Below are 93,063 nucleotides of genomic sequence, written 5' to 3' on the forward strand. Positions count from 1 at the left end.
GCACGGTGCGCTAGGGTATCTCTCTCCCGCTCGCTTTGCACAGCAATTTACTAAAAAATCCGTTGCGTGACTGTCCACTTTCTTGACAGAGGTCCATATTGTACCTTAAATATTCCAAAATAGGGCCTTCCAGGGTATTCTTTCGAAAATAAGATACAATAATGCTCTTATTCCCCTAATTTAACTATGTTTTAAAAATATAAGGTACAAAAATGCTGTTAGTTGGGGAGGTGGGCCAGCACAGAGTCAAAAAAGGGAGTCCCAGTCAGCCATTTCATGGCTTTGGAGACCCCCTCTATTTTTAAAACGGTAATTCGATTATCTACTAGGCTATGATTATCTTACCGACAGATTTCTTCTGCTGAGGGTGTGATGCCCGTTCTGCAGGAATGTGCTGCGGGTATTTTTGAGAGAGGCTATCCGCTCCTCTGCAAGCCGGTCGGCTGCGGCGTATGTCGGAATTCCATGGTTCCGCGAAATCTCCAGTACTTTGGTGATGTTGTCGTAGATCTTTGCAACCTGTTGATAGGCGCGATCCCGGTTATAGCCGTTCAGTTCGTCGGCAATGTTAATGACACCGCCAGCATTGATCACATAATCCGGTGCATACACAATGCCCATCTCATGCAGCGCCTCACCATGCCGTGCTTCCTTCAACTGATTATTGGCCGCTCCTGCAATAACGCTGGCCTTAATCAGCGGCAGGGTATCGTCATTAAGAGTCGCCCCCAGTGCGCACGGTGCATAAATATCACACGCTACACCGATAATTTCACCAGGATCAACCGCCTTCGCCCCATAAGCTTCAACAGCACGGCTGACTGCCTCCTTGTTGATATCCGTTACGATCAACTGTGCGCCTTCCTCATGCAGATGCTTGCACAGATTGAAAGCGACATTACCAACACCTTGAACGGCAATTGTCTTGCCCTCCAAAGAATCCGTGCCGAATGCAGCCTTGGCTGCTGCCTTCATTCCCTGATAAACGCCAAATGCCGTAGCAGGCGAAGGGTTGCCCGAGGAACCGAAGGTTGGCGACGTACCGGTGACATAATCCGTCTCCTGGTAGATGATGTTCATATCCTCTTCTGTTGTGCCTACATCCTCAGCCGTGATATAACGGCCGTTCAATCCTTGTATGTATCGTCCGAAGGCGCGGAACATAGCTTCACTTTTATCCTTTTTCGGATCGCCGATGATTACAGTCTTACCCCCGCCCAGATTCAGGCCGGATACAGCATTCTTGTAGGTCATCCCTTTAGCAAGACGAAGGGCGTCCACAACGGCTTCCTCTTCGGAAGCATACGTCCACATCCGTGTACCGCCTAGTGCTGGACCCAGGGTGGTGTCATGAATCGCAATTATCGCTTTCAGGCCTGAGGCCTTATCCTGACAGAACAACAATTCCTCATAGTCATCCCGCTCCATTGCTGCAAACCATTCCATGTTCTTCAAATCTCCTGTCTCTTGATCTGGTTGTTCCAAGCTACCCTACAAAGCTAGTATAAGCGGAGAAAATTGTCAATGTGATACCACACGTCGGTCACACCCAATAGTGGTCTGGTCGGTATTCAATCTCTGACTGCACCGACAAACTCAGGGATTGGGATGCTTCATCGTACACTACAGGATTGTCACCTACATAATACCAGTGCTTGACTACAGGTCCGCCAGTCGGCTCCTCAAAGCGGAACACGTTCAGCTCAGCCTTCAGTTCTACTACCGCTTGTCCCTTGTCCGCAGGTACACCGTAGATGGTGATTACCGTTAATGCCCCTTTTTGATCAAACGTATAGGTCAGCCCCTCTGTACTGCTGAGCAACATGCGGCCTGTTACCGAATGCTTCACGAGCACTCTTTCCTGCTGCTGTGTCATATCTATCCCTCCTTTGAATTCCATCTTTAAGGATATCCGTTCACTTCCCCGTTCAGGGCAGATCCACGAGCATAACCAAGACGTTACTACCCGCCTTCAATTCAAGCAACGCCGTTTCAGTGATACGTGCCGAGTCCCCAGGATGCAGGACAACGTCCGCTCCGACCCCAAGCTCACCCTCTACCAGATATATAAAAATTCGTCTTCCCTCTTCTTGGGAAAATGTCAGTTCCTGTCCCTGATGCAGCCGACCAAGATAAATGGTCATATCTTGACCGATCGCCATGATCTCCTCTGATCCACCCGGTGCAACGATCGGCAGCAATTTTCCCTCCAGCTTCGCAAGGTCAAAGACACCGCTGGCATAGGAAGGCGCCGTACCACGGGTTCGCGGCATGAACCATAGCTGCAGCAGCCGTACCGGTTCATCCTCTGAGGGATTATGCTCGGTATGGATCACACCGGTGCCAGCCGACATTCGCTGAACGCCTCCGAAGCGGCTTTCAGCAACATTGCCGAGATTATCCTCATGCCGAAGCCTGCCGGACAGGACAATCGAGACAATCTCCATATCGCTATGCGGATGGGCCCCGAAGCCCTTGCCGGGAGCAATGGTATCATCATTACAGACCCGCATGGGGCCAAATGCTGTATTGTCAGGATCATAGAATTCTCCAAACGAAAAAACATGACTACCTTTCACCCAGCCGTGGTCAAAACGATGGGTTGAATCCGCGGTATAGACCTGAATCATATGATCGCCTCCTTAGTTCTGCTGCCCTTCTATTCTACGAATATTGTAGCAGAAGGTCCGGCAAATTTAAAAACTCAAAAAAGCCGGCCGGCTTTCACCGGTCGGCCTTATTTATACTTGCACAGGCAGAATTATTTCTCCCCTTGGAATTCATTCCAGAATGTCACTTGCTCGAGCGGCAATCTTGTCGTTGGCCGTCCTTCAGCAGCGGCTTTACCTAGCGCAATCAGCATTACGGGAACATAACGCTCCGGAATCTGGAACAGCTCACGGAAAGCGTTGGCATCATATCCACCCATAGGAACAGTGTCATAGCCCTTAGCCTTTGCTGCCAGCATGAGCTGCATGGAGATCAAACCGCCATCTACGAGGGCGATATTACTGCGTCGTTCCGGGCTGAAGCTGGAATAATTATTCCAGGTGTTGTTAACCATCGTTTCCTTGATCTCTGGTGTGATGAATCCCTCAGCCTGCGCCTTATCATAGATTGTATGCACATTGCGGTAAGCTTCGGTATCGCCCAGAACAGCGATTATAGCCGATGCATCCACAGTCTGCTGTTGATTAAAGGCAATCGGCAGCAATTTTTCTTGCACCGATTGATCATTAATCACGATGAAGCGCCATGGCTGAAGATTGGAGGATGAAGGGGCCAGTATAGCATCATTCAAAATCTCCTCGATCTCCTCCCTGGAAATTTTCCAGGATGGGTCGTATTTCCGCACGGAGCGCCGCTCGGATATCACCTTCTTAAATTCTTGCCCTACCTTTAATTCTGTTGTCATAGTAGCTCCTCCTCTTCTTATCCTATTTCTGTGTTATTAAATGCACAGTTTATCACAAAAAAATTTATCCCGGTATGCTTCCCCTGCTGCGCCTGAATCTATGTCATCAGATTTAACTGTAATTTTATATGCACAGTATAATTCAGGAAAAACGCCTTTGTCAACAATCGGTTTTGGCTGCCAAATCTGCAAGTGTATGTTGCTCCAACACCGCGACTACACTCTGGTCCATTTCATCCAGAATATCATCGCATGCCTCCTTCATTCGGTTGCCAAATTTAGAGTCACATATAGTTTCGCTCACAGCTTTGTTGCGTGATTCGCCTACTTCCAGTGCCCGGTAAATCTCTGCCAGCGTAATATCTTCCGGAGCCTTGTTCAGTATATAACCGCCGTCCCGTCCTTCCCTTGTCACAAGCAATTGGTCACGGACTAGACTCGCTAAAATACGTCTTAACGCGGTAGCCTCTGAATCTAATAGCTCTGCCATTTCACAACTGGAGCAGGTCGTAGCTTTGCGGGCGAGAATAACCATGGCCTGAAGCGCCAGTCCGAATGACTTGTACTGCAGAGATCCTGTATTTCTCGTCTTTGTCATGATTGCCCTCTTTCTGATGTGATCCCTATTTATGCTCTAAGTATAGGCTTCAATCACTATTTTGGCAAAATAAAAGCTCTGCCATTACCCAAAAAGGATATGGCAGAGCCTCTATATACACGCACATTGTTCTTGTACAGCTACCGCTTCCTACAGCTTGGCAATCGCCTCTGTCAGCACAGGTACGATTTGCGATTTGCGGGAAACAACGCCCTTCAGAACAGCTTTATTGTCATCCAGCTTTACATTATAAGCTTGCTCTACAGCACCGGCTACGCGGCCCAGGGCCAGCCCAATGGAATCGTTATTCAAGATATCTGTAACTACGAACAGGAACAGATCGAGTCCCTTTTCATCGATAATAGCGGTCAGTGCAGCTTCCAGCTCAGCTTGACGGGAAAGGACATCATTGGTGTCGACCGCGTTCACCTGTGCGATTTCGACTTTGTATTCACCCATCTTGAATTCCTTGGCATCCAGGGAGATCAGTTGGGCAATGCTCTTGTCGCTAAGATCTGCGCCAGCTTTCAGCATGTCCAGGCCATAGCTTTCTGCATCCACACCGGCGATTTCAGCCAGCTCGCGGGCTGCAGCTACATCTTCAGCCGTGCAAGTAGGAGATTTGAACAACAGGGAATCAGAAATAATGGCAGACAGCATCAGGCCAGCAATTTCCTTAGGAATGGCAACACCGTTTTCTTTGTAAAGCTTGTTGAGGATGGTCGCGGTACAACCCACTGGCTCTGCACGATAGTAGAGCGGATGTGCAGTCTCAAAGTTGGCGATCCGGTGGTGGTCGATAACTTCGACAACGCGCACTTGATCGATATCGTTGGCGCTTTGTTGGCGCTCGTTGTGGTCAACCAGAATAACCTGTTTGGCTTCGGTAGCAACATTCTCTACCAGACGAGGAGCCTGTACTCCGAAATGGTCCAGCGCATATTGGGTTTCGCCATTAACCTCTCCAAGACGAACCGGCTCGGCATCCCAGCCCAGTTCTTTCTTCAGTGCGGCATAGGCAATTGCCGAACAGATTGTATCCGTGTCCGGATTTTTGTGTCCAAAGATCAATGTTTTTTCCATTTCCAATCTCCTTACTTTGGTTTTTGTGAGATTAATATACCATACAATGATAGGGCCTAGCCAGTTGGTTTCCCTGATCGAAAACGGACGAGCGATGTTTTTTCGCGGGATCTAGCGGTACACCGGTTGTGTACGTTTGGTCTTGGGCAGCGGCACGGGCTTGTCCTCCCCGTTCAGCGGCTCGTTGTCCGAGAAGAGGTCAGGTTGGTCACGCAGCATGTGGCTGAGCAGTTCAGTGGTCTCTACAGTCCCGCACACCATTACCGCAGCATCGCCGAAGCTGCCCCTGCGCAGGGCCCCTCCGTCCTCGAGCACCCCCTCCACCTTCCAGAAATGCTCCGACCAAGATAGGCCGCAGTGTCTGCGGGAAGGTACGGCGATTTTCTCACCGCCGGGCGTTACAGTGACTAGGTCCTCGTGATCGTCAGTCATCCGGCCCGGGATATCCAGCCATTCCTCGATACCGTGAATGAATGTGTTGCGCCGCAGGTCTACGCCTAGCAGCATGATATCCGCCTCACGGTCCAGCAGCTTGCCCCAGGCAGAGCCGCGAGCGCAAGGTGTATCCCACCGCTCGTCTCCAGCGGTGAATTCAGCTGAGTCCGTCCCCAGCGCTGCAACGGAGTGGGTCGGATGCCAGGAGCGGACTACGCCGGGACGCTTCCGGAACAATTCCGGCAGCACACCGACGCAGGACGGCGAATCTGCAACAGAGAAATGCGGATTGTCAGCGTTGATGTAAGCCCAGGTATGGGTGGGCAATACTAGCAGCCCATCCGACATATATTCACTCAAGGCATCCAGGACGGTATCGGCACCGCCCTCAACCTGCCCGATGCTTTTTAAGGATGAATGCACCAGAACAGTTCCCCGCGGGTCGATTCCCAGCTCCTGCAGCTGCTTCATCAAACTTTCTTTCGTATGCATGTCGATTCTCCCCCTTGTCTTCCGTGTCTCAAGCCACACACCGTCCGCTAGAGGATGGCAGGTGACCCGCTATGCCCAACAATCGCCAGCAGCTCTGATAGATCCTTGATTTCGAACTTGGGCGTGATACCTAAAGTATTCGGCTTGCCCAGCGGGTTGAACCAGCAGGTATCGATACCGTAATTAATGCCGCCCTGGATATCGGAGGTCAGCGAATCTCCAACGATCAGTACGGACGCCTTATCAGTAATACCAAGCTTGGCAAAAGCGTAATCGAAAATACCTGTCTCCGGCTTCTGACATCCAGCCTCTTCGGAGATAATGATCTCCTCAAAAACGTCGTTTAGCGGCGACCCCTGAATTCTGGACGTCTGTACCTCTTTATAACCGTTCGTAATAATCGCCAGACGGCAACCTCTAAGTGCCTCGCACAGTTCCACCGCTCCCTGAATCAGAAAGGTACCCTCCCCTAGATAACGCAAGTACGCTTCACTGAACGCCTCCGGGTCAAGATCCAGGCTATGAGCAGTGAACAGCCGATTGAATCGCTCTACCCGCAGCGCTGCAGCGCTGATTTCTCCCCGCTCCAGATCCTTCCACAATGCATGATTGATCTCCTGGTAACTGGCCGCATAATCCTGCGCTCCGGTCGGCAGACCAAAGTGGGTGAAGGTATGACTCAGTGCATGGCTTTCTGCCATTCCGTAGTCGTATAGCGTATCATCCGCGTCGAATAAAATAACCTCGTAGTTCATATAGTCCTCCCGAAATGTCTTTTTCCAAAGGTACTATAGGGTTCCGGGCAAGTCAATGACGAGGGTCCTGGACAACATTCGAAGGTAACAAATGATGTCAAATGAAGCATATAATCGACAACTTGTCCCTTTTTACGGTATACTTCGAAAAGATGGGTGTTTTCAAAATAATCAACGGTGGTGAGCGTTATTTTATACGTTTTTTCGTTTCTGGTGTCGTTTCTCATCGTCTATTTTTTGATTCCTCCGCTGGGCAGGCTGGCTTTCAGGCTTGATTTTGTGGACAAGCCGAGGAAGGATGTTGAACGCAAAATACATAGGGAGCCCATTCCACTTACTGCCAGCTACGCTATTTTCCTTGGATTCTTTATTACGTACTTAGCATTTGCCCGTGAATTCAACATGGAGACCGTCGCCTTGTTCGCAGGAGGCGTTCTGCTACTGACCATAGGAACAATAGACGACTGGTACAAGACCAAAGGCAAGGATTTCCCTGCACTTCCCAAGATGTTGGTGCAGGTCACCGCAGCGATTCTGGTCTACCTCTCCGGTAATGCCTTTACCGGCTTTTACAATCCATTCTCCGGCGATTATATTGTGCTGCCGGTGATTCTGCAGTTCCTGCTGACGATCCTCTGGATCTTTGGCGTCACGACCGTAATTAACTTCTCAGACGGGATGGATGGACTGGCTGGCGCGCTGACGACCATCTCGGCCATTACCCTGTTCGTAGTGGCTCTAGCCAAAGGACAATCGTCTTCCGCCATCATGGCCATTGCACTGGTGGGCGTAACACTGGCTTATCTGCGCTATAACAAGCCGCCTGCCAAAATCTTTATGGGCGATGCCGGGGCCACCTTCCTCGGCTTCATTCTGGCCGTGATTGCACTGGACGGTGCCTTCAAGCAGGCCACTGTTCTATCAATCTTTATACCGATCCTGGCGATGGGCGTACCCATCTTCGACAACATTTTTGTTGTCATTCGCCGTTTCATCCAGGGCAAGGCCATTTATGAGGCAGACGCCACTCAGGTTCACTATCGCCTCCTCAGAGCAGGTCTGAACCAGAAGCAGGTTGTTGCAGTGCTGTGCCTGATCAGCATCTGCCTGTCGCTATCATCCATCATTCTACTGCTGATCCAGACTTAAGGCAGCAGTTGCACTCCCCGGTACCCGGGGAAGAAGACCCGATCCAAGACAAAGCAGCCCATCTCCAATTTCGGAGATGGGCTGCTTTTTTACATTACTGGGCTACTCTTTTAACGTTCAAGCTTCGTTCTCTTCTGTGAACTCGAACAACTTCCGGTAGATGCCAATGATCTCATGCATCGGCATCCGCACCAGACCGCTGGAGGACGGGGCCACGAATTCCCGCACCCCATCGACTACAGGCTCCACAGCATCCTGGAAGCCCCAATCCGCTTTGCTTCTCCGGGTGAACTCCGTGTAGACGCCTTTACCCACAAAGCAGGCAACCTTCGGCCTGTACTTCTCCAGCTTGGCCCGCAGTAGCTCGCGTCCTGTAACGTATTCCTCACGGGCAATATCCTCGGCTCCACGCGTGGGACGGGCAACAATATTCGTAAAACCATACCCCAGCTTCAACAGCTCCCCGTCCTCGGAGGCATCATACAATCGCGGTGTCAGTCCCGACTGATGCAGAATCCGCCAGAAATTGTTGCGTGGATTGGCATAGTGATGGCCCACCTCTCCCGACCGCAGACTCGGGTTAAAACCGATAAATACAATCTGCAGTCCATCATCCAGATGGTCAGCAACTTCATTCATCCAGCATTCCTCCTTAACCCGTACAAGTTATGATTCTAGCGAAGCAGCTTTCTTAATTCAGGCGACAAATCGTCCGCTTCCATCAGGACATATTCCGGCGAACCATCTTCATAATTCTTTTTCACCAGATAAGTGCCCTTGCGGATCATATACGTCTTCTGGCATTTCAGAACATCTGCAATCTCGTCCTTGTCCTGCGTTACCACCGAGCGGTTTTCCTTACGGGCAATCGCCAAGTACTGCTCAGGGTCGTAATAGTACGAACGGTCACCCGATACGATTTTCGGTTCAAAGGCGGCAATCTCTACAGAGTCAATATTCTTGGCCGTTATCATGATTTTATCGGAATATCCTTTGTTCGCCAGCCAATTCAGCAGCTTGTGATAGGAGGGCAGTATGCTATAGCTGTAAAAGGAAACTACGTTCCTGTCTTCCATCGTAATCGGAATATCGACACTCGCGAGCGGAACATCATCCCCGATCTGATCAGCATACGACATACCCAGAATTTCTTGGCGCAACAACGCCTTGAATTCGTTGATCTCCGCAGAATGGGTAAGGACGACTACGCCCTCCCTTGTGCTGATATTCATGGTCTTCACATCATGCTCAAGCTGGGACAGGACATACTCCGTCTTCTTGTAGCCTTCCGTCTCCATAATTGCTCTCAGCTCCGGCTCGAAGCCAACAATAGGCACCTGATATTCTCTGGTTAATGTGTGTCCGCTCTTCAGTCGGTATACAATGCTCATGCTGCGCACCCTGGAATCCTTATAGAAGGAGTCCCCGGTGGGCGCTGTAGGACGGATCACTGAGAGCGTACTGTGGAGCTTTTGAACGGCCCTGATATAGTCCTTGTCGCCCGAGAACGGATCGACTTTATTGAACGGATTGTATGCCTCATAGGGATTCGTAGAGTTCTGCTTCTGTGTGTATAGATTATACAGACTGCCAGCGTATACCTGGGATATTTGCTCTTCATCCGGTACTCTGGCCTCATATCCCGTCCATCCGGAGACAGGGATGTAGAGCAGCAGACTCAACAGCAGCGTATAGACCGCAAAGTCGAGCGGAATTTTACGACTCATGATATGCCACGATTTGCGGATAACCATCTCGGATGCGATATAGCCAACTACTGCTCCAATCGCATAGCCCCCAAAGGTCCAGACCAGTTTGCCACTCATGTTCATTGAAAAATAGTTTCCAGCAATCAGCATGCAGCACAGCATCACCCCGGCTTTGAAGAACGGGTTGAAGTAAGTAAAAGCAATCGCCTGTCCGGCCATCTCCACGTGACGCCTCCGGTACAACAAATAACTCAGGACAACGACAACAACAGTCAGCCCCACATATATACATAATTCACTGAATTCGAACGCCTGATTGCTTACTGAGAACAGATGCACAAGGGGAGACCAGAGATCACTGCGGATGCTGTTCGTATAAATCGCGTAAGGATATCCATACAGATACAATGAGAAGTAATAAGAGATCAGCTGCATTAGCATGTAAGGCAGGATGAGCAATACAAAGCTTGCGATTCCCTGGATTACAGTTTGTCCTGTACAAATCCCTACAAAGACACTGAAACAAAACAGGAAAATGGAAAGCACACTAACTGTAATAGCCCATGTCCAGATATCCTTGCCCGTAAAATCATAAAGATCCCCGGTCCACGGCCGAGTAATTGCCGTAATGGCTGCACAGAGCCAAACCGGTACAAGCACCAGTACTATCCCACTTCCCAAATGGGAGGTCAGCAGATGCTCTCTGCGCAGTGGCAAGCTGTGCAGCAGATCAGCCGGTGCTTTGACTTGAAGATACCGGAACAGCATAAGTCCCGCAGACAAGGGAATGCAGACAATCAGCAGCCCTTGCATCCCGGCACCAAGCTGAAACAGACTGGTTACCTTTTGATTGAACAGGCTGGGGTTGCCAGTCATGAACATTTGCAGCGGTACTGTAAAGATCAAGCCAAGTGTATAAATGATGCCGATCCACCCGTATTGCCGGAAGTTCTGGCGGATCAGCGCAAGGTTAAAGAAGTAGCGGGCGCGTATCATACCCGGCATCCCCCATTTCATAGATAAAGATTTCCTCCAGTGTCAGCGGCAGAAGATCAAATACATAAGGCTGATAAATTCCGAAGGCTGCCTTGATCCGCTCGCGGTCACCTCGGACAATGAGCAGGCTGACGCTACCTCTGACTTCACGGTGCAGTACCTGCAGCTTGGCCGATATTGCCCGCTCATGGCGTTCGTCACGGAACGCGACCTGTACCTTGTGAGTATCCGCCTTGAGATCATTAAGATCCATCTCTACCCGCATTTTCCCGCCGTGCATAATGCCAACAGGGCCGCATAAATCTTCGATCTCATGCAGATTATGCGAGGATATCAGGACTGTCAGTTGCCGCTCGGCCACTTCTTGAAAGAGTAGATTCTTGATTTGGCGCCGCATCACAGGGTCCAGTCCATCATGCGGCTCATCCATCACTAGCACATCTGGCATACAGCTGAGACTCAGCCAGAATGCGGCCTGCCGCTGCATTCCCTTGGAGAAGCGGCTTAGCTTGCGGTTCATATCCAGCCGGAACACATCACGGAGCTGCTCGAAATATGCCTGATTCCAGCGTGGATACACTGAGCGATAAAAATCGGCCATGCTCTTGATCGTTGCCTGCGGAAAGAAGGCAGGACTATCCGGCATAAATATAATCCGCTGCTTGACCTCCGGCCGCTCAAAGATCGGTTCACCGTCCAGCTTGACGGTTCCGGACTCCGGTTGCATGATGCCGGCCAGAATCTTCAGCAGCGTGGTTTTACCTGCGCCGTTGGAGCCTAGCAGCCCGTAAATCTTCCCTTTATGTATAGTCAGCGAAATGCCATCAACGGCGGCTTCACCACGAAAGGACTTTTTGACTCCCCGTATCTCTATCATTTCGCTGTCCCCCTGCTTGTATGAACTGTACTATAATTATTGTTACCACCCTAACAGCTGTCAATGAAAAAAGCGCACAGAAATCTATGCACTTTTTCCCATCGCTCGCTATTCTATTTAATTTCTATTGTGAAGTAATGAGTAGCGCAAACTTATCCAGACTAGAGCTTGAGGAAAGAACGGGTCCGCTCTAGCTTCGGATTACCAAAAATCTGCTCCGGGGTCCCGGACTCGGCAATCTCTCCCTTGTCCATAAAGATAATTCGGTCCGCCACATCACGGGCAAAGTTCATCTCATGGGTAACGATGATCATCGTCATCTTCTCTTCGGCCAGTTGGCGAATGACCCGCAGTACCTCTCCTGTCAGCTCCGGGTCCAGTGCCGAGGTCGGCTCATCAAAAAGCAGGATGTCCGGGTTCAGCATCAGCGCCCTGGCAATCGCCACCCGCTGCTTCTGTCCGCCAGACAGCATCGAAGGATAGACGTCGGCCTTGTCGGCAAGGCCTACCTTGGCTAGCAGATCCTTGCTTCTCGCTGCGATCTCCGAACTACCCTCCCGCTTCAGCGTCCGAGGAGCCAGCTCCAGGTTCCCCCGCACTGTCAGATGCGGGAACAGGTTAAAGTGCTGGAACACCATGCCCATCTTGGCCGTAATTCCCTTGATCTGGGCATGCCCGGCGTAGCTGCCGTTGTCCACCAGCGCCTGCCCCTGAATGATGATGCTCCCGCCGGTAACCTCCTCCAGATGCACCAAACTGCGCAGCATGGTGCTCTTCCCGGAGCCGGACGGGCCGATCACTGCCACCGTCTCTCCCGGATCTACGGCGAACGTCACCCTTTTCAGCACCTCAAGCTTGCCAAATGATTTTTGCAGTTCTTTTACTTCGATCATACTGCTCATAAATGGACATTCCCTTTACTCGAATTTGAAACGCTTCTCCAGCGCCTTGAAGAACAGCGTTAATACCAACGTCATTAGCAGATAAATCACGCCTGCCACCACAAACGGAGTCACCGTAAAATCACGATTCACCGCCGTCTTAGCGTAGTTCAACAGCTCCGGGACCGCTACGGCATACAACAGCGCCGTATCTTTGACCAATAAAATGGACTCATTCGCCACCGCAGGCAGCGCGACCCGGAACATCTGCGCCAGAATGACCTTACGCAGCGTCTGCCATTTGCTAAGCCCCAGCACTTTGGCCGCTTCATGCTGCCCCTTGTCGATGGACAGCAAGCCTCCGCGGAATATCTCAGCAAAGTAAGCACCATAATTAAGGATAAAACCCAGGCAGGCAGCCGTAAACCGATCCATAACCAGATACTCGCCGATGACCGGGATCTGCGGCAGACCGAAGCAGAAGAAGAGTAATTGTAGCAGCAGCGGTGTTCCGCGCATGACATAAATATAGCTGTGAGCAATCCAGGCCAGCGGCTTCATCGTGCTTTTGGCCATCAGCATCACTACAAGTCCCAACGGGATGGACAGCACAATAACAATTAGAAAGAGCAGAATCGTTGTTCGCGCGCCCTCCAGCATAGGTCCGGCGATTTTAATTATATAATCGAGACTCATTGTACCCGCTCCCTGCTTATTTTAGCACCTTGTTCTCTCCAAACCACTTGGTGGAAATCTCTGCTGCTGTTCCATCACTGTTCATCGTATCAAGCGCCTTTTGCAGCTCCTCCAACAGCGCTTCATTGCCTTTCTTGATACCAACCCCGTATTGCTCCGGCGCCAGAGATTCATCCAGCAGCTTGAAGGTGCCAGGCTCTTTGGACATATAATATCTAGCCACAACCTCGTCAATGACTACACCGGCCAGACGCGAGGTTTTGAGATCTGTGAGGGCTAGCACATTGTCCGGGAATTCAGAAATACCAGCAACTTTATCCTTAATCGGATTAGCATCCAAGGCATCCGCTGCGGAGGACAGACTTTGCAGTCCGATTTCCTTACCTGCCAGATCCTCCAGCTTAGTAAGTGGCGAAGAGGCCAAGACTACAACAACCTGACTGTTCTCCAAATAAGGCTTAGTGAATAATACCTTCTCCTTGCGCTCATCCGTGATGGTATAGCCGTTCCAGATCATATCAATGCGTCCGCTGTTCAGCTCTGATTCCTTGGCCGACCAATCGATAGGCTGGAAAGTGACTTCCTTGCCCATTTTTTCAGCAGCCGCTCTTGCGTAATCAATATCAAAACCAACAATCTCATTCTTATCGTCCCGGAAGCCCATCGGTGCGAATTTGTCATCAATCCCGATCACCAGCTTGCCGCTATCAGCTTTGCCATTCGATGAGGAGCAACCCGCCAAAAGCACAATTGCCGCCATCGCTGTTATCATCCATAATCCCATTCTCTTCATCTTTGTTCTCCCCCTAGTAAATGAAAGCATCTTTTGCTTTAATTCGTTAATACGTTATTAGAGTATCATGATAACATAGCCTATGAATGTCGTCGATAGAGTTGAGTCAGTGATCTGTGTCAAAAAAGAAAAAGCAGTGCCGCAATCCGTTGAGGAAGGCTGCACTGCTTGTATATAAAGCGACTTAAGACCGGAACTTACGATTGGCCCTTGCGATCGGAACGGGAGATCTGAGCTGACGATTGAAACTTACGATCGGTACAGAAGATCCGAACTTGCGATCAGAATTGACGATTGAAACTTAAGGCTCTGTCGTCACTACGGTGGATGCGTGGACTTTCGGTCACATTGAAGTTATATCATTCCCGCCTGACGAATACGAAAATAAGCGCATTTTTGCACCTTAATTCAACTGAAAATATAGGAATAAGTAAATTAAGGGCATTTTTGTATGTTAATTCTCTTGGCATACCAACTTTCGCGGGTAAATCAGGAAAATAAGGTGCAATAATGCACTTAATTTCCTTGTTCACTCTAAAACGATGAATATAAGGTGCAAAAATGTCGTTATTTCAAACGTTGAAGAGGTTAACTTGCCAGTCCAGTCTGTTTCTGGAGATTCCCCCCGGTTCAGTCTGTTCTCAGCTCAAGCTTTCGATAAGGCCCTGGTAAACCCTCAGTTCATTTCATTGTATACGGCATAAGGCGGTGTTCGTATATAAGCGACATAAGGCAGACACTGCCTTTGTAATGTACAGCAGACTAAGATTTTTTGCCAAGAGCCTTTGAGTCTGCAGTTATATAGACCTTTCCGATTCTCTCAAATCTCACTTCCAAGAGGCTCCTCATTCAGCACGCTGCGCTTTCTACGTTGATCACTGAACATAGCAAAGGCAATGCCGGGAAGCAGCAGAATGCTCGCAAAAGCATAAGTGCGGCTGAAAGCCTCTACCGACGCTTCGCGCAGCCCTCCGCCCGCCTGCTGCAGCAGGACTTGAATTTCGGTTAGCTGTCGCTGCTGGTCAGTCTTGAAAGCGGAACGTTCTTCCTCAGGCAAGGCTAAGACTGCCTGCTCCAGATCTTTGCTAAGCCTTTGTGTCATTGCTCCACCCGCTGCTCCATCTGAGGCGGAAATTTTACCTGCTTTAACCATAGTGCCTAACTCTTCCCCAAGTTTTTGCTTCACAAAGGGCTGTAATATAGCATCCTCACGAATAGATTGCGCAGCATGCTCAGCAGCCGTCCCGATCCTATCATTGAAATTTTGTTGCAACACCGTCACGATGATGGCTACCCCCAGGACACTCCCAAGGGCTTTCGTCATATTCGTTATCCCTGAAGAGATCCCCACCTTCTCTTCGGGGACATTGCGGATGGCGGAGGACATGACCGGAGCCATAACTAGCCCCATTCCCAGCCCGGCAATCCCAAGCGTAATTAGCACTTGCGACAGTGAAGCATCCCCATGAAGACCGCTCAAAGCATACGTAGCCCCGGCCATCACGGTTACGCCTGCAACAGAGAACCAACGGCTTCCATATTTACTTGAGAGCGGTCCGGACCCCCCTGAACTCAAGATCGACCCCAGAGCAATTACAGACAAGACCAGACCCGCCTTCAACTCTGTCATGCCCATAATACGAGTCAGGAAAAAGGAGGTCAGCAGGGAGAGATTCATAAGCCCCGCCCCTACGATCAACAATGTCAATGCCGCTCCATTAAAGGCACGTATTCTAAACAGCGACAGTGGCATCATCGGTTCCTTCCCCTTCCATTGTGTGACAAAGAAGAAGAACAGCACCAAAATACCTGAGGTTAAAAGGCCATAGAATGCACCCGACTGCCAGCCATAATCCTGGACTTTAATTAACGCGTACGTAATTAAAAACATACCTACCGAAATCCCTGCCATTCCCGCAAAATCAAGCGTGCGTCCAGCCGAGCTATCTCTGGATTCCTTGATGAAGAGAAGAACAAGAATAATACTAAGAATGCCTAACGGCACATTCACCCAGAATATCCATTCCCAATTCAATTTCTCCGTAAGAATACCACCAAGGGCCGGGCCGCTCGCCGCCGCCAGACCGCCTACCGCCCCCCAAATCCCGATAATCAGACCATGCATCTCCTTGGGAAAAGTTGTCGTCGTCAGCGGAATCGTCACCGGCACAATAATGGCTCCGGCCAGTCCCTGAATAACTCTCATCGCAACCAGCATTTCCAGCGAAGAGGAAAAGCCTGCTAGAAGCGAGGCTATGGTAAACACAGCTATTCCGAGCAAAAATAACTTTCTGCGGCCAAATTGATCCGCCAGGCGCGAAGCAGTGAGGATAAGCGCGGCAAAAGCCAGGTTGTAGCCATTCATTACCCAGGAAATTTGCGAGACATTCCCTCCGAAATGCTTCGTCATCTCTGGCAAAGCAACGTTAATAATCGTCGTGTCCAGCAGGGCCATAAAAAATCCCAATACGATTGCTGTAAAAGAAAAAATCCTTTTTGTTCGTATACTCATCGTCCTCATCCCTCCGAATAACTGAACTATAGTTCACATTTAAGATTATATGAACTATAGTTCACGTTTGTCAATCGAAAATTGAACCAAAGTTCAACTTTCGTTGACACTCTAATTCCCCTCTACTACAATCGTTATAACAGGAGGGAATTTAAGCTATGAAGGACACAGACGATAAAACAAGAACGCCCCAACAGGGCCGGAGCATCAAAACCAAACAAGCCATTGTTACAGCAGCTATGGAGCTGTTTTCAAATAAGGGGTACCATCAAACCAATACCAAGCAAATAGCCGCCGCTGCAGGCGTTTCTACAGGAAGCTTCTACTCTTATTTCACAGATAAGAAGGCTGTGTTTATAGACGTTCTAAAGCATTACAACGAAGCACTGCTGAGCCGTGTCGATGCTTCCCTCGCAGAGATTAACTTTGATTTCTCGGACAAAAGGGCAGTCATCAACCACCTTGTTGACAGCCTTATTTTATCGCACCAGGTCTATAATGGATTTCATAAAGAACTGTCCATCATGCAACTTAGTGACTATGAAATCAACCGATTAATGGGTGAGCAATACGAAGTGGGCCGTCAGATTACACTCGGATATCTGCAGTTGGACAAGGAAGAGGTCAATGTCGAGGATGTAGAGGCTGCTGCTATAGTGGTCTTCGAATCAGTGAGCACGGTTGTAGATGCCATCGTCTATTCCAGCCAAAGCATTGCCTCGGAACGCCTGAAATCTGAGCTGGTCAATATGATTGCAAAGTATTTATACGATTAAATGTGGTCATTAAAACAAAAAGGATGCTCCCAGCCTGTAAATGGCCAGGAACATCCTATTTATTCTGAACTATTGTTTAACGATAATCCTTCCAGAAGTTATGCGGCTGCATATCTTTGGTAATAATCTCAAAGGAGTACCCTTCCTTCTTCAGCGTCTCCAGAATCTGTGGCAGCACCTTCAGTGTAGCCTTCTGGTCATGCATCAGAATGATCGGGTTGCTCTGTGATTTCTTCAAATTATGAACCTGGCTCATAACGGTGTTGTAGATTTTGGCGCTATTCTCCTTGTACTTCCAGTCGTCGGAGTCTACGTTCCAATCCCAGAGGTGATAGCCTTGAGTCAGCACTTTGTCTCTAAACGCATTGGTGAAATAAGGCTTGCTGCCGTAAGGCGGACGAATCAGTGAAGTACCCGTTCCAGTGATTTTCTTCAGGATAGCATTGTCATTGTTCATCTCACCAAGAGCAGCTGCCGGGGAAGCGTAGAACTTCTCCTTTACGTGCGTCATTCCATGCAGACCAAGGCCATGGCTTTCCTTCGCAGTACGCTTAACCTGTGCAGGATAGGTGTTCATTTTGGGACCCAGCATGAAGAATGTGGCCTTTACCTTATATTTGGCCAGGATATCAAGCAACTGAGTAGTGGTAGCCGATGGTCCATCGTCAAAGGTCATATATACTGTTGTTCCCGGCTTTCCTGAATGGTCAGGTGTAGCTGTTGGGGTCTGTGCACCAGTCCCTGTCTTCGGCTGCAGTTCCTTCTTATACTGATTAATAAATGCCGTATCACTCAGTTTGGCTGTACTGTTCTGTACTCTCAGTAAATATTGCTCCGGCACATAGGAAATAGTATAACCTAGCAGTGCTGAAATCCGTACTGGAACCATGAGCTTACCAGCACGCTCGAAGGTATCCATTGCGACCTTGCTTCCATTGTTCAGAGTAGCTGTAGTATGGTTATTCAGCAGCTTGAGCGAAGAGCCACTGGCAACCACACTGATTCCATCTGATAGTCCGTTCAGCGTCCAGCCCAATTCCTGCGCCAAATCGCGCAGCGGAACATAATAAGAATCTTTTACTGATACAGCCTCGATTCCGGTCAGTTTATCATTAACCCCTAGCTTCAGGGATTGCATGCCAGCGGCCTCACCTTCACGAACCCATCCCAAACTTACGAAAAATGCAATAAATAATAGCAACAACTTTTTAGTAGACACCGGCAGGATCTCCCTATCTATGTATATTTTCTATTACTGTACCATAGATACATAGAATGAAATTTGAGAGATTGTAACCAACCGCATAAAAAATTGTTACCAATTAGACACTATATCGGATTCATTATATTTTCATAAAAAATAACGCAACTTTCGTCGAATCCTGTCACAGCAATAAAAAAGCGGTTAAAAACCGCATATTTGGAGCAAAATAATTGTGGCGAAATTAGTAACATTAGTGAATTATTGAACAAATTTCGAACAATTAAAAATCTCCCTAAAGTAGCGTCACTACAGTGATCTATATCACACCTTAGAAACATTGTAACAAATCTAACACAAATATTTAACGATATCGCCATATTTGAGGACTTAAATAGGAAAAATGATAAAATATGTCTTTTGCAATCTACCCTCGGACTTCTTACTATATATAGAGGTTAATGATTTCGGCTAATGATAAGAATTATTGAAGGAAGGAGTTCAACATGAACAAAAAAGGGCCGTTATACGCTTTGTTCCTCAGCCTGATTCTCCTCCTGCCGGGTTGCAGTTCGCTAACTGTATTGAACCCGAAAGGTCCGGCTGCGAGAACGCTATCAGACACGATCATCCTCTCCATACTGGTGATGCTCGGTGTTCTGGCTGTTGTCTACATTTTATACGTCTTTGTCCTTGTGAAGTACCGCGCAAAGAAGAGCAACGAGGGGTACGTTCCACCGCATGAAGAGGGCAACAAATGGCTGGAGGCGGTTTGGATCGCCATTCCAATCGTCATCGTCACTATCCTCTCTGTAATCACAGTAAAATCCACCAGCGCTGTAGAAAATGTCCCTAAGGACTATAAAAATATTAAGCCGCTGGTCATCTATGCTTCCTCTTCCAACTGGAAATGGCATTTCAGCTATCCTGAAGAAGGTATCGAAACGGTGAATTACGTGAATATTCCTGTACACCGTCCGGTTGAATTCCGCCTGTATTCGTTCACTTCGATCTCAAGTTTCTGGATTCCACAGCTTGCGGGACAGAAATATGCGATGAACGACATGTTAACCCAGCTTAATCTAGTAGCTGATACGGCTGGCTCTTTTATCGGAAAGAACTCGAACTTTAACGGTAAAGGTTTTGCCCACATGGAATTCGAAGCTCTGGCTATGACAGAGAAAGAATATGATGGCTGGGTAAAAGATGTTAAAGAAACCGCACAGCCGCTGAAAGAGGATGAATTCAAGGATTTGCTGAAGACCGAATTTGTTGGACGCAAAACCTACTCTTCCACCCACTTAGACTTCAGTCCGCCGCCAGGCAATCATGGTGATCATATGAGCCATGACGGCATGGAAATGGATATGGATAACGGCAATATGGAGCATAAGGAGAACAAGAAAGTTCATCCATCTCCAGCGCCTTCTAGTGAGACCATATTTGACGGCAAACCTGATACGGAGGTTCAGCCAGTGCCAACCTCTTCGGAAGCCGAGAGTAAACACGAAGGACACCACTAGGCTTTATTGCCAGTGTGAATACCTGAAAGGAGTCATCCCTAATGGATTTGGAAAAGTTTAAGGTTCACGGTGGGGTCCTAATCTACGGAGCAATGGTCAGTATTGCGCTGGCCACGCTAGCGATTATCATTGGACTAACCGTTTTCAAAAAGTGGGGCTACCTGTGGCGTGAATGGTTGACTACAGTTGACCATAAGCGCATCGGGGTCATGTATATCCTGGCTGCCCTGCTGATGCTATTCCGCGGCGGTATCGACGCGATTATGATGCGTCTGCAGACCGCAGCGCCAGATATGAAATTTCTCGACGCACAGCACTATAACGAGGTCTTTACCACACACGGACTGATCATGATTCTCTTCATGGCCATGCCGTTTATCATCGGTCTGATGAACGTTATCGTACCGCTGCAAATCGGCGCAAGAGACGTGGCATTCCCGCGTCTGAACGCTGTCAGCTTCTGGCTCTTCTTCTTTGGAGCGATGCTGCTGAATATCTCCTTTGTTATCGGGGGATCACCGGATGCCGGCTGGTCCGCATACTTCCCACTCGCTAGCATTGAGTTCAGCCCAACGGTAGGTAACAACTACTACTCGCTCGCACTGCAGATTTCTGGTATCGGTACAATGCTAACAGGGGTCAACTTCATCGTGACTATCCTGAAGATGCGTGCCCCAGGCATGAAGTTGATGCGTATGCCAATGTTCACCTGGTCTGTTCTGATCACCAACGTTATCATCGTATTCGCCTTCCCGGTGCTTACGGTAGCACTGGCGCTGATGATGTTCGACCGGTTGTTCGGCTCTCAATTCTTTACGATGGCCAACGGCGGTATGGATATGCTATGGGCCAACCTCTTCTGGGTATGGGGACACCCTGAGGTATATATCGTTATATTGCCGGCCTTCGGTATTTATAGTGATATCATCTCAACCTTCTCCAAAAAGAACCTGTACGGATACACGTCCATGGTTGCAAGTATGGTCGTTATCTCGCTCCTGTCCTTCCTGGTATGGGCTCACCACTTCTATACCATGGGTCAAGGCGTAATGGTCAACAGTTTCTTCTCCATCACTACGATGGCGATTGCTGTACCGACAGGGGTTAAAATATTCAACTGGCTATTCACTCTCCGAAAAGGGCGAATAACCTTCACTACCCCGATGCTCTACACCCTGGCGTTTATTCCGATCTTTACGATCGGTGGGGTTACAGGCGTCATGCTGGCAATGGCCAGCGCCGACTATCAGTACCATAACACCATGTTCCTGGTGGCGCATTTCCACTACGTTCTGATTCCAGGTGCGGTCTTCGCCGTTATCGCAGGTTTCCACTACTGGTTCCCGAAAGTATTCGGCTTCCGTCTCAACGAACGTCTCGGTAAGCACGCCTTCTGGTGGATTATCATTTCCTTTAACGTCGCGTTCTTCCCACTGTTCATTCTTGGACTCATGGGTATGACCCGACGGATGTACACTTACTCAGCAGAGACGGGCTTTGGTCCGCTTAATATGCTCTCCTTTGCAGGAGCACTTGGTATGGCTATCGGATTTGTCATTCTGGTCTACAACATCTACTGGAGTACACGCTACATGCCGCGGGATACCAATGGTGACCCATGGGATGCTCGTACCCTGGAGTGGGCGACTAACAGCCCGATCCCAGCCTACAACTTTGCAGTTGTTCCTACCGTAACAGATCGTGATGCATTCTGGGTATCCAAGCAAGAGAACGTTCCTTTGTTCAAGGAACAAATCAAGAAGATTCATATGCCTAGTAATACAGGCAAGCCATTCATCCTTGGTGTAATCTTCTTCTTCTTCGGATTCTTCATGGTATTCAGCATGTGGGTTCCTGCGATTGTATCGGGAGTTGGGATTCTGCTTACGCTTTGTGCGATGTCTTTCGACAGAGACCACGGATTCTACATCCCTGAGAAGGAAATTATCGCTACTGAAAAGAAACTGCGGGGTGAGACTGTATGAAAATAGATGCGTCCAAGCCGCTTGAATATTCAACAGAAGAGAACAGTAACAAGATTTTCGGCTTCTGGGTCTTCCTGGGAGCGGAAATCGCCCTCTTCGCTACTTTGTTCACGGTTTACTTTGTACTTGTGAACCGCTTTGCTAGCGGTCCAAACGGCAGTGAGCTTTTTGAGATCGGTCCGGTGCTGTATGAAACATTCCTGCTCCTGACAAGCTCATTTACGATCGGTCTTGCCATTCATGCCATGCGGCATGGATACAAGAAAGCCATGATGGTCTTTTTCGGGATTACCCTGCTGATGGGTCTCGGCTTCCTTGCAATTGAAATTACGGAATTCTTCACCTATGTTCATGAAGGAGCAACGCTGCAAACCAGCGCCTTCCTGTCCAGTCTGTTCGTATTGCTCGGTACGCACGGAGCTCACGTAACCTTCGGGTTGCTGTGGGGATCGGCTATCCTGATTCAGCTGAAGCGTCACGGCATCAACCCGGCTACAGCGAACAAGTCATTTATCTTCTCTCTGTACTGGCACTTCCTGGACGTTGTCTGGATCTTTATCTTCAGCTACGTCTACCTGAAAGGACTGATGTGACATGATGAAGCAACTGTTTCCAATCCGCCATGTGCTGGGTTATATCGCCTCTCTCGTCCTTTCTGCCGCAGCGCTGGCTGTGATCTACCTGGATCTGTCCAGAGCAGCAAATTTGGTAATTCTGGCCGTTACGGCGATTATACAAGCATCCCTGCAGCTCTTCCTGTTCATGCACATCGGAGAGTCGGCAGACACCAAGAAAGAACTGTACCTCAATATCGCCTATGCCTTGTTTGTCGGCTTGGTAACGATCTTCGGAACCTTGTTCATCTTCGTATGGGGCTGGTACGCTTAATTCCTGCAAAAGGAATAGCGGTATAGTTTGATAGTTAAAAAGGAGTGTCTCACAAGTCATGAAAATGGCTTCTGGGACACTCCTTTTGTGTTGCACTAGACCTGAGATAAACGTAAAGCCGCGATCTCCCGTAGCGGAGATTCGCGGCTTTAGTATCTCTTGCACCTATTATATGAGCTTATATTGTACCACTTGCAGTTCGTGACTTATAACTTAAAGCTCGCTAGACTCTTCTGTAGATCCTCTGCTAATGTCGCCAGGTACTGGGCTGAGGCCGACATCTCTTCCATCGCTGACAACTGTTCCTGGCTGGCTGCGCTTGTCTCCTGAATGCCCCCAGCCCCTTTTTGCGAGATGGCATTCACCTGTTCCATAGATTCCGTTACGCCTTGGGACTCCCTGGAGATATGCCCAATGGAATCTCGAATCTCCTGCGTCTGCGAAGCAGCGTCTTTAATGGAACTTTGAATCTCATCAAAAGCCCCGGAGACCAGCTTACTCTGGCTTACACCGTGGGATACAATCAAGGACCCTTGCGCCATAGACTGTATTGCTAACTCCGTCTGTTGCTGAATGTGTGTAATAATATCCGTAATCTTCAGGGAACTGCTACCGGTTGCTTCCGACAACTTACGGATCTCTCCAGCAACTACTGCAAAGCCTCGGCCATGCTCGCCGGCTCTGGCTGCCTCGATAGAAGCATTAAGAGACAACAGGTTGGTCTGGCTACTAATTGCGTTGATCGTTGTAATAATGGTGCTGATTTCCTCGGATAGACGTCCCAGATTGCTAACGATCTCCTGACTCTGAGACACACTGGTATCAATCTGGTCCATCTGGTCAATGATTTCAGCTACTGCTTCCGCGCCGCGGTCTGTCGAGCCGGCAGCCACATTCATAAGTGAAGCCATCTCATCACTGCTGCGTTCTACCGCTGAAATATCCGCTGACATGGACTGCACAGATTGGGCGGTACGGTTAATGCTGCTAACCTGCTCATCAAAACCGATGGCAATCTCACCTGAAGTCTCAGCAATCATCCGTGAGGCATGAGCTGTCTGTGCAGCACTGGCACTCATCTCTTCAGAAGAAGCAGACAGCATCTCTGCACTCTCCGAAACGGATTGCATCATCTTCCTCAGGCTGCCCACCATACTATTGAAGGAACGGCTAATAATACCGATTTCATCTTTGGAATCATAGACGGCCATCGCTGTCAGATCGCCCTCTTCCGCTCGCTTCATTAACCCCTGTAGCTGTTTTAGCGGCACAGTGATCAAGCGAGTAATAATTATACTAAGTACAACGCTGATCAACATAATACTTGCAATAAGGATCCCATTCAACAGTTTAAAATTCTTTGCGTTTACTGCTGTAGAAGTTTTGTGAGCTTCGGCTTCTTTGAGCAGCAAATCTACCATATCATTCAGTACCGAAATAACCCTCTGCCGGGATTCACTGAACTCCGCTCCGTTGAATAAACGGTAAGCTTCGGCATTCAGGTTTTTGTCGCCGAGATGAAGAATATTCTCCCGCTGCGTCCGGTAGTCTGGGAGTATGGAAGAATACTCATTCATTTTAGCTGTGAATTCTTCATTCTTAAAAGATACACTCTTGAGCTCAGCGAAAAGCTCATTATTCGTTTTTATCGTAGCTTGGATACTGTCTGACAGCTCCTTGCTCTTCCCGTTTACTTCTGTAAGCATATTCTCCAGAAGATAGGAATCAATCGCCCGTGAATTCCCACGGATTTGGGTGACGATTGAGATCGGTATCAGATTCTCTTCATAGGTTTCTTTGGAGCGGTCTGCCATCCGATCCGTGGTAACAATCCCCAGAATACCTACAACAATCTGCATGGCAATGACCAGGATCATTAGCAGTGTCATTTTTTGTTTCACTTTCAAATTTCTCATTATCCCATCCCGCCTTCTTGGTGACTAACTAACTTATTTTATCGGCGAAAACCGTCAAATTTTTGATGTTACGTTTAAATAATTTGTCGAATTCAACTATTAGTTGTCGGTTGGTGTCTAAAGAAAAAAAGGAGGAACTAATCGTTCACTCCTTTTGCAATAATCCATATTTTTTGCGAAAACGCTCCAGCACTTTAATCCAGCCCCCGGCGAGCAGCGACAGGAAAATTACATTGGACACCGCATGGGCCAGGTCAAAGTAAAAGCTTGCGATATATGCTGTCACGACCAGCTTCCAGCTAAACGCATCCGGCAGACTGATCAAATACCAAATGTTCATAATCCAGCCGAACAGGAAGCCCCAGACAAAGCCGAAAATAAGCATCCCCGTCCTTTTACGCATCCACCAGGTTCCCCGCAGCCAACCTGCTGTCAGACCAATCATCCCCCAACAGAACATTTGCCAAGGTGTCCAAGGACCCTGCCCAAAGTAGATATTAGAGACCAGCGCCGCTACAGCACCGATAATAAACCCCGCTTCTGCACCGAAGACATAGGCAGAGAGAATCACGATGGCCGATACCGGTTTGACACTGGGCAACGCAGCAAAAGGAATGCGGCTGACCGCTGCTACCGCTGACAATACAGCGAGCAGCACCAGTTCCCGCGACTCAATCGGCCGACGTTCCAGGCCTGCAAACAGTGGAAACAACGCGGCCCCCAGCAGCACCAGACTTAACAGAATATAATGACTATCCTTGAGTGCGGCTGTCAGAGCCAGGGCAACAATGAATACGGCCAGGGCGATCAGGACCGGGAAACGAAAGCGGGCCATTGCCGGGTTACCTCCTCTACCGTTAAGGCTTGTGGCAGCCAGTCCCGTACCATACGGTTCACTGCCGTCGTATAGAAATAATTAGCGCTGAAAAAGCTCTCCGGCGGGCCTTCTGCTGTAATCCCGCCATCGAACAACAATGCGCAGCGGGTCGCATAGCTCGCCGCAAACTCCACATCATGGGTAACGACGATGATGCTCTTGCCCAGTTCGCGAAGGCGAAGCAGCAGATTCGCCAGCTTCTCTTTAGCCGCAGGATCAAGTCCCTTGGTTGGCTCATCCAGCAGCAGGATATCCGGTCGTAGCAGCATCACCATCGCCAGGGCCAGCTTCTGCTGCTGACCTCCGCTGAGATCATGGGGATGGCGATCCAGCAGCGCTCCAAGCTCAAAAATATCCAGTAGCCCATCGATTTCCCCCTGAGCTTCCGTAGCGCTTAGACCCCCGTATTCCGCCATCTGCCGAAGCTCCTCCCGCGCCGTATTCTGGCTAAAGTATAGCAGCGGGTTCTGGGCGAGATATCCCGTAGAACTGCCCTTGGCCAGCTCTATACGTCCCCGCTGCGGTTTGACCAGCCCATTCAGGAGATGAAGCAGTGTAGACTTGCCTGCACCGTTACCACCCAGCACAGCCAGCAGCTCTCCCCGGAAAAGACTCAAAGATAACTTCTTCAGCACCTCAGGTCCTTCCTTGTCATAGCGGAACGTAATCTCCCGGGCCTTCAGTATCCCTTCTGGTAAGACAGATTCTGCTGAAGGTCTACCTGATGGGATGGAAGATCGCTGGCTATCACCAGCCTCTAAGGCCGCTGCGTGATGCTCTACAGACGGACGGGCACTCCCTCCTTCACCATCTGTATGCCATTCTCTTTGCAGCCATTGCTTGCCCTCACGGACGGTCAGAGGGATGGAAGTGGCACTTTCCAAGGCTGCTTCAGCAGTCAAACCGAGATATATCCTTGTTGCAGCGGGAAGATAAGCCAGATCAGAAGGGGCAGCTGCTTCCCCACCAAGCTTCACGGCAATTTCGCGCGGAGTGCCTTCGGCCTTCAGCTTGCCATCCTCCAGCATCAGTACACGATCCGCCAGTGGAAGAACCTCTTCCAGACGATGCTCACTAATAATGACTGTCACAGACATCTCCTCGTTCAGCCGATGCAGCATTTGAATGAACTCACGGGCAGCAATCGGATCTAGCTGTGAAGTTGGCTCATCCAGCAGCAGCACCTTCGGCTGGAGAACCAGCACGGAGGCCAGATTCAACAACTGCTTCTGCCCACCGGAAAGCTCATGCACCGGCTTGTACAGCAGCGGCTCCAATCCGAACAGCCCGGCGATTTCCGCTAGTCTGCTGCGCATTACCGATAGCGGATAACCCAGGTTCTCCATAGAGAAGGCCAGTTCATGCCAGACCGTATCCATCACGATCTGGGCCTCCGGGTTCTGAAAGACCATGCCGATCTCGGCAGCGGCCACTTGAGGTGACCATTCTCCCAGCGGAAGCCCTCTATAACGCACACTGCCGCTGCCGGTCCCCACCGGAGTCAATTCCCGCTTCAAATGGCGCAGCAGCGTGGTTTTTCCACAGCCCGAGGGACCGCACAGCACGACGAATTCGCCCTCCTTTACCGTGAACGAGAGTTCATGAAGCGAGTCTTCGGCTTCATCGGGATAGCGGAAGGATAACCGGTCCGCTGTGATGATCTCCATATCCATTTCTCCTTTCCTTCCAGCCCTAACGGGATCAGTACAAACAGGCAAAAGCTTGCGTATACTGCCCTTTCCTGCCAAGTGAATTCCAGCGGCTTCAGCCGCGGATAAATCTGCATCGTACCATACCCTTGCAGCCAGCCCAGCAGTGGAATCAGGCCACTGACTGCTAGCAGCACCAGGACGATAATATCCTGCCGATCCATCTTATAGTTGGCGTAACTACTGCGTTTGCTTACCCCGTAGCCGCGAGCTTTCATGGAATCGGCTGTTTGCAGTGCTTCCTCCAGCGACCAAGTCAGAAGAACCTTCAGTAGTGTCATTCCGTCCTTCATTCTTTTGCGCAAACTGCCCTTACGTGTATCAATACCTCTTGTTCGCTGAATCGCAGTAATCTGGCGGAGCCGCCGTTGAAACAAAGGCACAAACCGGATCGACATCAGGGTCAGCAGGGCGCTTTTGGGAGCCACTGAAGAGAACAAATACATGAATTTGTCTGTTGTCACTGTGTAGTTATAAGACACAAACACAATGAGAATCGTCAGGAGCACCAGCATCATCATCAGTCCGTACAGAATCGCTTCCAGCGTAACTGGCTGGTCCATGAAATAGAACAGAATATGGGAACCTCTATGTGAGAAAAAAGGATTGAGTACAGCTACAGATCCTGCCATCAGCAGGTAAAAAGGCAGCCCGCGCAGCAGGGTCTTCCCCTGTCCTTGCAACAGCAATAGACCCAGCACACCAATCAGTTCTGTCATCAGATACACGGGATGAAACAAAAGCGCTGCGAATAGCACCAGCCCGGCATAATACACAATCGCTACAGTAGGGTGCATGGAGCGAAAGCCGCCACTCATGGGAATTTGGACCCCAGGTCCTTGCCCAGATCAAGTGTATATAACCATTCGATCACATCGCCAGGCTTCACATCATAGATTCCCGCACTTTTATCTGGGAACACTCCGTTCACCCGGTACATCCAGCCGCTCTCCGAGCCTCGATCAAATTCATACAGATTATCGATACCTTCCACATAGGCAAAACCTTTCGTCCCACGGTATTCCATCTGCACCTTGTTCTTCCGCGTAATCCGCTTCAACAGGTCCAGCACGGTATCGCCCTTCTCTACTTCCATAGCTACCGGGGATAAAATCGTACCTAGCTCCTTATCGCCCACAATAGAAATGGTGGCCGTAGCTGCTGCATTCGGCTTCTCCACCGGCGCTGTAGAAGCCGGTTTAGCAGTAGCCGACGGCTTGATCGTCGGCTTGGCTGTTGCCGCCGGCGCTGTGGCTACGGCGGTCGCTACAGGCTTCGCCGATGCCTTCGGCGAAGCTGTGGACCCCGCTGCCGGCGCTACGCTAGCAGCGGGCTTGGTTGGAGCCGCCGTGGCCTTACCCGGCGGCGAGGTTACGGGCGCTGCTGCTGCAAGCGCAGCGCCTTGCTCTGACGGCGCCGCAGCCGCAGGGGCCGGCGACGCTTTGCCGGCAGCCTGCGCAGCTGCGGCTGCCGGCGGCGGGGTCTGCTGCGGGCCATTGGCCGCAGCAGCGTGGTCTTCGCCGGCGACTGCGGAGCCGGCGGCCTCACCTGCGGCAGCGCTGCCTGGAGCGCCGCCAGTATTCACAGCCTTACCGGTACTACTGCCGTCTGCACCATCCGGGTTCACGGCCTTACCGGTGCTACTGCCGTCTGCGCCATCCGCATTTACGGCCTTACCAGTGCTGCTGCCGTCAGCACCCCCAGCTTTCGCGACGTTACCGGCACTGCCGCTATCAGCACCGTCTTCATTTGCGGCGTCGCTACCAGCGTTGCTACTATCAGCGCCACTATCGTTAGCACTGCCACTCTCATTGGTGTTACCGCTCTTGGCAGCTTCACTATTCTTGTTATCCTTGTCATTTACATGTGAGACTTGATTGGACCCCGGGACTTGCTGATTCCCGGATGAGCATCCGGCCACCAGCAGCACTGCGGTCAACAGCGCAGCCACAAAAGCCAGCCAGCGCTTGGAAGGGTTGGACATGAACCTAAGCACCTCCATAGAATAACGCGGGTTCGCCGCTGTTACAGAACGGCACCCGCTACTTGTAGTGATATACAGAATTTGAATAGAAAAGGGAAAAGAACGAGGGCACTAACTTCTCCCCCGTTCCATCATTTTCACTATATGATCCAAAATACTTTTTCAGACACTACCCGAAAGATCCTAAGGCAGTCTTACCGCAACCACCGCCGCCATTTCTCTGGTTACTGGTGCGGATGGGTCAAACGATCCATTGAAGCCAGTCATGTAGCCCAATTCAGACACAGACTGCACAGATCCCAATGCATACATGCTGATCTTCACTTCGTCTTTGAAGCTTGGCTTATTCGCCGAAGCATCAAGCTTGTAAGCTCTGGCAATCATCACAGCCATGTCCTGACGGGTAATCGTGCCGTTCGGATTGAACGTCGTCTTGCTGACGCCATCAATGATGCCAAGCTCTTTCGCCTTGATGACATCCCCGTAGTACCATGCCCCCGGTTTCACATCGCTGAATACCGAAGCTGAAGATGCATCAGCAGGCTGATTACCTGTCAATCGCAGCAATAATGCCGCAAACTGTGCTCGTGTAATGTTTGCTTTTGGCGCAAATACAAGACTGTCAGCACTTACTCCCTGCATCAGCTTGTTGTCAAACGCGGTATGCACCGATTTCAGAGCCCAGGCTGAGATTTGCCCTTCATCGGCAAAGGTCACGCTTGGAACCGGAGTCGTAGTCACCGGTGTAGCTGAGAAGCTATACAACTTGTCTTTTTCATTCAAGAAACGGTCGTAGGCTGCAAGCGCCAGTAGCGCTTGTTCCGTTGCAATGCTATTACTGTTCTTGTCACTCAAAGCATGTGCATAACCGCCATCAGCTTGTCTGAATGTCGCCAGATTGCTCAGCAGACCGCCTTTAGCCTTCACAAAACGCGGATCGTTAAGGCCTGTGCCCACAGCCGTCAGAGCAATTATTACCTGCGACACACTTTCGCTGTTCTCATCGCCGTACGACTTGTAACCGCCGTTCTCCAACTGCTGAGAGGAAAGCCAGCCGAGTGCTTTGTCGATAGCCGCTTTAACGAGCGCTTGCTCCTTGTAATTAGATAGAGCTGTTACGGTCATGGCAGTAATATCAATGTCAGCAGCACCGCCAACTGACAACGGGAAGCCGCCTTCTTTCGTTTGCTGCTTCAGAAGCCAATCCACTAGACGTTCACGTGTCCACTGCGCATTTACAGGTACATTGTAAGCGCCGCTGTCCAGTGCAGTCAGGGCGAAAATCACGCCGTTGCTGCCTTGAGCCGTCATGTTAGCATTGTTGTAAATTTTCTCAATCAAATTATAACCGCTGATGCTTTGCGGATCACTGCCCAGAGCCGCTGCAGCCAACGCAATTCGTTCATAATCGGTCACTTTGCGGAACTCGCCTTTAGCCTCAGCCAGTTGAGCTTTCAGGCCGCTCAGGTATGAAGCTGGCACTGTGTTGCCAGAGCGTACCAAACCGATGGCTTGCCAATCACTGATTGCTTCTGCGGATGTAATGTATTTTACAGCCCCGGCAATATCTTTCTTAATCTGATCTTGCTGTGGCTCCCATAGACTGCGGTCAATGACTGCATAGTCGGTAAAGTGACTAACTTTTCCTGTAACAATGCCAGTCTTCGCATCTACCGTAGTCGGAACTGGAATCCATTCATTAGTAGTCTTGTTCAGCCAAGCCATAGTCAAGTTATCTAGATGGTCCGTAGTAACAGGTACTCTAATGGCCAGATCCACCGGCTTCGCGAACTTCGTGCCATCCGGAGTAAATTCATACAGTCCGGATACCAGTTCGGAACGACTGGATGAGAGTTCTTTTACATTAATCGTAACACCACTGGACACTGCGCCAGCCGGAATGCTTAACTGCACTTCTCCGGCATTATCCTTCAATGTCGCTGCTGCTCCGGCTGGAATCGCCTGTGACAAGGACACTGTATTAGCCGCCAAAGTCTGCTTTAGTTCCGCTGCCTGGGCAGCCGTCATTTTTTCATTGGCATTGCTTACGGTTGTAGTCTGTCCTACCTTGTTGAGCGGCAGAGCATTATCCGGGCTGATGACAACCGCAGTGCCCGTTCCTGGAGTACCGGTGGTTGGCCCCTTCGGATCGTTCTCAAAGGATGGCTCACCCAAATCGACTCCAAGATTTGTTGTATAGCGCCAGGCAACCGTATCCCCATCTGCAAGCGTAGTATAGGCACCTGCACTGTAGTTCGGGAATACTCCATTGACCGAGTACATCCAACCGCTTTTCTCACCACGGTCGAACTCTGCCAAGCCATCAATTGATCTGACATATAAACTCATGCCGGAACCGGTAGCAACCACCTTACCTCCCAACTGACGAACCAGTAAGCTATAAGGCGTATCACCCGGGTTCAAATTGACTGTTGTGCTCGGAACAATTGTACCGCGAATGGCATCGCCTTCCACCAAGAAGGTGACCTGCGATTTTGCAGGTGTAGGCGTTGGTGTTGAAGTACCGTTATCCTTAGCAACGGATATTGGGCTTACCGTTCTAACCACTGTTGGAGCAGCATTTTTTTGGTAGCCCGTAACTTCAATTTCATAGTCACCGGCAGTCTTACCGGAAACAAAGGTCGCTTTGCCATCATTATTGGTGGTTACTGTTTCACCTTTAATCGTAACCTGAACACCCTCAGCCGGCAGGATCAGACTGCCTCCCGTGTTCCAATCATCGACAATCTTCTTTACCAGAATAGTAAATGGCTGTCCGGAAACAGGCTGCTTTGGCTCCGCCTGGATGGAATCAATAAAGGAAGTGACTCCGAAATCACCATAATAGAATAATATCTGTTCCCCACTCTGAAGTAAGTAATCCGCTGCCCCAACATTCGGAAGGGTCCAGCCTCCATCTTTCTTCACAGCATAGAACCAGCCATCCCAGCCACCGTATTGTCCCGCTTCTATTTCTTTAATCGCAGAGACATACTCTCCCATGGGACTGTTCGTAACGTCCAGAGAGAGATTACTGGTTTGCGCCAGTTTTCTCAAAGCCTGAAGCGGACTCGTTGCATCTACCGTGCCAGAAGCCAAAGGACCTTCCGGACCTTCAATAGCTATAGAAGAATGAGCTTGTGCTGCTACGCTAAACTGTGATTGAACTGGTAACACACTTGGTGCTGCACCTTGACGGTAACCTGTAAGCTCCACATCATAAGTGCCTGCAGGCAGGCCAACAAAACTGGCTTTCCCCTCACTATCTGTTGTAACCGCATGATCCCCAATAGCTACCTTTACCCCTGGGGCAGGCTTGCTAACAGTCTTGGACGGTGTCGTGTTCCAATCTACCGCATCATTATAGACCTGAACCGTAAAGCCTTCTCCTGGAGCAGGGATGGCCGGCAATACGTTTACATGATTATTCAGACTTGTATCAGCATCGCCGTAGAAAAATAGAACTTGTTGGCCTGCATTAAGAGCATAATCAGCAGCATCTACATCCGACACTCTCCAGTGCCCGTCTTGTTGGAAAGCATATTTCCAGCCGTCAGAGGCACCGTACTGCTGCTGCGAAATTCCGTTAATGCCATTAAGTTTGCCGTTTTGTATATCCAGCGGTATATTATTAGCCTTAGTGACCTCTACCAAAGCCTTAAACGCCGTTGGCGCTTCCACAGCCCCGCTAGTGATCCTTCCTTCAGGGCCTTCAATTGTAATTGAAGCCTGAACGGCCGGTTTTTGTGAAGCCGGTTGCTTTAAGTTATAGAACTTATCTCCTTTAAGGAACAGTTGATAGGAGATTAGTGCTTGCAGTGCCTGTTCAGTTGCAATGCTATCAGATGTTCCTGACATAGCATGACGGAAGCCGCCATCAGTAGATTGGTAAGCTAACAGGTTGGTGATAAGGTTGTGTTGGCCCTTGGTGAACTCTGGTCCTGTCGGGTCAATACCAGCAGTAGTCAAGCCAAGAATAGCCTGTGAGTTAGCCTCACTACTCACGCCCCAACGGCTGTCATAGCCGCCGTCCTTGTTCTGATTCTTGGACAGCCAATCAACGGCACGCTGGCCTGCAGACTCGACTTCAGGAAAGCCGTTGTAAGTGTAGAGAGACTGTAAAGCCATCCCCGTTATATCTGCATTGGAACCAAAAGCCGAGAAGACACCTGACGGATCTTGTTTCGAGATGAGATTATTCGCAATCCGCTCTTTGCTCCAGACTGCATCATCAGGCACATTATATTGTCCGGCTGTAATAGCTAGCAATGCATATATAGGGCCATTTATGCCTTGTGCCGCTACGTCCTTGCTATTATAAATCGGCTCAAGAAGATTATAGCCGCCGAAGTTGGTTGCATCACGACCGATTGCCGTAACAGCCAGAGCCAACCGGGCATACGTGGTTACATACGGAGGAGAAGAAGCAGTCATCGTACTCTTCACGCTCTTCTCAAGTCCGGTAATATAACTATCCGGTATCTTAATTCCAAGCCGCCCGTAGCTCATCGCAATCCAGTCAGAAGTATATCCTTTATTCTGTACATACTTTATAGCGTCTGTAATTGCCTGTTGAACATCTACCGGTTCTTGTGCAGCCGCAGCAAACGCCGCTGCGCCGTAGGTAGCATCTGTTACGCTAGTTTCTGTAACTCCTTGTCCAGTAAGGCTTTGCTGTGCTTCGGCGAAGGCTTGTCCTGCCGGCACCAGCGAAGAGCCAAGAATGGAGATGACCAGCAGTAGTGCCAGTCCAAGCGCAAGCGCTCGGGATGATAACATTCTTTTCATCATGAACCTCTTTTCCTTATAATTTGGTTTATTCTGGTAAAAAAATAAAACCACCCTATTATGAAGGGTGGTCAGAACAAACTTAGCTTGAGGGCAGACGTACGGGAATTTCTTTCCCGGAGTACAATCCATCTGCAACTGGTTCCCGACCTCACCCCCCGAAGGCATGGGAACACTTTGAACAAGGCAGGTCTCCTGGCTCATGCCTCATCGCTTCTTTCCGCCTTCCCGACTCCTTTATAGGAACAGTGGCATTTGAAAAGTCGCTCCGCATCTACAGTGGCGGGACCGCGCCGGATTTTGAACCGGTCTTCCCTTTTAAGCAAACTCAGATATCTGAGTCTGCACCTTCTTCATTAAATATACTACTATTAAATTTTAATATTCCTAATAATAGCTATAATCCCCCGGTATGTCCATAGAAAAACTGCCAGAATCGGTATTGTTCCATATTGACAGCGAAAAAAACTCCTGAATGCTGTATAGCCATAACTTGTCCAAGTCATAACTCAGCAGCTGTTCAGGAGTAGCAACTATTTTTTCGTTTTTGGTTTTGTTGTAGCCGTCGGCTCAGGGCTTGGGTCGTCCTTCACCGAAGACTCATCAGAGGTTGGTGCAAGAGCCTTGTCGGACAATTTCAGCTTATAGTCCCCAGCCTCAATGGTGTCGCCCGGTACCAGCGCAGCCCCAGGCTCCAGCGCAAGGGTTACCTGATATTGGCCCTCTTTCGGAACTACTTGTCCACTTTCTGGCGTAAGCGAAGGTGAAGCGGCAGGATCAATTGTTGAAGAAGACTGCTCTTGCTGATTCGCAGCATGATTAGCTTGATCAGACACTGCATCCTTGGCATTAGCAGATGAATGCGGAGAATTATCCGTTCCCGTTCCATCTGCATTTCCAGTTGCATGGTCAGCAGCAGAATTTTCTTGCCCGGAGGAAGACTCTAAATCCGATGAAGGCAATGAACACGTACTAGTCGTAGCTGTTACTTTATACGTACTCTTGGTGTCATCGGTATTGAGCAGACTAATCTCAGCCGGCTTGAAGCTTTCGCAATCAGCAGCAGTAGGGAAAATAAACTGCAGCTTGCTACCCTCCTCCTGCTCTCCGTCAGGTGCCAGCAGATAGGCCATGACCGGCCGCTGGTCGGTACCAGCAGTTTGGGCCGGACTTGGCTGCGGACTAATCTCCGGTAGGGTACTATCCTTCCCGTCCGGTCTCAGCATGCTAACAGCTATAATTGCAATTATCAGGACAATTCCAATCGCGAGCCCCGAGATCAGGATTTGAAATCGGCTGCGGCTGACCCACCGCGCCAGCGGTGAAGCCAATTGGGAGCGGGCTTCATTATATACATTTTGCAGAGCAGGATGTGCAGCTGCAAGATAGGATTTGCGGAATTCGCGATTCTTGAATGCTTCTCGGTCATTACTGAGGAAATATTTCAGAATCGCTCGGCGGTACCCCGGCTGCAGCTTCTTGTTCGAGATTACAAACAATGGATTGCCTTGTGTCCAAGCCAGGAAGCGGTAGACGGTCTCTTTATCCGAACCTGCTTTCTGGTTAACCAGCTCCAGCAGCGCTTCGTAATCCAGCGGTCCCCCCTCACGGCGACTGCTATAGTAAAAGCCCAGCGGCAGCCGTTCGAAAGGTTCAACGGACCTCGCCTCCTTCAGCCAGCGCCGTCCAAGGAGCTGCACATCATCTAGCTCCTTTGGAGTCAGTTCCGCGAAGATTCCTTCATCCGGCTTCTCTTCCCCGAACCAGCGGTAAGCGGCCCGCAGTGCATTCTGCTTCTGCTTGCTGATTTGATCCAGCGGCGGATACCATTTAGCAGCACCCTTCGGATAACGCAGGAAGGCAATATCCAGTAGCTGTTCCTTTGTTAGTTCCGCCAGGGACAAACGGTTCAGCAGAAAACGGTCAGCGGCTGCAGCCAGTCCGCGCAGAAGTTCAAGCGCCTCAGGCTGGATACCACCGCTGCGCCGCCGTTCCTTCTCGGCTTTCTCCACACGCTCATGGATCCCGGCCGCAGCGGCAACAGGATCGGCTTCACGCTGAAGCTTTTCCAGCAAATAATCCTTGGTTTTGTCCTCAATAAAGGCCTGCTGAAGCACCTCGGGCAGCGTACGCCCCCAATAGAGGACAAAACCGGCAATATCCGCTGCCGATGTGGCGGCAGCCAGACGATTCTCCAAATACGGCTCCAGAAGCTTCCGGCGAAAGATCGGCTGGGCCAGCACTTTTTTGAAAAAGGCCGCACTCAGCTCTTCTTCACTCTCGATAATGGTATACGCTGCCTTCAGGTCGTCCTCGCGCCCTTGGTTGCTGTTATTCAGCATCCCGTTAATGAAATAATCGACGATACGGTCCCTGTAATTATGTCCCGGCAGCACATAGTAAGCCTTGAAGCTCTCCATTACCGCAGGTATCAGTGGCCCCCCTTGCCTGATCAGATCATATTCACGGTCAAATCGCTCTAGAAAAATATCATTCAACCGGACTCGCGACTGTAGCGCGCCATCCCCTTTGAGATAATCAAGCAATCCACCGAGAACGGCATATTTGTTCTGTTCATATAAGCTTTCATTGCCTTGTTCAATCTCGTAAAATACAGCCAATTCGTTATATAGCCCCAGCGATAGCTTGCGATCCAAGCTTTCCCCGTCCAACATCCGGTCGGCAAATTGACCAAAGTCATTCATGCTACTGCCGCTGCTCGTCACCTTCCAGGCCAGATCAGCATATGGCTGCCGTGAATCCCCGAAATCGACATTACTGCTGCGCCCGGAGACGAGGTCGAACGTAAAATCCTTCTCCACAGTGCGGTCGCCGGGGCGAAGTGAACCTTTCTCTACAAAGGTCAAATGAATATATTTGCGGCTCTTTGGCTCATTGGCGTACGTAATGACACCCAGTCTGCGACGGAACTCATTGGGTAGTGCGCCAAAAATAACCTCTGTTAGCTCTGCTGCCCGCTTCGACAGCTCTCCAATCGGTACATCCAGCGACACATAGATCTTCTTCTTGCCGGCCACGGAAGTCATCACCGCCTGCAGCAGTGCCTTGAACAAGCCCTCCCCAATGTTCAGAGAAGATAGCACTGTCACAGGGTCGACCTGTGTTCTCCCCGCCACCAGAATAGAAGGCAGCTCTGGCAAAATGCCACCCAGCTCACCTGTGTAACTCTCCGCAAAATCCGCATGCAGCCAATCCCCATAACGCTCTACAATCTCTTCTGCACGAGCAGCCGGAACAACAAAGTTATGGGCGAAAAAAGCACTCCGCTGCCCCGTGAAATCTGCCGACTGATAGCGGCTGTTGCCGATGACGGTCTCCCCGTTCTCCGTATGGAACAGGTGTAGGGCCGAGGGGTAGGCTGATTCGTCCTTCTCCCCGCGCGCCGTAAGTTCCGCCGGAGCATCATAGAGGCAGAAGGGATGAAGGATTTTTTTGATAAAACCGCCGTCCAGCCCTTCCGACTTTGCTACCGTATCGAACCCTTCTGTGGAGCGAAAAATCCCGCGCCGCTCCCGGGTGTACATCTGCTGAGTGATCATCGCCCCTGAATGATTCTTCACGGGCCGTCGCTCCCCTCGATGTATTTCAGCTTGTGAAGCAGCCAGATGAACGGCTCGTCCACCCGAATCGGGCTGACAACTCCTTCAATCTTCTGATTCACAGGATTGCTGCCGAGTGCGGATACGGCAAAATAAGCAGTGTTGGAGAAATACACATCCATCGTATCCTTGAACGGGCGGTCCACCTTGCCGATAAACCGGCGAATTTCCCCGTCAATGTTGTGAAATTCGTCCAGATTTAACGTTTTACGATGCACATAGTTATTGAAAACGTTGCTGTTGGACTTGATGTAATCGCCGTCTTCATCTTTTAACGAATGCAGCATGTCGCTCTTCGCAAGAACGATTGCGGTAGGAATGTCCGTCTTGCTCTTCTCCTGATAAGCAATAAAATCACCGAACATGGTCAGCACAACGTCGCGCGGCTCATCATATTGCGAGACCCATTCCCCCGGACGATCGCCCAGGTTGATGCGAATCTTCTCACGCACCGAACGGATTTGTAGCGGATCGACCATAAACAGGATACCCGCAGAGTTCTTGATATGCTGTCCGTGCAGCCCCAGATAATCCTGATCGACCATACCTTCACCCGCAACATCGAAGAAGACCAGCGTCAGCGGTGGTTTGCTTTCATCCTTGAAGACAAATTGGAAGATGAATGGCTCCTGCATCTTTTCCTTCTGTGTCGAAGCCAGCAGATCCCCGCGTTCAAACAGCGGCTCTTCATAGAGCGTGCGGAACTTGCGGCTAATCTCGGCATTCAGCGGCATGCAGGCAGCATCAAAATGCCCGGCCGTGGTGTGCTGGAGCGTATGAATCAACGCCGTCATGTACACTGACTTCCCTACTTGGGAAGCACCGATAATAGAGATAATATTGCTTGGTACCTTGCCTGCTGTGACCGGAAGCTCGTTATGGCAGGATGGGCATAACCGTCTACGTGTAAGCACCCCATAGCGGTCCGTCAGACCAGTGAGCACATTGTCTGTGTAATGATGATATTCCTCAGGGATATCGGCTGGACGAATAATAGCCTCAATGTCATCCACAGTATCCAGCCCGAAGCGTTCACGGTATTTATTGAGCGCATCATCCTCGCCAAGAGCGTAATTCTCATCGTCCTCCCGGCTATGCATAGCCCGAAAGACCACGTCCTCCGGCGCAAATTTGGTAAAGCAGAAGGGACATACGATATCGTAATAGAGCGGTCGCGGCTGCGACTGATTCTTTTTCATAAAGCGGCTAAAAAAAGACATCTTTCATCCTCCTTAAAGCTTTACGCAGTAAAGCCCGTTTCGTTCACACTGGCCAGCCTGGACTGCGTGAAGTATTGCAAATCACCTTGCTCCTGGTGCAAAGCGCCTTACTCCGGTACCAGTTCATAGACAAGCCCATACTTCCGTCCATCTGTGAAAAAGATACGTACAAAATCATCCTTGCCGATCTCAATCGGCGGAAGCTGGTTACGTCCGGCGGCAAAGTCCTGTACGAACGGAAAGCGAATGCCATCGTCTTTGCCCGCAGGATGACCGCCACGTTTCTTAACATAACACAGCACATCTCTTGCTACCGGGACCTCTGCCGTAATGGACATATGTACGGTCTTTTGCTTGGCGAACAATCCTTTTTTCTGAACAATAGAGTAATAGATCCGTGCCTTGCCCGCACTGACAAGCACGCGGTTGGCGTCGTCCCTCTGCTGTACCAGCACGGTCTCACCGTTCTCCGTATGACGAGCATAGACGGTGTAAGCGACCAGCCCGATATCATCAAGCCGGTCACGATAACCGTTATTAGATTTGTATTCTTCACGTGTATAGAGCTTCATTCCGCCGGGCGGAATGTCTCCGGCCACAGGCTTATCCGCAGGGCCTTTATGAATGCATACGGCCTGCACACCATCCGGCCAGCGCCATCTCAGCGTGCAGAACCGATCCTCCACCTGTGTTGTGATCTCAGTGATCAGGGGTGTGGATGAATCTGCTTCAGCATACCTCATGACAATAGCTCCTTTCCACTTCTCCTAGAATCCCTTGCTTCCCCGATTTCTGCGTGGCCGCTCAAAGCTGTCCGATGTCGTAACCGCGGCAGGCGATCTCGTGCCTCTCCGGGTCAATCGGCCTTCGCCAACCGGAATGACTCCGGTGAACACCCCAATGATTGCAGCCAGAACCAAAACAGCCAGCAGGCGGATGAGCGCATCACTGAAGGTGTGGCCGCTAAGACCGTATTCCAGAATCAAACCTGCCAGCAGACCAGATGCGGCGCCGCCGATCCCGAAGCTCTTGGCCAGATGGCGGTTGTCGAAGACAATGCCCAGTCCCAAGCCCAGTGCAGTCCCGATAAGAAGCAACGACAAGATCCGGACCGCCGCATAATAAGGACTGTTCTCTGTAGCGTCGCTACGCTCCGTCAGAAGCGTCCGGTCGCCGAGGCGATCATAGATTTGCTGAAACACATCGCCAAGACGTCCCGCATCGGTCACATCATAATACTGGCCCCCGGTCACGCGGGCAATCTCCTGTAGCAACGCGGGACCAGACGGGTCCTCTATGCCCAGCCCAATCGTATTGACCGCAATGCCCCGGTCCACAAAGTCCTGTAACTCCCGAGCCGTATCCATCTGGCTGAAGCCGTCTGACAGTAGAATGACCATAGAGCCGCGATCGCTTCTGCTGTCGCTCTTAATGACGTTCAGCGCCTCGTTCAGCGCACTGCTGATATTCGTGCCGCCTTCTGTTGTCTTGAGGTTCAGGATGGCCGCTGACACCTTCTCACGGTTCTCCGAATTCGACAGCGGTGTAAGCGGCTGAGCGACCGTCACTTCTTGGTTGAAGGTCAGCACGGCCACCTGATTATCCTTATCCATCCGCATGACAAGGCTCTGGGCAGCCGAATAACGGCGATTGTCGGGATCGCTTTGGTTCATACTGCCGGAATCGTCGATGACCATGACGACATCTTTAATCGGTCTGATGCCGCCAAAGTTCAGTTCATACACGAACTCTGACACTGCACCGACGCCAAAGGCCAGCACCAGTGTCAGGGGCAGCAGCTTCCAGGATAATCCCAAGTAACGCTGCTTCCAAGAAGCGCCGTTCAGCCTTGGCGAGATGATCTCGGCGATCAGGCAGCCTACCCCGATTCCCAACGCTACGACCGCGAAGTAAATGCCGACAAGCAAGATGGATGGCAGGTCTGTGAGCCAGCGACCCAGCAGCCATTCTCCGATCAGAAAAGCTACGGCCCCCCCGATCAATGCGAAGAAGAGCAGGAGCATATTAATTTTACGCTGCATGTTCATTCATCCTTTCCGGTGGAACATAAGTGAAACCTAGTTTGAAGCTGTTCTTCTCTCTTCCTTACTAACGCATGCATCTTTAACGCAGCTCGGGAAGACGTTCCTCTTCGATGGCATGCAGCTTGTAACCGTTCTGGACGTAAGTCTCGTAATACACTCGGCCATTCCGGTAATATAGCAGATCCTCCAGATGAAAGCCGCCCATAAGATTGAGCTTCTCTACCCCGCTCCTGCGCTGCTCATGCACAAAGCCCAACCGGTAGATCCGGGTCGTCTCATCCACACCGTAGACATAGCGCAGGAATTCGGAGGTGCTGTCACCGAAGAAATATTTCTCCTCATGCCGATGCTCCTGCGTATACTCGAACAGCCGCACATTGACAACAGCCCCTTCTTCCAGGCTGCGGTAGAGCCGCTTGAACAGCTCTTCCTTAGACAACACCTGCGTGTTGTCGTAAGCGACAGCCACATTGGCCCGCCGGAGCAGCTCCTCTTCGAAAGAAAGTGCGAAGGCTTCAGCCGCCAGCAGCTCCCGCCGACAGAGCTCGATCATGCGTTCCACAACCGCCTCCTGACCTTGATCCAATAGCTGCGACAGACTGCCTAGATACCGTTCACTGAAGAAGACGCCGGGACCACGCCGGGTCTCAATCTCCTTCATCACCTCTTCGGTAACTACACCATAATACTCCATGATGTTCTGCCCGATATCGTCGCGGGTCCGCTGGATGCTCTCCTGGGCAATTCCACGTAGCTCTTCCTCGAGCGTCTCCATAATTTTTACGCGGGCGATGCTCTCCGCATGAATCCGTTCCAGCGCAGCTTCCAAGCGCTGACATAGGCCCAGTTCGGTTTCAAGCTGTAGCAATTCATATTTCTTGCCGTAGACGGCTGTAAAAAGATACTGGATAAAGTTGCGTACCGTACGCTTATCGAATAGCGGCACACGCTGGAAAGGCTGACGCTCCACAGTGTCACTATAGAGCTGCTCAAGCTCAGCCTTGGCGCTGCCCAGCACGGACCGGAGGCCGGTCATATGCTGACGTAGTCCGTATAGCAGGCTGCCGGCATTGTCACGGTCGGCCGTCCACTCTGCCAGCTGATAGAAGGTCACCGCTGGAACGGCCCCTTCCTGCGCAGCCAGGAGCGGCCGCCATTCCCGCAGCGGCTCTATCGATTCCAGCCGTCCTGTTGCAGCGGCAGTGAAATTGCTGCGGAAATAGTCGCTACCGCCGCTGCCGAACAACAGATCCTCTGCCTCCCGCAGCGACAGATGTTTCAATTCGTTGTAGGAGGGACGACCGTGACTCATCAGTCCAGTCATCTCCTGCAGCCCTGCTTCATCCGGCAGAAGCAGCAGGGAGCGCTCCCGCAGGGTATCAGCGCCAAGTCCGAACAGGGCCTGCCGCTCACGAACACCAGGTGCACTGCCTTCACGCATGTTCACCGCCAGCCGCCGGAAGCCATGGTACAGAACCGCCAGGGCAATCTGCATATTGGGTCTTCTTACGCCGGCGAAGCCTGCGGTAGCATAGCCCTGCCGACCGGAACTGCCCCGAATGCCGCTTTTAAACGTCATATTGTTATAGCCGCCATGTCCGCTGGCCTCATCGGAGGTAGGCCGAACCCGGTTCTTCAGCAGGCTGATGTGGGAGATGATCTCGTAATTGTCCTGCATGCCGCCTGTAGGCATCATGCCTCGCTCATTCTTGTCGGATAGCAGATAGACCAGATCAAACAGTTGGGAAGGACCATGGCTCACCGGAATGGACAGCCCGTCTTCAGTCACAAGCAGCGGTGCACGGAACGTGTAGTCTGGTAACTGCATTCCTTCCAGCTCACGCATAAAGGCTAGCCCGACCGAGCTGGAATACCCGAAGTTATCACCCTGCTCACGTTCGTTGATCAGAGCGTACAGGTCTGTCTGCACCGATTTGAACGATTGGCCCAGCACAGCGCGGGCCAGCAGCGTAATTTCCGGCAAGAACACATTAAGCGGGTCATCGACCCGCGTAATGATAGAAAGATGGATGACGTCAAAGGAAGAATACAGCCGACCGTAATCCGCTATGCTGTTACTGATCCGCCGCAAGGATCGGTTCATCTCCGCCAAATAGCGGCTATCCTCCTGAAAGGAGCGATAAATATCCGCCCGGACGGTGCGTGGATCATGTCCTGCCGCAGAGGGCAGGGCCAAGGGCATAACCCGTGCGCTCCCACTGGCTCCGTACCCCACCGGACTTCCCCCTTCCGGCAGGGCGTGCATAGCCATAACGCCTCCGGCGTTATCCCATTTGCGTTCACAGCTGTCCAGCACCGGAGCGATGGCTGGGGCAATCTTGTCACCTACAAACAAAAACAGAGCGGGGTAATGGATACTGCTGCGCCCATCCCCCTTGCTGCGCAGCGCTTCCTCCTGCTGCGCATATTGTTCTCCATAAGATAATGCTAATGATTTAATCATAGGATTATTTCAGCTTTCTGCGGATACTGCCAAGCTTGCCGGTCATGCTCTTGTAGAATCCGTACATTTCGTCGCCATTGGCATGCTCTACCCGCTCATACTCTAGGCTGTCGCGAGCCTCCAAGAAGGAGACATACAGACCTTCCAGCTTATACAGCAGTGGAGATACATCTTCAGCAGCAGTCATCTCGCCTGCACGACGCGCTGCCTTGCGCAGCAGCACACTGCGGCTCTTCTCGTCCAGACTGCGGAAATGACGATACACCGCATACTCCACATAACTGCGCTCCTTCATCAGATTGGCGAATGGCTCCCAAGCATCTTCTTCTTCATCACGATCATAGACATACAGCGCACCTTTCTTGATGATGCTGTCTGTATATAAAGCTTCAAGGAACTGGTCCATCCACTTCTCTTCGTCCAGGTATTGGTGCAGCAGTGCATCCAGTTCTGCGGCCTTGGCCTCCAATTCGGCAACCTTGGCCAGTTCTTCACGGACACGGGTAATGAGCTGCGGAGTGCGAATCAGATTCTCTTTCGCCAGATCCTGGTTGACACTGCCGAAGATATCCTTGACGATCTCGCGTTCCAGTCCCTTCTCCCGCAGCAAGCGCAGTTCATCCGCAGCCTTCTTCACCTCGCCAAGATTCGGACGCGGCGCTTGCAGCTGAAGATCGAAACCTTTCAAGAAGGTTTCAATATCAAACGGCTTCGTGAAGATAACCGAATAGCGGCTGCTTGTGTTCTCATCCGTTCCCTTCTCGACAATCACACCTGATGCCAGCGCCTTGTCGAAATCGGCACGAACGCGAGCGTTGTAATCACGGACACGGGCATTGACATAGGTGTCGCCCCATGATTTTTCCGGAATTGGTGATGGCAGATAAGTCCAGTTGTTCTTGTCCGTCATTACCAAATGGCGGCCAATACCTTCCTTGTCCAGAATGGTCCGCTCATAGTTCTCCTCAAATACGCGCAGCGGTGTATATACGAAGAGCGGCACCCCGTTGCGTGTGTTGAGCCAGAAAATACGGTTCTTGACTTCGCTTTCCTTGATCGTAAAGTGCGATTTACCCAGCGCATTATTCTGATAATTGCGAATACCCTTCAGGATGCCCGGCGCTTTAACCGGCACGGAGACAAAACCCCAGGATGGAAAATGAAGATTACCGGAACTGTTGCTAAGATGGAAGGTCGGCACAGCCTCCTCGTCCAGCTTACCAGCGATAATACGCTCCACGAATTTGTCGAGCGGCTCCTCATGGCCGTATTTCATCACAAGGAAATCTTCCATCGAACGGGTGATCAAATCGCCGAACTTATCACTTAGGAAATCAGAGATGGAACGAACAACATCAATCTCCTGCTCTCTGACCCAGCGCCCCGAATGCTTGAGCATTTCCCGGGTGAAGTCACGGATCAGATCGTCGCCATCCTTCTGGTCCATAATCTTGGAGATGGTTGCGGAAATGTCCGGTACATTGACGATATTCCAATAATAGGTTTTGTTACCTTTATGATCAGACTGCTCTTCACCGTTGATGAGGATGTCCCCATTCTTGGCAAAAATCGAGCTGAGCGCACTCAGAATCTCTGTGAACACACCATAGATTCGGCTGTTCTCTTCGTTCAACAACTCGTACAGATCCTCGTAAAACTCAATCATCCGCTCGGTACGCTCTACATCGGCATGCAGCCAGTACTCATTGATCTTCGCTTCAATATAAGCGTTCTTCTTCTTCTCCTTGGAGACAAAGGCGCTCCGGGCATCGCCCAGCTTCTCGTCCGCACTGTCCTGCGCCGTCTCAATATCACGTGGCAGGCGCAACAGGCTTTCGCGAAGCGTCTCAATATATGACTGGATCGACTTCAGGATGCAAAAGCCTTTTTCCGTATACAACAGCCGTGAAACATAGAATGGCCCCTGCTCCGGATGGAGAAAGATCCGTTCTAGCTCCTCGCCAAACCGGCCAACAATTTCACCTGGCAGTTGCTTTCTCGCCTTGATATACTCCTCACGCGCGCGTGACAGGAAGTTCTGCTCCAGCTCCGTATCCATACTGACGACCTGATTCTTGATCACATTGGCATGGCTTAGCCGTTCGCTGTTCTCGAAGCCTGGCAACGGTTCAGGCACACGGGATTCAAATGTCTTGACCATGCTATCGAGATCAATGCCCAGCTTACGCGCAAACTTCTCCACGTCTTCCTGCCCCGGCCCTTGCTGGAACATTTTCTCCATTTTGTCGAACAAGCGATAAGCCAGATAGGTAGTCATTTCCTCAATCGGCAGAACGGCAGATGAAGCCCCGATAATATTGTATTCATAATTGGCCGGATAAGCCTTATTCATCTGGGCAATATTGGTACGGATGTTGCTGATATAGTCATGAATGGCGAATTCTTCACCGGACTGCTTTTCTTCACTGGCCATAAAGTTCGTAATATTCTCCGCTGTGACATTCATGCAGTAATCATAGGCGTTCTCTAGCAGCTTGCCCTCGGTATTGGTTGCGGAGATGAGATGGCACAGATTAAATGGAGGCAATGGCGAATTTACAGTTAAAATATTGCCGTACTGCTGGCGGAATCGTTCGCCCCGGCTGTCGACATTCATCCAGTAATCCAGTTCTTTCAGCGCTGCATATCCGTTCTTGCGGATATATTCGCGGGTGTGTTCGCTCAGACTCTTGTTCGAGAGATTCACGTCCGGTGTGAACAGATAACCAAGCGTGTTCACCCGGTCGATCCCCGCAGAGCCAAAGTCGCGTTCAATAATTCCGCGCACGATATAGGCGATATCCAGGAAAGCACCGCTGCCTGTTCCGCCAGACAATCCTGTCAGTAGGAACACCATCAGCTTCTTGTTGGTGCCTACGGACAGTGTTTTGATCTTCTTATCAATGGCGCCAACCACTTGGTTGATCTTGGTGAACAAGAGCAGCCGTCCCGCCTGACGCACACCGGCAGCACCGTTCATACCATCCGTAATGCTCAGTTCAGGTGACAGCCAATCCGTGATATACGGGTCCAAAATACTGCGGTTCTGCAGCAGTCCCCCGATTTCGGCATTGGCCAAGAGCACGAATTCGTTCTGCGAATCGAGTCCGATGCCCTTATATTTTTTATTACGATCCTGTTCATTGGTCTCAAAAGCTAGAAACTCCACATTATCCGGCTTGTCCCGCTTCTTCTTGGACAACGGATCTTCCGGCAGTTTGAAGCGGCGGTTGATCTGGTATTTCAGGCGGAGGAGGGCGTCAATGCCCGTGCCCCCCAGCCCGATGATGAGTATAGGGTTATCAATCGTATCGACTCTGATCTTATCGCTGACAATTCCCCCGCCAAGCGATACATCCAGTTGCTGAATATGCTCTCGTACTACCGGTTTCATAAGCGTTCCTCCTGAACTGTACTAAAGAATCTGGCTAAACCAGGTATTCCAGTAAAATCGTTTTGTCCACGCTATGCAGTGATACCGAAACGCGGTCACCGCTCTTCAGTTCCAGACCGCGCGATGCATCGGCGGCGCGTCCGGATCTCTCCACGGTAATGCCTTCACCGCTGCGGAGCAGCAGTCTGTCGTTCTTGCCTGGAGTGAAGACGAGCTTCTCACTTTCCTTGAGCTCGGGCGCTAGCTGGAGTAGTTGATGCAAGTTGAACTTGCCTCTGAACGCAGCCAGCTTCTTATACTGCGGATAAGTCTTCTCCCCGGTATTCTCGTCCCGAACTTCGATGACAATCTGGCCGGTAAAGCCCCGTGTTGCCTGCTTCCGCAGCAGCCACAGGGCTACTCCAGCCGCCAGCAGCAGCACAATTCCGCCAATAATATAATAAAGAGTCATGGATTTCGGCTTGTCAGTAAGCTGGTTACTGCTATCCGGGGCCGCTGTGGCGCCGCCAGTTCCAGCGGTGCTTTTCTTAGCACTGACTGTCACAGGATCACTCTCACGGTAAAAGCTTCTTTCCTCTGCACGCACCTTCAGCTCGTAATCATGGCTCTCCTTTACCTCAAAAGTCCCTTTGAAGACATCCCCGGTGTTATCCAGCGGAATCTCTTCGGTAGCGCCTGTATCCAGGTCCTTGGCTATCAGCACGGCCTTCATATTTTGATACAAATTGCTGAGCGTTACCTGAGCGCCGTTGCTGAACAGGTGGGATGCAATATCGATCTTGTCGCCCTTTTTATAGGAGACAGAAGGCAGCGCATCTATTTTAAGTTCCAGGTCATAGTTGAAAACGAGATTAATATCAATTTTATCCTTGGGTACCCCTTTGATCTGGAGCTTCCAATCTCCCTGCTGCGGAGACAATAGCTTGATCAGGCTGTAGGTCTTAGACTTCGAGAGCAGGACATTGCCTGAAGGTATAGCTACTTCTTTCCCGGTGGGATCCTTCAGCTTCGCGGTTACGGGCTGTGAAGACATAATGGAAATATTGGCCTCCAGCACGCTGGCGTTCGGAACATTCACCGTTACTTCCTGAAAGCTGCCGTTCCCTGTAATCGACTGCACCGGTACAATCTTGAGCTTCAGATGGCTGGCAAAAATTTCGCTCAGGATTTGCGGCAGATCATCTGCCGAATCTGTAGAGAATGCCTTCCCTCCTGTCTTCGTGGACAGGTCAGCCAGAGATTGCTTGTTCAGCTTGCCATCCGCATTCAGACCAATGGTATAAATCGGATAGCCGCTCTTCTTGGCTTCATCCAGTGCTGTATTCAATTCCTGATCCGATTGGCTCTGGGTCCGCCCAGTGGCTTTGTTAAAATCATTGTTGCCGTCGGCAAGCATGACGATTAGCGGTTCATGGGAAGGGTCGCTGCCATTCTGCAGCACCTTCACTGCCTCCTTCACGCCTACGGCAATATCCGTATAAGCGCCACGGTCCAGCCCATCAATGAAGTCCTTCAGATCCTGCTTGTCGGTCGCCGAATTTATCTGTAATAGCGCCTTTTCCCGCTGCACTTTATCGGTGTAGGCCACAATCCCGACCTTATCCCCTTGCGCGGACAGCATATCTATGAACATCTTCATCGCTTCATTGGCAATCTTGTTCTTGTCACTCTTGTTCATGGAGTTGCTGACATCAATCAGCAGCACAGCGTCAATGTGAGAAGGCGCTGGGGTTGCGGCATGGACTAGACCTGCTCCTAGTGGGGCAACCGCAATGCACAGGGCCAGCAGCAGCGCCGGAATCAGGCGCCAAAAGACAATCCTCGATGTTTTTCTACGGTGATAGTTATGAAGCATAAAGATGGCTCCTCTTGTGTTATAGTAGGCAAATATGGGGAATCAGCCAAAAAGCTAAAATCTGTAAATAGTATGCCATTATGATATAATTAAACCTTGTAAACTTCAACTTTTAGGACTGATGGACCGTTAACGAAAAACGCTGTAATTCACTTTTTTCGCTACCCTATCTTCCATAAGAAAGGAAAAGTCCCATGATTTCATACGTTATTCTTGGAGTTACGTTCCTATATGTCGTAATTCACATTGCTATCTATGCCTCTCGCCAGCGGAACCCGCTGACCCGCGATGATATGGATGAGATGCTGCTCGCCACCCTAAATGGAGGTGACAAGGGCCATGAGTAAAAAGAAACCTGTCACGTTCCGGCCCTTCAAGGCGCCCCGCTACTCCTTCGACAAGCTTCGCATCTGCAAGCGCTGTGGCCGCTATACCGCTCTTAACGAAGAACGCTGCACGAAATGTGGCAAAGCCTCTCTTGTATCGGTGGAGAACTATGCCAGCGCCCGTGCAGGACGCAAAATGCACACCCGGCTGCTGCTGGTCTTACTGCTTACCCTGGTCGCGGTTTATTTTGGCGATAGTACGCTGCAAATGGCCCTCTGTGGTGCAGGCGGACTCCTGCTGACCGGGCTTCTCTACTATACGCAGCGAAAAGTCCGGCAGAACGAAAATTTGCGTGCACTAGAGCATCTGCTGGCCTACAACATCGGAATCATCAAGGAGGGGCTGGAGCTTAACCGCCAGGAAGCCGTATCTGTCCTTCGCGAAAATGATGTGCTGGCCTATGAGAAGCTGCGCGAGGTTGCGATTCTCCTGCGTGGCGATCGGGTAGCTCGGCAGCGGGTTGCCCTCCTGCATGGCTTTCAGCTGCGCAAGGATATGGATCTTGAAATGGAGCAGCTTCTACTGAGAGAGTTCGAGCCGCTTCTAGCCGAATACATAGGAGAGATTGCCAAGGTGCGCCGGGATTTAATTAAGGATCGTACGCTGCGTTATGTTCAGGCCTATGAGACTCAGATCCGGCAAATGGATAAAGGGATCGCTATCCTGACCGGTGTGGCTGGGGCAGCTGTCCGCATGAAACGTTATGCGCTGCTGCACTCCCGTTTCATCGGGAGATACGTACATGAGCTGCCCAAGGATCGCTTCTTGCGATTATCAAGGCTGATCGAGGCCAATCCTTATGAGCCATGGAACGGGCTTGACCAGACCGTAGCCGAAATTCGTGAATTCAAGTACCGCTGGGACCCTGAATTTCAATAAACCATCGCATGGCAAAAAAGAGGCTATACTATATGACGATCAAAGAAGTAATATCACTGCGAAATTTTATGATCATTTTGTGTATTCTGATGGTTGTGCTACTGGGACAGAAGGCCCAGCACATGTCCCACAAGGTGAATGCCCTGCAGGAAGGCAGCCGTCTGTATGCAGCAGGCGACCTTATCGGCGCAGAAGAAAAGTATCGTCAGGCGAGGGATAACCACTCCTTTCAATACAAAGAGCAAGAGATAGCAGCCCAATTGGAGCGATTGGCCCCGATCACAGCCATCCGTACTGGCCTGGACAGCGTTGCCCGTTACGCCAGCTCACAAGCTCTGGCAGCTGATTTTGAAGGATTTATGAAAAGTTATGATGATCTTCTCAAGCTAAAAGCTCAGTATATGAAGCCCGGAGGCCCTTACGAAGCCTATTATCGGAAGCTGTCTGCGGCATCGGGTCTTTCAGAGGAATGGACAACTTTCTTTCAGCGTTTCAAAAAACAGTTTTTGGACACTCTTGCCCTAAACAGTGACGGGAGCGGGGAGGAAGTGAAATGGAAGTTGCTGCAGATACCGGATGCCTTCTTCGGCGGTTCGGCCGCCAAGCAGGAGCAACTGAACAAGGCATTTCGCAGCCACGATACCGCTCAGCTAAAGGCCTTGGCTGCCGCCGGAAGCTTCGGTCCCTTGCTGGAAAGCACCCTGTCCATGCAACAGGCGTACGGCAGCCATAAGTATGCAGCCCCCTGGCTCAAGGAGCAGGTGGAAAGCAGCGGACGTACTATCTTGAAGAAGGACCTGGAGGGCAAGAACATCGCCGCCTTCGCAGAACATGCTGCCGCCTACCGCAAGTTCGTAAGCAGCGCAGGCTTCGCGGCTACCCCAGTGCTGAAGTACATAGATACTCAAAATGCCAAACTACTTAAAAATGCCGCAAGCAAAGCCAAAAACGGAGCATACGAGGACGCAATTAAGCTCTACACCGAGCTATCTCCATTAAAAGACCACTCCGAAGAGATATCGGCGGTCCGTCTTGCCTGGAATATAGCTGAACCTGTACGCTTACTCCCTGGAGGTGGGGATCAGGGGCGCTACAATAATGTAATTTCCGGTAAAGGAAAATATGGAGCCAAGGTCTATGTCGCGGCAACTGACAGCAACGGCTCCCTCCATTATGCTGTTATGAACAAGGACAACGCTGTGTCATCTTTCTCTATGGGTGTTATTCCCGGATTCTCCTCTCTGCACCGGCTCTTCTTTGAGAAAGCTTTTGAGACAGTCACCGGAGAGCTTGTAGTCGTCGCTGAAGCTGATAGCACGGACGATAATGGCAGGACACTTTTTACAGGTTATGCGCTGCAGATGCAAGGAATTTCACAACTATTCTCCTTTAGCGGAGATAGCTACGAACTTCAGCCTGACGGTTCCATTCTTGTACACAATGTTGGTGCTGATGCCGGAAATGGCAATGTGGGGCAGACAGCCATCTATCGAAAATTCGGGGAAACCTACCAATTCTCAGAGATTGTACAACAGTATCCGCTAATTCAGGCTTCGGAACTGGAGCTTCATCCTTTCCAGAATGTATCGATAAAAGGTGAAATTCAATTCGACAATTCGGGCAATTTCATTATATACACCGATGGTCGCTTCCTCCTGCTTCAGGGCTATCAAGCCGACGTAACAGGCTCCGTACTGCTGAGCGGTCAATTCCAGAGCGGCTACGGTATACTGCAGACCGAAACTGGTGAGGAGAGCGTTCCGGTGTTTGTGGTAACTTCTGTCGGGAGTCTGAGTATAGTGAACTAAGTGAATCAAGATAGCACAGGCACCCTCCTGAATTCCGTTCAGGGGGGTGTTTATTGCCAAATCCACTCCCTCCATTCACAAAAGAGACAAGGATTACTTTTAAAAATTTTTTACCCTCTGGATCTCGTATTTTTGCGCATTCTGGACCTGATCCAAATCCCTTATTCCACCTGCTCTTTCGCTGATATTTCTTCTCAATCTAGCGCTTTTTTCAGTATAAAATCTTGCGATTTGCGCGTTCTCCCTACCCCTTGAGATCTATTGACTTATCCATATCTAGTGATAAAATGATTAAGCGTCTCTAAATATAGTGTTATTACCAGGAAAACGGTTTATATACAGGATAAACCCTATCAGGGCGCGGTTTGTCCCAAAATCTAGTTTTAATAAGCTGGAACAATGCTTCCACTAAGGAGGAAAACAACCATGCTGATCGCTTATGATTCCAAAACAGGCAACGTCAAGCGGTTCATCGGCAAGCTGAAGCTGCCGGCCGTACAGATCGAAGAGCATATGACGATAGACGAGCCTTATGTACTTGTTACATACACCACCGGATTTGGACAAATTCCAGAGAAGGTGTCTTCTTTTTTGGAGAACAACCATACAAGGCTAAAAGGAATCGCCGCCAGCGGCAATAAAAACTGGGGTCAACTGTTCGCGAATAGCGCAGATTTGATTGCAGAGCGGTACAATGTGCCGGTAATTGGCAAGTTCGAGTTGTCGGGAACTTTTGGCGATGTAGAACGGATTAAACAGGAGGTGAACCGAGTTGCGGCATATTGAGCTGAACAACATGCTTTTGAAGAGAGACGAACAAGGATTCTTCCAATTGGATAAGGACCGCGAGGCGGTTGTAGAATTTATGCGAGAAGTGGAGCGGCGCAGTCTTACTTTTGCAAATACTAAATCCAAAGTGGATTATATGATAGAGAATGACTATTACGAGAACCTGTACGAACGCTATAGTGCTGAGGAGATCGAGGATGTCTACCGAATCGCGCATGAATATGGCTTCCAGTTCCCTTCCTATATGGCAGCTTCCAAGTTCTACACAGACTACGCGGTGAAGACCAACGACCGGAAGCAATACCTGGAGCACTATCCAGACCGTGTAGCAGTGGTAGCTCTGCACCTGGGCCGCGGCAATGCCGCCACCGCCCGTGTGCTGGTTCGCTCCATGATGGAGCAACGTCTTCAACCCGCTACGCCGACCTTCCTGAACGCAGGCAAGAGCCGCCGGGGCGAGATGGTCTCCTGCTTCCTGCTGGAAATGGATGACTCGCTGAATTCGATCAACTATGTACTCAATACTTGCATGCAGCTCTCCAAAATTGGTGGCGGTGTGGCGGTTAACCTCTCGAAGCTGCGCTCGCGCGGCGAGACGATCAAAGGCGTGGAAGATGCGGCCAAAGGTATCGTACCCGTGCTGAAGCTCATGGAAGATGGATTCTCCTATGCCGACCAAATGGGGCAGCGTAAAGGCTCCGGGGCGGCTTACTATAATATTTTTGGCTGGGATGTACTAGAGTTCCTGGATTCAAAAAAAATCAACGCTGACGAAAAACTGCGGCTCAAAACATTATCCATCGGGCTAATCGTGCCGAACCGCTTCTACAAGCTGGCTCAGGATAATCAGCCGCTGCATGTATTCGCGCCATACAGTGTGTACCAGGCATACGGCACCCATCTGGACGATATGGATTTGGACGAAATGTACGACAAGCTGCTTGCTGACCCGCGCGTTAAGAAAAAAGTCGCCATGGGCGCACGCGAAATGCTGACCAAGATCGCCATGATTCAGTTAGAATCAGGTTACCCATACATTATGAACAAGAGCAATGCCAACAAGGCACATGCACTGAAAAATATCGGCCAAGTGAAGATGTCGAACCTCTGCACAGAGATTTTCCAATTGCAGGAGACTTCGGAAATCACGGATTACGGTCAGGCAGACACCATCCGCCGGGACATCAGTTGTAACTTGGCTTCTCTCAACATCGTCAACGTTATGGAGCATGGCAAAATCCGTGAATCCGTACATGAAGGCATGCTGGCCCTGACGGCTGTCAGCGATATGACCACCGTCTCCAATGCCCCAGGCGTGGCAAAGGCGAACAAGGAGATGCACTCCGTAGGATTGGGCGTTATGAACCTGCATGGTTATTTTGCCAAGAACAAGATTGCCTATGAGAGTGAACAGGCCCGCGATTTCGCCCGCACCTTCTTCATGACCATGAACTTCCACTCGCTGGAGAAGAGTATGGAGATTGCCGCTGAGACTGGTGAGACCTTCCATGGCTTTGCGGAATCGGATTATGCCACAGGCGTCTACTTCGAGCGTTATCTGACTACGGATTATCGTCCGGTGACACCTAAGGTGCAAGAACTGTTCAAGGATATCTATATCCCTACCCAAGAGGATTGGGCGCAATTACGTGATTCTGTTATCAAAAATGGTCTGTACCATGCGTACCGTCTGGCGATCGCGCCAACGGCCAGCATTTCTTATATCCAGAACGCTACTTCCAGCGTAATGCCAATTGTGGAGCAAATCGAGACCCGGACCTATGCCAACTCCACTACATACTATCCGATGCCTTATTTGCAGCCTGACAATGTGTTCTTTTATAAATCCGCCTATCAGATGGACCAGTTCAAGGTCATTGATCTGATTGCCGAGATCCAGCCCCATATTGACCAAGGGATTTCCACCGTCCTGCACGTGAACAGTGATGTTACCACCCGCGAACTGGCCCGCTGTTATCTCTACGCGGCACACAAAGGACTGAAGTCGCTGTATTACACACGGACCAAGAAGCTATCTGTCGAGGAATGTATCACCTGCTCGGTGTAACCATAGGTTTTTTGTGAACAGAAAAGGAGATTACAAGATATGAGCGCTATCCAAGCCGTAAACTGGAACCGACCGGACGATGATTTCACCCTGATGTTCTGGAATCAGAATATTATGCAGTTCTGGACCGATGACGAAATTCCGCTATCCGATGATAAAATGTCCTGGCTGACCCTGAGTGAGCTGGAGAAGGATGCCTACATGAAGGTGCTCGGCGGACTGACCCTGCTCGATACCGTACAAGGCGGCGTGGGCATGCCACAGATTATGGAGCATGTGGACGGCTTGCAACGCAAAGCGGTGCTAGGCTTCATGGGGATGATGGAACAGATTCACGCCAAGTCGTACAGTAGTATTTTCACAACCCTGGCGAGCACTGAAGAGATTGATTCCGTCTTCCGCTGGGTGGAAGAGAATCCTCGCCTCCAGACCAAAGCAGAGACAATCTCCCAATATTACAAGGCTATCGAATCGAAAAAAGACCTCTACCTCGCCATGGCGGCTTCCGTGCTACTGGAGAGCTACCTGTTCTATAGCGGCTTCTTCTATCCGCTCTATCTGGCCGGTCAAGGCAAAATGACCTGCAGCGGCGAGATCATCGACCTGATCCTGCGTGACGAGAGCATTCACGGCGTATACGTCGGCGTATTGGCCCAGGAGATTTTTGAGGAGCTGGAAGAAGACGAGCAGCGCGATCTGCACCAGACCCTTGTGGGATTAGTACGTTTCCTGCACGAGAACGAGGAAAAATACACCGAGGAGATCTACGCCTCCATCGGGTTAGTAGAAGAAGTGAAGACCTTCCTTCGCTACAACGCTAACAAGGCCATGATGAACCTCGGACATGATCCGCTCTTCGATGAAGAGGAGATCAACCCGATTGTTCAGAACGGAATCAGTACCCATACGAAGCAGCATGATTTCTTCTCCAAAAAAGGTAACGGCTACGTTCGCGCCATGAACGTGGAGCCTTTGAGAGACGAAGACTTCCAGTTTTAAGATATATCGGATAAAAAACAAACAGCCAGGCCCCGTTAAAGGGGTCTGGCTGTTTGTTTTGGCGCGACGGATAGTATTACTGTGAAATGCGGGTGCTGGGTTTGCCTGGCAGTTGCTAGATCAACACCCATTCTCTCGGCCTCCGCGCTTATGCCCAGGCACGCTCACGGTATAGCCTTTCGGCATAGTCCGTAATGACCTCACGCATGGCGAGCTTGTCTCGCCACGCTGCAGGAATGCCGGAGAGCCCATAGTAGGCTCCGGCAATCTGTCCATAGACGGCGCCGGTAGTGTCAGCATCGTCGCCCAGATTCACTGCTAGCAGTGCGCCTTCCGCGAAGCTTGTGGATCGATGGAAAGCCCACAAGGCTGCTTCTAGCGATTTCACCACATAACCGGACCCTTCGATAGCTGGCGGTTCCTTGGTTTGGTATGAACCTTGTAGGATTTCCTCTATTGCTGGTGCCAATGAACCCTCTTCCAGCCAATCCCGGTGTGATTCAGGAGCTAGCAGCTTCTGCTTGCTCCACCCACTTAGCGCCCCTACAAGGATGGCAGCCATCAGGCGGCACGCATGCAGACAAGCTTGGGCCTGGTGCGTCGTCCTTGCACTGATCGCTGCATACGCTATCGCCTCCTCCGGGCGCTCCGCATAGTACATCACGGCCGGGGCCAGCCGCATAATAGGTCCGTTGCCGGCTGTTGAAGGGTCCACCGAACCGCTAAAGGCCTCGCCTGTCGCCTCATAATGCAGCAATGCCGCACGCGTTGCATTACCGATATCGAAGCATTCTCCTGTGCTGCTGAGATGCCCTTCCCGAAACCATTTTACGTACCGTTCCATCTGATCTCCGGGATTGAAATCGCCCTTCTCCAGCAGGCTCTCTGCCAGGCAGAGAGCCATCGACGTGTCATCGGTCCACTGACCCGCTGTCAGGCCAAAGACCCCGCCGCCGACCATATCCTGCAGCGGCTCGAAACTTCCCGGTGGTTTGAACTCTACAGTTGTGCCCAGCGCATCCCCCACAGCGAGTCCAGTCAAACAACCCAGATAACGGTCCATTTTGGCAATCATGCATTCCCTCCTTGTACAGTCTTATGATCTATTCTTCTTGGTGGACTATATACAACAAACAACATCCGTCGTAGGCCGCACAAATAGCTGCCCCAAGGGATGTTTAAGATTCTGCTCCTACTTGCTTATTCGCTCGGATATTTGAGACCCCACTGGGCGCGGATATCATCCAGCAGCTTCATAATCGCCAATGATTCTTCCAATGGCAGAATCGGACTTTCTGTCAGTCCCTCTGCCAGGCATCGACCGACTTCCTCAGCCTCAAAAGCATAGCCGTTGGAGGCGCGATCGTCCTGGAAGGTCTCCACCTTAACATCATTGACATACAGCTCGACAGATCTCGGATTGACCAGTGTGTCGGGAATGACAATATAACCCTCCGTGCCGAAGATATAGGCCTGTTCCAGCATTTTCAATCGAACGCCCCCGTTGATGGACGCCGCCTTGCCATCTCCATAGGAGAGTAGCAGCGAAAAATGCTCGTCTACGCCTGTCTCGCCGATATGGACCGTGCTTTGAATACGCTCAGGGTGCGGCCCGAAGATCATCGAGGTCAGGGAAATCGGATAAATGCCGACATCGAGCAGTCCACCCCCGCCCAGCTTGGGATCAAGCAGGCGGCTGGATGGGTTCCAGTCAGCGCGGAAGCCCAGATCGCCTTTCACCAGACGCACTTCACCGATTCGCCCCTCTGCAATCCACTCCCGAATTTTGGCATGCACCGGAAGGAAACGACTCCACATCGCCTCCATAAGAAACAGCTTCTGCTCACGGGCATAAGAGATTAGCTCTCCCAGTTCGACACTGTTCACAGTAAACGGCTTCTCGCAGAGCACCGCCTTGCCTGCACGCAGTGCCAGCAGCGCATTGTCCTTATGGAACGGATGTGGAGTACCAATGTACACGGCATCCACCGCCGGATCGTTGACCAATTCCTCATAGGTAGCGTAGGCATGCGGGATACCGTGCTTTTGGGCAAACTCATCGGCACTTTCCTGGCTACGCGATCCTACGGCATGGGCTACACCGTTGCTGGCGTGCAGTAGATCCGAGACAAATTGGCTGGCGATTGCACCGGTGCTGATGATTCCCCATTTTATTGTGTAAGCGTTATCGATAGACATTGACGTCTCTCCCTTAGTGTCTTTTCCTAGATACCTATGATTCTATCAAACCGTTGCTCCTAAGTAAAAAAACATCTCAGCCATTGATCATCAGCCGCTCCACAAACGGAATATCTGCAGCCGCAAAAGTATATCCCCCTAGTTCTCTTGGCTGAACCCAGCGGTAATCATCATGATCCGTTAAGGTGATCGTTCCGTTCACATACTTCGCCTTCCAGGTGATTAATCGAAGACTTAGGTCGTTTCCATAGCTGTGCTCATTCATCCCGAAGGCAGCAAAGGGAAGGATTTCAATCCCCATTTCTTCCTGCAGCTCACGAATTAAACAATCCTGCACACTTTCACCTGCCTCCAGCTTGCCACCGGGGAATTCCCAGAGGCCCGCTTGAGACTTGCCCGCCCGTCTCTTGGCTATCAGTACCTTTTCTGTCTCGTCGTAAATAATGGCCGCTGCAACGTCGATCACGACTTACCCCCTCCTGAATTCCTAAATAAGCCTCAGCTCTCTAAAGAGAGTATACCATTCCGCGCAAATAAAGGACGTTTACCAGTGCCTTGCGGGCCGGAAAACGTCCTTTGTTCATACTTCTTATGTTATTTGGTCAGTACAAGCTCCAAGCGCACGTCCAGATTATTTTCGGTACTCAGCACAATGGTATGCGGGTTGCTTAGGCCGAAATCGCCGAAAGTAACTGTAGTTGTTCCTGACAGCAGAAGCTGTCCCTTACTGTATACAGCCTGAGTCTGGAAGGTAACGTCTTTTTCAATTCCTTTTACCGTAAGGATTCCCTTCATCTCAACCGGGACAGGCGTTCCCTCACTCCATTCAGCCGGAAGCTTGGAGAATGACTTCACCGTAAAAGTAGACTCTGGATGCTCTGCAACCGACAGGAAATCCCCGGATTTAACATGCTCGTCGCGCTGCACGTTGCCGGAATTCAAGGCATTCATATCCACAGTGCCCTGCCCCGTCATGGCTGTGTTGTCATCCAGATTCACGTTCCAACTGCCCTGTACTTTCTTATCCACAAAGTTAACGGTTTCCTGTGAAGTGGTCACCGACCAGTATACTTTCGATGTATCGGCAATCTTCCATTCGCCATTTAACTGTTCTGCTGTTACCGCCGCCCCGGAGGCTTGTCCTGATGTTGCCCCTGCGGTTCCCGATCCGCCATTGGCACTAGTTTGCGCCGTATCAGGGATAACTGACTCGATGTCGATGTTATTGCCCAGGGACTTGTTCAGCAGGATGTACCCTGTAATACTTCCTGCGACAATAACTCCGCCCACAAGAATCAGTAGTGATTTCTTCTTCATCGTACTTCCCTCCATCCCAAATTCTTTGTCTCTACAAGGACAGTCCTCATTCTAACAAAGAAATATGTCGGGAATAAGTCAAAGCAGCGCCAGCGTGATTATGATAAAATTGGTGTACTTTTTTAGAAGGAGGCTCTGTGATCATGCAGTCCATTCTGATTGTAGAGGACGAAGAGGCCATCTCCCGTGTTCTCAGTGCTTATTTGCGAAAAGCAGGCTTCAGCGTCACCCGGGCGTCCGATGGACAAGCCGCGCTGGAGGCCTTTACTCTAAATCCCCCATCCCTGATTCTCCTGGATGTGATGATGCCAAAGATGGATGGCTTCGAGCTACTGACTCATATCCGGGCCAAAAGCAGTTGTCCTGTCATTATGCTGACGGCCAGGGGCGGCATTAAGGATCGGCTCGCCGGATTGAATGGTGGAGCGGATGACTATATGTCCAAACCTTTTATCCCCGAGGAGGTCGTAGCCCGGGTAAAGGCTGTGCTGCGCCGTCCCTCCCAATGGTCTGACGGTAGCCGCAAGCGGCATTTCGGCAGTCTGTTCATTGACTATAGCGCCCGAAGCGTCTTCCTTAACGGAGCAGAGGTCAGTCTTAGCCCGCGCGACATGTCTGTACTGCTATTCCTGGCCGAACGGCCCAACCAGATCTGCACCCGGGATCAACTGCTGGAGCATGTGTGGGAAATGGATTATGACGGAAGCGACCGCGCCGTGGATCTGTCGATCAAGCGGCTCAGACAGGCCCTGTCGCACTGGCCTGACAGCGAAGGGGAAATCCGTACCTTGCGTGGTACGGGGTATCAGCTATGGACAAACTGATTAAAGGTACCTCTATTCTGCACTACTGGACCATCCGTTATCTGCTGATTATCAGCATTGGCCTGCTGATCACCACAGCTGCCACGTTCTGGTGGATTCGGCAGGAGGCTATGGAGAATCGAATGCAGACCATTGCACTGCTCGCTCAGGAATTTGCCGACCTTAGTACCAAAGATAACTCCATCGACATTTCCCCTCGGCTCATGGATTTGTTTGATAATCGAAAGCAGTTCTTCAAGCTGAATACGGATATGTGTATCATTATCCTAGATCAAGAGGGTCGACTGATATTCTCCAATCCGGCAATGAGTGAGGAACGCATGCGTCTGGAGCTTAATGAGAATCTGAGCAATGCTCGCAGCCCGGAATACAAGGCGGCCTCAGCACCGATTATCGGTTCAGAGGGTGTGCTGGGCAAAGTATTTGTCCTGCAGTCGGTGCGGTCACTCAAGTATATTCCGCGAAATGAGGTCCTCTTCTTCGGACTGCTTCAAGTGTTCCTGATCATCCTGAGCTGGCTGACCATCTATCTCCTGTCCCGCAAGCTGGCCAAGCCTGTCCAGACCGTTGCTGCCGCTGCCGTCCAGATCAGCGGTGGAGAATACAATATCACGCTTCAGAAGAGTGCCAAGGAGCGGGAAATCAACGAGTTGATATTGTCTTTTCAGGACATGGCTGGCAAGCTTAAACAGTTTGAAGAGTCCCGTGCTTTTATGTTGGCCGGGGTCTCCCATGAACTGAAGACTCCGGTCACATCCTTCAAGGGTCTTGTTCATGCGGTAAGAGAAGGTGTCGTTGAGAACGAGGAAGCCCAGGAATTTCTGGATATTGCCCTGTTGGAAGCTGACAAAATGCAGCGTATGGTCGAAGATCTGCTGGATTATAATGCGATGACTGCCGGCATCGTTCCGATTCGCCATAACCGGATTGCGGCCATCCCTCTGCTCTCGGAGGTTGTGTATCAATGGAAGCTGACGCAAGCCGAAGAGGTCTGTGAACCGATGCTGGTATTGCCATCACAGCCATTGTACTTGCTGGGGGACCCCCTGCGCATCCAGCAGATCATTGTGAATCTGCTGAACAATAGTGTGCAAGCCGGGGGGACCGGTCGGAGACTTCAGCTGACCCTAGAGCTAAGTGAGCAGCCGGAGGGCACCGCCCGGATCATCGTGACGGACAACGGTACTGGTATTGCCCCTGACATGCAAGCCCAGGTGTTTGAAGCCTTTGTGCGAAGCCGTGAGAAGAACAGCATTGTCCGCGGACTGGGGCTGGGCCTTACCTTCAGCCGCCTGTTGGCCGAGTCCATGGGCGGTAGCCTGGAACTGCTGGAGAGCTCGGCGCAAGGCAGTTCCTTCTTGCTAGAGCTGCCGATCCAGCGCTAGAAGTAGTCTGCCACAGGTCAGTCATGGTATAATCACTTGCACAATGAAACCGGAGGCTTAAAAATGCTGACATTTGAACAGAAATTGGAGATTCTTGATTCCTACCCGCAGCTCCAGCGCAATAATGTATCACTCGGACGCGTGAATTATCATTACGAAGAAAGCCGGCATGAGAAGAAAACGGTGGCCTACCACTTGCATCCGAACGGCAATGGTTTTGTCTATGGGGGACTGCTACGCGGATATGAGACGGACAGCAAGGGCCTAGTGAACATTCGCGACTTCACGGAGAGTGAGCTACGGACCCTACTGGATGCCTCGATTGCCTCTTTGTCCATTAGCAAGCCGGAGGCTCCAGTAGTCAACAAACGCAAGAAGAAAGCCCCATCGGGAGAAGAAACCCGCTGGGTGAACGAAGAAGGTCATACTCTTACACTGAGACTGGAAGATGATTTGTGGTATCTCTACGCTGGTCTCAACCTGGAAATGGCTTTTGAGACGGTGGACGAAGCCGAAGAATACTTGGTGGAGGAAGGATTTACTCCGTCGAACGGATAAGCCTCCCCGATAACGTCTCCTTTCGGAACAAGCCTGCAAGCCCACAGCTTTATACTGTTGGAGCATGCAGGCTTTTTTTGCTGAAATATGACTTGAGTATGACGGAATTTTCAACATGAAATAATCAGGCAGATCATCATATACTTAACGAAATAGCAGTATTTCCATTTTAATAAGGGGGATCAGCCATGAACAATCCGGAAGGTGGAACACCGCTCAATCATCCCGAAGGCCAGAGACCAGATCCGGAGCCAGCCCAGAAGCAGAGCTCGGTTACCGAGCAATGGAACACATTGCTTCAGGATGAACGAGTTCAACAAGCCAGGCAAGCGAGCAAACAATACTACAGCTTTTTTGCCAGCACTTTGACCCGTCCTTACCGTACCATGCTATCTGTCGGTTCAGCACAGTTCCAGCATGGCCTTATTACACTGTCGCTGGTTGCGGTTCTATCCTCACTCTATTTTCTGACTTGGTTCTTGAAATGGGGCATCACGCCAGCCATTGGCCCTGGTTTTTTGAAACCACTGCTGCTGACCGTATTGGGTCTTGCCGTTGCTTACGGGGCTGGCTATGCGATCCTGCGATTGGAGAAAGTAAGCTTTGATCCAAAGCTCCTGTTAGCGCGGTTCGGCACACTACTGATCCCAGCGGTAGCCGTTCTGCTGCTGGCTATTATTTTTCTTGCATTGAGCCTGACTACATTCTCTATGTATTTGCTATTCTTATCGTATCTGTTCATCTTTGTTGCATTGAATACAGTCATCTTTCAATACCCTATCAAAACATCTGCCGGGCCGGTCGACACCCTCTTCACCCTGGTGATTGCTAACGGCATTACAGCTTACATCTTCTTTAAGCTGATGACATCTGTCATCGCTGGAGTGATCGGCGGCTTCTTCGGCAGCTTGTCGCCATTTGGTTTCTAAGCAGACACGCAAAGAGCTGCCACAATATAATGCAAAACAGCAAGCCTCTAATCTGACAAAGGCTTGCTGTTTTTTTCAAATATAAAATTACTCAGTTGCCGGCATCTGCACCTCTTGTGCGGTCTTCGCTTCGTCCGGAAGCTTGATTTCCTTGATTTCGTTATGCTTTGAAAGGTCACCGGTCATTTTCATGTCGAGACTTATTTTCTGGCCGGATGCTTCCAGATCCATTACCATATCTACATTTGTTTTAGTAGGCAGGTAAGTTTTCTTGTTGACAGCATATAAAATCTTCATGCTCTTGATGTCCATTTTATCCATCATCGCCGCCATTTGCGGATTTCCGTTACCAACCTGATCCAGATAGCTTTTGGCCAATTCCTTTACGTTATCGCTGGATACTTCAGCCGTCAGCAGATAGGCATCTCCCTCTTCGGATATCTTGGTATCCTTGGCAATAGACTTGAACTGCTCCAACTGTTTCTCCGGGCTACCCGATTCCTTTATCATTTCGGTCATTTGGGCGGTCATCTCGGACGGCAGCTTCATCCATTGTCCGTCAGTTTGGGTGTAGATCCCGTCTGCCGTAAAATATTGTTCGATCTTCTGCTCACCCTGGCCCGCCAGGTCCATCAGAATCTCCTGATGCATCTGCATAGGCTCTTTAATGATCTCAGAGGTCAAAGTCATGTTCACTTTTTGATCCTGCGAAGTGTCGCCCTGCGTTATTTTCATATTCTGTTCGATTTTAGATTCCATCGCGAAGCTCTTGAGGTTTTGGCTGGCTTCGGTAGTCTTTTGAATCAATTCTTCAACGGTTGGTGTACCCGACTTGGCAGCCCCGTTTGTTGTCACTGCATTCGATCCTGCGATTGCCGCAGGGTCCGACGCGCCCGCTGTATTTTTGACTCCTTCATTGTTTCCACACGCGGTAAGACTGATAGTTAAAATCGCCCCTAGTAATACGGTAGTCCATTTCTTCAAGTTCATGATCCTCCTGAGTGTTTTGGTATATGACAAATGCTCATGGAAGCATATGCCAACTATTTATATGTTAGCTATTACCCAGAGAAGAACATTTTCTAACAAAAAAATATTTTTTTCGCGCTTTAGCCCCAAATTCTCCTGACCTATCCAGCAGAAAAATACCATGACCAACAGCATAATCTGTTATTCAAAATCACTTCGGGCCTCTTCATCCGCAATATTCTGAATTTCATCCGCATGAATCAACAACAATCCATAGTCACTCTCTGCATGGAGCTTAAGTGCCTTCTCCTTCATGAATTTCGGACTGCCTTCGGCCGCCTCCTCATCATAGAACAGAAGAATGCCGTCGCTCTTACGGAACAGCAGATCATCTCTAGCCCGGAACTGCCAACTTCCGTCGTAGGGAGCGTTACTGACCGCACCATAATAGTCCGCACTGGACACGATACGGCGGTATTCGTTCTGTTTCTCTTCCTTCCACTTCTCCTCCGGTGCGGCATGAGCAGTAATGATGCCCAGCTTCAGGTCTGGATACTCCCGTTTCAACTCCAGCACCACTTCACAGGCCCAGAGATCAACACCATATTGGCCCGGCGTGATCACCCATTCCAGCCCTTCTTCCACAAGAGGAAGCAACCTGGCAGCAATGGCTTTTTTGATATAAGGGATCCCTTGATGTTTGTTGTCAAAAATTCCGAGTTCATGCGCACGGTAGCCTGTCACCAATAATGTTTTCATACCTTGCCTCTTTCTCTCCGCTGCTTTTCTTAACATTATATAATACATTATCGATATGAGTTGAATTTAAGATACAAACGTAAGGCTCGGTCGTTACTACGGTGAATGTTTGGACTTCCGGTCGCTGTTGTCACCAGATTTCTTCTATAAACCGCTTCTAGCGGTTGAAATCTGGTGACAGCTTAGGCTTCCGATGCGAGCTTTCCTGCAGAAAGCTTTCAGGCGATCGCTTTCGCTCCTACAGTTCCAAACTTCACCTTCGCTCCTTCTCGCTTTTTGTTATTTCTTTTATTCATCTTATCTAATCTAAACCTGCTTTCCCAACTATCTAACATTCATCCCATAAAAAAAGCACCAGCCGCCACCTTAAGGAGGGTACGAGTGCTCTCTTATAAGAAATCCCCAGTATGTATCAGTCCCAGCCGCTTAGCTTCCATAATCGCCTCCGATCGTGAACGGACCCCCAGCTTCTCAAATATACGCGTCAAATTATATTCCACCGTTCGCTGACTCATCAGTAATCGCCCGGCAATCTCCTTATTGCTGCTCCCTCCAGCCACCTGCTGGAGAATCTCCTGCTCCCGCTCATTGATTGAGACCTCCTCCAGACGTCGATCCTCACGGGTGGCTGACAGACGGACTTCATTGCGCCGAAGCTGCCGCAGGAGTGGAATCGGAATTACCGCTTCACCTCTGAGGGAACAGCGGATAGCACTTAGTAGTTGTTCACGCGTTGCAGTCTTGCTGACCATACCCGAGACACCGGCTTCTACCAGCAGGTTAAAATGTGGGCTGAGCTCGTAGCCGGTATAGATCAGAATACAGTAGTCGGGATTGATTTGCAGCATTCGCTTGGTCAGTTCAAGGCCGCTGATGACAGGAATGTTCAAGTCGAACAGCATAACATCAAACTGCTGCGTTTTTACCAGCTCCAGAGCCTCAACTGAGGTGTAACAAACCGTGACCTGCATATCGGGGTCTTGCTCAATCATATTTTTGGTTCCTTCGCAGACAGACGGATGATCGTCAACCAGCAAGATGGTGATCATTAGAACCGCCTCCTTCCCCATTCCTTGATGTCGGCATCAGCGGGAACATCAGACGAACCTCAAAGCCCTTGTTCAATTCCGAGTAAAAGCATACTTCTCCATCCAAGCTACGGACCCGTTCCTTGATCCCGGATATCCCCATATGCCTGAAGGAATCCTGTAGTTTGGACAGCTCTAATCCGCGCCCATTGTCCTTGTAATGAAAAAACACTTGCTCCCCCTTCTGCTCCAGCTCAATCTGGATATCGGTAGCCTGGGCATGCTTGCCCGCGTTGCGGAGAAGTTCCTGCACAATCCGGTAGACCGCAAGAATCTGTGAGTCATTTAATTCGATCGACGCCATATTCGTCTGGAGTGTGATCGAATAATTCGAACGAAGCCGCTCCTCCGCAAACAACTGCTCCAGTGACTCGATCAATCCCATCTCGTTCAGCAGCGGCGGGCGCAGCTCATTACAGGTCTGGCGGATTTGATGAATGACATCTAGCAGACCTTCCTTAATCAGCTCCAGTTGCTTCCATAGTTCGTCCTTCATAGGATAATCGAGCATAAGCGCTTCCAGCTTGCGGTACCAAATCAGCTGATCCTGGAGCGCCGCATCATGCAGATCAGCAGCGAGTCGTCTCCGCTCATTCTCCGAAAGGGTAAAGATCAGGCGCAGCACCCAGGACGGCACATCCTGCTGATTCTTCATTTGTGCCTCAAGGTCCTCAATCAGTCCTTCAATGAGGTAAAGATTCTCATAGACAATCCCACAGTAATGAGCAATCGTCCGCAGCCAGGTGCGTTCATCCAGATTAAGACTGGTATGATTGTCCTTATCATCGATCCATAGCAGCTCATGAGTCATTCGGTAATGGCCAATGACAAGACATACGCCTTGCGGCAGCGCAATCAGCTCACCCACAGCCGGGTGCAGGGCCCTTTCCTGAAGGCTACGAACAATTTCCGGCTTAAGCCGCTCCGCCCCCGTAAACGTATGATGCCCAGACTCCTGGTCATAGGTAAGCTTCAGAAAGACCAGCTCACTCACCGGAAGAATCGTCCGAATCTCACGTACCAGTACCTGTTCCAAATCGGAAATCTTCATGACCCGAGAGACATGCTTAGAGAACCGTTCAATGCTGCCCTGAAAATTATAAGACTCCTTCAAAAAGCTGCGCCGCAAACGAAAATCTATGAATTCCTTGGCGAAGAGAAACACAGTCAGAATAAAATAGACCACCAGAAAAATCTGTACCCATTTCAGCCAGGTAAACTGTGATTGCTTCAAAATCCCAGCCGTCAGCCCGATAATGAGCACCGCTGGAACAAACGAAATTGCCGTATAGTACATAAAACGGTTCAGGACAAAATCAATATCAAAGAGACGACGAGTCATAAACAGATAGAAATACACAATCGGTATGGCAAATAAAGATATTGCCGAGATCTCGGCTGGTACTACCGAGACTCCCCATAGCTCCGGTACACTGTAAAGTAGCAAGAACGGTAAAAAAGCAAGCACATGCCCAATCATTGTAAACTTGAACAGGACCTGCAGCTCACCTGTACGGTGTCTGTAATATTTTCCAATCAGTTTGCAGACAATCCAAACATTCGTGAAGCTGAAGAAGACTAGCAGCACCCTCGACTCTATTAAAAGCATAGAATAGTCGGTCAGAGCACTCAGAGTGACGATACCTCCCACCAGACAGGCCGTGAAGTAAAGCACTCTTAGCCAGACAAGAGAGATGAAATCCTCCTTGTAGCGTGCGAGATATTCCCTCATGAAATGGGCGAAGAAAACAGGCAGCAGAGAGAAGCTCCACCCCAGGGTAATTCTTCCAATCGGATCGACCAAGCCGGAGGCTGTGGAGCTGAAATAACTCAGACCGATACTCAGGAAGAACAAAATCAAGATATTAGCCGCCCGGTCATGTTTTTGCCTGTAATATACCTGAAAAGAGAAGACGAGAAACAACAGCAAAGAGACACTTGGAAACACAAGGTGGAGAATCAGGCTCCAATTGGAAATCCTGCCTTCTACGATGAAGTGAAGCCTTGCGACCTCCCCCTCATTCCCCTTGCGGATCACATCAAGCGTCTCTGCCCGTTCAATCACTTTATACTTCTGGACAAGCTCATAATCAGCCGCTGCCTCTCCATTGATAGCAGTGAGGATATCCCCCTGCTGTAACTGGCCGTTGGCCCAACTGTCCCGGTCAATCTCGGCCACCACAACTTGTCCAAGATCGCTCATGTGCACACTGACTCCGATCTTCTGCTGGTTCAGTACAACATTACTCAAATAGAATACCAGCAGCAGCAAAGGAAGCAGGAACGTTATTAATTTAAGTTTGGCGCACAATCTGGGCAAAGGTTCAAGCCTCCATCACAGCAGTTATTCTTTCTTAGTACCAGTAACGGTTGGTACGCATAACATTCTCAGGCTTTTTGTCACGGATAATATCCATCAGTGCCTTGCGCTCCCAACTCGTCATACCAGCGAGCTGAAGCTGTCCACTCTGAAATTGTACTTGCGCCTGTGGGTTCTTCACGATATTCTGGAACATTTCTTTCAACATATTAAATTCCTCCTAATAGGATAGTAGATTACACTTTCTGAACCCAATATATCAGGTCTAACCCTATCCTCAAACGACAACCTGTCCCGTATTTCCCGCAAACCTCTTTGCGGTCTGCGTTACTTGGACTATTCCGCCGCAGCAATCAGTGCCTGTTTCCATGGCGACTCCAGCCCCATGCTGTCCAGAATCTCGCGAAAATGATAATAAGAGGACCGCTCCCGGAAGGAAGCGTACATGGATGTTCCGGTACGTTCCACAATGGCGGCAAATTCCTCACTTCGATGCAGAATATCGCTGAGCTCCAGACGGCCTTCAAAGTAATCAGCCACCCAACGTTCATCCTCCTGGTTGATAGAGGAGAGCAAGAACAACAGCGGAAGTGTTCTTTTGCGCTGCAGAAAATCACTTTTATGATCCCAGTTCAGCAAGTCCCGGAAATCATTCTTAATCTGTGCCGAAACGCCTATTTCCATTGCGTATTCCTCTACATGAGGAGAAACGTCGCCCGTTGCCAGGATCACGCCGATCATACAAGCACAGACTAAAAGTGCCGCCGATTTTTGCTTGACCATAGTGAAGTACTCTTCCTCTGTGGAGATCGTGTTCAGCAGATCCAGCGTCTGTCCGTTCGTTGCTGTTATCACCTGGCGGCTCAGGTACGCTGCGGCTTTATGAATATGTTCAGCGGGGAAACGGCAGTGCAGAAGTGTCTCATGAGAGAGCGTCAGAAAAGCAATCGCAAGATTTAGAGCAATATTCTTCGGCAAATCATTCCATGGCATAGCCTTGTGGTCATCGTCCTGAATATCGTCAATAATATCTAGTGCCAGGATCATGAATTCCACCGCAGCCGCCGCGCGGTATATATCATCCCCACAGCCGCCGAACATCCGGTAATGAAGCAGCGTCATTCGGCCACACATTAACGATTCTGTTACTTTCACCTTTACGGAGGCTAATGCTGCCTCGTACAGGTAGTCTTCAGCAAAACTGCGTAGTACCTGGGCTTCCATCTCTTCTGCCAGCTTCATTGCACCATCTTCCACGATATCCCCCCGCATCGGAATGCATAGTATATAATCTCTATTTTATCTGATATAGGATTTTTATTCCATAGTTTTACTTATAAGTAAATTAATCTTCCTTAGTAGGGATTAGTGAACCATTCGCTCATTCGTTTCACCGTTCATAAGAACCGCGCTGAGCTCCTGGTACGCCTCCCGCCAGCTTAAAGACAAACCTTGCTCCACAGTCTCCGCAATCAGCCCTGAAATTAGCTGCTTCCGGACAGCAGATACCTGAAGAAGCGACATTAGTGAATACAGGATGGAGTCGATCATCCGGTAGATGATAAACCCTTTGTCGTCGCAATGCTTCTGGAAATCCGCCAGGGAATGAAAAATGAGGTGAAAGTCATTAAGCGCATCATAACGCTGAATGAAGTCACTATCCTCCAGCAGCTTCTGTAGGGTTATCTCCCCGTTCTCGAACGCCTGATTAAGAATCGTAAGCAGGCAGTCTATGAAGATTTGCATCCTACCAAATATAAATTCACGTTCATATTTCCCTTCGGCAAAGCGCTGCAGACCCACTTGAATAAACTGCTGCTCCTCCTCAGTCCGATGGAACAGATGCTCCCAGGCATTCCATTCCAAGCCGTTCTGTCTGCCGGACAGCTCCATCTGGCCTTTGATATATTCCAGATTGGCGCGCAGTGACAAGTATCCGTATCTCAGTCCTCCCGCAGATCGATTGACATTAATCAAAAAGATTTTAGCGCATTCAATATTTTGCCGTTCCTCGGACAGGGCTGCCCATGTATCAAAAAGATCTACTAGCAGCTGGCTTTTGAGCAGTTCAATCTCATAATTCATCCGCAAGCTGCCGATGGCGTTCCTATGGTGGAACTCTACTTCTTCCTCCACAGTCACTTCGCCATCCATGCGCAGCGGGAGGTAATTACCGGTGTAATTCTCCAACTCGGCTTGTTTGTGCAGGATGTTCTCGTAATTATCGTATTCAGTCTGCAGTCTGGGCCGACTGTAGCGCTCCGCCAGACGGCGTATAACCGCCTCAATCCCGTTGTCCGCTTCCGCGGTGGGAAAGCTTATTTTCATATGGAACCCATTGGTCCAGCTTCTCCGAAAAATCACATTCATCAATCTTCTAGCTTGAACAAACCGGATCACACCCTGCATCAGAAAAGCAGTAGCCTCGTTATCGTATAAATAGCAGTTGATCGTACGCACCTGCGTACCGCTGCCCTCTCCACTCATCAATCATACAACTCCCGTCGCTTCTGTGATCATTGTCCCAACAAACCGTACCCGCTTACCTTAACACAGCTGTGGTATGTCCTCACCGAATATGTGATGTAGGAAAACCACATACTTTTTGCGGGGCTGAGGAGAACACGCAGGTCGTGATATAAATTTGGGATACCACACAAGCGGCTCTCCTTGGGGCTAAATCCACATAAAAAAGCGGGGAGTACTCAATTGATGGATACTCCCCACGCTTCATTTCAACATAATCAGACCAAAATCAGAGTTAACCCCCACTATTCGCAAAAAAAACGGCTTCATAGATTGCGGTAATCCGCATCCATGAAGCCGCCCTTGTATAAATCTATCTTACTTCTTGTCAGACAGGATCAGCACACCATGTGCCGGAATTGCTGCCGTACCGCTAACTTTGTTGCCAGTCAGCAGGTCTGTACGCTCAGTGGAACCAATGTCGGCGCTCAATTCGCCATTTGTATGGTTCAGCAGGAACAGATAGGATACGCCATTTTTCACCCGTTGTACGGATTCGATTCCTGCTGGTGCTTTCACCAGCGGAAGAATGTTCTGCTCCGCGCACAGGTTGCCCAGGAATCCGCGCAGGAATGCTGCATCCGGGCTGGTAGCGACATAATACGCCTTACCTTCACCAAAGGTGTTGGCAGTCAAGACTGGCATACCTTGGTAGAAGTCAGTGCCATAACGAGCCAGTACCTCTGCACCCTCCGAGTGGATCAGATCGCAGAGCAGATTGCATTTGTACGAACCACTCAGCTCGCCCCAGCTCTTCTCCATCACAATCTCATTACTCATTTCAGGCAGCAGAGAGTCGATCTCTTCAGCCCAAATCCCAAGCAGATTGCGCAGTTCACCCGGATATCCGCCCAAGGTAACAATGTCGTTCTCGTTGACGATTCCGCTGAAGTAGGTGGTCACGAACGTGCCGCCTGCCCTCACGAAAGCTTCGATCTTCTCTTTTACACCCGGTTTAAGCATGTACAACACCGGAGCAATGATCACTTTATATTTGGAGAAATCTTCTTTTAGACCGATCATATCGGCTTCGATGTTTTCTTGATACAGTGCGTCATAATACTTGTGAATTTCATTGACATAATCCAAGCCTACGGAAGGCCCACTGGACAATTCAACCGCCCAGCGGTTTTCCCAATCGTACAGAATACCGACCTTAGCTTCGCCGCGCGCATCCAGCAGTTCATCGCCCAGTAGCTGAAGCTCTCTGCCCAGCTCTGCAGTCTCGCGGAAGACACGGGTGTGCTCATGACCTACGTGCTCAATTACTGCACCATGGTACTTCTCACATGCACCGACAGAACGGCGAAGCTGGAAGAACAGCACAGTGTCCGCGCCGTGAGCTACTGCTTGATAGCTCCACAAGCGCATTACGCCCGGGCGCTTCAAGGAGTTGTACGCCTGCCAGTTCTGCTGGCTTGGCGTCTGCTCCATCAGCATGAACGGTTGTCCACTCTTTAGTCCACGCATCAGATCATGCGACATTGCAGTAAAGCTAACCGGAGTATCCAATGCAGGATAGTTGTCCCAAGAGATTACATCCAGATGCTCAGCCCAATCGAAGTAGTTCAGCCCTGGATAGAAGCCCATCAGGTTCGTAGTGATCTGCACATTCGGACAATGCTTTTTAATCGCATTGTATTCAAGCAAATAGCATTCCAGATGTGCGTCATTCATGAATCTGCGGAAATCAAGGGAGAGGCCCTGGAAGTTCGTATTATTGCCATCCCATTCTTCACTCAGCTCGCTAGGGAGAACAATCTCATCCCAGTCGTAGAATGTATGTCCCCAGAAACGAGTATTCCACACCTTGTTCACCACATCAAGGGAGCCGTAACGCTTCTTCAACCACACACGGAAAGCAGCCGCAGATTGCTCTGAATAATCGTAGTTGCTAATCTCATTGTTGATATGCCAAGCGACTAGTGCTGGGTGATCTTTGTAGCGCTCTGCCAGCTTGCTTGCTAGACGTTCAGCAAATTTACGATAGATAGGGCTATTCATATTAGAATTATGGCGTCCGCCGAATTTACGCTTTCTACCCTTCACATCGACTTGAGTTACTTCAGGGTATTTGCGTGCCATCCAAGCCGGATGCGCAGCCGTGGATGTTGCAAGACAGACATACGTACCACTCTTATAGAGACGATCCATTTGGGCATCGAGGAAAGAGAAATCATACGTATCTTCATCGGGTTGAAGCATAGCCCAAGAGAATACATTTATTGTTGCAACATCAATGCCAGCCAGTTTGAACATACGCTCATCTTCGGCCCATGTCGGGGCGTCCCACTGCTCAGGGTTATAGTCACCGCCGTACCAAATCTTCGGCAATTTATCGTTGATCATGCTTGGCACATCCTTTATAGTATAATTATATATTTATTGTAAACGGTTAATCACTCCCTTTAAATATAAAATTTCTGACCATCAGTATAATAATATAGAACTGAAGGAGGTGGATGCTTTGACAGCAACCACACACCGCAGAATTGTATTCGCCCCCGAGGGGGGACAGCATTTGCCAGTCTCGCTGGACAGCATGGGCCACTATCCGGATCAGGAGAAAATATCTCGTCCCGACGGCTACCATACCTACCACTGGATTCAGACTTCGCAGGGTGAAGGGGTCATTCATTTTGACAATAAAACACTCTCGTTGACCGAAGGAAGCGGCGTCCTGCTGCTCCCTCATGTGCCTCATAGCTACGAGGCGGTATCTGCCAGCTGGCATACCTATTATTTGACATTCAGCGGTAATTCTATTCGGCACATTCTGGAGGCACTCGGAATGGAGGATAACGCTTTTTATCGCTGGGAGAGTGAAGCCCCTCTCTCATATATGCTGGAAGAGATGCTGGACCGTCATGACGCGGGCGGCGATATGTTCGGACTTGAGGCCTCCAGCGACGCCTACCGTTTTCTCCTGACGCTGAGCAAATACGGGCAGCTTCATAACAACACCACCATTTCCCGCAATCTGGACAAGCTGCAGCCTCTGCTAAAATGGATGAATATCCACTATGGCAACCCGGATATCGGACTGCTAGAGCTGTCCACCCAGCTTGGAGTGTCCGGCCGTTACCTTAACAGCCTGTTCCTCCAAACTTTCGGACTGTCGCCTTATGCCTATTTTGTCCGGCTACGCATCCGCAAGAGCAAGGAGATGCTTCTTAGTGAGCGCCAGCTGACCGTCAAAACAATTTCACAGCGGGTCGGCTTCCGCGATGTCAGCCATTTTGTAGCAACCTTCCGCAAGCAGTCAGGTACGACCCCTGATCAATTCCGCAAGCTGCACTGATACCGTTCAGTGCAGTTTTTTTTGGCGTTACATTGTATTAAATATCCTGAATAGTGACTGAAGGATGCTTTAAAACTCGCACTCTCTCCAGCACATCTTCTATGAGCGCGGTATACGCCGACAAGGTAAAGTAATCCAACTGCTTATGCACTTCATAGATTTCGGGAGTCCAAGTATGGGTTGGGTTGGGTGATATTGAAGATTAAGGGTAAATTTGCACCTTATTTTAACCCAGAAATGGTTTTTAACGCATTTAAGTGCATAATTGTATGTTAAATCATCCTATTTTTCTCAAAATGCCTTCAATCTCAAAATTAGGGTACAAAAATGCTCTTAATTCCCTAAAAACCGCTATATACCTGAATTTAACATACAATTTTGCCTCTATTTTAAATTTTCAATCCTCTGACTGAATTAGACTATGAAGTATGAAAGTAGACACGGAAAATCCAGCCCAAGATAACTGAATAAATATCCTTAACACGACACAAGCCCACTCCAGCCTCAAACTTGAAAAGTAAAACCGGTGATCCAAATTGCCGTGCACTTTGGATCATCAAACACAACACATTATGCTGCCGCTCTCCAGCCGGCGGCACCCGCAAACCGCACACCAAAAAGCAGGCAGCTCCCCTCTTCCCAAGGGGAGCTGCCTGCTTCTCTAATGCCCGCATCCCGGGCATTCAGGTGCCGAAGCGCTGGCGATAGCCGCACTTTCGGCATAGTTCCTCCACGGCTTCCCTGCGGGAGAAGCCATAGTACAGATTGTTGGCGCGCTCGCCTTCAACAATCTGGGAGAATGGAGTCTCGTGCAGATTGCCGAGATTGATTACCCCTTCACCGTCGAGACAGCAAGGAACGACGGTGCCATCCACTAGCACAGCGGCCTGAGACCGCAGTGCGTGGCAGAAGCCCTTGCCGTCATCCTCCGGCTCGTGAAGAGCGGGCCACCTGAACTCGTGATCCTGGTTCAGGTAGATACGCGGCGCAATCTTCACGCCGCTGCCGGGCATAACCTTTTCCTCAATCTTGAAATCAAGGTCAAACGCCTCTTCCAGCAAAGAAAGCGTCTCCCGATTGCGGCTCCGCTCCAGGTTCGTCATATTATCCTCGGTCAGATTCCACAACCGGAAGGAGATCAGCACCCCGAGCTCCGCTGCCTGTTTAGCAAAATCGATAATCTCCGACACATAGCCCTCGCGGTTCTCCGAGCCTTCATGCCCGTCGAAGCTGTGTAGCGAGAAATTCATCTGCCGCAGCGCAGGTTTACCCAGAATTTTCGGCCCGGCTTTATGAATCAGCGTTCCGTTGGTCGTAATGTTGACCTTGAATCCTTTGGTATCCGCAATATCCAGCAGCTCTGCAACACGAGGGTGCAGCAGCGGCTCGCCTTTGACATGCAAATAAATATGATTGGTATGTGGTTTGATCTCGTCGAGAATCTTGGTGAACGTGTCCGGCTTCATGAAATTTTTCTGCCGGGCCGTTTGCGGGCAAAAGCTGCAGGCGAGGTTGCAGACACTTGTTATCTCGATGTATACCTTCTTAAATGTCTTCAATCCTGGCCCTCCGTTCCTTTCATAGATCTGAAGCATACCGGAGTCCGATCTGTGCTCTGGCTTCCTCCATAATTTCAGATACCGCTAGCGAATTGGCATGGCTGTTGATACTGCTCTCCCGTTCACCGTTCTTGAGCAGTTGGATGAACTCCTCAACTTCATAATACATGGACTCAAACACCTGCGGCTGGGTCAATTCCTCTACCGTTCCGTCGCGGTAATGGACTTTCACCTGATAAGGCTGATTGATCTTATCTATAACCATCGTACCGTTCTCACCCTGAATCTCGGCGGGGAGATAGGAATCTGCAATCTTCGAATGCATTACGACAGCATCCATATCGTCATAGCGCATCACGATACTTCCTTCACCATCCACACCTGAGGACAGCAGTACACCCACCGCCTGCACAGACTCCGGTTTGCCAAACAACGCCACCATCGGATACAAACAATAGATGCCTAGATCCATTAGAGATCCATTGGAATAGATAGGATTGAATGCGTTTAGAACCGTCCCCTGACGGAAAGCATCATATCTCGACGAGTATTGACAATAGCTTGCAAAATAACGGCGAATACGCCCGATTTTATACAGATTCTCCTTAACAATTCTAAAGTTCGGCATAAAGGTCGATTTCATCGCCTCCATGAACAGCACGTTGTTGCTGCGCGCCGCCTCAATAACTGCTCGAAGCTCTGCACTGTTGGAAGCAGCAGGCTTCTCGCACAGGACGTGCTTACCGTGATTGAGACAGATAACCGCCTGCTCCGCATGCATCGAATTGGGACTGGCAATGTACACCGCATCCACTTCTTTGCTGGATACCATCGCCTCCAGATCAGTGTAAATCGTCGCCCCCGCATATTTGGCCGCAAATGCCTCGCCTTTCTCCTGCGTACGAGAATACACCGCTGTCAGAAGAAATTCCTCGTTCTCCAAGCCGGCTTGAACAAAGCGGTCTGTAATCCAGTTGGTCCCTATGACCCCAAATCGAATTGTCATGATGTGATCCCGTCCTTTTTTATTCTACTGACTCTATATGCTATTTTCTCACTCCATGATAGGTATGTCTACTTTTCCGGACATTTTTCCGACAAATTTTACGTTTATTTGACCTTCTATTCACACAGTAGGTGCCACCGCACGAAAGAATGGACTCCGCATCTACTGATACGAAGCCCATTCTGATGTATACCTTCATTCATTTATTCGTAAAAGGCCTGAAGCTCACGGATAATAACTTCCTTGTCATGCTCTACCACCGTCTGATGCTGTGGCATTTCGAAGAGCGCGGCGATCGGTGCCGGGAATTCCTGCTTGATGTCAATCAGTTGAATCGCTTCATCGAACTTCGCCGGATGTGCCGTCGCAAAAGTAATTGCAGTCTCGCCAGCTCCGTTAAACGCCTCATATGCCGCAATACCACAGGCCGTATGCGGATCGAGCAGATAGTCATACTCCTGCTTGTACTTGCCAATCGTATCGAGACACTGCTGATTCTTCGCGCCAAGTGCATTAAAGTCAGCTTGCACCTGTGCCAAAAGCTCACCGTCTACCGTGATTTTGCCTTCACTTTGCAGCTTGGACATATAACTGGACAGTTTCTCAGCATCCTCGCCTAACAGATAATACAGATAGCGCTCGAAATTGCTCGCAACCTGAATATCCATGGAAGGACTGTACGTGCTCTGGAAGTTCCCCGGTTTGTACTCTCCGGTATTCACAAAACGCTCCAGAATGTTGTTCTCATTCGTTGCGATAATTAACTTGTTGATCGGCAGACCCATTTGCTTCGCCAGGTATCCGGAGAAAATATTACCGAAGTTACCAGATGGTACGCTGATGTTAATCTTCTTCTCGGCACTGCCTTCCACATGCAGATAAGCATAGAAGTAATATACGGTCTGCGCCAGGATGCGCACAAAGTTAATGGAGTTAATCGCCCGTAGGTGGTAGCGACCCTTGAAGTCAAGATCGGCGAACAAATCCTTGATGACCTTCTGACAATCGTCGAAGTTACCATGTACGGACAAATTCAGCACATTGCTATCATCCACTGTCGTCATTTGCAGCTCCTGAACCTTGCTCACTTTGCCGTGCGGGTGCAGGATACAAATCTTGATGCCTTCCTTACCGCGTACGCCCTGAATCGCCGCTGCACCGGTATCGCCCGAAGTGGCTCCGAGGATATGGATAATCTCGCCACGCTTGCGGGAGATGTAGGAATACAGCTCACCCATAAATTGAAGCGCCACATCCTTGAACGCAAAGGTAGGACCGTGGAACAGCTCCAGCACATACAGGGAATCATTCACCTGATGCAGCGGAGTCACCTCCGGTGAACGGAAAGTGGAATAGCTGGTGGCTACCAGTTCTTTTAAATCCTCATATGGGATCTCGTCGTTCGTGTACAGGGAAAAAATCTTCAGGAACAGCTCCTGGTAGCTGAGGCTTCTCCATTCCTCCAGCGTAGCCGCGGATACGGCCGGAATCTGTTCGGGAACCATAAGTCCTCCGTCGTCCCCAAGTCCCATCAAGACTGTATCGATAAAGCCCTTAGGCTCCACATGGCCTCTTGTGCTTATATACTTCATGCTCATCCTCCTGAACCCCTATTTATTTACCCTATAGTAACACGTTTACGCGCTAAAGTCCGTTATTTTGTATTCTAATTGTTGAAAAGAGGCTTGGCATCCGGTTTAGCGGAATGCCTTGTTCTGTAGTTCCTTCCAGACCGTCTTATTGCTGTACTGCCGCTCGGTACTAACATCCTTGCCGAACCAGTCTGGCGCCTGAAAGCCCTCTGCTTCCTCCAGCGAATCGAATTCAACCTCCAGCACAGCCAGCTCCAGCTGGGTGTACACATCAATCTCTACCGTAACCCCATTCCAGAGCGCGGTAATACGCTCCTTGACGAGCGGGATCGCCCGAACAGCTTCAACCATCTGGGTGTACAAGCCTTCCGAGATACGGTATTCGATTTCTTCGCGCTGGATGCCTTTACCATCCTTGAACGTATGGGTGTAAAATACCTCTCCCGTGTCCAAATCCGTAATCTTGCGCACTCGCAGCTCCTGGCCTCCGTCAATCGCCAGATATGTCTGGTCGATGCTATGCCGGGTCACAATCTTCAGTTCTCCTTGCTCAATCCGTTGCTCCGGGTATTCCGGCAGCAGAAATTTACGTTCAATCTCCTGGCCCATGATGTCTCTCTCCTTCTGGTCTTTAGCTACTCTATATTATTAATCATCATAGGGGCGAGGCATACGCAAGTCAATCCGCAGAAGGGCATCAATAAAAAAACCTGCATGGTTCAGCAGATTTCCCGTTGTCCCTCTTTTTTTGTTAGAATAGAAGGGTCGGCGCATAGATTATAGCGTCAGTCAAGGAAACGGAGGCAAGTACCTGTGGATTATATTATTCTGGACATCGAATTCAACGGCCGCAAGTTTGCGAGTGAGCATCCGATGGAGGTCATTGAGATTGGTGCTGTCCGGCTAGACTCTTCATTGCAGTATAAGGATGAATTCTCATCCCTGATTAAACCTATATATTTCTCAACCCTTAATTCTTTCATCAAGAAAAAAACAGGTATTCCGCAAGAGGATATTGATGTTGCAGCACGTTTCCCCAAGGTCATCACCGCCTTCAAGGCGTGGCTGGACCAGAGCACGGACGGCGTACTGCTGCTCACCTGGGGCGGAGAGGATATGAAGCGGATTATTCAGGATATCCGTATGCACAAAATGGACGAAGCCTATTGGATGGCTGCCACCTATTTTGATCTGCTGAAGGGCTTGCTGCGCGCCCGGGGCTTAACCAACGATATCAGTGTTGAAGGCGCGATGGCGCTGCTCGGCCTAGAAGCTTCCGGTTCTGCACACCGGGCGCTTGATGATGCCCGAATGACATCTGAGATTTTCCGTGCGGTGTTCAGCGAACTGGACTTCGAACGGGCACAACATTACGTGGACACCTTCTCCAACGCGAGGGAGCGCAAAACTGTCAAGATCGCCATCAAGGCAATGACCTCACAAAAGGTCGTCCCGACCTGGGAACTCGTGGAGGAGCACTACTTCTCCGACAAGAATACCCTTACTGATCCCCGCAAGCTGGCGGAGCTGAAGGCATATTTCGAGGCACAGGTAGGCAACGTTAAGAAGTAGTCCTTCTGGTCTTCTTTTCCTCTGATTAAGATTAAGCAGCAACAACATGATAACGGCGGCAGTTTCCTGACAGTGATTCCATTCGGTAATCCTGCGGGATAACGCCGCTGTTTTGCATTCCTTTCGTTATTCAGGCGATGAATCATTCATGCCATCAATTATTTCCTCATTCTCAAATTTTCCTTATGAAAAACTGTTTGACATTGCCGCTACGTCAAGGTGTACATTAATTTCAAGCTTAAGCTGACGAAAGATAAAGGATGTTCGAAGCGGCCGCCGGACAGCCTGATGAGTAACGTTTTGGAGGGATTACTACGGAATACACAGTGCAAAAGCTGGGGACACTCGCCGGAATCAGTACAAGAACATTGCGGTATTACGATGAGTTCGGGATTCTGAAGCCGGCAAGAATCAACTCTTCCGGATACCGTATATATGGCCAGGTTGAGGTGGACCGGCTGCAGCAGATTCTTTTTTACCGGGAGCTGGGCCTAAGCCTTGAACGGATTAAAGAGCTGGTGACAGCACCGTCCTTCGACGGGGCGAGAGCACTGCAGGAACACCGCGACAAGCTGCTGCAAAAAAGAGAACAACTGGACCTATTGATCGCCAATGTCGAGAAGACTCTCGCGCAAACGGAGGGGAGAATAATGATGAGTAACGAGGAGAAATTCGAAGGCTTCAAACAAAAGCTGGTTGAGGATAACGAGCAGACCTACGGGCAGGAAGCACGTGCGAAATATGGTGATGAGGCCATTGACCGCTCCAACCGGAAACTGAAGGGCATGACCGAGGAACAATACACCGCCATTCAGCAGCTGGAAAAAGAAATGTTGGAGTTATTGGAAGAGGCTATGGTGCAGGGTGACCCAGCCAGTGTATCCGCTCAGAAAGCAGCCGATCTGCACCGCCAGTGGCTCTACTTCTACTGGGACAATTATTCCAAGGAGGCCCATGCCGGAGTCGCGCAAATGTATGTGGATGATGAACGCTTCACTGCATACTATGATAAGCATCGTCCCGGTCTGGCTGCATTCCTGCGAGATGTCGTACACATCTACACAGGTACAGAGCAAGCGTAATCACAGACATCGCGCTGAACGCCAAGAGCGGCACCGGAATATCCCGGTGCCGCTCTTTTTGCTGCTCAGCCTGCGTCTTCACGTTAGCAGACTTTGTGTACAATGCAGGGCAAGCATCGCCCCTTTTCAAAGCCCGTTCCCAACCCACTAGAAACTACGATGCAGCAGGCTTTGTTTGCTCGTGCTGCTCCGCGACAGCGATTTGTTCATGGGCCACGATACGTGTTACTCTCACTAGGCCTTCTCCAACCTTGTAAGCCCAGTTTCACATAAGCACAGCTCCATGCATTCTGGTGTTCCATCAGTCAGCAGCACATCCATCTGTAGCCTATTGATTGCGGTGCAACCTAATATGGAGCGTCATCCTGAGGACCTTGGCAAGCATATTCACCTGCCGCCTACAGACTCCGGTGCAGCAGGTTCAGCGTGTCGCGCAGCTCCGCGACCGCGATCTGTCCCGGAGCCGATGGCTTGCGGGCCGCACCGAAGGTTACGGCGGAGCCGAATACTTCGCCGGCCAGACGGCTGATCACGCCAGAACCGGCCATCGACATCGTGATGATAGGTCGGTCTGCGTACGCTGTCTTCATCTCATGGGTAGCTTCCAGCAGGATCAGTACATCACCTGGTGACTGAGGCATCACCGCAATCTTAGGCAGATCGCCTCCCAGCTCCTGAGCTTTGCGAAGGCGGGCAATTATCTCTGCTTTAGGTGGTGTGGCGTGAAAATCATGATTAGAGAGAATCACGAACACTCCGCTGGCATGCGCAACTTCTACAAGCGCCCGCACATCATCTTCTTCGTTGAACAACTCGACATCTATGATGTCGGCCAGTCCACTTTCCGCGACTGCCTTGTTAAGCTGCACATACGCTTCCCGGCTGATCTCCTTCTCGCCGCCCTCCCGCGCACTGCGGAAGGTGAAAATCAGCGGGAGCTCAGGGATAACTGATCGGATGGCCTGCAGCGCTTCCTGAACCGCCACGGTATCCTCGACCCCCTCATAAAAATCCACGCGCCACTCTGCCAGATCCGGAGCCAGTAGCTTCAGCGCCTCGGCCTCCTGTTTCAGCTCGTCCACCGTCACCCCGACAAGCGGAACACAAATCTTGGGTACACCTTCGCCGATTACTACATTCTTCACTGTCAGTATGCTACTCATTGGTTCAGCTCCTTGTGTATCCAAATCTATTCCTGCTTCCCGGTTCCGGAGGCCGCTTGCAGAAATTTCTCTACCTCGGCCAGCCTCGGCAGTGAAGGAATCGCCCCTGGCTTACCTACAGCCAGGGCGCCTACCGCGTTGGCGAAGCTCAACGCTTCCGTGAGTCCCGCCCCACGGGTCAATTGCAGAGCCAATGCCCCGTTGAAAGAATCGCCGGCGGCTACGGTATCCACCGCCTGCACCGGGTATCCGGGAACATGCTCTGTTCCCGTCTCATTAACAATCAGTGCCCCTTTGGAACCAAGGGTCACGATTACGTTCTGCACGCCCTTCGCCAGCAGCTGGCGGGCGGCTTCAGCCGCGGTGTCCACACTGTCCACCGCGATCCCGGACAAGACGCCCGCCTCTGTCTCATTGGGCGTCAGATAGGTCACGTGGCTGAGCAGCTCATCGCTCAGCGGCCGTGCCGGGGCGGGATTCAGGATCACCGGAATCCCGTGGGCATGGGCAATGGCCGCGGCGCGCTCGCTCATGGCCATATCCATCTCAAGCTGCATGACGACGATCTCCGCTTGGCGGATTACATCCTCAAGCGCTTCAATGTCCCCTGCAGTAAGCTCAATATTCGCACCGGGAACCACGATAATCCGGTTCTCCCCGTCTTCCTCCAACACGATAGATGCAACCCCTGTCGCTTCCGTCTTACTGATGGAGATATGCTCTATATTTACTTGCTCCTGTCTCATAATCTCCCGCATTTCGTTGCCGAAGCCATCTTGGCCGACCCGGCCAATCATAGTCACCTCTCCGCCAAGGCGAGCTGCGGCAGCGGCCTGATTGGCCCCTTTTCCGCCAGGGGACAGACTGAAGCTTTGTCCGAATAACGTCTCTCCGGGTCCCGGAGCCCGTCCTGTACGAACAACCATATCCATATTTAAACTTCCAATTACCACGATACCCACGTAGACACCACCATTATTATTCTTATTCTCTTATTCCTTTATCTTATGGCCTACATCCCAGTTAATCAAACAATTCTCTACATTACGGTACAACTTTTCTTTGGTCCACTCCTGTAAAAAGACAAAATCATGATTACCCTATCGATAAAAGGGGAACATAATAAAGGGCCCTCTGCTGATACATTTTGTGCAGAGATGCTTAACAATAAGTTGTTCATTCCATTCCTGATTGGGAGGCTTAGCAGTGAACGAGAAGAAATTGCCGGTAGTCGCCTATTTCTGCATGGAGTACGGCCTTCATTCCGATTTCAAGCTGTACGCAGGCGGACTGGGCATTCTGGCAGGTGACTATATTAAAGGTGCTAAAGATATAGGTGTTCCCCTCATTCCCATCGGACTGAAGTGGAAGCAAGGCTATACGGATCAAAGGATAGGTAGAGACGGTAAACCCTACGATGCTTATCACAATTATAACTATGATTTTCTTGAAGATACTGGCGTTAAGGTGACAGTCAAGATTCGGAAGACCGATGTGGTATGCAAAGTGTGGAAGACCGATCATTTTGGCAACAACCCGTTATATCTGTTGGACACCGATGTTCCGGAGAATATGGATGCATGGATTACTGGGCAGCTATATGGCTGGTTTGGTGAGGAGCGGATCGCTCAGGAGATGGTGCTTGGTATTGGCGGGGTAAAGGCCCTGCGTGCCCTTGGCATAGCGGTCGATGTCTATCATTTCAATGAAGGCCATGCGGCCTTGGCTGCTACCGAGCTGATTCGCGAGAAAATGTCTGGGGGACACACCTTCGAGGAAGCCTGGAGAGCCACCCGGGAAGAGGTAGTCTTCACTACTCACACCCCGATCAAGGAAGGTAACGAAGCACATCCACTGGACCGACTTGAGTATATGTGCGGCTTCAACGGCTTGACTCGTGATCAGATGGAACGGATCGGCGGTGAGCCTTTTAACATGACTGTAGCCGGGTTACGGCTTGCGCGGATTTCAAACGGAGTGGCAGAGCTACATGCTGCAACGGCCAATAAAATGTGGAAGACCGTCGCGGGTAGATCGGAGATTATCCCCATTACAAATGCCATTCATACCCCAACCTGGGTGGACGAACGGATCATCAAAGCTTATGAAAAAGACAGCGATTTATGGGCCGTTCATAAGGAGCTCAAGGGCGAACTGCTCGATTTTATTGCTGAACGCGCCGGGATCACCCTGAACCCTGATGACCTGCTGATTGGGTTCTCACGCCGGGCTGCCCCTTACAAGCGCAGTGATCTGATCTTTTCCAATCCCAAGCTAATTGAGCCATACCTGGAGAGCGGCCGCATCCAGATCGTCTTCTCCGGTAAAGCGCATCCGCTGGATGATGTCGGCAAGCAAATCATCAGCAATTTGGTGGCGATGATGAAGAAATATCCGAAAAGTGTTGTTTTCCTCGAAAACTACGATATGACTATCGGTGCAATGCTAACTCGCGGCTCCGACATCTGGCTCAACAATCCTCGAAGACCGCTGGAAGCCAGCGGAACCTCTGGAATGAAAGCTGCGATGAACGGAGTGCTGAATTGCTCCATATTGGATGGCTGGTGGCCTGAGGCCTGCATCGACGGTGAAAATGGCTGGAAGATCGGCGATACCTTCGAGACCGGTGACCTGGAATTTCAGAATCAGCACGACAGCGACGCGTTATATGATACCCTTTTGAACAGAGTCGTTCCAACCTACTATGAGAATCGCAGCAAATGGGTGCAGATGATGAAGAAGAGTATAGAAACTACAATTACTGCCTTCTCCACCAAGCGTATGCTGGAAGAATACTATAACAAAATGTATATCAAATAAGCCGCACGAACCCAATCGCATCTTACACCATCTAGACTTCCCAGTCTTCGGACCTGTTCCCGTCCACCCACTGTGGGCGGGTTTTTGGCATATGCATACGGACTACGCTGTTCCGTCCCCCTGCTTTGGCCGCGTACAATGCCTCATCTGCAATCTTCATCAGTTCGGCAAACTGGTCATTATTGCGGACTCTGCCTGTCGTTGTTCCTAGACTGCCTGTTACAAATCCGCCCGTGACGGAAAATTCGTGAGTGATCTTCATCCCACTGATCTGCGCACGGATTCTTTCCGCAATTTCCGCGATCTCTTCCCTGCCGGTATGAAAAGCCGCAAAGACGAACTCTTCTCCCCCTAGTCGTGCAGCGATATCTTCAGGCCCTCTGGACGCCGCATGAATGACCCCAGCGATGCTTTTGATCACCTTATCGCCTTCCGCATGACCGTAATTGTCATTGAACTGCTTGAAATAATCAATATCCAGCATGATCAGAGACACCTCTGTATCCGGAGTGTCCTGACTGCTGAGCATCGTCTGCACCTGCTGATCGAAGGCACGGCGATTGGGAATCCCTGTTAGCTCATCGACGAGCGACAGCTTCAACAGTTCTTCGTTCGCTCGTTCCAGCTCCCGGTGTACCCTCAGGTTTTCTTGTATTTCCTGCTCCAGCCTGGCATTACTTTGCCCTAGCAGAACCTTGCTATAGAAATTGCGACAATAGGTCACAAACAGAATCCGGGAGGCAATCCATGAGAAGAATACGAAAATGCCCAGATTCACATAATGACCAACCAGCACCTCGCCTGAAGATTGATAGAATGGCAACCCCGCCGCCAATAATAATGTCGAAACACCATATAACAGCAGAATAGTCTTATTGTTAAAGTAGAAAATTACCGAGATACTCATCAGGTTCACGACAAAAGCCATCAACTGGCCATAGAGCCTCTGATCTACCAAAGTGACAATAGTTCCCCACACCACGAATATAATGGAGTAAAGAAGAAAGGCCCCTTGATATCTCCGGAATTGCTCAGGTGAATACGTCTTGTCAGGATCATATTTTCTAGCAGCAAGCAAAAAACAGATGTTCATAATAATCATCAGCATATACATAACAAAATAAAAGCTGAAGTGAAAGCTCTCATGTGCGCTCGACAGAGAGGCCGTCACATCGGCAACTGTGAGCGCGGTTTCCAGACCGATGATGATTCTGGCGAACAACAACCCTCGCGCAATATTTTCCGCAAACATCTGATTCTGTAGCTGCTTCTTTTCCTTGGCAGTTAACTCGAACGGTAGCCTGATCAACCTACTCAGCATGTTAATCTCCCTTTGCCGGGGAAGAACCCCCGGTAATCTACTGATAACGGCTTATAGTATCCTTTATCTTCTAATGGTAGTACATCACAAATACATATTCTATGCAAATTGTGTACCTCCCCTCTTACTCTATTTATAAATATTTCTTATTTAAAATTAATATAAAAAAGGATTGCATTTTCCCTGTAACTTGTTAATATAGAACTTATACTAAATCTAAAATCAAATCCCATGAGGTGATTCTATTTATGAGTTCCAACCCTAATAACCTTACGACTAGCTGGGGCGCGCCGGTAGGCGACAACCAGAATTCCATGACCGCCGGCTCCCGTGGTCCTAGCCTATTGCAGGATGTCCACCTGCTCGAGAAACTCGCGCATTTTAACCGGGAACGGATTCCCGAGCGTGTCGTGCATGCCAAAGGTGCCGGAGCCCATGGATACTTTGAAGTCACACAAGATTTATCGCAATATACGAAAGCTAACTTCCTGTCCGAGGTGGGCAAGCGCACACCGATGTTCATCCGTTTTTCCACCGTTGCTGGTGAATCCGGCTCGTCTGATACGGTCCGTGATCCGCGCGGCTTTGCCGTGAAGTTCTATACCGAGGAAGGTAACTACGACCTTGTCGGCAACAACACGCCTGTCTTTTTCATTCGCGATGCCATTAAGTTCCCGGACTTTATTCATACACAGAAGCGTCATCCGCAGACCCATCTGAAGAATCCGAACGCCGTCTGGGATTTCTGGTCTCTATCACCTGAGTCACTGCATCAAGTCACTATTCTGATGTCCGACCGGGGCATTCCCGCTACACTGAGACATATGCACGGCTTCGGAAGCCATACCTTCAAATGGGTGAATGCAGAAGGTGCTGTTGTCTGGGTGAAATATCATTTCAAAACAGAGCAAGGCGTGAAGAACCTGGATGTGAAACTGGCTGCTCAGCTCGCCGCTGATAACCCGGATTACCATACCGAGGATTTGTTCAATGCCATTGCTGCTGGTGACTTCCCTGCTTGGAGACTGTATGTACAAATTATGCCGGAGAAGGATGCCGACACCTACCGCTTCGATCCGTTCGACGTGACCAAGGTTTGGTCGCAGAAGGACTATCCCCTGATTGAAGTGGGCCGCATGGTGCTGGACCGCAATCCGGAGAACTATTTTGCAGAGGTAGAGCAGGCGACCTTCTCCCCTGGTTCGTTCGTGCCTGGCATTGAGGCTTCCCCCGATAAAATGCTGCAGGGCCGCCTGTTCGCCTATGCCGATGCTCATCGTTACCGGGTAGGCGCCAATCATAACAGTCTGCCGATCAACCAGCCCAAGGCGGAAGTGCGAAATTATCAGCGCGATGGGGCTATGAACCACGGCACTAACGGCGGAGGATCTGTTTATTACGAGCCTAACAGCTATAGTGGTCCTACTGAATCACCAGCAGCTAAACCAACACCGTTTGAAGTGTCCGATCAGGCAGACAGCGTCGCTTACGACCATAATGATCATTACACCCAGCCCGGCGATTTGTACCGTCTGCTTAGCGAAGAAGAACGTACCCGTCTCGTTCAAAACATTGTCGGTGCCATGACCCCGGTTGACCGGGAAGACATCAAGCTCCGCCAGATCGGACATTTCTATAAAGCTGATCCTGAATTCGGGCAGCGCATTGCCGCAGGATTGGGCTTAGAGGTGCCAGATAGCGTGTAAGATGATCCTGTTCTACAAGAGCAGTTTATTATAGAAGAGAACAATGGAGTTCCCCTATCACTCAATTTGTGATACTCCAATCCCCCCCTTTAATCCTTATATAAAATAAAAGGACCTCGCCTCCACTCTGCAGTGGGGTTCGAGGTCCTTTTATGTGTTACTAACGGATAAATCCAAAATAAATTACTACGAGCATAATAGCAATGGTTGATATTGCAGAAATGCAGGTGAAAAAGAGGTTCCAGCTATTGTTTCTCATTCGTCTTGTATACGATTAGGATTGTCGATCTCTGGTGTTCCGTACCGCCGCGTGAAGCCTTGACTACAGATCCGTAACATATATTCACTACCTGTTCTTCTTGCAGTCCCGCTAAAAATTCATTCGCTTTGTTCTCCGCATAAGAATTGTCCGTATCCACGAACTCCTTGACTTGAATCATCCCAATCTCTCCTTTGTAAGATTATTCATTTCCATTTTCTCAGCTTCTACCTGAGCCCCTAGAATGCACATGACGCATCACTCCTAAGGTAACATTTAATGTAAACTATTCGCAAACGTAGAGTAAGGCACTCCGCAGCTACACGCAGAATGCCTTTACTTGAGCTAAGCTTAGCATTCCCCCTGCAAAGAGTCAACGGGATGGATTGGATTTACAGTTGGCAGCTGTTATACTGTGGTGAAGGCCCCGAATGATGCGGGGTCTCTATTCGTATAGACTAATGCAGGAGGGATTCAGTATGGCGAGGCTTTATATTTTATCTACAAGAAACGTGATGCTTAGAGGGGGGGAAATCTACTATGAACCATAGTCTTCTCTATCAGGGCTCACGGACGCAACTCGTTGGGCAGCTTCTGTATTTTGACGAGGAAAAGCTCGGCTTCCTGAATCAATATTTCCCTGATCGAAGCAAGCAAAGAATCGAGGCTGAGGAGCTTTTGGCTCGTTATTGTGCCACACTGGAGCAACTACTCGCTGAATTTAGCGAAGAAGGACTGAACTCTGTGGTCCTGATTGGCAGCCAGTTGACTCTGCGATATCTTGATGATGGCGAAACCGATATCTACACCATCGTGTTCCCCAATCAAGCGGAGCCAAGTGACAGTAAGGTCTCCATGCTCTCGCCTGTTGGCCTGCAGCTACTGCTGGCGGAGGTGGGTAGTACACGGCGGCTGCAAGTCCCTTCGGGTGAGTTGGAAGTCGTCGTTGAGAGCATCAAATTTGTGAATAGCGGCGAAGTAGGACAGTTTATTTAACCCCTTTTCCAAGATGCTTGGCCTCCAAAAACATTGGCTAAATGTTAACAAGAGGCCTCTTTGTTGTCCTGGACAAGAAGAGGCCTCTTTGGGGCTAAGCTATAGAATTAAGTAAACATTCATTGACCTGTCTCTAACTCTAACAAGCGATCAAAAGAGCAGATCGATAAGTTCCTTGTCTACAACTACTCTATTCAGTAGCTCTGTTCCTGCCTTCGTATTATTCACCAAAGCATCCACCAATTGTTTTTGTTCGGTGGTGAGCTGTATGTAATCGGCCGGAAGCTCGCGGCATTTCAACAACATGCCCAGTAGGGCATCGGTGGTACGCGCGCTAAGTTCCAAGATGTCCAGAATGTCCTTACGCGTCGCTTTTACCGTGCTGACATACCGGCTTATTTTAACAGTCTCCATATTAGCTCGCTCAGCGAGCACCTTATTGTTCCTATACCTCAGAAGGACGGTGTTCAGAATAGCACCGCAGCCTGTAGGATTAGCTAGTCCCAATAATGGGGTCCCAAAGTTCCCTGCAGTAGTTCCTTTTCTTTCGATAGTCTGTGCCCCACTCCTGTGCCGAGGTAGCTCTGCATGGGTAGACCTTGTACTAGTACGTGTTGGGATTGTTCTGCCAGAATCAACTGTACGGATCGCAGTCGCAATGGCCAGCACTGCTGTTGGGCCAAGAGAAGCGACACCCCTACCGACCACAATATTCGCGGCTGTCAGCTCGCTAGAGCTGTGACTTGTATTGCTAATCGTCATTTCCATTGTTTTCAGCAGACCGTAGAACTTTTTAGCCTCGATCTTGATTACCTTCAACTCCGTGTTTAGGGCTACTGATTTGTTACTCATGTTATTGACGAAATCCCATGCTTCATCGATAATCGTCTGGAGTCTCCTACGTTTGTCCAGCAACCGCTTCGCATCCTTGATAAGGCCTTGCTTCTCTATTTCATAAGTGGCTTGCACCCTCTTCATATTCCCAATGGCTTCTTCCCGCTGACCTTTGCTGAACACAGGTAAGCCCCCTCATGAGCAGTAATAGATGTAATCAAGCAATCTCTCTATGGATGAAGTATACCTAAAATTTGGATAATTATCACTACCGATAAAGATTCCTCCACTGCTCCAGTTGCAGCTTCAACTGCTCTCTAGCAGATGATGGCTCCAGAATCTCGGCATTCGGTCCGTATTGGAGAATCCATTTCATAAACTCCTTCTCGTTGTTAACAGTAACTTCAAAGAGCAAACTACCATTCTGCTCATCCCTCATCCGCGGGTGTACGAATAACTCTTCCTCTTTGATATACCGGGCCACCTCTGGAGAAAAACGAACTTTGAAATTCGTATTTTTGTTCCCGCGATCAATCGACCATGTATTTTTCAAATATTGCTTAATGTTGAAGCCGCCCTTGTCAAAATACTCTGCCGTGATTTCCACCTGCTGAAATCGGCTGATTCGGAAGGTACGAATAGCCTTCTTCAGATGGCAATGGCCGATAAGGTAAAAGCGCTGATCGCGCGGGATCAAATAATACGGGTCTATCTCCCGCTCGGTTATCGCATTACGACTCTGCGAATGATATACAGCACGAATGCTTCGTTGCTCCAGAATCGCTTCAATAATAGGCTGTAAAAAACTTTTGCTCTCCTTGCGATAAGCAGGCGTCCCCATCTGGATAATATCGGCTATATTTTCAAGGATACCGTTCTGCCTGGACTTCTCCTTTAAATGCGTCCCCATAACCTTAGCATAACCAGTATGAAAACCTTGGGGGATATTATCCTGATTCAGGACAGATGGCAGTAGGGAGAACGCCAGCGCCTCTTCTTCGGAGAAATCCAATGGGTACATGAAAAACTTGCCCATAAACTTATAGCCAGTCCCCCTTCCTTCATTTGTTATGGGTGCGATGTGGCTCAGCAGCTCCAGATCCCGGTAGATTGTCCGGAGGTTCACATCACATTTAAACGCCAGATCGGAGGCAGTGATTCCCGGGTTGGACTGAACGGCATTGATAATTTTAAAAATACGAATTACTTTGTCTGTCATTATGTATGCATTGCTCCTTTGTTGCTATGTTACAAAGCCATCCATCTGCAAAATGAATATAGCGGCCTTACCAGTCTTTACGCTGCCATCGTATATCCGTTCCATTGCATAATAAAAAACACGGAGAGTAAAAGCCTCCGTGTTGCGTGTTTGAATGAAGCTATGTTTTGCCAAACCATTATTTCAATCTAAGTCCTTCGGCCAGCTTGCCCACTGATTTTTCAATTCGGGCTGCCCGTGTCTCCGGGCGTTTCGCCCCCTCAATCCAAGCGACATACTCTTTCTGGTAAGAATACGCCAGACTATCATAATAATCTCTAGCTTGTTCATTGGTGCTGAGGGCAGCTACAAAGTCATCTGGCAGCAATACCTCTCGTGACGCGGAATCTTCTTCCATCTTCACACTAACGGTGTCGCCTGGGCCCGCCTTTGCCAGAGTCCGCAGTTCCTTGTTGACTACCATAAAGTGACGTCCATCCCCATGCGGCATCAGTGTCCCTCTATAGGGTACCCTGTTAATTGTTCCTTTTACCTGGACACGAGATTTCGTTCCGAAAATCTCCTCTACCGCCAAGGGTACGTTAAAATATGTCCAACTCCCGGTCGCCTCCGGTCTAATCAATCTTGCCGTGAACTCGTACATGGGCAGTCCCCCTTAATGGTACTACTTATTCTATTGTACCATCTGGGGTGGACCAAACAAAAAAAGACACCCGCCCGGAATGGGCAAGTGCCTCTTGTTATAAGCGGGTGATGGGAATCGAACCCACGCTATCAGCTTGGAAGGCTGAAGTTCTACCATTGAACTACACCCGCACAGATATAAAATCGGGATGACACGATTTGAACATGCGACCCCCTGGTCCCAAACCAGGTGCTCTACCAAGCTGAGCTACATCCCGACAATATAGTTTAATAAAATGGCGCGCCCTGAGAGATTCGAACTCCCGACCTTTTGATTCGTAGTCAAACGCTCTATCCAGCTGAGCTAAGGGCGCAAAAATTATGGAGCGGACGACGGGAATCGAACCCGCGACCCTCGCCTTGGCAAGGCGATGCTCTACCGCTGAGCCACGTCCGCAAATAAGTGGTGCGCGTGAAGGGACTTGAACCCCCACGTCGTGAAACGCCAGATCCTAAGTCTGGTGCGTCTGCCATTCCGCCACACGCGCAAACTTGTAAAAATGGTGAGCCATGAAGGACTCGAACCTTCGACACCCTGATTAAAAGTCAGGTGCTCTACCAACTGAGCTAATGGCTCATAAATGGCTGGGGATATAGGATTCGAACCTATGCGTGACGGAGTCAAAGTCCGTTGCCTTACCGCTTGGCTAATCCCCAACGTTCATGAATGGTAATTATAACTTGTAAAGAATGGCGGAACCGACGGGATTCGAACCCGCGATCTCCTGCGTGACAGGCAGGCATGTTAGGCCAACTACACCACGGTTCCAGATTGGTTGCGGGGGCAGGATTTGAACCTGCGGCCTTCGGGTTATGAGCCCGACGAGCTACCGGGCTGCTCCACCCCGCGTCAGTAAAATCATATTCTCTTGTCCTCCAAAGGAGGTTACATGGTGGAGGCTGAGGGGATCGAACCCCCGACCCTCTGCTTGTAAGGCAGATGCTCTCCCAGCTGAGCTAAGCCTCCATAAATATGACCCGTAGGGGATTCGAACCCCTGTTACCTCCGTGAAAGGGAGGTGTCTTAACCCCTTGACCAACGGGCCATGCTACAAATCTAATCAATAAACATTGTATCGCTTGTCCACTAAAAACAAAACTTTCGAACGGAGAGAGAGGGATTCGAACCCTCGAGACGCTTGTGGCGCCTACACGATTTCCAATCGTGCTCCTTCGGCCAAACTCGGACACCTCTCCAAATGGCTCCCCGAACAGGACTCGAACCTGTGACAACTCGATTAACAGTCGAGTGCTCTACCAACTGAGCTATCAGGGAAAATGGTGGGCCTTAGTGGACTCGAACCACCGACCTCACCCTTATCAGGGGTGCGCTCTAACCAGCTGAGCTAAAGGCCCTTTTTACTACATATGTAGTCATTGCGGCAAAAAATAACCACGGGTTTGTGGTTTCCGCTTGGCGGCGTCCTACTCTCCCAGGACCCTTCGGTCCAAGTACCATCGGCGCTGGAGGGCTTAACGGTCGTGTTCGGGATGGGTACGCGTGGAACC

75 protein-coding genes, 14 tRNA genes, 1 rRNA gene and 1 riboswitch are annotated in these 93,063 nt (G+C 50.1%); of the genes, 22 read left to right on the forward strand and 68 right to left on the reverse strand.

Annotation, left to right across the window (positions count from 1 at the left end):
* Positions 1-336: 336 nt before the first annotated feature.
* The 8 genes from AC3Y23_RS26125 to AC3Y23_RS26160 form a co-directional block, all read right to left on the reverse strand.
* Positions 337-1,446 (reverse strand): Glu/Leu/Phe/Val family dehydrogenase, encoded by a 1,110-nt coding sequence (locus AC3Y23_RS26125; protein WP_379204681.1) that lies wholly within the window; start codon positions 1,444-1,446, stop codon positions 337-339.
* Positions 1,447-1,543: 97 nt separating this feature from the next.
* The gene (locus tag AC3Y23_RS26130) at positions 1,544-1,876 is read right to left on the reverse strand and encodes a hypothetical protein (protein ID WP_379204683.1); all 333 of its coding nucleotides are present in this window, start codon (positions 1,874-1,876) and stop codon (positions 1,544-1,546) included.
* A 52-nt stretch (positions 1,877-1,928) separates the two neighbouring features.
* Positions 1,929-2,630: a pirin family protein gene (locus tag AC3Y23_RS26135; protein WP_379204686.1), complete on the reverse strand. Its 702-nt coding sequence runs from the start codon at positions 2,628-2,630 to the stop codon at positions 1,929-1,931.
* A gap of 131 nt (positions 2,631-2,761) precedes the next feature.
* On the reverse strand, positions 2,762-3,415 hold the full coding sequence (locus AC3Y23_RS26140; protein ID WP_379204688.1) for a nitroreductase family protein: 654 nt from the start codon (positions 3,413-3,415) through the stop codon (positions 2,762-2,764).
* Between the two features lie 160 nt (positions 3,416-3,575).
* Positions 3,576-4,013 (reverse strand): RrF2 family transcriptional regulator, encoded by a 438-nt coding sequence (locus AC3Y23_RS26145; protein WP_175373867.1) that lies wholly within the window; start codon positions 4,011-4,013, stop codon positions 3,576-3,578.
* Between the two features lie 150 nt (positions 4,014-4,163).
* Entirely contained in the window at positions 4,164-5,096 is a 933-nt protein-coding gene (locus tag AC3Y23_RS26150) for a manganese-dependent inorganic pyrophosphatase (RefSeq protein WP_379204691.1), read from the reverse strand.
* A gap of 111 nt (positions 5,097-5,207) precedes the next feature.
* Positions 5,208-6,023: an AAC(3) family N-acetyltransferase gene (locus AC3Y23_RS26155; protein ID WP_379204693.1), complete on the reverse strand. Its 816-nt coding sequence runs from the start codon at positions 6,021-6,023 to the stop codon at positions 5,208-5,210.
* A gap of 47 nt (positions 6,024-6,070) precedes the next feature.
* Positions 6,071-6,778: a YjjG family noncanonical pyrimidine nucleotidase gene (locus AC3Y23_RS26160; protein ID WP_379204695.1), complete on the reverse strand. Its 708-nt coding sequence runs from the start codon at positions 6,776-6,778 to the stop codon at positions 6,071-6,073.
* Between the two features lie 180 nt (positions 6,779-6,958).
* Between AC3Y23_RS26160 and AC3Y23_RS26165 the strand changes: the two genes are divergently transcribed.
* A complete protein-coding gene (locus AC3Y23_RS26165) occupies positions 6,959-7,927 on the forward strand; it encodes an MraY family glycosyltransferase (RefSeq protein ID WP_379204698.1) in 969 nt (322 codons plus the stop codon).
* A gap of 117 nt (positions 7,928-8,044) precedes the next feature.
* On the opposite strand, the gene AC3Y23_RS26170 is transcribed toward AC3Y23_RS26165, so the two are convergent.
* From AC3Y23_RS26170 to AC3Y23_RS26200, 7 genes are all read right to left on the reverse strand, one after another.
* Positions 8,045-8,566, reverse strand: a complete 522-nt coding sequence (locus tag AC3Y23_RS26170; RefSeq protein ID WP_379204700.1) for a mismatch-specific DNA-glycosylase — start codon at positions 8,564-8,566, stop codon at positions 8,045-8,047.
* A gap of 35 nt (positions 8,567-8,601) precedes the next feature.
* Positions 8,602-10,653: a DUF6449 domain-containing protein gene (locus AC3Y23_RS26175; RefSeq protein WP_379204703.1), complete on the reverse strand. Its 2,052-nt coding sequence runs from the start codon at positions 10,651-10,653 to the stop codon at positions 8,602-8,604.
* Positions 10,607-11,509, reverse strand: a complete 903-nt coding sequence (locus tag AC3Y23_RS26180; protein ID WP_379204705.1) for an ABC transporter ATP-binding protein — start codon at positions 11,507-11,509, stop codon at positions 10,607-10,609. Before AC3Y23_RS26180 ends, AC3Y23_RS26175 begins: the two co-directional genes overlap by 47 nt.
* A gap of 161 nt (positions 11,510-11,670) precedes the next feature.
* Entirely contained in the window at positions 11,671-12,411 is a 741-nt protein-coding gene (locus AC3Y23_RS26185; protein ID WP_379204707.1) for an amino acid ABC transporter ATP-binding protein, read from the reverse strand.
* 15 nt (positions 12,412-12,426) lie between these two features.
* Complete coding sequence (locus tag AC3Y23_RS26190; RefSeq protein ID WP_379204709.1) at positions 12,427-13,086, reverse strand: amino acid ABC transporter permease; 660 nt, start codon at positions 13,084-13,086, stop codon at positions 12,427-12,429.
* A 16-nt stretch (positions 13,087-13,102) separates the two neighbouring features.
* Positions 13,103-13,879 carry an amino acid ABC transporter substrate-binding protein gene (locus AC3Y23_RS26195; RefSeq protein WP_379204711.1) on the reverse strand — a complete coding sequence of 259 codons (777 nt, stop codon included), beginning with the start codon at positions 13,877-13,879 and terminating at the stop codon, positions 13,103-13,105.
* Between the two features lie 820 nt (positions 13,880-14,699).
* Complete coding sequence (locus tag AC3Y23_RS26200) at positions 14,700-16,391, reverse strand: MFS transporter (protein WP_379204713.1); 1,692 nt, start codon at positions 16,389-16,391, stop codon at positions 14,700-14,702.
* Between the two features lie 158 nt (positions 16,392-16,549).
* On the opposite strand from AC3Y23_RS26200, the gene AC3Y23_RS26205 reads away from it, so the two are divergent.
* Complete coding sequence (locus AC3Y23_RS26205; RefSeq protein ID WP_379204715.1) at positions 16,550-17,167, forward strand: TetR/AcrR family transcriptional regulator; 618 nt, start codon at positions 16,550-16,552, stop codon at positions 17,165-17,167.
* Between the two features lie 76 nt (positions 17,168-17,243).
* Here AC3Y23_RS26205 and AC3Y23_RS26210 read toward each other — a convergent pair whose 3' ends face one another.
* Positions 17,244-18,386 (reverse strand): polysaccharide deacetylase family protein, encoded by a 1,143-nt coding sequence (locus AC3Y23_RS26210; protein WP_379204717.1) that lies wholly within the window; start codon positions 18,384-18,386, stop codon positions 17,244-17,246.
* A gap of 488 nt (positions 18,387-18,874) precedes the next feature.
* On the opposite strand from AC3Y23_RS26210, the gene qoxA reads away from it, so the two are divergent.
* From qoxA to qoxD, 4 genes are read left to right on the forward strand one after another with little or no spacing between them, the layout of a single operon-like run.
* Positions 18,875-19,891, forward strand: a complete 1,017-nt coding sequence (gene qoxA, locus AC3Y23_RS26215; RefSeq protein WP_379204719.1) for a cytochrome aa3 quinol oxidase subunit II — start codon at positions 18,875-18,877, stop codon at positions 19,889-19,891.
* A gap of 41 nt (positions 19,892-19,932) precedes the next feature.
* Positions 19,933-21,876 carry a cytochrome aa3 quinol oxidase subunit I gene (gene qoxB / locus AC3Y23_RS26220; RefSeq protein WP_379204721.1) on the forward strand — a complete coding sequence of 648 codons (1,944 nt, stop codon included), beginning with the start codon at positions 19,933-19,935 and terminating at the stop codon, positions 21,874-21,876.
* A complete protein-coding gene (gene qoxC / locus AC3Y23_RS26225; protein WP_379204723.1) occupies positions 21,873-22,469 on the forward strand; it encodes a cytochrome aa3 quinol oxidase subunit III in 597 nt (198 codons plus the stop codon). The genes qoxB and qoxC overlap by 4 nt, the downstream gene beginning before the upstream one ends.
* Before the next feature lies 1 nt (position 22,470).
* A complete protein-coding gene (gene qoxD, locus AC3Y23_RS26230; protein WP_175373854.1) occupies positions 22,471-22,764 on the forward strand; it encodes a cytochrome aa3 quinol oxidase subunit IV in 294 nt (97 codons plus the stop codon).
* 206 nt (positions 22,765-22,970) lie between these two features.
* Here qoxD and AC3Y23_RS26235 read toward each other — a convergent pair whose 3' ends face one another.
* From AC3Y23_RS26235 to AC3Y23_RS26295, 13 genes are all read right to left on the reverse strand, one after another.
* Positions 22,971-24,680, reverse strand: a complete 1,710-nt coding sequence (locus AC3Y23_RS26235; protein WP_379204726.1) for a methyl-accepting chemotaxis protein — start codon at positions 24,678-24,680, stop codon at positions 22,971-22,973.
* 145 nt (positions 24,681-24,825) lie between these two features.
* Complete coding sequence (locus AC3Y23_RS26240; RefSeq protein WP_379204728.1) at positions 24,826-25,515, reverse strand: ECF transporter S component; 690 nt, start codon at positions 25,513-25,515, stop codon at positions 24,826-24,828.
* Positions 25,488-27,224 carry an ABC transporter ATP-binding protein gene (locus AC3Y23_RS26245; RefSeq protein WP_379204731.1) on the reverse strand — a complete coding sequence of 579 codons (1,737 nt, stop codon included), beginning with the start codon at positions 27,222-27,224 and terminating at the stop codon, positions 25,488-25,490. The genes AC3Y23_RS26240 and AC3Y23_RS26245 overlap by 28 nt, the downstream gene beginning before the upstream one ends.
* Positions 27,140-28,084, reverse strand: a complete 945-nt coding sequence (locus tag AC3Y23_RS26250; RefSeq protein ID WP_379204733.1) for an energy-coupling factor transporter transmembrane component T — start codon at positions 28,082-28,084, stop codon at positions 27,140-27,142. Before AC3Y23_RS26250 ends, AC3Y23_RS26245 begins: the two co-directional genes overlap by 85 nt.
* Positions 28,081-29,250 (reverse strand): DUF4430 domain-containing protein, encoded by a 1,170-nt coding sequence (locus tag AC3Y23_RS26255; protein WP_379204735.1) that lies wholly within the window; start codon positions 29,248-29,250, stop codon positions 28,081-28,083. The genes AC3Y23_RS26250 and AC3Y23_RS26255 overlap by 4 nt, the downstream gene beginning before the upstream one ends.
* A gap of 183 nt (positions 29,251-29,433) precedes the next feature.
* Positions 29,434-34,029 carry an S-layer homology domain-containing protein gene (locus AC3Y23_RS26260; protein ID WP_379204737.1) on the reverse strand — a complete coding sequence of 1,532 codons (4,596 nt, stop codon included), beginning with the start codon at positions 34,027-34,029 and terminating at the stop codon, positions 29,434-29,436.
* Positions 34,030-34,206: 177 nt separating this feature from the next.
* Positions 34,207-34,405: riboswitch (cobalamin riboswitch) on the reverse strand.
* Between the two features lie 166 nt (positions 34,406-34,571).
* The gene (locus AC3Y23_RS26265) at positions 34,572-37,619 is read right to left on the reverse strand and encodes a GAP1-N2 domain-containing protein (protein WP_379204739.1); all 3,048 of its coding nucleotides are present in this window, start codon (positions 37,617-37,619) and stop codon (positions 34,572-34,574) included.
* The gene (locus AC3Y23_RS26270; RefSeq protein WP_379204741.1) at positions 37,616-38,878 is read right to left on the reverse strand and encodes a TRAFAC clade GTPase domain-containing protein; all 1,263 of its coding nucleotides are present in this window, start codon (positions 38,876-38,878) and stop codon (positions 37,616-37,618) included. The genes AC3Y23_RS26265 and AC3Y23_RS26270 overlap by 4 nt, the downstream gene beginning before the upstream one ends.
* Positions 38,879-38,985: 107 nt before the next feature.
* Positions 38,986-39,621, reverse strand: coding sequence for a beta-mannanase (locus AC3Y23_RS26275; protein ID WP_379204743.1), 636 nt, complete (start codon positions 39,619-39,621; stop codon positions 38,986-38,988).
* 24 nt (positions 39,622-39,645) lie between these two features.
* Positions 39,646-40,920: a vWA domain-containing protein gene (locus tag AC3Y23_RS26280; RefSeq protein WP_379204745.1), complete on the reverse strand. Its 1,275-nt coding sequence runs from the start codon at positions 40,918-40,920 to the stop codon at positions 39,646-39,648.
* Between the two features lie 82 nt (positions 40,921-41,002).
* Positions 41,003-43,387 (reverse strand): transcription initiation factor TFIID, encoded by a 2,385-nt coding sequence (locus tag AC3Y23_RS26285; RefSeq protein ID WP_379204747.1) that lies wholly within the window; start codon positions 43,385-43,387, stop codon positions 41,003-41,005.
* Positions 43,388-43,391: 4 nt separating this feature from the next.
* The gene (locus tag AC3Y23_RS26290) at positions 43,392-46,781 is read right to left on the reverse strand and encodes a tubulin-like doman-containing protein (protein WP_379204749.1); all 3,390 of its coding nucleotides are present in this window, start codon (positions 46,779-46,781) and stop codon (positions 43,392-43,394) included.
* A 34-nt stretch (positions 46,782-46,815) separates the two neighbouring features.
* A complete protein-coding gene (locus tag AC3Y23_RS26295; RefSeq protein ID WP_379204751.1) occupies positions 46,816-48,636 on the reverse strand; it encodes a vWA domain-containing protein in 1,821 nt (606 codons plus the stop codon).
* A gap of 194 nt (positions 48,637-48,830) precedes the next feature.
* On the opposite strand from AC3Y23_RS26295, the gene AC3Y23_RS26300 reads away from it, so the two are divergent.
* The 6 genes from AC3Y23_RS26300 to nrdF all read left to right on the forward strand — a co-directional run bounded on the left by AC3Y23_RS26300 (position 48,831) and on the right by nrdF (position 55,566).
* Positions 48,831-48,983: a hypothetical protein gene (locus AC3Y23_RS26300; RefSeq protein WP_379204753.1), complete on the forward strand. Its 153-nt coding sequence runs from the start codon at positions 48,831-48,833 to the stop codon at positions 48,981-48,983.
* Entirely contained in the window at positions 48,976-49,902 is a 927-nt protein-coding gene (locus AC3Y23_RS26305) for a hypothetical protein (protein ID WP_379204755.1), read from the forward strand. The genes AC3Y23_RS26300 and AC3Y23_RS26305 overlap by 8 nt, the downstream gene beginning before the upstream one ends.
* Before the next feature lie 32 nt (positions 49,903-49,934).
* The gene (locus AC3Y23_RS26310; protein ID WP_379204757.1) at positions 49,935-51,710 is read left to right on the forward strand and encodes a hypothetical protein; all 1,776 of its coding nucleotides are present in this window, start codon (positions 49,935-49,937) and stop codon (positions 51,708-51,710) included.
* 426 nt (positions 51,711-52,136) lie between these two features.
* On the forward strand, positions 52,137-52,496 hold the full coding sequence (nrdI, locus tag AC3Y23_RS26315; protein ID WP_379204759.1) for a class Ib ribonucleoside-diphosphate reductase assembly flavoprotein NrdI: 360 nt from the start codon (positions 52,137-52,139) through the stop codon (positions 52,494-52,496).
* Entirely contained in the window at positions 52,483-54,567 is a 2,085-nt protein-coding gene (gene nrdE, locus AC3Y23_RS26320; protein WP_379204761.1) for a class 1b ribonucleoside-diphosphate reductase subunit alpha, read from the forward strand. Before nrdI ends, nrdE begins: the two co-directional genes overlap by 14 nt.
* Before the next feature lie 39 nt (positions 54,568-54,606).
* Positions 54,607-55,566: a class 1b ribonucleoside-diphosphate reductase subunit beta gene (gene nrdF, locus AC3Y23_RS26325; protein WP_379204764.1), complete on the forward strand. Its 960-nt coding sequence runs from the start codon at positions 54,607-54,609 to the stop codon at positions 55,564-55,566.
* Positions 55,567-55,714: 148 nt separating this feature from the next.
* Here the strand turns inward: nrdF and AC3Y23_RS26330 are convergent, their stop codons facing one another.
* From AC3Y23_RS26330 to AC3Y23_RS26345, 4 genes are all read right to left on the reverse strand, one after another.
* On the reverse strand, positions 55,715-56,641 hold the full coding sequence (locus AC3Y23_RS26330) for an ADP-ribosylglycohydrolase family protein (protein ID WP_379204767.1): 927 nt from the start codon (positions 56,639-56,641) through the stop codon (positions 55,715-55,717).
* Positions 56,642-56,766: 125 nt separating this feature from the next.
* Positions 56,767-57,765, reverse strand: a complete 999-nt coding sequence (locus AC3Y23_RS26335) for a Gfo/Idh/MocA family protein (protein WP_379204769.1) — start codon at positions 57,763-57,765, stop codon at positions 56,767-56,769.
* A 76-nt stretch (positions 57,766-57,841) separates the two neighbouring features.
* Positions 57,842-58,231 carry a (deoxy)nucleoside triphosphate pyrophosphohydrolase gene (locus tag AC3Y23_RS26340; protein WP_379204771.1) on the reverse strand — a complete coding sequence of 130 codons (390 nt, stop codon included), beginning with the start codon at positions 58,229-58,231 and terminating at the stop codon, positions 57,842-57,844.
* 128 nt (positions 58,232-58,359) lie between these two features.
* Positions 58,360-59,082, reverse strand: a complete 723-nt coding sequence (locus AC3Y23_RS26345) for a YceI family protein (RefSeq protein ID WP_379204773.1) — start codon at positions 59,080-59,082, stop codon at positions 58,360-58,362.
* A 143-nt stretch (positions 59,083-59,225) separates the two neighbouring features.
* On the opposite strand from AC3Y23_RS26345, the gene AC3Y23_RS26350 reads away from it, so the two are divergent.
* The 4 genes from AC3Y23_RS26350 (at position 59,226) to AC3Y23_RS26365 (ending at position 62,778) form a co-directional block, all read left to right on the forward strand.
* Positions 59,226-59,906 (forward strand): response regulator transcription factor, encoded by a 681-nt coding sequence (locus AC3Y23_RS26350; RefSeq protein WP_379204775.1) that lies wholly within the window; start codon positions 59,226-59,228, stop codon positions 59,904-59,906.
* The gene (locus AC3Y23_RS26355; protein ID WP_379204777.1) at positions 59,894-61,291 is read left to right on the forward strand and encodes an ATP-binding protein; all 1,398 of its coding nucleotides are present in this window, start codon (positions 59,894-59,896) and stop codon (positions 61,289-61,291) included. Before AC3Y23_RS26350 ends, AC3Y23_RS26355 begins: the two co-directional genes overlap by 13 nt.
* A gap of 63 nt (positions 61,292-61,354) precedes the next feature.
* Complete coding sequence (locus tag AC3Y23_RS26360; RefSeq protein WP_379204779.1) at positions 61,355-61,849, forward strand: hypothetical protein; 495 nt, start codon at positions 61,355-61,357, stop codon at positions 61,847-61,849.
* 188 nt (positions 61,850-62,037) lie between these two features.
* The gene (locus tag AC3Y23_RS26365) at positions 62,038-62,778 is read left to right on the forward strand and encodes a hypothetical protein (protein ID WP_379204781.1); all 741 of its coding nucleotides are present in this window, start codon (positions 62,038-62,040) and stop codon (positions 62,776-62,778) included.
* An 87-nt stretch (positions 62,779-62,865) separates the two neighbouring features.
* Here the strand turns inward: AC3Y23_RS26365 and AC3Y23_RS26370 are convergent, their stop codons facing one another.
* The 8 genes from AC3Y23_RS26370 to AC3Y23_RS26405 form a co-directional block, all read right to left on the reverse strand.
* Positions 62,866-63,762 (reverse strand): DUF6612 family protein, encoded by an 897-nt coding sequence (locus AC3Y23_RS26370; protein ID WP_379204783.1) that lies wholly within the window; start codon positions 63,760-63,762, stop codon positions 62,866-62,868.
* Between the two features lie 186 nt (positions 63,763-63,948).
* Positions 63,949-64,506, reverse strand: coding sequence for an SLOG family protein (locus tag AC3Y23_RS26375; RefSeq protein WP_379204785.1), 558 nt, complete (start codon positions 64,504-64,506; stop codon positions 63,949-63,951).
* Positions 64,507-64,895: 389 nt separating this feature from the next.
* Positions 64,896-65,555 carry a response regulator transcription factor gene (locus tag AC3Y23_RS26380; RefSeq protein WP_379204787.1) on the reverse strand — a complete coding sequence of 220 codons (660 nt, stop codon included), beginning with the start codon at positions 65,553-65,555 and terminating at the stop codon, positions 64,896-64,898.
* Positions 65,533-67,914: a sensor histidine kinase gene (locus AC3Y23_RS26385; protein WP_379204790.1), complete on the reverse strand. Its 2,382-nt coding sequence runs from the start codon at positions 67,912-67,914 to the stop codon at positions 65,533-65,535. Before AC3Y23_RS26385 ends, AC3Y23_RS26380 begins: the two co-directional genes overlap by 23 nt.
* Before the next feature lie 34 nt (positions 67,915-67,948).
* Positions 67,949-68,122: a competence pheromone ComX gene (gene comX, locus AC3Y23_RS26390; protein WP_379204792.1), complete on the reverse strand. Its 174-nt coding sequence runs from the start codon at positions 68,120-68,122 to the stop codon at positions 67,949-67,951.
* A 128-nt stretch (positions 68,123-68,250) separates the two neighbouring features.
* Positions 68,251-69,171, reverse strand: coding sequence for a polyprenyl synthetase family protein (locus tag AC3Y23_RS26395; RefSeq protein WP_379204794.1), 921 nt, complete (start codon positions 69,169-69,171; stop codon positions 68,251-68,253).
* A 108-nt stretch (positions 69,172-69,279) separates the two neighbouring features.
* On the reverse strand, positions 69,280-70,401 hold the full coding sequence (locus AC3Y23_RS26400) for a hypothetical protein (protein ID WP_379204796.1): 1,122 nt from the start codon (positions 70,399-70,401) through the stop codon (positions 69,280-69,282).
* A 357-nt stretch (positions 70,402-70,758) separates the two neighbouring features.
* A complete protein-coding gene (locus AC3Y23_RS26405; RefSeq protein ID WP_379204798.1) occupies positions 70,759-72,789 on the reverse strand; it encodes a beta-galactosidase in 2,031 nt (676 codons plus the stop codon).
* A gap of 118 nt (positions 72,790-72,907) precedes the next feature.
* On the opposite strand from AC3Y23_RS26405, the gene AC3Y23_RS26410 reads away from it, so the two are divergent.
* The gene (locus AC3Y23_RS26410) at positions 72,908-73,741 is read left to right on the forward strand and encodes an AraC family transcriptional regulator (protein ID WP_379204800.1); all 834 of its coding nucleotides are present in this window, start codon (positions 72,908-72,910) and stop codon (positions 73,739-73,741) included.
* Between the two features lie 570 nt (positions 73,742-74,311).
* Here the strand turns inward: AC3Y23_RS26410 and AC3Y23_RS26415 are convergent.
* The 5 genes from AC3Y23_RS26415 to AC3Y23_RS26435 form a co-directional block, all read right to left on the reverse strand.
* Positions 74,312-74,464 carry a hypothetical protein gene (locus AC3Y23_RS26415; RefSeq protein WP_379204802.1) on the reverse strand — a complete coding sequence of 51 codons (153 nt, stop codon included), beginning with the start codon at positions 74,462-74,464 and terminating at the stop codon, positions 74,312-74,314.
* Positions 74,425-75,300 (reverse strand): radical SAM/SPASM domain-containing protein, encoded by an 876-nt coding sequence (locus AC3Y23_RS26420; protein ID WP_379204804.1) that lies wholly within the window; start codon positions 75,298-75,300, stop codon positions 74,425-74,427. Before AC3Y23_RS26420 ends, AC3Y23_RS26415 begins: the two co-directional genes overlap by 40 nt.
* A 19-nt stretch (positions 75,301-75,319) precedes the next feature.
* The gene (locus tag AC3Y23_RS26425; RefSeq protein WP_379204807.1) at positions 75,320-76,306 is read right to left on the reverse strand and encodes a Gfo/Idh/MocA family protein; all 987 of its coding nucleotides are present in this window, start codon (positions 76,304-76,306) and stop codon (positions 75,320-75,322) included.
* 203 nt (positions 76,307-76,509) lie between these two features.
* Positions 76,510-77,898 (reverse strand): threonine synthase, encoded by a 1,389-nt coding sequence (thrC, locus tag AC3Y23_RS26430; RefSeq protein WP_379204809.1) that lies wholly within the window; start codon positions 77,896-77,898, stop codon positions 76,510-76,512.
* A 105-nt stretch (positions 77,899-78,003) separates the two neighbouring features.
* Positions 78,004-78,507, reverse strand: coding sequence for a CYTH domain-containing protein (locus AC3Y23_RS26435; protein WP_379204811.1), 504 nt, complete (start codon positions 78,505-78,507; stop codon positions 78,004-78,006).
* A gap of 204 nt (positions 78,508-78,711) precedes the next feature.
* Here AC3Y23_RS26435 and AC3Y23_RS26440 point away from each other — a divergent pair, with 204 nt between their 5' ends.
* Both AC3Y23_RS26440 and AC3Y23_RS26445 read left to right on the forward strand, forming a co-directional pair.
* A complete protein-coding gene (locus AC3Y23_RS26440) occupies positions 78,712-79,470 on the forward strand; it encodes a 3'-5' exonuclease (protein ID WP_379204814.1) in 759 nt (252 codons plus the stop codon).
* A gap of 326 nt (positions 79,471-79,796) precedes the next feature.
* Positions 79,797-80,552: a MerR family transcriptional regulator gene (locus AC3Y23_RS26445; protein ID WP_379204816.1), complete on the forward strand. Its 756-nt coding sequence runs from the start codon at positions 79,797-79,799 to the stop codon at positions 80,550-80,552.
* 398 nt (positions 80,553-80,950) lie between these two features.
* Here the strand turns inward: AC3Y23_RS26445 and aroD are convergent, their stop codons facing one another.
* Both aroD and rbsK read right to left on the reverse strand, forming a co-directional pair.
* A complete protein-coding gene (gene aroD / locus AC3Y23_RS26450; protein WP_379204818.1) occupies positions 80,951-81,715 on the reverse strand; it encodes a type I 3-dehydroquinate dehydratase in 765 nt (254 codons plus the stop codon).
* A 26-nt stretch (positions 81,716-81,741) separates the two neighbouring features.
* Positions 81,742-82,677: a ribokinase gene (gene rbsK, locus AC3Y23_RS26455; RefSeq protein WP_379204820.1), complete on the reverse strand. Its 936-nt coding sequence runs from the start codon at positions 82,675-82,677 to the stop codon at positions 81,742-81,744.
* Positions 82,678-82,921: 244 nt separating this feature from the next.
* Here rbsK and glgP point away from each other — a divergent pair, with 244 nt between their 5' ends.
* Entirely contained in the window at positions 82,922-84,535 is a 1,614-nt protein-coding gene (glgP, locus tag AC3Y23_RS26460; RefSeq protein ID WP_379204822.1) for an alpha-glucan family phosphorylase, read from the forward strand.
* Between the two features lie 31 nt (positions 84,536-84,566).
* Here glgP and AC3Y23_RS26465 read toward each other — a convergent pair whose 3' ends face one another.
* Entirely contained in the window at positions 84,567-85,856 is a 1,290-nt protein-coding gene (locus tag AC3Y23_RS26465) for a GGDEF domain-containing protein (RefSeq protein WP_379204824.1), read from the reverse strand.
* 248 nt (positions 85,857-86,104) lie between these two features.
* Here AC3Y23_RS26465 and katA point away from each other — a divergent pair, with 248 nt between their 5' ends.
* Complete coding sequence (katA, locus tag AC3Y23_RS26470) at positions 86,105-87,562, forward strand: catalase KatA (RefSeq protein ID WP_379204826.1); 1,458 nt, start codon at positions 86,105-86,107, stop codon at positions 87,560-87,562.
* A gap of 245 nt (positions 87,563-87,807) precedes the next feature.
* Here the strand turns inward: katA and AC3Y23_RS26475 are convergent, their stop codons facing one another.
* On the reverse strand, positions 87,808-88,002 hold the full coding sequence (locus tag AC3Y23_RS26475) for a sporulation protein Cse60 (RefSeq protein ID WP_379204828.1): 195 nt from the start codon (positions 88,000-88,002) through the stop codon (positions 87,808-87,810).
* A 359-nt stretch (positions 88,003-88,361) separates the two neighbouring features.
* Between AC3Y23_RS26475 and AC3Y23_RS26480 the strand changes: the two genes are divergently transcribed.
* The gene (locus AC3Y23_RS26480) at positions 88,362-88,817 is read left to right on the forward strand and encodes a GreA/GreB family elongation factor (protein ID WP_379204830.1); all 456 of its coding nucleotides are present in this window, start codon (positions 88,362-88,364) and stop codon (positions 88,815-88,817) included.
* A 150-nt stretch (positions 88,818-88,967) separates the two neighbouring features.
* Here the strand turns inward: AC3Y23_RS26480 and AC3Y23_RS26485 are convergent, their stop codons facing one another.
* The 18 genes from AC3Y23_RS26485 to rrf all read right to left on the reverse strand — a co-directional run.
* Positions 88,968-89,834, reverse strand: coding sequence for a hypothetical protein (locus tag AC3Y23_RS26485; protein ID WP_379204832.1), 867 nt, complete (start codon positions 89,832-89,834; stop codon positions 88,968-88,970).
* Between the two features lie 85 nt (positions 89,835-89,919).
* Positions 89,920-90,870, reverse strand: a complete 951-nt coding sequence (locus AC3Y23_RS26490; protein ID WP_379204835.1) for a helix-turn-helix transcriptional regulator — start codon at positions 90,868-90,870, stop codon at positions 89,920-89,922.
* A gap of 178 nt (positions 90,871-91,048) precedes the next feature.
* Positions 91,049-91,513 (reverse strand): YdeI/OmpD-associated family protein, encoded by a 465-nt coding sequence (locus AC3Y23_RS26495; protein WP_379204837.1) that lies wholly within the window; start codon positions 91,511-91,513, stop codon positions 91,049-91,051.
* Positions 91,514-91,615: 102 nt separating this feature from the next.
* Positions 91,616-91,686: transfer RNA gene (locus AC3Y23_RS26500), tRNA-Gly, on the reverse strand.
* A gap of 12 nt (positions 91,687-91,698) precedes the next feature.
* Positions 91,699-91,772: transfer RNA gene (locus AC3Y23_RS26505), tRNA-Pro, on the reverse strand.
* 19 nt (positions 91,773-91,791) lie between these two features.
* Positions 91,792-91,868 (reverse strand) — tRNA-Arg (locus AC3Y23_RS26510).
* Between the two features lie 8 nt (positions 91,869-91,876).
* Positions 91,877-91,951, reverse strand: a tRNA-Gly gene (locus tag AC3Y23_RS26515).
* Between the two features lie 7 nt (positions 91,952-91,958).
* A tRNA-Leu gene (locus AC3Y23_RS26520) sits at positions 91,959-92,042 on the reverse strand.
* A 13-nt stretch (positions 92,043-92,055) separates the two neighbouring features.
* A tRNA-Lys gene (locus tag AC3Y23_RS26525) sits at positions 92,056-92,131 on the reverse strand.
* Between the two features lie 5 nt (positions 92,132-92,136).
* A tRNA-Gln gene (locus AC3Y23_RS26530) sits at positions 92,137-92,211 on the reverse strand.
* A gap of 34 nt (positions 92,212-92,245) precedes the next feature.
* Positions 92,246-92,323: transfer RNA gene (locus tag AC3Y23_RS26535), tRNA-Asp, on the reverse strand.
* 4 nt (positions 92,324-92,327) lie between these two features.
* A tRNA-Met gene (locus AC3Y23_RS26540) sits at positions 92,328-92,404 on the reverse strand.
* 41 nt (positions 92,405-92,445) lie between these two features.
* Positions 92,446-92,521: transfer RNA gene (locus AC3Y23_RS26545), tRNA-Val, on the reverse strand.
* Between the two features lie 7 nt (positions 92,522-92,528).
* Positions 92,529-92,600 (reverse strand) — tRNA-Glu (locus tag AC3Y23_RS26550).
* Positions 92,601-92,661: 61 nt separating this feature from the next.
* A tRNA-Ser gene (locus AC3Y23_RS26555) sits at positions 92,662-92,751 on the reverse strand.
* A 3-nt stretch (positions 92,752-92,754) separates the two neighbouring features.
* Positions 92,755-92,830, reverse strand: a tRNA-Asn gene (locus AC3Y23_RS26560).
* A 3-nt stretch (positions 92,831-92,833) separates the two neighbouring features.
* A tRNA-Ile gene (locus AC3Y23_RS26565) sits at positions 92,834-92,910 on the reverse strand.
* Between the two features lie 56 nt (positions 92,911-92,966).
* Positions 92,967-93,063, reverse strand: a 5S ribosomal RNA gene (gene rrf, locus AC3Y23_RS26570); the annotation flags it as partial.

Source organism: Paenibacillus sp. MAHUQ-45 (assembly GCF_058133325.1).

What these genes read in the sequence shown, in the direction of transcription:
- AC3Y23_RS26155 (WP_379204693.1), bottom strand. Translation starts at nt 6,023, where the DNA reads ATGCATACGAAAGAAAGTTTGATGAAGCAGCTGCAGGAGCTGGGAATC.
- AC3Y23_RS26170 (WP_379204700.1), bottom strand. Translation starts at nt 8,566, where the DNA reads ATGAATGAAGTTGCTGACCATCTGGATGATGGACTGCAGATTGTATTT.
- AC3Y23_RS26255 (WP_379204735.1), bottom strand. Translation starts at nt 29,250, where the DNA reads ATGTCCAACCCTTCCAAGCGCTGGCTGGCTTTTGTGGCTGCGCTGTTG.
- AC3Y23_RS26330 (WP_379204767.1), bottom strand. Translation starts at nt 56,641, where the DNA reads ATGATTGCCAAAATGGACCGTTATCTGGGTTGTTTGACTGGACTCGCT.
- AC3Y23_RS26475 (WP_379204828.1), bottom strand. Translation starts at nt 88,002, where the DNA reads ATGATTCAAGTCAAGGAGTTCGTGGATACGGACAATTCTTATGCGGAG.
- AC3Y23_RS26415 (WP_379204802.1), bottom strand. Translation starts at nt 74,464, where the DNA reads ATGCCGAAAGTGCGGCTATCGCCAGCGCTTCGGCACCTGAATGCCCGG.
- AC3Y23_RS26480 (WP_379204830.1), top strand. Translation starts at nt 88,362, where the DNA reads ATGAACCATAGTCTTCTCTATCAGGGCTCACGGACGCAACTCGTTGGG.
- AC3Y23_RS26335 (WP_379204769.1), bottom strand. Translation starts at nt 57,765, where the DNA reads ATGTCTATCGATAACGCTTACACAATAAAATGGGGAATCATCAGCACC.
- AC3Y23_RS26245 (WP_379204731.1), bottom strand. Translation starts at nt 27,224, where the DNA reads ATGGAGATCATCACAGCGGACCGGTTATCCTTCCGCTATCCCGATGAA.
- AC3Y23_RS26425 (WP_379204807.1), bottom strand. Translation starts at nt 76,306, where the DNA reads ATGACAATTCGATTTGGGGTCATAGGGACCAACTGGATTACAGACCGC.
- AC3Y23_RS26355 (WP_379204777.1), top strand. Translation starts at nt 59,894, where the DNA reads ATGGACAAACTGATTAAAGGTACCTCTATTCTGCACTACTGGACCATC.
- AC3Y23_RS26185 (WP_379204707.1), bottom strand. Translation starts at nt 12,411, where the DNA reads ATGAGCAGTATGATCGAAGTAAAAGAACTGCAAAAATCATTTGGCAAG.
- AC3Y23_RS26240 (WP_379204728.1), bottom strand. Translation starts at nt 25,515, where the DNA reads ATGGCCCGCTTTCGTTTCCCGGTCCTGATCGCCCTGGCCGTATTCATT.
- qoxC (WP_379204723.1), top strand. Translation starts at nt 21,873, where the DNA reads ATGAAAATAGATGCGTCCAAGCCGCTTGAATATTCAACAGAAGAGAAC.
- AC3Y23_RS26145 (WP_175373867.1), bottom strand. Translation starts at nt 4,013, where the DNA reads ATGACAAAGACGAGAAATACAGGATCTCTGCAGTACAAGTCATTCGGA.
- AC3Y23_RS26400 (WP_379204796.1), bottom strand. Translation starts at nt 70,401, where the DNA reads ATGAGTGGAGAGGGCAGCGGTACGCAGGTGCGTACGATCAACTGCTAT.
- AC3Y23_RS26140 (WP_379204688.1), bottom strand. Translation starts at nt 3,415, where the DNA reads ATGACAACAGAATTAAAGGTAGGGCAAGAATTTAAGAAGGTGATATCC.
- AC3Y23_RS26125 (WP_379204681.1), bottom strand. Translation starts at nt 1,446, where the DNA reads ATGGAATGGTTTGCAGCAATGGAGCGGGATGACTATGAGGAATTGTTG.
- AC3Y23_RS26285 (WP_379204747.1), bottom strand. Translation starts at nt 43,387, where the DNA reads ATGATTAAATCATTAGCATTATCTTATGGAGAACAATATGCGCAGCAG.
- AC3Y23_RS26270 (WP_379204741.1), bottom strand. Translation starts at nt 38,878, where the DNA reads ATGTCTTTTTTTAGCCGCTTTATGAAAAAGAATCAGTCGCAGCCGCGA.
- qoxA (WP_379204719.1), top strand. Translation starts at nt 18,875, where the DNA reads ATGAACAAAAAAGGGCCGTTATACGCTTTGTTCCTCAGCCTGATTCTC.
- AC3Y23_RS26195 (WP_379204711.1), bottom strand. Translation starts at nt 13,879, where the DNA reads ATGAAGAGAATGGGATTATGGATGATAACAGCGATGGCGGCAATTGTG.
- AC3Y23_RS26490 (WP_379204835.1), bottom strand. Translation starts at nt 90,870, where the DNA reads ATGACAGACAAAGTAATTCGTATTTTTAAAATTATCAATGCCGTTCAG.
- AC3Y23_RS26300 (WP_379204753.1), top strand. Translation starts at nt 48,831, where the DNA reads ATGATTTCATACGTTATTCTTGGAGTTACGTTCCTATATGTCGTAATT.
- AC3Y23_RS26295 (WP_379204751.1), bottom strand. Translation starts at nt 48,636, where the DNA reads ATGCTTCATAACTATCACCGTAGAAAAACATCGAGGATTGTCTTTTGG.
- nrdF (WP_379204764.1), top strand. Translation starts at nt 54,607, where the DNA reads ATGAGCGCTATCCAAGCCGTAAACTGGAACCGACCGGACGATGATTTC.
- AC3Y23_RS26260 (WP_379204737.1), bottom strand. Translation starts at nt 34,029, where the DNA reads ATGTTATCATCCCGAGCGCTTGCGCTTGGACTGGCACTACTGCTGGTC.
- nrdI (WP_379204759.1), top strand. Translation starts at nt 52,137, where the DNA reads ATGCTGATCGCTTATGATTCCAAAACAGGCAACGTCAAGCGGTTCATC.
- AC3Y23_RS26235 (WP_379204726.1), bottom strand. Translation starts at nt 24,680, where the DNA reads ATGAGAAATTTGAAAGTGAAACAAAAAATGACACTGCTAATGATCCTG.
- AC3Y23_RS26350 (WP_379204775.1), top strand. Translation starts at nt 59,226, where the DNA reads ATGCAGTCCATTCTGATTGTAGAGGACGAAGAGGCCATCTCCCGTGTT.
- AC3Y23_RS26160 (WP_379204695.1), bottom strand. Translation starts at nt 6,778, where the DNA reads ATGAACTACGAGGTTATTTTATTCGACGCGGATGATACGCTATACGAC.
- AC3Y23_RS26275 (WP_379204743.1), bottom strand. Translation starts at nt 39,621, where the DNA reads ATGAGGTATGCTGAAGCAGATTCATCCACACCCCTGATCACTGAGATC.
- AC3Y23_RS26135 (WP_379204686.1), bottom strand. Translation starts at nt 2,630, where the DNA reads ATGATTCAGGTCTATACCGCGGATTCAACCCATCGTTTTGACCACGGC.
- AC3Y23_RS26280 (WP_379204745.1), bottom strand. Translation starts at nt 40,920, where the DNA reads ATGCAGCGTAAAATTAATATGCTCCTGCTCTTCTTCGCATTGATCGGG.
- AC3Y23_RS26360 (WP_379204779.1), top strand. Translation starts at nt 61,355, where the DNA reads ATGCTGACATTTGAACAGAAATTGGAGATTCTTGATTCCTACCCGCAG.
- AC3Y23_RS26365 (WP_379204781.1), top strand. Translation starts at nt 62,038, where the DNA reads ATGAACAATCCGGAAGGTGGAACACCGCTCAATCATCCCGAAGGCCAG.
- AC3Y23_RS26175 (WP_379204703.1), bottom strand. Translation starts at nt 10,653, where the DNA reads ATGAAATGGGGGATGCCGGGTATGATACGCGCCCGCTACTTCTTTAAC.
- AC3Y23_RS26150 (WP_379204691.1), bottom strand. Translation starts at nt 5,096, where the DNA reads ATGGAAAAAACATTGATCTTTGGACACAAAAATCCGGACACGGATACA.
- AC3Y23_RS26305 (WP_379204755.1), top strand. Translation starts at nt 48,976, where the DNA reads ATGAGTAAAAAGAAACCTGTCACGTTCCGGCCCTTCAAGGCGCCCCGC.
- AC3Y23_RS26205 (WP_379204715.1), top strand. Translation starts at nt 16,550, where the DNA reads ATGAAGGACACAGACGATAAAACAAGAACGCCCCAACAGGGCCGGAGC.
- thrC (WP_379204809.1), bottom strand. Translation starts at nt 77,898, where the DNA reads ATGAAGTATATAAGCACAAGAGGCCATGTGGAGCCTAAGGGCTTTATC.
- AC3Y23_RS26130 (WP_379204683.1), bottom strand. Translation starts at nt 1,876, where the DNA reads ATGACACAGCAGCAGGAAAGAGTGCTCGTGAAGCATTCGGTAACAGGC.
- AC3Y23_RS26380 (WP_379204787.1), bottom strand. Translation starts at nt 65,555, where the DNA reads ATGATCACCATCTTGCTGGTTGACGATCATCCGTCTGTCTGCGAAGGA.
- comX (WP_379204792.1), bottom strand. Translation starts at nt 68,122, where the DNA reads ATGTTGAAAGAAATGTTCCAGAATATCGTGAAGAACCCACAGGCGCAA.
- AC3Y23_RS26250 (WP_379204733.1), bottom strand. Translation starts at nt 28,084, where the DNA reads ATGAGTGGCGGCTTTCGCTCCATGCACCCTACTGTAGCGATTGTGTAT.
- AC3Y23_RS26495 (WP_379204837.1), bottom strand. Translation starts at nt 91,513, where the DNA reads ATGTACGAGTTCACGGCAAGATTGATTAGACCGGAGGCGACCGGGAGT.
- katA (WP_379204826.1), top strand. Translation starts at nt 86,105, where the DNA reads ATGAGTTCCAACCCTAATAACCTTACGACTAGCTGGGGCGCGCCGGTA.
- AC3Y23_RS26200 (WP_379204713.1), bottom strand. Translation starts at nt 16,391, where the DNA reads ATGAGTATACGAACAAAAAGGATTTTTTCTTTTACAGCAATCGTATTG.
- AC3Y23_RS26345 (WP_379204773.1), bottom strand. Translation starts at nt 59,082, where the DNA reads ATGAAGAAGAAATCACTACTGATTCTTGTGGGCGGAGTTATTGTCGCA.
- qoxB (WP_379204721.1), top strand. Translation starts at nt 19,933, where the DNA reads ATGGATTTGGAAAAGTTTAAGGTTCACGGTGGGGTCCTAATCTACGGA.
- qoxD (WP_175373854.1), top strand. Translation starts at nt 22,471, where the DNA reads ATGATGAAGCAACTGTTTCCAATCCGCCATGTGCTGGGTTATATCGCC.
- aroD (WP_379204818.1), bottom strand. Translation starts at nt 81,715, where the DNA reads ATGAGTAGCATACTGACAGTGAAGAATGTAGTAATCGGCGAAGGTGTA.
- AC3Y23_RS26465 (WP_379204824.1), bottom strand. Translation starts at nt 85,856, where the DNA reads ATGCTGAGTAGGTTGATCAGGCTACCGTTCGAGTTAACTGCCAAGGAA.
- AC3Y23_RS26435 (WP_379204811.1), bottom strand. Translation starts at nt 78,507, where the DNA reads ATGGGCCAGGAGATTGAACGTAAATTTCTGCTGCCGGAATACCCGGAG.
- AC3Y23_RS26290 (WP_379204749.1), bottom strand. Translation starts at nt 46,781, where the DNA reads ATGAAACCGGTAGTACGAGAGCATATTCAGCAACTGGATGTATCGCTT.
- AC3Y23_RS26190 (WP_379204709.1), bottom strand. Translation starts at nt 13,086, where the DNA reads ATGAGTCTCGATTATATAATTAAAATCGCCGGACCTATGCTGGAGGGC.
- AC3Y23_RS26310 (WP_379204757.1), top strand. Translation starts at nt 49,935, where the DNA reads ATGACGATCAAAGAAGTAATATCACTGCGAAATTTTATGATCATTTTG.
- AC3Y23_RS26180 (WP_379204705.1), bottom strand. Translation starts at nt 11,509, where the DNA reads ATGATAGAGATACGGGGAGTCAAAAAGTCCTTTCGTGGTGAAGCCGCC.
- AC3Y23_RS26405 (WP_379204798.1), bottom strand. Translation starts at nt 72,789, where the DNA reads ATGATCAACGATAAATTGCCGAAGATTTGGTACGGCGGTGACTATAAC.
- AC3Y23_RS26375 (WP_379204785.1), bottom strand. Translation starts at nt 64,506, where the DNA reads ATGAAAACATTATTGGTGACAGGCTACCGTGCGCATGAACTCGGAATT.